This window comes from Micrococcus sp. iso_229, assembly GCF_058072725.1.
On the sequence record NZ_CM176514.1, the window covers coordinates 394,372 to 508,227 of the forward strand.

The window sequence follows — 113,856 nt, forward strand, 5'->3', positions numbered from 1 at the left end:
GGCCGCCCCGGACGAGGTGGGGGAGCACGTGGACGTGCTCGTGGACGACGACCGCCTCCTGACCCACCGCTTCGCGTGCCGCCTGCCCGGCTACGCGGGCTGGCTCTGGTACGTGACGATCGCCCGAGCCCCGCGTGCCAAGCAGGTCACCGTGTGCGAGACCGGCCTCATGGCGGGGGAGGGCTCGCTCGTGGCACCCCCGTGGGTGCCGTACGCCGAGCGCGTGAACGAGGAGGAGCGCGAGCGGCTGAAGGCCGTGGCCGAGGGCCGCGTGCCCGGCGCCCCGGCGCCCGACGCCGAGGGGGACGGGACGCCCGAGGCCGCGGCCCGCGGCTGACCCGGCTCAGCCCAGGCGCTCGACCACGTGGTCGATGCAGCGCAGCAGCGCCGCGACGTCCTCGGGCTCGGTCGCGGCGAAGGTCGCGATCCGCAGCTGGTTCCGGCCGAGCTTGCGGTAGGGCTCCACGTCCACCACGCCGTTGGCGCGCAGGACCTGGGCGACCGCCGCCGCGTCGACGTCGTCGGAGAAGTCGACGGTGCAGATCACGGCGGAGCGGTCCTCCGGCCGGGCCACATAGGGCGTGGCGAAGGACGACGCCTCGGCCCACGCGTACACGCGCGAGGAGGAGTCGGCGGTGCGGGCGGTCATCGCGTCCAGCCCGCCCTGGCCGTTCATCCAGCGCAGCTGCGCGTCCAGCATGACGAGCGTGGCCAGCGCGGGCGTGTTGTAGGTCTGGTCCTTGAGGGAGTTGTCCACGGCCGTGGCGAGGTCCAGGAACGCCGGGATCCAGCGACCGGACTCCTTGATCTCCGCGACCCGCGCCAGGGCCCGCGGGGAGAACAGCGCGAGCCACAGGCCGCCGTCGGACGCGAAGTTCTTCTGCGGCGCGAAGTAGTACACGTCCGCCTCGGACACGTCCACCGGCAGGCCACCCGCGGCCGAGGTGGCGTCGACCACGACCAGGGCGTCCTCGTCGATGCCCGCGGGGCGGACGACGGGCGCCATGACACCGGTGGAGGTCTCGTTGTGCGGCCACGCGTACACGTCGACCCCGGCCACGGCCTCCGGCTCGGGGCGGGTGCCCGGCTCGGAGGTGCGGATGTCCGACGGGGCCAGGAACGGCGCCTGGTCGGTGGCCTTGGCGAACTTCGAGCCGAACTCGCCGAAGCTCAGATGCTGGGCGCGCTCGCGGACCAGGCTGAAGGCGGCCGCGTCCCAGAACGCGGTGGAGCCGCCGACGCCGAGGATCACCTCGTAGCCCTCCGGCGCCGAGAACAGCTCGGCGACGCCGGACCGGACGCGCGCCACGAGGTCCTTGACCGGCTTCTGGCGGTGCGAGGTGCCGAGCAGCCCGGCCGCGTCCTGGAGCGCGCTCAGCTGCTCGGGGCGGACCTTGGACGGGCCGGCGCCGAAGCGGCCGTCGGCCGGCAGCAGGTCCTGGGGGATGGTGATCTCGGCGGGGGAGGTCATGCGTGCTCCTGACGCTTCGGGGTCGCGGGTCGTGCCCATTCTCCCGCGCCCGGGACCACCGGCCCTCCACGTGACTCACGCCTCGCTAGGATGTCCGGGACGAAGAGCCCGAGGGAAGAGGACGCGCCATGACGGATCTGATCGACACCACCGAGATGTACCTGCGCACGATCCTCGAGCTCGAGGAGGAGGGCATCCCCCCGCTGCGCGCCCGCATCGTCGAGCGACTGGAGCACTCCGGCCCCACCGTCTCCCAGACCGTGGCCCGCATGGAGCGGGACGGGCTGGTGCACGTGGGCATGGACCGCCGGCTGGAGCTGACCGTGGCGGGCCGTGAACGGGCCGTGTCCGTGCTGCGCAAGCACCGCCTGGCCGAGCGCCTGCTCGCGGACGTGATCGGCCTCGAGTGGGAGCTCGTCCACGAGGAGGCCTGCCGCTGGGAGCACGTGATGAGCGACCAGGTGGAGCGTCGCCTGCTCACGCTGCTGGAGAACCCCACCGAGACCCCCTACGGCACCCCGATCCCGCCCCGGCCCGAGCAGGCCTCCGCCGAGGACTGGAGCCGCGACATGGGCCTGGCGGGCACCCGGCTCTCCGAGGAGGCCGCCACCGCCGGCCGGTTCCGCGTCCGCGGGCTGGCCGAGGGTGTGCAGACCGACCCCGACCTGCTGGCCCAGCTGGCCGGCGCCGGCGTGACCCCCGGCCGCGTGGTGCGGGCCGAGGCCGCCCGCGACGCCGGGTACATCCGGGTCGAGGGCGAGGCGGAGGACGGCGCGGCCGCGGACGGCGGGGCCCTCGAGCTGGCCGCGGCCACGGCCGCACACGTGTGGGTCGAGCGCCTCGACGGCTGAGACGCGGCGCGCCGCCGTCGTGCGTGACGGGCGCGTGATGGCCCGGTGACGGGCCGGTGAACCTCTTCCGCCACCGCAGACGACACGCGGCGCGCCGATGCACCCGCGTCTAGCGTGGGGACACGACGCCCCCTGTGTCCCCACGCTCTCGAGGCCCCCGATGCGCACACTCGTCCTCAACGCCGGCTACGAACCCCTCTCGGTCGTCTCCGACCGCCGAGCGCTGCTGCTCGTGGCCACCGGCAAGGCAAGCGTGCTCGAGGACGCCGGGGACCCGATGCGCAGCCCCACCCGCGCGTGGGGCCGACCCCTCGTGATCCTGCTGCACCAGTACATCCGGGTGCCCCACACGGACGCGACCCCGGTCTCTCGCAAGGGCGTGCTGCGCCGGGACGGACACCGCTGCGCCTACTGCGGCGCCCACGCCACCACCGTGGACCACGTGCGGCCGCGCTCGCGGGGCGGCGAGAACACGTGGGAGAACCTCGTGGCCTGCTGCCTGCGCTGCAACGGGGCCAAGGCGGACCGCTCACTCGAGGCCCTGGGCTGGCGGCTGCGGGTGGAGCCGGTGCGCCCGCGCGGGGCCCAGTGGCGGATCCGCGAGCTGGAGCGGCCCGCCGAGGCGTGGCGGGACTACCTGCGCCTGGCGGCCTGACGCCGGAAGCGGAATCGCGCCCGCCCGTCCCCGGCGGTTCCTAGACTCTCGAACGGTCGAGAGAGCGGAGGGGCCCATGAGCATGGAGTCAGCGGCACGGATGTCCATGATGCGGATGACCCACGGGCAGTCCGACGCCCAGCAGAGCCTCGCCCGCGGCACGGTGCGCCGGACCATCGCGTTCGCGGGCCGGTACCGCACCCGCCTGATCGTGTTCGTCGCGGCGTCCATCGTGGGCGCGGTGCTCGGCGTGGCCTCGCCCGTGCTGGCCGGCGACGTCGTCAACGCGATCACCGGCGGTGCGGACCGCGGGCTCGTGGTGCGGCTGGCCCTGCTGATCGCCCTCGTGGCGGTGCTCGACGCGGCCCTGTCCGTGTTCACCAAGTGGCTCTCCTCCGGGCTGGGGGAGCGGGTCATCTACGACCTGCGCACCGCCGTGTTCGACCACGTGCAGCGCATGCCCGTGGCGTTCTTCCAGCGCACCCGCACCGGCGCGCTCGTCTCGCGCCTGAACAACGACGTGATCGGGGCGCAGTCGGCGATCTCGCGGACGCTCTCCGGCGTCGTCGCGAACGTGGTGTCCGTCGCGCTGACCCTGGGCGTGATGGTGGCCACCAGCTGGCAGGTCACCGTCCTGTCCCTCGTGATGCTGCCGCTGTTCCTGGTGCCGGCCCGGGCGGTCGGCTCGAAGCTGGCGGGCCTGTCCCGCGAACGGGCCGGGCACAACGCGGCGATGGGCGACCAGATGACCGAGCGGTTCTCCGCTCCCGGTGCCACCCTGATCAAGCTCTTCGGCCGTCCCGCCGCCGAGTCCGCCGAGTTCGCCCGCCGCGCGGACCGCGTGCGCGCCACCGGCGTGGACATCTCCGTGCGCCAGGCCGTCTTCACCACGCTGCTCACCCTGGTCTCCGCGCTCGCGCTCGCGGCCGTGTACGGCGTGGGCGGTCTCCAGGCGATCGCGGGCACCCTCGACGCCGGCGATGTCGTCACCCTCGCCCTCCTGCTGACCCGGCTGTACGCGCCCCTGACCGCGCTGGCGAACGCCCGCGTGGAGATCATGAGCGCGCTCGTGAGCTTCGAGCGCGTGTTCGAGGTCCTGGACCTGGAGCCGCTCATCACGGAGCCCGCGCGGCCCGCGGCCCTGCCGGAGGGGCCCCTGTCCGTGCGGCTGCGGGACGTGCGCTTCGCCTACCCCACCGCGGAGCAGGTGTCCCTGGCCTCCCTCGAGGAGGTCGCCGTGCTGGACACGCGCGGCGGCGAGGAGGTGCTGCACGGGATCGACGTGGCCGTGCCCGCCGGGGCCACCGTGGCCCTCGTGGGCTCCTCGGGTGCGGGCAAGTCCACCATCGCCTCGCTCGTCACGCGCCTGCACGACGTCACCTCCGGCGCCGTCGAGATCGGCGGTGTGGACGTGCGGGACCTCGCGTTCGCGGACCTGCAGCGGGCCGTGGGCATGGTGACCCAGGACGGCCACCTCTTCCACGAGACCGTGCGCGCCAACCTGACGCTGGCCCGCCCCGACGCGACGGACGAGCAGCTGTGGGACGCCGTCGAGCGGGCCCGCCTGCGCCCCGTGGTCGAGGCGCTGCCGGACGGGCTGGACACCGTGGTCGGCGAGCGCGGCTACCGCCTCTCCGGCGGCGAGCGGCAGCGGATGACGATCGCACGGCTGCTGCTGGCGGCCCCGCGCGTCGTGGTGCTGGACGAGGCGACGGCGGCGCTGGACTCCACCAACGAGCGGGCCATCCAGGAGGCGCTGGGGGAGGCGCTGGCCGGGCGGACCGCGATCGTGATCGCGCACCGGCTCTCCACCGTGCGCAGCGCGGACGAGATCCTCGTGGTCGAGGCCGGGCGGATCGTGGAGCGCGGCACGCACGCAGAGCTGCTCGCGGCGGGCGGGCGGTATGCGGAGCTCTACACCACGCAGTTCGCCGACGCGGAATGAGGCGGCGGCCGGACTGGCCGCCCAGGTGCCCCAGGCCGGAATCGAACCGACGGCCTACCCTTTAGGAGAGGGTCGCTCTATCCAACTGAGCTACTGGGGCGCGGACCGTGCGTCGGTCCGGTGAGCGAGTCTAGCCGAGCCCCTCAGGCCTCCCGCGCGGCGGGACCACGACGACGGCGCCGCCCGGCCCACAGCATCACGGCCACCGCCAGCGTGAGCAGCGCGAGCAGGACCCAGCGGGTCAGCGTCAGGGCGGCGGCCAGGCCGGCGCCCGGGCCGCCGGCGGCGATGGCCTGCTCGATCGCGATGTTCTCGCAGATGTCCACGACCGCGAACAGCACGCCCAGCCCGAAGACGACCCACTTGGCCTCGGCGGGACGCAGGCGCCACGCGCCGACCGCGGTGACCGTCAGCGCCACGGCGATCGGGAAGATCACGCCGGCCGTCTTGTGCACCCAGTTCAGCTGGCCGCGGGCGTCCTCGTCCATGACCGCGGAGAGCGCGCGGATGTGGTCCTGCCCGTAGAACAGCAGGGAGTCCGGCATCGCCAGGCCGCCGCTGAGCTGGGTCATCTGCTGCAGCACCAGCAGATGGAGGTACGCGCCCACGAGCAGGGTGGTCACGATCAGCGCGCTGACCGGGATCGCGGGGCTGCCCTCGCGCTCAGCGGCCGTGGCGAGGTCCTCCCGGACGTTGACGTCCCGCAGCGTGGGGCGGGAGCGCGGGGACTCGGCGACCGGGCGCGCGGCGGGCCGCGACGGACGCGGACGGGACTTGCGGGACTTCTGGGACACGGGGCACCTCCGCGGTCCATCCTCCCAGACCGGCCGAGCCGGTCCGGCCCCGCGCCGCCCAGCGCGTCCAGCCCTTCCCACTTTCGAACGTGAAATGGGGGTCATGGGGACTTTCGAACGCGAGATAGGCCCCACATCACGTTCGAAAGTGCGGGTGGGGTGGGGTGGGGTGGGGTGGGGGGCGGGGTCGAGTCGGGGGCGGCTCAGTCCGCGTGGCGGGGCCGCGGGCGGGGGACCCGGACGGGTGCGTCGGCCGCCGGCTCGGTGGCCGGGGCCGGCCCCGCGGTGGGCTGCGGCTCGGACGCCGGCTCGACGACCGACAGGGGCGCCGTCGTCGGGGCGGGCTCGGCGGTCTGTGCCGGCACGGCGTCCGCCGCCTCCGACGCCGAGACCCGGGTGCGTGGCCGCGCCCGGACGCGTCCCGCCGTCGGGAATTCGAAGAGCCAGCGCACCCGTCGGTAGCCGAGCGCGAGGGCGAGCGGGACGAGGAACGTGAACGACGCGATGGCCACGTAGAAGTCGACCGGGCGGACCGCGGCGAGGTCGCGGAAGGCCGCCACCGCCAGGATCAGCACCGGCATGTGGGCGACGTAGAGGACCATCGAGCGGCGGCCGCAGAACTCGAGGAACGGCAGGCGGGGCAGGCGCGGGCCGAGCCACAGCACCACGAGGATCCCCGGCAGCGCGGCGAACACGGACCAGGGCTGGCGCTCCGCCACCACGAGCGCGCCGGTGCGCGTGGCCGTCACGGTGAGCACCATGAGGATCACCGCGATCACGCCCAGGGCGGCGGGCGCCGTGCGGATCCGGGGGAGCAGTCGCGCGGAGGCGGCACCGAGGAAGAAGTACACGCCCCAGTACAGAGGGCGCACCCAGTGGCGGGGGCCGCTGACGAACTCGAGGAGCAGGACGAACAGGACGACGGCGACCACCAGCGCCGGGACGCGACGGATCACCGGGCCGATGAGGTAGCAGAGCATGAGCACCCACAGGAACCACAGGTGCCACGCGCCGCCGCGCCAGAACTCGATGGACAGCAGGGATCCGGGCCCGCCCGTGGCCAGCGCCAGGACGACCATCCAGACGAGGAACGGCCACAGGATCCGCTCCGCCTTGCCGCGGTAGTACGTGCCCAGCGGCTTGGACACCGAGCGGGGCAGCAGGACGCCGGACAGGAACATGAGCATCGGCATCCGCCACGACTGGAACACCTGCGCCACGTTCGCGAACGCCACGGAGCTGAAGGCCGCGTCGAGTCCCTGCGGCATCGTGTAGGTGTGGGTGAACATCACCAGCAGTACGGCGAATCCTCGCATCGCGTCCATCCAGGTCATCCGGCTGGGGGTGGACCCGTGGGACACGGGCGGGGTCGGAGTGGTGGACATGGCGGCTCCGGGGTGGCGTGGCGGGGCGGGGGAAGGGGGCTCCGCCGCCACATCGCGCGGAACGCCCAGAAGACCATAGCGGGCCGGTCGATTCCCGCCGGTTTTCGAACGTGAAATCGGGCTCATGGGGACTTTCGAACGCGAGATAGGCCCCACATCACGTTCGAAAGTGCGGACGGGTAGGGCGGGGCAGGGGAGACGACGGCGGCGCCCGCTGTCGCGTCCGGGGCCACGCCTAGACTGGGTCCGCCATGGCTGACCTCTTCTCCGCGCTCGGACGCACGCCCCTGAACCTCGACCGCACCCGCCGCCCGGCGGACCCGGAGACCGCCCTGCCCGGGCTCGTGCCCCCGGCCGTCACGCGCGCGGCCGCGGACCCCGAGGCCTGGGGCCAGGACGCCCGGCCGGCCGCGCCGACGCACACTCCCGAGTCGCTCGTGGCGGGGCTCAACCCGCAGCAGGCAGCCGCGGTGACCCACACGGGGGCGCCCCTGCTGATCGTGGCGGGCGCCGGCTCGGGCAAGACCCGGGTGCTGACCCACCGCATCGCGTGGCTGCTCGCCACCGGCCGGGCGCGGCCGCACGAGATCCTCGCCATCACCTTCACGAACAAGGCCGCCGCGGAGATGCGCGAGCGCGTGGCCGGGCTGATCGGCCCCACCGCCCAGCGGATGTGGATCTCCACGTTCCACTCCTCCGCCGTGCGGCTGCTGCGCAACGAGGCCGCCAACATCGGGCTGAAGTCCACGTTCACCATCTACGACTCGGCGGACAGCCTGCGCCTGGTCACCACCGTCGCCAAGCAGCACGAGCTGGACCCGAAGCGCTTCGCGCCCAAGGCCTTGCTGAACCGCATCAGCTCCCTGAAGAACGAGCTCGTGGAGGCGGAGGACTACGCCGCCACCGTGGCCGAGGGGGACCCGTGGGGCCGCGCCGTCGCCGCCGTCTACCGGGACTACACGGCCCGCCTGCGCCAGGCCAACGCCCTGGACTTCGACGACCTGATCGGCATGACGGTCCACATGTTCGAGGCGTTCCCGCGCGTGCTGGACAACTACCGCCGCCGGTTCCGCCACGTCCTCGTGGACGAGTACCAGGACACCAACCACGCCCAGTACCGCCTGATCCGGCTCCTCGCCGGCCCGGCGGGCGACCCCGAGGGCGTGGAGACCCCCGGCGGCGAGCTGACAGTCGTCGGCGACTCGGACCAGTCCATCTACGCGTTCCGCGGCGCGGACATCCGCAACATCGTCGAGTTCGAGCAGGACTTCACGGACGCCGTCACCATCAAGCTCGAGCAGAACTACCGCTCCACGCAGACCATCCTGGACGCCGCCAACGCGGTGATCGAGCGCAACCCTGACCGCCGTCCCAAGCGCCTGTGGACGGCCGAGGGGGAGGGCCCGGCGATCGTCGGCTACGCCGCGGAGAACGAGTCCGCCGAGGCGGAGTGGATCGCCAGCACCATCGACCGGCTGCAGGACGAGGAAGGGATCCGCCCGGCCGACGTCGCCGTGTTCTACCGGACCAACGCGCAGTCCCGTGCGCTCGAGGAGCGGCTGGTGACGCGCGGCATCCCGTACAGGGTCATCGGCGGCACGCGCTTCTACGACCGCAAGGAGATCAAGGACGCGCTCGCCTATCTGCGGGTGATCGTCAACCCCGACGACGACGTCAACGTGCGCCGCATCCTCAACGAGCCCAAACGGGGCATCGGGGACCGGGCCGAGGGCGCCGTCGCCGCGTGGGCCGAGCGCAGCCGCTCCACGTTCTCCGCGGCCCTGCGCGACGCCGAGAACGCCCCCGGCATGGCCGCCCGCTCGCTCAAGGCCGTCAAGGGCTTCGTGCAGATGATGGACGACCTCGGCCAGGTCGCCGAGTCCGCCGGCCCGGCCACCGTCCTGGAGGCGGTGCTCGAGCAGTCCGGCATGCTCGCAGCGCTGCGCGAGTCCGAGGACCTGCAGGACGAGTCCCGCGCGGACAACCTCGGTGAGCTCGTCGCCGTCGTCCGCTCCTTCGAGACGACGCACCCGGACGGCACCCTGTCCGACTTCCTCGAGCAGGTGGCGCTCGTGGCGGACGCGGACCAGCTGCCCACGGCCCCGGACGTGGAGGGCGAGGCGCTCGCGGAGCAGCAGGGCCAGGTCACGCTCATGACGCTGCACACCGCCAAGGGCCTCGAGTTCCCCGTGGTGTTCCTGACGGGCATGGAGCACGGGGTGTTCCCGCATGCCCGCTCGATGACGGACGAGAAGGAGCTTGCGGAGGAGCGTCGCCTGGCGTACGTGGGCCTGACACGCGCCCGCCGTCGCCTGTTCCTGACGCGCGCCGAGGCACGCTCGCTGTGGGGCCAGCACCAGTTCAACCCGCCCAGCCAGTTCCTCGGGGAGATCCCGGAGGCGCTCATCGACTGGGAGCGGGAGGGCACCACCCGCTCGGCCGGCTCGTTGAGCCTGACCGGCGCCGGCACCTCGCGCTACGCGGGGCGGTTCGGGGGCGGTCGGCCGGCCTGGCGGTCCCGGGACGACGACGGCGCGCGGCCCCAGCGCCTCACCCGCGGGGACGAGCCGGCGGACCTCACGGTGCCCTCCGCCGTGGTGCGCGGGAAGGCGCCGAGCCGGGTGCAGCCGCAGAAGGAGATCGTGGCGCTCAGCCCGGGCGACCGCGTCTCCCACGCGACCTTCGGCGAGGGGCGCGTGGACGCCGTCGCGGGCGCGGGGGACAAGACCGTCGCGACCGTCACCTTCGACACCACCGGGGCGCAGAAGCGGCTGCTGCTGCGCTACGCCCCGCTGACGAAGGTCGAGGGCTGACGGGACCGGCCCGCCGACCCCCCGGTCGCCCCGGGGTGTGGACTAGAGTGAGCCGTGGAACGCCGCCGTCCGCCGCCCTGCTGTGCCCCCGTGCCCGGCCCGGCCACGGAGGGGGCGTCGACGTCGGCCGCGCCCGCGGGCGAGGCCGGCAGACCCTGTCTTCGACCAAGAAGGACACACCACCGTGGACCTGTATGAGTACCAGGCGCGCGATCTGTTCGAGGCGCACGGCGTCCCCGTGCTGGCCGGCATCGTTGCGCAGACCCCGGACGAGGCCAAGGCGGCCGCGGAGAAGATCGGCGGCGTCACCGTCGTCAAGGCACAGGTGAAGGTCGGCGGCCGCGGCAAGGCCGGCGGCGTGAAGGTCGCCAAGACGGCCGACGAGGCCTACGAGCACGCCAAGGCCATCCTGGGGATGGACATCAAGGGCCACACCGTGCACCAGGTCATGATCGCCCAGGGCGCCGACATCGCCGAGGAGTACTACTTCTCCGTGCTGCTGGACCGCGCCAACCGCACCTACCTGGCCATGTGCTCGGTCGAGGGCGGCATGGACATCGAGCAGCTCGCCGAGGAGCGCCCCGAGGCCCTCGCCAAGGTGCCCGTTTCCGCGCTGACCGGCATCGACGCCGAGACCGCCCAGAAGATCGTCGCCGAGGCGGGCTTCCCCGAGGAGCTGCGCGCCGACGTCGCCGAGGTCATCCAGAAGCTCTGGGAGGTCTTCGAGAAGGAGGACGCCACCCTCGTCGAGGTCAACCCGCTGGTGAAGACCGGCGACGGCAAGATCCTCGCCCTGGACGGCAAGGTCTCCCTCGACGACAACGCGCAGTTCCGCCATGAGGGCCACGCCGCCCTCGTCGACGAGCGCACCGAGGACCCGCTGGAGGCCAAGGCCAAGGCCAACGACCTCAACTACGTGAAGCTGGACGGCCAGGTCGGCGTGATCGGCAACGGCGCCGGCCTCGTGATGTCCACCCTCGACGTCGTCGCGTACGCCGGCGAGCAGCACGGCGGCGTGAAGCCGGCCAACTTCCTGGACATCGGCGGCGGCGCCAATGCCGAGGTCATGGCCAACGGCCTCGACGTCATCCTGGGCGACGAGCAGGTCAAGTCCGTGTTCGTGAACGTCTTCGGCGGCATCACCGCGTGCGACCAGGTCGCGAACGGCATCGTCAAGGCCCTCGAGATCCTGGGCGACACCGCCACCAAGCCGCTGGTCGTGCGTCTGGACGGCAACGCCGTGGAGGAGGGCCGCCGCATCCTGCAGGAGGCGAACCACCCGCTCGTCACCCTGGCCGCCACCATGGACGAGGGCGCCGACAAGGCCGCCGAGCTCGCCCACTCCGCGAACTGACCGTTCGGAAAGACTGAGGAAACAGCTATGTCGATCTACCTGAACAAGGACTCCAAGGTCATCGTCCAGGGCATCACCGGCGGTGAGGGCACCAAGCACACCCGCCTCATGCTCAAGGCCGGCACGAACATCGTGGGCGGCGTGAACGCCCGCAAGGCCGGCACCACCGTGTCCCACGAGGACAAGGACGGCAACGCCGTCGAGCTGCCCGTCTTCGGCACCGTCAAGGAGGCCATGGAGAAGACCGGTGCGGACGTGTCCGTGGCCTTCGTGCCGCCGGCCTTCGCCAAGGACGCCGCCATCGAGGCCATCGAGGCCGAGATCCCGCTGCTCGTGGTCATCACCGAGGGCATCCCGGTGCAGGACTCCGCCAAGTTCTTCGCCCTGTCCCAGTCGAAGACCGGCGAGGACGGCAAGCCGAAGACCCGCATCATCGGCCCGAACTGCCCCGGCATCATCACCCCGGGCGAGGCCCTGGCGGGCATCACCCCGGCCACCATCACCGGCACCGGCCCCATCGGCCTCGTGTCCAAGTCCGGCACGCTGACCTACCAGATGATGTACGAGCTGAAGGACTTCGGCTTCTCCACCGCCATCGGCATCGGCGGCGACCCGGTCATCGGCACCACCCACATCGACGCCCTCGAGGCGTTCGAGGCCGACCCGGACACCCAGGCCATCGTGATGATCGGTGAGATCGGCGGCGACGCCGAGGAGCGTGCGGCCGAGTTCATCAAGGCCAACGTCACCAAGCCGGTCGTCGGCTACGTGGCCGGCTTCACCGCCCCGGAGGGCAAGACCATGGGCCACGCCGGCGCCATCGTCTCCGGCTCCGCCGGCACCGCGCAGGCCAAGAAGGAGGCCCTCGAGGCCGCGGGCGTGAAGGTCGGCAAGACGCCGTCCGAGACCGCTCAGCTCATGCGGGAGATCCTGCAGGCCCAGGCCTGATCCCGACCCTCGGCCGCCGGGCCTGACGGCACGGCGACCACAGCGAACGGCCCCTCACCCGCCAGGGTGAGGGGCCGTCGTCGTGGTGAGGTCCTGTGAGGTGACGGGAGACGCGGAGTCAGAGCCACTCGTGGCGGCGGGCGAACCGCGCCGCGTCATGGCGCGTGGACGTCTGGGTCTTCTGCATGGCACTGGAGAGGTAGTTGCGGACCGTGCCCTCCGCGAGGTGCAGCTGCTGCGCGATCCTGGCCACGGAGTACCCCTCGCCCGTGGCACGCAGGGCGTCGAGCTCCCGGTCGGTGAGGGGACAGTCGTCCGAGATCGCCCGGGCCGTGGTGTCCGGATCGATCCATCGCTGCCCGCTGTTCACCCTGCGGATCACATCGGCGATCTCCTCCGGCTCCGCAGACTTGGTGACGAACCCGGTGACGCCGGCCTTCAGCGCCCGTCGGAGCACCCCGGGACGGGCGTGGCGGGTGAGCATCACCACCGGGAGGTCGGGGTGGGTCTCGCGGAGCGTCGCGACGGCTGCGACGCCGTCCAGACCGGGCATCTCCATGTCCGTCACCAGCATGTCGGGATCGATGCGGCGCACCGCCTCGACCGCCTCATTGCCGTCGGCGGCCACCTCCTCGACGCGGATGCCACCCTCCATCTCCAGCAGAGTGGCCAGTGCTGTGCGCAGGAGCTTCTCGTCGTCCGCCAGGACGATCCTGATGTCATTCACACCGACTCCTCCTCGTCCGCTTCCCATCGTGCCCCGAGGGTGAACCGTCCGTCCCCACAGGAGACGTCCAGGCGGCCTCCGACCCCCGCGAGGCGGGACCGGAGATTCTCCAGCCCTCCCCTGTGGTCTTCGGCGGGGACAGCCAGCACACCGTCATTGGACATCACCACGTGCCCGGGGGCAAGGCTGATGTCGACCCGACGGGCGTCGGAGTGGCGCAGGATGTTGGTGGTCCCCTCCCGGATCACGACGCCGGCCACATGCTCGAACTCTTCGGTGCGCGGGCCGCCGTCGTCGTCGGTGGTGACGGTGATGCCTGCGGCCTTGAGCAGTGAGACGGAGTTCGCGAGCTCTCCGCGCAGGGTCAGAGTGTGGCCGTCCTGTGCCAGCGCCTTGGTCTCGGCCATGGTCTGGCGCAGGGTCTGCTGAGCCTCGTCGAGTTCCCGCCGTGCAGCCTCGGTGTCCGTGGACAGCAGTCGCTGGGCGACGGCGATCTTGAGCTTCACCACATGCAGTGCGTGGCCCTGGATGTCGTGGAGGTCCTGGGAGAAGCGCAGCCGCTCGGCATCGACAGAGGCTGCCCGTTCCTGCTCCGCGCGCTGGTCCTGGAGACGCATGAGGTCGAAGGAGGCCCGGGAGTCGGGGATGGTCACGCACGCGGCTCCCGTCAGCAGGGCGCCCATGCCGACATAGACCCACAGTGCCTGGGGGTCTGTGACGACCACGAGAACGCCGACGGCTGCTCCGACGGTCAGCGTCAGCAGGGTCATGACGGCCCGGGTGCGTCGACTCCACATGACCTCGAGCGCACCGGCGAGGGCGAACGCCAGGGCGCCGAGGGGAGTCAGCTCCCAGAGGGCGCTGAGCGCCCAGGTGAGAGTGCCCAGGGCGAGCACTGCCCAACGCGTCGGAGCAGCCACCTCCCGGTGCCACTGGGACAGCAGCCAGAGGCCGGCGATGAGGCCGGGTGCCAGGACGAGAGGGGGCCACGGCTCCACAGCGGACGTCAGGAGGGCGACGATGGCGGCAACACCGAAGACTGCGAGCAGGACGAAGCTCGTCCTGCTGCGCAGCCTTCGCGTCTCCGACGTGTGCTCGGAGGTCATGGGCACTCCATGTTCAGTCAGCGCGTGGATCGGGTGCCCCTCAGGAGATCACCTGCGTCTCTCGCTCGACGGCCTTGTGGCTGGCCGAGAACCCCACAGCGGTCGCGACGACGGCGACCACCATGCCGACGATCAACCAGGTGGCGTCGGCGGTGTCCCGTGCGGGGACCCAGGAGGTGATCTCCGAGGGCAGGATATCGGGGATGGGCAGGTAGTGCAGCGTCAACATGACGCCGAACGCGGTGGCACAGAGGAACAGGATGAATGCGATGGTCCGGATGGTCTTCATGGGAGCCTCCCGTGTCCAGGGCGATGGTTGGTTCTCTTCGGTGGTCCCGATCCGCCGCGGGTGCCGCGGGATCGGAACGACACCCACCCTTCCGTCACCGGCCCGCCCCGCACCAGTGACGCAGCGTCATGCTTGCGCACCAACTCTGTCATGCCGCGCAGTGACGTGACCTCACTGTCTGGGGCGGATCCCGGTTGGTTGTGTGGGGGACATGCAAAACACGACGCTTCTCCCCGCCCCCACCGCCGTCGACTCCCGCACGCAGACGATCGTCGAGATCCACGACCTCAGGGTCGACTACGGGGACTTCACCGCCGTCGACGGGATCGATCTCGAGATCCGACGTGGGGAGTTCTTCGGCCTGCTCGGCACCAACGGTGCCGGGAAGACCACCACCATCGAGGTCATGGAGGGCCACCGGGTCCCAACCGCCGGCTCCGTGCGGGTCCTCCAGCAGGACCCGAGCGACCGTACCCTGCGTCGTCGGGTGGGGATCATGCTCCAGGAGAGCGGGTTCGCCCCGGACCTGACCGTGCGCGAGACCCTCGCGCTGATCGGTCGTCTGACGCGGCGGGACGACGACGTCGACCGTGTCCTGGACCTGGTGGACCTCCGTCGGCGCCGGGACACCCGGACCGGGCAGCTCTCTGGCGGCGAGAAGCGCCGCCTCGACTTCGCCACGGCGATCTTCGGCTCACCGGAGCTGATCTTCCTCGACGAGCCCACCACGGGGTTGGACATCGAGGCACGCGACGCCCTCTGGCACGTCGTGGACCGGCTGCGTGACGAGGGCGCGACGATCCTGCTCACCACGCACTACCTCGAGGAGGCCCAGGAGCGGGCCGACCGCATCGCGCTCATGCACAGCGGCCGCATCCATCGGCAGGGGACAGTCGCCGAGCTCACCTCGGCCTTCCCCTCGACCATCAGCTTCCGGCTGAACGGTGAGCTCACCGTCCCGTTCGAGGACGCGACGACCGCACCCGGCGGCGCGGTCACCATCCCCACCACGAACCTCCAGGAGGACCTGTACCGCCTCCTGGTGTGGTCCCGCTCCCGCGATGTGGAGCTCGAGGGCCTGAACGTCGGAGCCGAGGGACTCGAATCCCTCTTCCGCGCCCTGAACGCCTGATCACACGTCCTCACGATTGACTCGACCACCACAAGAGGAGCCCGCAATGTTCGCCATCGCCCGCAGCGAGATGACACAACTCGTCCGCAACCGCCTCGTCGCAGCCTCGTCGTTGTTCGTCCCTCTCGCCTTCAGCGCGGTCCTCATCTTCAATCGGGAGAACTTCGGAGGGACGGCAGTGGCCGCCGCCCTGATCCTGGTCACCGTGACCGCCATGGGCACCTACGTCACAGCGACGACCACCCTGGCCTCCCGCCGCCAGAACCTGTTCCTCAAACGGCTGCGCTCCACATCGGCGAAGGACGCCTCCATCCTGAGCGGTCTCGTGCTGCCGATCGCGCTGGTGAACCTGGTGCAGGCCGGGGTCATCGTCGCGATCCTGTCGGTCGTCGGCACCCCTCCGGTGGGGGTCGTGGCCGTCGTGGCCGCCGTCGTCGTCCTGGAGTTGATGTTCGTGGGCGCAGCCATCGCGACGGCGGGTCTCACCAACTCCCCGGACCACGCGCAGGTGACCACGCTGCCCCTGTTCGTCGTCGCCCTCGGGGCAGCAATGTGGGTCGGCCTCACCGGGACCGAGGAGCTCGCTGGAGTCAAGCGACTACTGCCCGGCGGTGCGGTGACCGAACTGATTGTCGAGGGATGGAGCGGCATGGCCCTGCATGAGACCGTCAGCCTGCTGCTGCCGAGCCTGGCCTTCGTCGTAGCGGCGTTCGCCATGGCCAAGAGCACCTTCCGGTGGGAACCGCGGGCCTGAGGCCCGCATGGCCGCCGCCTTCCGCTCCCATGACACGGAGCAGAGCGACACTGCGACAGCGGGCAGGCCCACCGCTGTCGGTGCACTCTTCGGGGCTCTGGAGGAACCGAGTCGCCGAGAGGACGGAGAGGACCGGAGGCTCTTCTCGTGGCCGGGGCGTCAGACTGCCCTCCCCGCGTCAGCCCACGTTCGCGCCGAAGAGCAGGCCCAGCACGTACGTCACGGCGGCGGCGCCGAATCCGATCGCGAGCTGGCGCAGGCCCCGAGCCAACGGTGAGGAGCCGGACAGCAGCCCGACCACACCGCCGGTGAAGAGCAGGGCCGCGCCCACCATCGCCGCCGCCAGGCCCAGGGCCCACAGCCCGGACATGCCGAAGATGTACGGCAGGATCGGGATGAGCGCGCCGGAGGCGAAGAACGCGAAGCTGGACAGGGAGGCGCTCCACGCCGAGCCGATCTCCGCGAAGGAGTCCGAGTGGTCCACCGGACCCTGGGAGCCGTCGGGACGGGCGGAGAACTGTGGGTTGCAGTCGCACGTGAGATAGCCGAGGCGCTCGAGCGCGCGGTGCTCGGCGTCCTCAGGCGTCATGCCGCGGGCCAGGTAGACGAGCGTGAGCTCGTTGTGGTCCAGGTCCAGGTGCTGGGCCGCCTCGAGGGTGATCTGGGTGGGGGAGGAGGCCTCGAGCAGCTCCCGCTGGGACCGCACCGAGACGTACTCGCCGGCCGCCATGGACAGCGCGCCCGCGAGCAGTCCGGCCACGCCGGTGAACAGCACCACGGACGGCGCCACGCCCGTCGCGCCGATGCCCATCACGAGCGCCAGGTTGGAGACCAGCCCGTCGTTCATGCCGAAGACGGCGGCGCGGAAGTTGCCGGCCAGCTGTTCGCGACCCCGGGCGGCGAGGCCCCGCACGACCTCCTCGTGGATGGCCTCGTCCGCCGCCATGCCCTCGGGGGCGTCCTGGTCCTTCGCGTAGGGGGTGTCCGACTCGGCGCGCTGGGCCAGGGCCAGCACGAACACGGAGCCGAAGATCCGTGCGAGCCAGCGCAGCAGGATGCGACGGAAGGAGGGGCGCGGGGGGTTCTCGGCGTGCTCGCCCAGGAGAATCCGCCAGTGCTGCTCATGGCGGCGCTCGGCCTCGGCGAGGCCGAGCAGGATGTCGCGCTCCACGCCGTCCTTGCGGGCGGCGATGTCGCGGTAGATCTGGCCCTCGGCGATCTCGTCGGCGAGGTAGCGGCGCCAGCGTCGGACCTGTTCGCGGGTCGGCTCGGGGCGTGCCGCAGGCGTGGCGGTGTGGGCGGGGCTCATGGGGCTCCATCGGATGGGCGGGCGGGGACGGGCGGCGCCGTCGCGGACCGCGGCGGCCGGGCGCGCCCGACCGGCCAGTCTACGCCGTCGCTACCATGGCCGCATGGACGCAGCAGAGACCCCCGACGGCCCCGAGACCGCCGCCCACGACGGCGGCCGGCCGGCCTGGCAGCACCGCCTCCTGGCGGGCGGGGTGGAGCCGGACCCCCGGTTCACGCTCGCCAATGAGCGCACGTTCCTGGCCTGGGTCCGGACGGCGCTGGCGCTGTTGGCCGGCGGGGTCGCGGTGGAGGCGTTCACCGGCGCCCTCTTCGCGCCGCCGGTCCGGGTGGTGCTGAGCACGGTGCTGCTCGTCCTGGCGGCGCTGCTCGCCCTGGGCGCGGGTGCGCGCTGGCTCCGGGTGGAGCGGGCGATGCGCCGCGGCCGTCCGCTGCCGCTGCCGCTGATCGTCCCGGTCCTGGCGGGGGGCGTCGTGCTGGCCGTCGTGGTGCTGCTGGCCGCCGTCGTCCTGCCGCGGGGCTGAGACGATGCGTCTGCATCACGACCCGGGGCTGCAGCCCGAGCGCACCGTGCTGAGCTGGGGCCGCACGGTCCTGGCGCTGGGCGTCCTCAGCCTCACGTTTCTGAGGTGGTGGCCGGCCGTCGGCGCGTGGGCGTTCGGGCCTGCGGTGGTGGCGGCCGTCGGCGGGGCGGCTGTGCTGGCCACGCAGCGCCGGCGCTACGTGGCGCAGGCGGACGGGATCGCACGGGAGCAGGCCCGGCCGGCCCTGGCGTCGGTGGCCTGCATGGTCGCGCTGGTGGTGGGCTTGGCGGCCCTCGGGATCACCGCCACGCTGCTGCACGCGACCTGATCCGCGGACGACGACGGCGCCCCTCACCTGCGCGGGCAGGTGAGGGGCGCCGTCGTGCCTCCGGAGGCGGACCGCTCAGCGGGCGATCATGCCGTGGGGGTCGATGATGAACTTGTCCACGGAGCCCTGGTCGAACTCCGCGTAGGCCTGGGGTGCCTCGTCCAGGCTGATCACGCGCGGGTTGACCATCTCCGTCAGGTACGGCATCCGGTCCCACAGGATCGACATCATCAGCTGGCGGTTGTAGCGCATGATGGGCGCCTGCCCGCCGATGATGTGGGGCGACTTGATCCAGGCCTTGCCGAAGTCCACCGGGAAGGTGCCCTCCTGCTCGGCCTTCGTCTCCGCGATCGGGTCCGGCCCGTAGATGCCGATGATGCCCGTGGCACCGCCCGGACGGGTGATGTCCAGGACCTGGTTCACGGCGGCGATCGGCTGCATCTCATCGGACTCGGAGCCCAGGCCGTGGGCCTCGGAGCCGACGTAGTCCACCGCGCAGTCCACCATCGGCTCGCCGAGGATGTCGTTCACGGCGTCCTGCAGGTTCTCCGTGACGGAGAGGTCGATGGTCTCGCAGCCGTGCTTGCGCACCAGCTCCAGACGCGAGGCGTCCTGGTCGCCCACGATGATGCACGAGGCGCCCAGCAGTCGAGCGGCGGCCGCGGCGCACCGGCCCACGGGGCCGGCGCCGGCGATGTAGACGGTGGAGCCGGGCTTGGCGCCGGCCGCCATGAGACCGTGGAACGCCGTGGGGAGGATGTCCGAGAGCACGGCCAGGTCCAGGATCTTCTCCATCGCCTGCTCCTGGTCCGGGAAGCGCAGCAGCTGGAAGTCGGCGTACGGCACGAACAGGTACTCGGCCTGTCCGCCCTGGAAGTCGCCCAGATTGAAGCCGTAGGCGGCGCACGCCTGCTCCGGGTTGGCGGTCTCACAGATCTCAGTGTGGCCGGCGCGACAGTTGCGGCAGCGGCCGCAGGCCACGTTGAACGGCACGGAGACGAGGTCGCCCTCCTTCAGGAACTGGACGTCGCTGCCGACCTCCAGCACCTGGCCGGTCATCTCGTGACCCAGCACCATGCCCTCGGGCACGGGGAAGGAGCCGCGGTAGATGTGCAGGTCGCTGCCGCAGATGTTGGTGGCGACGATCTTGAGGATGACGCCGTGCGGGGCGGCGGAGCCGTTGGGCATCTCCAGCTTGGGGAAGTCCAGCTCGTCGACGCGCACGTCCTTGATGCCGTGGAATGCCACGGCGCGGTTCTTGGTGGTCATGAAACTGTTGCCTTTCTGTCTCCAGCGAGGCCCCGGCGGGGCGAGAGACGGGGCGAACCCGAGTGGGAGTCCCGGTCCCGGGCTGTTATGCACACACTAGGGTCGGGGGGAGCCCGGGGGAAGGGTCGCCCGCCACCGCACCGCCTGGCCTCGCCCATCGTGCGGGCGTCGGAGGAACGCAGGCCCCGGGCTCATCGGCCAGCGGCATTCTCAGACCGCTGCGTCGACGCCGTGGCGGGAGCGCACCCGCCAGGCCTCGAGGACCGCGGGGTCCGTGGGCCGGGTCATCAAGCTGAGGAGGACGTACACGACGGCGGAGGCCGCCAGGCCGACGTAGATCGGCTCGTTCGCGAAGACGCCCTCGAAGGGCTCGGCCGCGTTCAGCTCGAGCCAGCCCATGGTGCCGAGGGTGCCCACCGTCCCGACCACCATGGACCACACGGCCGCCGTGCCGGTGCCGCGCTGCCACACGAGGCCGCCGACGATCGCGACGAACAGGCCGCCCACGAGGATGTCGTACGCGATGGTCAGGGCCGCCACCACGTCCGGGACGACGATCGCCAGCCCCAGGACGACGGCGCCGAGCAGCAGCACCCAGCCGCGGTTCGAGGCGAGCTCCGCCGCGGTCTCCGGAGCCTCGTCCTCGGCGGTGGCGCCGTCCTCGGAGGCGGCGGCCTCGCCGCGGAGGATGGGGAGGATGTCGGTGCGCATCACGGTCGAGGCCGCGATGATCGCCCCCGAGGCGGTGGACATCATGGCCGCGACGGCGGCCGCCAGGGCCACGCCACCGATGCCGACGGGCAGCAGGTTCTGGGCGACCCACGCGAACACGTCGTCCTTGGTGGCGATGTCCGCGGTCACCGTGCGGGCGGCCATCCCGATCACGGCGCCGGCGACGCCGTAGGCGATGCAGTACAGCCCCGCGGTGGCGCCGCCGATCTGGGCCACGCGCGGGGAGCGGGCCGTGAAGACGCGCTGCCAGACGTCCTGGCCGATCAGCAGGCCGAGGGTGTAGACCACGAAGTAGGTGACGATCGACTGCACGCCGATCCCGTCCCAGCTGAAGAACTCGGCGCCCAGGCGCTCCTGCATGGCGCTCCAGCCGCCGGCGTTGGCCAGGGAGAGGGGGAGCATGAGGGCGAACAGGCCGATGGTCATGATGAGGAACTGAGCCATGTCGGCCAGGGTGATGGACCACATGCCGCCGAGCACGGAGTAGGCCAGCACGATGCCGCCGCCCACCAGGACGGACAGCCAGCGGTCCCAGCCGAAGAGCACCACGAAGATCGACGCGTAGGCGCCCGTGGAGGTGGCGGCGAGCATGAGCGTGTAAGCGAGCATCACGAAGGAGGAGGCGTGGGAGGCCCCGCCGCGGCCGTACCGCAGGCGCAGCATCTGCGAGACGGTGTAGATCTTCAGACGGGCCAGGATCGGGGCGAACGCCACCGACAGGATGAGCACGCCGACGCCGATGGCGGCCACGAGCCACGCACCGGAGAGCCCGAACTCGTACCCCAGGCCGACGCCGCCCACGGTGGCGGCGCCGCCGAGCACGACGGCGGCCATGGTGCCGGTGAACAGCATCGGCCCGAGACGGCGGCCCGCCACGAGGTAGTCCTCCGAGCTGGCGGCGCGGGTCTTGCCCCACCAGCCGAAGGCGAGCATGCCGACCAGGTAGACGGCGACGATGGTCAGGTTGAGGGTCACGGGCGGTCCTTGGGGCGAGAGGATCCAGGGCGCCGGGATGAGGGGGCGCCGCGGGCGGGACGGGAGCGATCGGCGTGTTGCCGATCACACGATCTGGGTCTACGGTAAACACATGTTGCTTGTCAGACAACATGACGTCCAGGGTGACCTCGGCGACGCCGCCTGGCCGACGTCGGGAGGAACACGATGAAGGCCCTCCCGCTCGAGACCGCGCCGGGCCAGGCGCTGATCGGCCGCCGGCTGCGCGCGCTGCGCGAGGCGCGGCGGCTCACCGTGGCCCAGCTGGCCGAGGCTGCCGGCGTCAGCAAGGGCTTCCTCTCCCGCCTCGAGCGGGACCTGACAAGCCCGTCCGTGAGCACGCTCGTGACCCTGTGCCAGGTGCTCGGCGCGAGCCCGGGCGACGTCCTGGACGCGCCCGAGGTGACGGTCGTGCGCCTCGCCGACGCCCCCGCGATCAGCCTCGGCGGCGAGGGCATCCGCGAGCGCCTCATCACCCCGCGCGGTCGTCGCGACCTGCAGATCCTGCGCGCGGACATCGCGCCGCACGGCCGCGGGGAGGCGGAGCTGTACACCGTGGACTGCCGCGTGGAGGCGGTGCACGTGGTCACCGGCCGCCTCGAGCTGCGGACCACCGAGGCCGTGCACCTGTTGGAGGAGGGGGACACCGTCACCCTCCCCGGCCGCGAGCCTCACTCGTGGGCCAATCCGGACGACCGCCCCGCCGTCGTGCTGTGGACCCTCGTGGGCCACGCGTGACCCCGTGCGGCACGCCCGCACCGGACAGACCAGACCGACCAGACCGCACCGAACCGCCCAGAGAGGACATCCCAGATGCTCGAGATCCCCCGCGTCGAGGACAACGGCCGCCTCGGCCCCGTGAACTCCGCCCTCGTGCCCCGCTACGGCGGCGCCCCCACCTACGCGCTGCTGCCGCGCCTGGACGAGGCGGCCGCAGTCGGCGTCGCCCCGGAGATCAAGGTGGTCGGCGTGCCGTTCGACGCCGGCGTCTCCTACCGCCCCGGTGCACGCTTCGGGTCCGGCCACGTGCGACAGTCCTCGCGGCTGCTGCGCCCGTACAACCCCGCCACGGACACCTCGCCCTTCGCGCAGGCCCAGGTGGTGGACGCCGGGGACATGGCGGTGAACCCGTTCAACATCGGCGAGGCCATCGAGGCGATCCAGCAGGACGCGATGGACCTCACCGAGGACGGCTCCTCGCTCATGACCATCGGCGGCGACCACACCATCGCGCTGCCGCTGCTGCGCGCCGCCTCCGCCCGTGCGGGTGAGCCCGTGGCCCTGCTGCACTTCGACGCCCACCTGGACACGTGGGACACCTACTTCGGCGCCGAGTACACCCACGGCACGCCGTTCCGCCGCGCCGTGGAGGAGGGGATCCTGGACACCGAGGCCATCTCGCATGTGGGCACGCGCGGTCCGCTCTACGGCAAGAAGGACCTCGACGACGACCATCGCATGGGCTTCGGCATCGTCACCTCCTCGGACGTGTTCCGTCAGGGCGTGGACGAGATCGTGGACCAGCTGCGCCAGCGCATCGGGGGCCGGCCGCTCTACATCTCGGTGGACATCGACGTCCTCGACCCAGCGCACGCGCCGGGCACCGGCACCCCTGAGGCCGGCGGCATCACGAGCCGCGAGCTGCTCGAGATCCTCCGCGGCCTGCGCGGGCTCGACATCGTGGGCGCGGACCTGGTGGAGGTGGCCCCGGCCTACGACCACGCCGAGCTGACCGGCGTCGCCGCCTCCCACGTGGCCTACGACCTCGTCTCCCTGATGGCCGACCGCCGCGCCACCCGCGCGGCCGCCGGTGAGGAGTCGGCCCGATGACCGACGAGCAGACGACGACGGCGGCGACTCCGCGGCGCAACGGCGGCGACCTCGCCGTCGAGACGCTCCATGCCCTGGGCGCACGGACGGTCTTCGGCATCCCGGGCCAGCACGCCCTCGGCCTCTTCGACGCCCTGTCCCGCTCCCCGCTGGAGTTCGTCTCGAACCGCGTGGAGAACAACGCCGCCTTCGCCGCCGACGGGTACGCCCGGGCCACCGGCGAGGTCGGCGTGCTGTTCCTGTCCACCGGCCCGGGCGCGCTCACCTCACTGGCCGGCCTGCAGGAGGCGTACGCCACGGGTGTGCCGATGCTCGTGATCGCCTCGCAGATCCCGCTGTCCGGGCTCGGCGCCCGGCGCAAGGGCATGCTGCACCAGCTGGACGACCAGAAGGCCTCGGCCCGCAACGTCACCAAGGCCCAGTTCACGGTCCACCACGCCTCGGGCATCCCGTCCGCCGTCCAGGACGCGTGGGCCGAGGCCGTCACCGTGCCGCAGGGGCCGGTGTGGGTCGAGATCCCGCAGGACGTGCTGCTCGGCGAGGTCATGGTGCCCCCGGTCGAGGACGCCCTGGCCGTGCCCTACGACCACCCGCCGCGCGCCGAGCTCGTGGCCGAGTCCGTGCGCTGGCTGCGCGGGGCCGGGCGGGTGGCGATCGTGGCCGGCGGCGGCGTGCGCCGCTCCGGCCGGGCCGCGATGGCGAGCCTGCGGGAGGTCGCGGAGCTGCTCCAGGCACCCGTGGTCTGCTCGCCGGGCGGCAACACCGCCTTCCCGTGGGAGCACCCGCTCAGCCTCGGCGGCTGGGTGGAGGACCGCCTCGTCACGGACCTGCTCGAGGACGCGGAGGTGCTGCTCGTGGTGGGCTCCTCGCTCGGCGAGGTCACCTCGAACTACTTCACTCTCGAGCCGCGCGGCCGCCTCATCCAGGTGGACGCGGAGCCGCGCGTGCTGGAGGCCAACCACCCCACGCTGGGTGTGCGCGCGGACGCCGGCCAGGCGCTCGAGGCGCTCGCCGCGGCGCTGCGCGAGTCGGGCTCGGTGGCGCAGGACGCCGCCGTCTGGCACGGCCGCACCCCGGCCGAGGTGGTGGCCGACGTCAACGCGCGCATCAGCGCCCGGCTCGACGCCCAGGACCTCGGCGTGGAGCGCCGGCTCCTGGCGGACATCCGGGCCGCCGTCCCGTCGACCATGCAGACGTACTGGGACATGACCATCGCCGCCTACTGGGCGTGGAACTGCTGGGACGCGCAGGACGGCGAGTTCCACTCGGCGCAGGGTGCCGGAGGGCTCGGCTACGGGTTCCCGGCCGCGTTCGGCGGCGCGGTGGGCCTGGCCCACCAGGGACGCACCGGGATCGACGGGCGCGTGCTCGCCGTCGCCGGCGACGGCTCGGCGATGTACTCCCTCGCCGAGCTCGCGGCCGCCAGACAGCACGGCGCGGCGGTGACGTGGCTGATCATCGACGACGGCGGATACGGCATCCTGCGCGAGTACATGGAGGGCGCGTTCGGCAAGGCCACGGCCACCGAGCTCGACAGGCCGGACTTCCCGGCCCTCGCCGCCTCCTTCGGCGTGCCCGCCGAGACGGTGGGAGTGGAGGACGTGCGCGGCGCGCTCGAGCGCGCGTTCCAGGCGGACGGGCCGAACGTCGTGGTGGTGCAGACCCGCCTGGCGATGTGGGCGCCGAGCCACCTGGGGGAGGCCCCGGAGGTCTGAGGCGGCCCGGCGCGGCTCAGCGGCGGCCGCGGGCCTCGAACGGCTCGTAGTCCGGCCCCGCCCCGGCGGCAGCCCGACGTTCAACACTCGTGCCACGAGCGCGGTGGCGCAAGGCCGCCCGGGGTGGGGTTGGCGTGCACCTGTGGGAACTCGAGTTGCGGGCGGTGCGTGCGCAGTGCGGTGACGAGGTGGACCACGGCCAGGGAGCTGTCTCCGTGGCGAAGAAGCCGGACTCGGGCGTCAAGGGAGCCGGGCCGAGGGCCCGCGCGGACCGACCCGGTCACCAGGGACATGGCCCGCCATGTCGACGGCGTCGGGGCGGTTGCGGGTGTCCCGCCGGTGTCCGAAACCTCCCAGAAGACGTCCTGGAACCATCCCGCCGATCTCCGGAAACGTCCGGCATCCGTTGCCATGCTGGCCTCTCGACGCGGCCCGCCACCCGGCGGGCGCCCCACGAGAGGAACTCCAGGGCCCCCTGGCTCCCGACCCGCTCCCGCCGTCCCTTCCCCCAGGTCACCGAGGGAGGCGAGGCCCCCGCCGTCACGCCCACCTTCGAGGGCCGGGCCTTCCACCGCCCCGCCGAGGACGTCGAGGACCAGGGCGCCGCCTTCGACGTCGGCACGCTCGTCTCCCGCCGCAACGCGCTGGGCATCTTCGGCGCGGGGTCGGGAGCCCTCGTCCTCGCCGCGTGCGGTGTCCAGGAGGGCGCCTCGTCCTCCTCCGGCTCGACCTCTGCGAGCGCCGGCTCCTCGTCACCCGCGGCCTCCTCCTCGTCGGCGGCGAGCGCCTCCCGTCCGCCACCCTGACCGAGATGGTCACCGAGACCGCAGGCCCGTACCCGGGCGACGGCTCCAACGGCCCGGACGTGCTCGACGCGTCCGGCCTCGAGCGCTCCGACCTGACCACGAGCATCGACACGGGCACCGTCGCCGAGGGCGTCCCGCTGACGGTGACGATGAACGTGATCGACATGGCCCACGGCGACGCCGCCATGACCGGCGCCGCCGTGTACCTCTGGCACGCCGACGCGCAGGGCCGCTACTCGATGTACTCGGACGGCATCACGGAGGAGACCTACCTGCGCGGCGTCCAGGTGGTGGGCGACGACGGCACGGTCACCTTCACCACGGTGTGGCTCGGCTGCTACGCCGGCCGGTGGCCCCACCTGCACTTCGAGGTGTTCCCGGACAAGGCGTCCATCACGGACGCGACGAACAACGTCCTCACCTCCCAGATCGCGATGCCCGAGGAGCAGTCCTCGCAGGTCTACGCCACCTCGGCCTACGACGGGTCGACGGCGAACTTCGCCCAGGTCAGCCTCGAGACGGACAACGTCTTCTCGGACGGCTACGAGACACAGCTGCCGCAGATCACGGGCTCCGTGGAGAAGGGCTTCGCCATCACCATCGACGTCCCGATCGACACCACCACCGAGCAGGAGCAGGGCGGGATGGGCGGGCCCGGCGGCGGGCAGCCCCCGGCGGGCGGCGAGGGCGGGCAGCCCCCGGCGCGTCCCTGAGCCTCCCCGGCCCGGTCACCGGGTCAGTCGGTCTGGGACGCGTTGCGCTCGGGGTGCGGGCCGAACACGAAGTGGCGGCCGGACACGCGCTGGACGTCCACGCGGACGTAGAAGTCCTTGAGCGTCGGCACCCACGGCTCGATGCCGAGGGACTCGGCCTCCGCGATCTCCGCCTCCGTGTCCAGGCGGCGCGCGGTGCCGTGCACGAGCACGGACCAGGCCTGGTCGGCCAGGATCCCGTCGGCCTGCACCACGACGCGCGGGTTCACCGTGAGCTCGGCGAGCTTCGAGCCGGGCGCGGTGCGGAAGTAGACGGCGCCGTCGTGGGCCCGCACGTTCACCGGCACGATGTCCGGCCGCCCGTCCACGGCCAGCCCGAGGCGCGCGTGGCGCACGCGGCGCAGCAGTCGCCAGACCTGGTCCTCGTCCAGCACCAGGACGGCCTCGTCGTCCGGGTGCTCGAACATCAGGTGGTCCCCGGGCTCCGCGACGGGATCGGGGCGCTGCATCGACGGGGCGTCGGCGGTGTCGTGGTGCTGCGGGGTCATCGGGGCCTCCTGGCGTGCCGGGACGGGCGCCGTCGGGAGCGGCGCTGAGATCGGGCTCACACCCACTCTAGGCGTGGTCGGCCGCCCGCGAGGCGAGGATGTCGCCCAGCACCGCCGCCGTCGTCGGTGCCTCGCGGCCCGGCGCGACGGCGAGCGCGAACGGGCACGTGTGGGCGCGCGGGCCGTCGTCGACGAGCCGGCCCGACGACGGCGCCCCCGGCTCCGGCGTGAGCCACCTGCCCCCGGCGCGGCGCAGGATCAGCTGCCCCGCCGCGACGTCCCACGGCTTGGTGTCCACGTACAGCGCGGCGTCGGCCCAGCCCGCCGCCGTGTGGGCGAGCTCGAGGGCGCCGGAGACGGTGCGGCGCACGGTCGCGTGGGCGGTCACGAGCCGCCCGAAGCGGCGCAGCGCCTCCTCGCCCTCGCGCGCGATCGCCTCGCCCGCCGGATAGGAGGTCACCAGGTTCTGGGCGCGCTCGCCGCCGGCCGGCGCCGGCCGGGCACCCTCGGCCAGCGGGCGCTCCGGCCCGTCGCCGCGGGAGAGGTAGGCGCCGTCCTCGTCGGCGGAGAACGACAGCCCGCCCACGGGGTCCAGCACGACGCCGGCCACCACCTCGCCGTCGACCTCGGCGGCCAGGGACACCGAGAACATCGCGAAGCCGTGCGCGAAGTTGGAGGTGCCGTCGATGGGGTCGACGATCCAGGTCAGCCGGGCGGCCTCACCGGTGCCGGCCTGCGCCCCGAGCTCCTCGCCGAGCACGCCGGAGCCGGGGACCGCCGTCGTGAGCGCGCCGACGAGCCGGGCCTCGGTGTGTCGGTCGTGCACGGTGACGAGGTCGTGGTGCGTGGTCTTGGCCTCGGGCCCGGTGGCGGCGGGGGAGCGGAAGGCGGCGGCGAGGTCGCCGGCGACCGCGCGGGCGGCGTCGAGGGCGATCGCGCGCAGCTCGGCGGGGCGGGGCAGGGTGGGGCTCATGCCCCGAGCCTAGGCGGGGGCCCGGACACGCCGGCCCGCACGCGAGACAATGGGGCCGACCCCCCCCCCGAGCAGAGGAGCCGCCATGACCGAGCACCCCCTCCCGACCCCCGACGACGGCGCCACCCTCACCGGCCCGCAGACCCCCACGCCCCAGCGCGTGGCCGCCGTGCGTGCGCTGCGCGAGCTGCTCGCCGCCGGCTACGGCACCGAGGCCCGGCCCATCGCCTCCTACGGCGCCCCCGCGCCCGGCACCCTCGGCGGCGTCTACCCGGACTACGACGACCGCGTGTTCCCCGGCCTGGTGGCCGCGCAGGAGCTGGCGGGCATCGACGTCGACTACCTGCGGAACGTGGACCGGGTGAGCGAGGCTGGCATCGCCGAGGCGTCCCTGGCCGACCTCGGCACGCTGTTCACCTACCTGGTGCGCGGCGAGCGGTTCGCGGACGGGCACGTGGCCGCCGCGATCGAGAACGGCAAGGTCGGCCGCATGCTGGACCGCCTGACCGCGCTGGTCCCCGAGATCCGCTGAGAGCGCGCGGTGCGGAATACTGGGCGCATGCCCGCAGCCTCCGACGCCCCCACGCCCGCGCCCCGGCGCGGCCGCTTGGCCCCTCCCGGTGACCCCACTCCCGTGGAGAACGTCGCCACACACCTGCAGGAGGGGTGGAACCGCTGGCACCGCGCCCGCGCGCTGCGTGCCGGCAACGTGCCGACGGTCATGGCGTTCACGGGCTACGGCAGCACCAGCTGGGTGCGGATCCTCTCCCGTGTGGTGATCGCCTCCGACGAGGAGTTCATGAACGGCCGTCGGCTGTCGAAGGTGGTGGCGGACGGCGTGCGCGGCTGGCGCAACTTCGTGGCCCCGCCCATGGCCTACGCCGAGGTGGAGGTGCAGGTGGGGGACCTGCGCACCACGGTGCGCACGGACCGGATGGGCGTCGTCGACGTCGTGTTGGACGTGGAGCTGGAGCCCGGCTGGCAGACCGCCACACTCCACGTCGGCGGCCAGGAGGAGCGCGCCGTCATGGACCTGTACATCTGCGAACCGGGCGCGCGGATCGGCCTGGTCTCGGACATCGACGACACCGTGGTGGTCACCTCGCTGCCCCGCCCCCTGCTGGCGGCCTGGAACTCCTTCGTGATCGACGAGCACGCCCGCACGCCCACCCCGGGGATCGCCGTGCTGCTGCGCCGGATCGCCGAGCTCGAGCCGAAGGCCCCCGTGCTGTACCTGTCCACGGGCGCGTGGAACGTGGCGCAGACCCTCACCCGCTTCCTGGGCCGCAACCTCTACCCGCTCGGCGCGCTGCTGCTGACCAGCTGGGGGCCCACGAAGGACCGCTGGTTCCGCTCCGGTCAGGAGCACAAGCGGGTCCAGCTCGAGCGCCTCGCCGAGCAGTTCCCGGACATCCAGTGGATCCTGGTGGGCGACGACGGCCAGCACGACCCCGAGATCTACGCCGAGTTCGCGCAGCGCCACCCCGACCGGGTCAAGGCGATCGTCATCCGGCAGCTGACCCCCTCGCAGGCGCTGCTCGCGGGCGGTCGGGCGGAGGACACCCGCCGTTCCACCCCGGGCATCCCGTGGTGCTACGGCCCGGACGGGGCCACGCTGTCCAATCAGCTCGAGGACCTGGGCATCCTGCCCGTCGAGTTCGTGGACGTGCAGCCCGAGGCCTGGCGCGAGGACATCCTCGGCGACGACGAGGCGCCGGCGACCCTCGACGCCGCGGCGCAGCGCGACGGTCGGTCCGCGGACGAGGAGGCCGCCCGATGACCGCCTCGCGCTCCGTCGAGGTCCGCATCCCGCTGCGCTGGGCGGACATGGACGCCTACGGCCACGTGAACAACATCGCCGTGGTGCAGCTGCTGGAGGAGGCCCGCGTGGCGGCCTTCGGCGTGCCCGCGAACACCGGCGCCGGTGGCGGGCAGGCCCCGCCGATCGACCTGCTCGAGGGGGTGGCCCCCGGTGTGCGGACGTTCATCTCCGAGCACACTGTGAAGTACCGGGCCCAGATGCCCTACCGCCCCGTGCCACTGCGCGTGGTGGTGAGCGTGGACGCCGTGAAGGCCGCCTCGGTGCACGTGGGCTACGCCCTGCACGACGGCGTCGACGACACCCTCTGCGCCACCGCGACGTCCGTCATGGTGTTCGTCGACGGGCAGACGGGCCGCCCCGTGCGCATCAGCCCCGAGCAGCGGGCGGCCCTGGCCGGCTGAGGTGGGCCGAGGTGGGCTGCTGACCGCCCGACAGCCGCCCAGCGACATCACCGCCGTGCAGCACGGCTGCGATGTCGCAGAGCGGAGGTCGACCGCTCGGGCTCGCCGAGTCGGGACCGGGCCCGTGGGACGGCCGTGGATCAGACCGAGCGGGGGACGCCCGCGGCGGTGAGGATCCGCGCCAGCCGGTCCGGCCGCAGGAGGTCTCCCCACGTCCAATGCGCGCCCGCCCGGGTGACCAGCTGCAGGGCCACCTCCCGTTCCTTCTCCCGGCGGATGCTGGCGCGGCGGGCCGTGTCGTCACCGTCGAAGAACGACAGGTCGTACTTGCCCAGCCCGTCGAATTCCCCGTACACCCGCACCTGCTCCCACCAGAAGTCCGTGCGGGCCACCCCGCGTCCGTTCGCATCCCGGTGGCGATGCTGCAGCGCCGTGGGCGGGACGAAGCCGAGCTCGTGGATGATGGCCCGGCTGTAGGACTCGCCGGCGGATTCCGCCCGCGCGTCCGCGAAGTGCCAGGCCCGCTCGAATCGGCGGAGGGCGGCCGCTGATCCGAGTCGGCTCTCCGCCTGCCTCGCCCAGCGTGCGGCCTCCTCGGGCCAGGCTCGGACGAGCGCGTCCAGCGGGGCCACGGCGTCGCGGAACGGGGTGGCCGCGCCGAGGACCAGCAGCACCGTGGGCAGCGGATCCGCCAGGACGGTCCCGAGGCTCTGCCCGTCCGACAGGACGGCCTCGACCGGCTGAGGCGCGGCGTGGGCCGCCTCCGGCAGCCCCCACCGGGGTCGGCGGCGTGGCGGGCCGGGAAGCCGGCGGTCATGGGCCACCAGGGAGGGGGCGAAGGGACGGCGGGTCAGCGGACCGGCGCCGTGATGCCCGGGTGAGGGGGCGGGCAGCTCGAGCGCGGGCGGTTCGACGGCCGGCCCCAGACCGTGCAACCGGGCCGCGGTCAGGCCCGTGAACACCGTCTCGGGGCGGGCGATCGAGAGGGCGACGGCGGACACGACCGCCCTGTCCCACGGACGCAGCGCGGCCCAGTCGCTGACGCTGATGTAGACGCGCGGGCAGAGCCGCACGAGGACCCCGCGGGTCCAGGCGCGTTCGAGACGGCGCCGCGCCGCCCCGTCGTGGGGGTCCGCCGCGCTGAGCAGGGGACCGCGTCCCGGGAGCAGTGTCCGCGCGTGGTCGGAGAGCAGGGTCATGCGGCCCAGTGTCGTGGGCCCGCCCGGGGCGCGCGGGGTCGGCCGCGCCGGACGGTGGAGGGCCCCCGACGTCGGGGGGCCTGTGCAGGAGTCGGGTGCCCTCGAACGACCGCCGCCCTGCGACATCACCGCGCGTCAGAACGGCGGTGATGTCGCAGGGCGGCGGCGGATCCCGTGAGGGGCGGGGCCTAGCCTCAGACCACGCCCTGGGCGATCATCGCGTCGGCGACCTTGATGAACCCGGCGATGTTCGCCCCCGCCACGTAGTTGCCGGGGGTGCCGTACTCCTCGGCGGTCTCCACACAGCGGTCGTGGATGTCGCGCATGATCTGCTCGAGCCGGTCGTGGGTGTAGTCGAAGTTCCACGAGTCCCGCGAGGCGTTCTGCTGCATCTCCAGCGCCGACGTCGCCACGCCGCCCGCATTGGCGGCCTTGCCCGGGCCGAACAGCGTCCCGGAGTCGACGAACAGGTGGGAGGCCGCCTCGGTGCAGGGCATGTTCGCGCCCTCGGCCACGGCCTTCACCCCGTTCTTCAGCAGGGTTCGGGCGGCGGACTCGTCGAGCTCGTTCTGAGTGGCACACGGCAGGGCCACGGTGCCCTCGACGTCCCAGACGCTGCCGCCGCTGACGTAGCGGGACCGCCCGCCGCGGCGCTCGGCGTACTCGGAGATACGGCCGCGCTCGACCTCCTTGATCTGCTTGAGCAGGTCCAGGTCGAGGCCGTCCGGGTCCACGATGTAGCCCGAGGAGTCGGACGCGGTGAGCACGGTGGCCCCGAGCGCGGCAGCCTTCTCCGCGGCGTAGATGGCCACGTTGCCGGAGCCGGAGATCAGCACCTGCTGGCCGTCCATGGACTCGCCGCGCGTGCGCAGCATGGAGTCCACGAACATCACGGCGCCGTAGCCGGTGGCCTCGGTGCGGACCAGCGAGCCGCCCCACGTCAGGCCCTTGCCGGTGAGGGCACCGGCCTCGAAGCGGTTGGTCAGTCGCTTGTACTGGCCGAACATGTAGCCGATCTCGCGGGCGCCCACGCCGATGTCGCCGGCCGGCACGTCCGTGTGCTCACCGATGTGGCGATGCAGCTCCGTCATGAAGGACTGGCAGAACCGCATGATCTCGCGGTCGGACTTGCCGGCGGGGTCGAAGTCCGAGCCGCCCTTGCCGCCGCCGATCGGCATGCCGGTGAGCGAGTTCTTGAAGATCTGCTCGAAGCCCAGGAACTTGACGATCCCGAGGTACACGGAGGGGTGGAAGCGCAGTCCGCCCTTGTACGGGCCGAGCGCCGAGTTGAACTCCACGCGGAACCCGCGGTTGACCTGCACGACGCCGGCGTCGTCGATCCACGGCACGCGGAAGATGATCTGGCGCTCCGGCTCGCAGAGGCGGTGCATGACCCCGGCCTCGACGTACTGGGGGTGGCGCTGCACCACCGGTCCCAGTGCCTCGAACACCTCGGACACCGCCTGGTGGAACTCGGCCTCGCCGGGGTTGCGCGCGAACACTTCGTCGCGCAGGCTCTCCAGAGACTCATTCATGGTGTCCTCCTCGGACATCGGGATAAAGACGCCCCGCGGTGCCCCCGCCGTGGCGCGCCGCGGTCGGAGGAGGCCGCGGTGCCTGACGCCCATCCTGACAGGGAGCGCGCCCTGTTACCGAAATGAGACGCGGGCCACCCCGGGCCCCGCGTTCGGCTCAGCGCGGCGGCGCCGCCTCGGTGTCGATGCTGGCCTGCTGGCTCTCGCTGTAGCGCGGGCCCGCCACGGTCGCGTCATTGACGAGGGCGTCCAGGCGGGCGACGTCGGCCGGGGTCAGCCGCACCTCGTGCGCGCCCCGGTCTTCGAGCCAGTGCTCCCATGAGGTGGTCCCCGGGATCGCCAGGACGTCCTCGCCCTGGGCCAGGACCCAGGCGACGGCGAGCCCCGCCGTGCTCGTCCCGAGCCGGACGGCCTCGGCCGAGAGCGCCTCGCGCAGCGTCAGGTTGGCCTTGTAGTGGCCCTCCGCGAAGCGGGGCAGCCGGTGCCGGAGGTCTCCCGCGTCCAGCCGGTCCAGCCGCGGCGGCGCGTCTGTGAGCAGGCCGCGACTGACGGGGGAGAAGGCGACGAAGGCGGTCCCGTGGCGGCGGCATGCCTCGAGCACGCCCCCTTCGGGGTTGCGGGTGGCGAGGGAGTACTCGGACTGCACGGCCGCGATCGGGTGGACGGCCACGGCCCGGGTCAGGGTGGCGGCCGAGACCTCGGACAGGCCGATCGCCCCGATCTTGCCGTCCGTGACGGCCTCCGCGAGCGCCCCCACGGACTCCTCGACGGGGACCTCCGGGTCCAGCCGGTGCAGGTAGTACAGGTCGATCCGGTCCTGGCCGAGCCGGCGCAGGGAGGCGTCCACGTGCGCGCGCAGCGTCTCCGGGCGGCCGTCGATCCGCCGCTGCCCGTCCCGCACGAGCCCGCCCTTGGAGGCGAGCAGGACGCGCTCGCGGACGTCCGACCTCGCCCGGGCGAGCGCCCGCCCCACGAGCTCCTCGCTGCGGCCGCCGCCGTAGAGGGTGGCGGTGTCCAGGTGGTCGGTGCCGTCGTCCAGCACGCGGGTGAGCAGATCGACGGCGGCGTCGTCGTCGAGGAACCCGGAGTAGCCGTGCACGATGTTCATGCACCCGAGGCCGACGGGGTGCACGTCCTTGCCGGCGAGGCGGCGGGGCGCGGCGGGATCGGGCAGGGGGCCGGGCTCGGCGGGGCGGGGCTGCGGGGTGGCGTCCATGCCCGCCACCCTAGCCACGGCTCCGGACGCGAGACCCGGACCGCACGGCGCCCGCACGGCGCCCGGCCCGGGGGGCTCAGCCGAACACGCGCGCGGCCAGCAGCGCCGGCGCCGTCAGCAGCCGGCGGGCCAGCTCCACGCGGCGGCGCTCCTGCACCGCGATCGCCTTCTCGTAGTAGCCCACGAGCTGCTCGCACAGCACCGGCCAGGTCCGGCCCTGCACCGATGCCCACGCCGCGTCGGCGAACGCGGCGCGCTTGACGTCGTCGTACACGAGGTCCGCGACGTGGCGGCGCAGCTCGTCCAGCTCGCCGGGCGGGTAGAGCCAGCCGGTGCGGGAGGCGTCCACGATGTCGAGGGGGCCGCCGCGGCCGACGGCGACGACGGGCACGCCCGAGGCCATCGCCTCCTGCAGCGTCTGGCCGAAGGTGTCGGACTCGCCGGGGTGCACGAACAGGTCCAGGCTCGCCACGTGGCGCGCGAGGTCCTCGCCCCCCTGGAAGCCGGCGAAGTGCGCGCCGGGCAGCTCCCGCTCGAGCTGTTCGCGCAGCGGCCCGGAGCCGATGACCACGAGGCGGGTGCCCGGCAGGTCCGAGAGCACCCGCAGGTCCCCGACCTGCTTCTCGTGCGCCAGCCGCCCCACGAAGCCCACGAGCTTCTCGCCGTTCGGGGCGAGCTCGGCGCGCAGCGCCTCATCCCGCTTGGCGGGATGGAATCGGCGGGAGTCGACGCCGCGGCCCCACAGGTGCACGCGTCGCACCCCCTGGCGGTGCAGCTGCCGGACGGTGAACGACGACGGCGCGAGCGTCAGCGTGGCCATGTTGTGCAGGCGCGCCACGTGGCTCCACAGCACGTCCTCCAGCCACGGGGCGCCGTACCGGGCCGCGTAGCCGGGGACCTCGGTCTGGTAGACGGCCACGGAGGGGATGCCGAGCTCCTCGGCCGCCTGCACCGCGCGCCAGCCCAGCACGAAGGGGGAGGCGATGTGCACCACGTCCGGGGCGAAGTCGGCGAGCATGCCGCGCAGCCGGCCCACCGTGCCGGCGGCCACCCGCACGGAGGCGTACCCGGTCAGGGGCACGGAGGGCAGGGTGCGCACGGGGAAGCCCTCGACCTCGCGGGGGGCCTCACCGGCGCCCGCGCGTTGGGTCCACCCGGCGGACCACGAGGCGGCCGGGGCGATCACCATCGCCTCGTCGCCCCGCTCCCGCAGGTGGCGCAGCACCTGGAGGATGGAGTGGGTGACCCCGTTCATGTGGGGCAGGAACGATTCGGCGACCACGACGACACGCACGTGGCCGACGCTAAGGACCCCGGACCACGGCCGGGACACCCTCCGACGACGGCCCGGTGACCCCGCGGTGAACTCTCGGGGCGCGTGACGGTCGTCGCACCGGACCGCGCGGCCCGCCCCCGTCCAGGCGCCGCCCGGAGTCGGGTGGCACCATGGACGGGTGAGTTCCCGCCCCGCTGCGCCCCGTCTGCTGCGCCCCGTCCCCCTGCCGCTGTGGCTGCAGGGGGTGGTCGAGGCGCTCGTCACGGCGATGATCAGCCTGCTGGCGGTCATGGTCCCCACCCTGGCGGTGTGGGCCACGGGCGGGTTCGAGCGGCCGACCATCGAGGGTGCCGTCCAGGTGGGCGGCGTCCTGTGGCTGGCCCTGCACGCGGTGCCCGTCACCGTGGCCACGGCCATGCCCACCGCGCCGGATCACCTCATCACCGGCACGGCGTGGCTCGTGCCGTGGGGCCTGACCCTGGTCCCGCTCGCGCTGTCGTGGCGGGCCGGCCGGCGCCTGGCCCGCGCGTCCTACCGGGACCAGGCGTGGCAGGCCTTCGTGGGCGCGGTGGGGGCCTACGCACTGGTGGGGCTGGCCGTGGCGTTCCTGCCCGGCACGGACGAGCTGACGGCCCACCCCGCCCCGGCGGCGCTGCTGCCCGCCCTGCTCTTCGGCGTCGCCGCCCTCGCGGGGGCGCGGCGCGAGGCGGGCACCTGGGCGCACCTGATCGGCCTGGATCTCACGGAGCGGATCTCGCGGCGGTCGCAGTACGAACGCTGGGCCGGCTCGTATGCGTGGTCCGTGGTGCGCGCCGCGGCCGTCGCCGTGCTCGCCCTGACGGGCCTGAACGCGCTGCTCGTGGCGGGGCGGCTGGTCGTCGAGTGGACCGCCGTCGTCACCGTGGCCCAGGCGATCGGGGGCGGTCCGCTGGGCGGCCTGCTGCTGGCGCTGCTGCAGATCGGCTGGCTGCCCACGTTCACCGCGTGGTCGATCGCGTGGACGGCGGGCCCGGGGTTCTCCGTGGGTGCGGACAGCCTCTACTCCGTGTTCGGCGCGACGCCGGCCACCGCGCCCGCCCTCCCGGCGCTGGGTGCGCTGCCCGGGACGTGGTCGCCGTGGCAGCTGCTCCTGCTGGCCGTGCCGATCGGCGCCGGCGTCGTGGCCGGCGTGTGGCTGCTGCGGGAGGGGGAGAACCACCTCGACGACTGGCTGCACACCCGCCACGGCAGCCGCGCGGTGTCCCTGACGCTGTCCACGCTGGCCCTGGCCGTGCTCACCGGACTGCTCACGGGGCTGCTGCTGCTCGTGCCGCTGGCCCTCACCTCCGGGACGCTCGGGCTCGGCGCGCTGACGGACATCGGCTCCCACGTCTGGGCGGTGTGCGCCGCCGTCGCCGGGTGGGTCGCGCTGGGCTGCGCGGCCGGCTACCTCACGGCCCTGGCCGTGGCCGGGCACCGGGACGGGACGACGACGGCGCCGCGGTCCGGCGACCGTGCCTCGGGCCCGCGCGACCGGCCGTCCCCGCGCCGGGCGCGGGACTGACGCCCGCGGCTCAGGGCCGCAGCTGGGGCACCCCCGTGCGCTCCTCCACCTGACGGGTGAACTCGTCCGCGCACGCCTGCTGTGCCCGCACGGTGAGCGCGGAGGCGCTGCACTGCTCGAGCTGGACCGTCGCGTCCCACGCGAGCAGCGGCAGCGCCGCCGTGGTCATGCCCACCAGCGCCATCGCCATGCCGGCGGACGCCACCGCGCGGGGCAGTCCCGAGCGGTCGGCGCCGCGGCTCGTGACCCACACGCGCACGCCGAGCACGAGGGCGACCAGCCCCAGCGCGAGGGCGATCAGCTTCCACGGCAGCACGAGGGAGAAGGAGAGCACCATCCCCAGCAGCGCCACGGACTGCCACAGCAGGGCACGACCGGTGCGGACGCGGCCGGGGTCCGGGGCGCCCTGCGGCGGGCGGGGCGGGGAGGAGGGAACGGGGGCGGACACCCCCTCACCCTACGATGGGCGCATGCGCATCGTTGCCCTCGTCTCCGGTTCCGGCACCAACCTGCAGGCCGTCCTCGACGCCGTCGCCTCCGGCGCCCTGGACGTGGAGATCGCCGCGGTGGGCGCCGACGTCGCCGACGCCGGCGGACTCGACCGTGCCCGCGCCCACGGGATCGAGACGTTCGTGGTGTCCCCGAAGGACCACGCGGACCGGCGCGCGTGGGACGAGGCGCTCGCGGACGCCGTCGCCGCCTACGCGCCGGACTGGGTGGTGTGCTCCGGGTTCATGCGGATCCTGGGCGCCCCGCTGCTCGAGCGGTTCGACGGCCGCATCCTCAACACCCACCCCGCCCTGCTGCCCTCCTTCCCGGGGGCCCACGGCGTCCGGGACGCGCTGGCGCACGGGGTGAAGGTCACCGGCTGCACCGTGCACGTGGTGGACGCGGGCGTGGACACCGGCCCGATCCTCGCGCAGGCCGCGGTGCCCGTGCTGGACACGGACACCGAGGCCGAGCTGCACGAGCGCATCAAGGTCCAGGAGCGGGCCCTGCTGCTGCGCGTGCTCGGCGAGCTCAGTCGGCGCTGACCTCGAGGGCGCGGCCGCGGGTCTCCGGGGCCAGCGCCAGCATCGCCGCGCAGGCCAGGACCACGAGCCCGCCGGTGACGGCGAACGCCGCCGGCAGCCCGAGGGCGGGGACCAGCGTGCCCACGAAGAGCAGCGGGCCCAGGCCCGCGCCCACCCGCGAGGCCGCCGACGCCCAGCCGAAGCCGGAGGCGCGCAGCGTCGTCGGGTACAGCTCGGAGACGTACGTGTAGAGCACCGGGATCGCGACCTGCACCACGAAGCCGAACGCCAGCACGAGCGGCAGCACCGCGGCGGGCACGTCCAGCACGCTCGCCAGCCAGACGGTCAGGGCGCTCGCGACGACGGCGCTGACGGCCAGCAGCCAGCGGCGGCCGGTGACCTCGATCAGCACGGTGGCCACGACCACGCCGAGCAGGCCGGCCGCGGCCATGCCGGAGGTCATGATGAAGGCGCGGCCCTCCGCGTAGCCGGCGTCGATGAGGAACGACGGCAGCCACTGCAGCGCGATGTAGTAGACGAGCATGATGGCCACGAACAGGGCCCAGGCGACCGCGGTGATGCGCGGGGAGAACCGCCAGACCGCGGCGAGCTGCGCGCCGACGCCGCCGGAGCGGGCCGGCTCGGCCGGGGGCATCGTGTAGGGCCGGCGGGGCGCGCCGGTGGCCGCCACCATGCGGTCGATGACGGCGCGGGCCTGCGTCTCGCGGCCCCGGCTCATCAGGAACAGCGGGGACTCGGGGATGCCCAGGCGCACGACGAACACGAGCAGGGCCGGCAGGACCATGGCCATCAGGGGCAGGCGCCAGTCGCCCCACGTGCCCACGAGCCAGGCGGAGACGAGGCCGCACAGCGCGGCGCCGACGGGCCACCAGCCGTCCATCGCGGCCAGGACGCGACCGCGCAGCCGGCGCGGGGTGAACTCGCCCACGAGCGCGTAGTCTACGGGGATAGTGCCGCCCAGGCCCATGCCGGCCACGAACCGGAACAGCGCGAACCACAGCAGGGAGTCCGTCAGCGCGCCCGCGATCGTGAACACGGAGAAGATCGCGAGCGTCCACGCGAACGCCGCCTTGCGGCCGATGCGGTCCGCGATGGTGCCCCACAGGAACGCGCCCACGGCCATGCCGATGAGGTTGGCGGTGCCGATCCACGCGGCGTCGGCCTTGTCCAGGGCCCACTCCTCGCGCAGCAGCGGGATCATCACGCCGTTGAGCGTGACGTCCCATGCGTCGAACATGAAGCCCAGGCCGCCGATCAGGAAGATCCGGCCCTGGACGGACCAGCGCCACGGCAGCTCCTGGACGACCGCCTCGCCGGTGGGCAGGGCGGCGTCGGGGGCGACGGCGTCGGGCGCGGGCCCGGGGTGCGCGCCGTCGGCGCTGGGGCGGGGCGGGGTGGTGGAGGACATGGTCGGCTCCCGTTCGTCGGGTGGAGTGGGGGCGGTCCGTCACGCGGACGCCTGGGCCATTATGCGGCCCGGCCTATGCTGGAGGACGCACCCCGGACCCCCTCGAAGGAGCGCCCCCTCGTGACCTCTGCCCAGCCCACCACCACCGTCCTGGACACGGTGCCCCTGAAGCGGGCCCTGATCTCCGTCTATGACAAGACCGGCCTCGAGGAGCTCGCCACCGGGCTCCACGCCGCGGGCGTGCAGATCGTCTCGACCGGCTCCACCGCCCAGCGCATCGCCGCCGCCGGCGTGCCCGTCACCGAGGTCGCCGAGGTCACCGGGTTCCAGGAGTGCCTGGACGGCCGCGTGAAGACGCTGCATCCGCGCGTGCACGCGGGCATCCTGGCGGACCGTCGTCGTGAGGACCACGTGACCCAGCTGCGCGATCTCGAGGTGGAGCCGTTCGACCTCGTCGTCGTGAACCTCTACCCGTTCGTGGACACCGTGAACTCGGGCGCCGCGGAGGACGCCGTCGTCGAGCAGATCGACATCGGCGGGCCGTCCATGGTGCGCGCGGCCGCGAAGAACCACGCGTCCGTGGCGATCGTCGTGGACCCGGCGCGCTACGGCGAGGTCGTCCAGGCCGCCCAGTCCGGCGGCTTCGACCTGCGCGCCCGCCGGCGCCTGGCCGCCCTGGCCTTCGCCCACACCGCGGCGTACGACAACGCCGTGGCCGCCTGGACCGCCGCCCACTTCGGCGAGGACACGCACGCCGACGAGATCCCCGTGTTCCCGCCCTACGCCGGCTTCTCCCTCGAGCGAGCGCAGATCCTGCGCTACGGCGAGAACCCGCACCAGCCCGCGGCGCTGTACCTGGACTCCTCGGCGGCCCCCGGCATCGCGCAGGCCGAGCTGCTGCACGGCAAGCCGATGAGCTACAACAACTACGTGGACGCCGACGCCGCGGTGCGCGCCGCCTTCGACCACCCGGTCCCGGCCGTGGCGATCGTCAAGCACGCCAACCCGTGCGGTGTGGCAGTCACGGACGAGGGCACGGACATCGCGCAGGCGCACGCCAAGGCCCACGCGTGCGACCCGGTCTCCGCGTTCGGCGGCGTGATCGCGGCCAACCGCCCCGTCACCGCCGCCATGGCCGCCCAGGTGAAGGACGTGTTCACGGAGGTCGTCGTGGCTCCGGCGTTCGAGCCCGAGGCCCTGGAGATCCTCTCCGCCAAGAAGAACCTGCGCCTGCTGAGCCTGCCCGAGGGCTTCCTGCGGGACGCGGTGGAGGCCAAGCAGGTCTCCGGTGGCATGCTGCTGCAGATCGCGGACGCGGTGGACGCGGACGGCGACGACCCGGCCACCTGGACCCTCGCCGCCGGCCCCGCCGCCGACGACGCCGTCCTGGCCGACCTGGCCTTCGCGTGGCGCGCCGTGCGCGCGGCCAAGTCCAACGCCGTGCTGCTGGCCCACGACGGCGCCACGGTGGGCGTGGGCATGGGCCAGGTCAACCGCCTCGACTCCTGCCGCCTGGCCGTCGAGCGCGCCAACACCCTGGGCGCCGCGCAGACCGGCGGGCAGGACGTGAGCAGCGCCGGCGGCGCGGAGAACGTCTCCGGGGAGGGCGCCCCCGAGCGGGCCCGCGGGTCCGTGGCCGCCTCGGACGCGTTCTTCCCGTTCGCGGACGGGCTGCAGATCCTCATCGACGCCGGCGTGAAGGCCGTCGTCCAGCCGGGCGGCTCCGTCCGGGACGAGGAGGTCGTGGCCGCGGCCGAGGCCGCCGGCGTGACCCTGTACCTGACCGGGGCGCGCCACTTCTTCCACGGCTGAGCGCGGCGCGCCGCCGCCGGACGGGGGCCCGGACCGGGCCGCGCATGGTCCCCGTGCTGTTCCGGCCCCTGGACAAGTCGACGGCGGTCCACGTCTTCGCGGCGATGGAGACGGGCTGGCAGTCCGACCTGGTGCGCCAGCTCCAGGACGGTCAGGTCCAGGACCTCGTCGCCGAGCTGCGGGTCTCGGGCCCGCCGGACCGGCCGTGCCGCCGTCGTCGGGGGGCGCCCCCGCCGACCCGACGCCCCCCTGGTACCCGAGCGACCCCGCCGGGCCCGGCGAGGGCACCGGCGACGGCCGCGGGCGCTGACGCCGAGCCACACACGGTGTGGCGCGTCCGAGGCGCCGGGTAGATTGGCGGGGAGTCACCCGTTCCCTGCCGACGAGGGCCGCGTCTCGAGTGCGGCCAGAAGGAGAGATCATCCGCATGTCGAAGATCATCTACACGCTCACGGACGAGGCGCCCATGCTGGCTACCGCGTCGCTGCTGCCGATCGTGCGCGCCTACGCGGGCACCGCCGGCGTGGAGCTGGAGACCCGTGACATCTCGCTGGCCGGCCGCATCCTCGCCGCGTTCAAGGACGTCCTGCCCGAGGAGCAGCGCACCGCGGACGCCCTCGCCGAGCTCGGCGAGCTCGTGAAGTCCCCCGAGGCGAACGTCATCAAGCTGCCGAACATCTCCGCCTCCGTGCCGCAGCTGCGCGCCGCGATCAAGGAGCTGCAGGCGGACGGCTACGCGCTGCCGGAGTACCCGGACGAGCCGAAGACCGACGAGGAGAAGGACGCGAAGGCGCGCTACGACTCGGTCAAGGGCTCCGCCGTGAACCCGGTGCTGCGCGAGGGCAACTCGGACCGCCGCGCCCCGAAGGCCGTGAAGGCGTACGCCAAGCGCTTCCCCCACTCGATGGGCGAGTGGACCCCGGACTCCAAGACCGCCGTCGCCACCATGGGCGCGGACGACTTCCGCGCCAACGAGCAGTCCGTGACGCTGCCGGCCGCCGACGTGCTGACGATCGAGTTCACCGGCGAGGACGGGAAGACCACCGTGCTCAAGGAGGGCCTGAAGGTCCTCAAGGGCGAGGTCGTGGACGGCACGTTCATGTCCGCCAAGGCCCTGGACGCGTTCCTCGCCGAGCAGGTCAAGCGCGCCAAGGAGGAGGGCATCCTCTTCTCCGCGCACCTGAAGGCCACCATGATGAAGGTCTCCGACCCGGTGATCTTCGGCCACGTCGTGAAGGCCTACTTCTCCGAGCTGTTCGAGAAGTACGGCGAGCAGCTGGCCGCCGCCGGCCTGTCCGCGAACAACGGCCTCGCCGCGATCGAGGGCGGCCTGGACAAGCTCGACGCCGAGACCGCCGAGGGTGTGCGCGCCGCCATCGCCGCCGCCTACGAGAACGGCCCGGACGTGGCCATGGTGAACTCGGCCAAGGGCATCACCAACCTACACGTGCCCTCCGACGTGATCGTGGACGCCTCCATGCCCGCCATGATCCGCACCTCCGGCCGCATGTGGAACAAGGACGACCAGACCCAGGACACCCTGGCCGTCATCCCGGACTCCTCCTACGCCGGCGTCTACCAGGCCGTGATCGACGACTGCAGGGCCAACGGCGCCTACGACCCCACCACCATGGGCACCGTCCCGAACGTGGGCCTCATGGCGCAGAAGGCCGAGGAGTACGGCTCGCACGACAAGACGTTCATCATGGACGCCGCGGGCACCGTGGCCGTGAAGAACTCCGCCGGGGAGACCCTGCTCTCCCACGAGGTCGAGGCCGGCGACATCTGGCGCGCCTGCCAGACCAAGGACGTCCCGGTGCGCGACTGGGTGAAGCTGGCCGTGACCCGCGCCCGCGCGTCCCAGACCCCGGCCGTGTTCTGGCTGGACGAGACCCGCGCCCACGACCGCGAGCTCATCAAGAAGGTCGAGGAGTACCTCAAGGAGCACGACACCGAGGGCCTGGACATCCGCATCCTCTCCCCGGTGGAGGCCGCCAAGCTCTCGGTGGAGCGCATCCGCCGCGGCGAGGACACCATCTCCGTGACCGGCAACGTGTTGCGTGACTACAACACGGACCTGTTCCCGATCCTCGAGCTGGGCACCTCCGCGAAGATGCTCTCGATCGTCCCGCTGCTCAACGGCGGTGGCCTGTTCGAGACCGGTGCGGGCGGCTCCGCCCCGAAGCACGTGCAGCAGCTGGTGGAGGAGAACCACCTGCGCTGGGACTCCCTCGGCGAGTTCCTCGCGCTGGCCGTGTCCTTCGAGCACGAGGCGGTCGCGAACGAGAACCATCGCGCGCAGGTCCTGGCGGACACCCTGGACGCCGCGACGGGCACCCTGCTGATCGAGGGCAAGTCCCCGCAGCGCAAGGTCGGCGAGCTGGACAACCGCGGCAGTCACTTCTACCTGGCGCTGTACTGGGCCCGCGAGCTGGCGAAGCAGACCGAGGACGCCGAGCTGGCGGCCGCGGCGAAGCCGATCGCCGAGGAGCTGGAGGCCCAGGAGGAGACCATCCTGGCCGAGCTCAACGGCGTGCAGGGCTCCCCGGTGGACCTGGGCGGCTACTACGCGCCGGAGCTGGAGAAGGTCACCTCGGTGATGCGCCCGTCCGCGACGCTCAACGCGATCGTGGACAAGCTCTCCGTCTGAGCGTCTGAGCGTCTGAGCGCCTGGGGGCCGGGTCGCGTGCGTGGAGCGCGCGGCCCGGCCCCTTCTCGTGCCCGCAACGCGGGTTGAGTTATCACGGGTGTTCGGCCCACGGACCCGTGATAACTCAACCGGCGTTGCCGGGGGCGTGGGCGGCGGTCAGCCCGCGTGGGCCGCCTCGTGGGCCAGCAGGGCCTGCTTGGCGGCGGTGCCGTAGAGGTAGTGGCCGGCGGCGCCGTCGGCGCGCACCACCCGGTGGCAGGGCACGACGACGGCCACCAGGTTGGCGGCGCACGCCCCGCCGGCGGCGCGTACGGCCCGCGGGGTCCCGCACCGCTCGGCCAGGCCGCCGTAGGTGGCAGGGGAGCCGGGGGCGATGCCGCGCAGCTCCCGCCACGCCCGCTGCCGGAACGCGGTGCCCGGCTGGGTGACGTCGAGGGCGTCCAGCGCGGCGACGTCCCCTGCCGCGTAGGCCGCCAGGGCGTCGGCGACGGGCTGCGACACGCCCGGGTGGGGCTCCACCGGGCGCGGGTTCATCTCGCGGTCCGCGGTCGTCGGGTCCAGGGCCTCGAGCCGGTCCATGAGCGTCTCGAGGAGGCGCCCGATCGCGGCGGCGGGGGGCTCCGAGTCCTCCGGCACGGCCACGCCGGAGGCGCGCACCGTCTGGTCCTCGGGGGAGAAGACGGCCACGAGGGTCAGCTCGGTGGCGGGCAGGGCGGCGGCGGTCCAGCGCAGCTCGGGAAGCAGGTCCATCCCCTCATTGTCCTGCACGGCCCGGCCCGGACAGGTGTTCGCGTCTCCGCCATCTGTGCCAGGCTGGCGTGCATGACCGAGATCCGCGTCTTCGAGCACCGCACCCTCCTGCGCCACCCGCGTGAGGTCGTCTTCCGCTGGCTGGAGAACCCCGGCGCGCTGGAGCGGCTCACCCCGCCCTTCGCCGGCGAGGTGGTCCAGGGACCCACGGACGGCCTCCGCGTGGGCTCCGAGTCGCGGCTGCGCATCCAGGCCCCCGGGGCGGCCGGCCTGTTCGCGGGTGCGGCCCACGGGATGCTCACGGGCCTGCTGCCGGACGCCGTCGCCTCCCGCCTCCCCGGCGGAGCCGCGCCCGCGGTGCCGTGGCGGGCCCGCCACACGGCCTACGAGGAGGGCCGCATGTTCCGGGACGAGATGGTCTCCGGCCCCCTCGCCTCCTGGAGACACACCCACCTGCTCGACGACGCCGCGCCCGGTGAGGCGGACACGGCGGACGGGCGACGCGGCACGGTGGTCACGGACCACATCGAGTACGCGCTGCCGGGGGAGTCCCTCGTGTCCCGGGTGCCCGGTCTGGGCACCGCGGCCTCGCGCCGCACCCACGAGGCCTTCGAGGCGGAGCTGGGCCGCCAGTTCGCCTACCGCGCCCGCGTGATGGCCGATGACCTGGACTTCCACGCCGCCCACCCCGGCCCCCTCGTCGGCGGACCGGCCCGCACGGTCGCGGTGACGGGGTCCGGCGGACTGATCGGCCGGCAGCTCTGTGCCCTGCTCACCACCGGCGGCCACCGCGTCATCCGGCTCGTGCGGAACCCGGACCGGGCGGGTACCCCGGGCGTGGCCTCCTGGGACCCTGGCCGGGAGACCGTGGACGAGGACGCCCTGGCCGAGGCCGACGTCGTGGTGAACCTGGCGGGCGAGCCCATCGCCGGCCGGTTCACGGACGCGCACAAGGAGGCCGTGCACGACTCCCGCGTGCGCGGCACGCGCACCCTCGTGGACGCGCTCGCCCGGATCGCCGCGCGGGAGGGGGACGACGCGCGGGCACGGGCGCTCGTGAACGGCTCGGCGATCGGGTACTACGGGGCGGACGCGGGTACGGGCCCGTTCGGCAGCGGCCTCGTCGAGGATCTGGAGCCCGGGGACGACTTCCTCGCCGAGGTCGTGGCGGACTGGGAGGCCGAGGCCCGGCGCGCCGAGGCGGTCGGCATGCGGGTCGCGATGCTGCGGACCGGCGTGGTGCTGAGCCCGGCCGGGGGCATGCTGCAGCAGGTGCTGCCGCTGTTCCTCGCGGGTCTCGGCGGCCCGGTCGCGACCTCGGGCGGGGAGAGCCACGACGGCAGCCCGTGGCTGAGCTGGATCGGCGCGGATGACATCGCGGGGGCCTTCGCCCACGCGGTGCTCGACGACGGCGTCACCGGCCCGCTGAACGCCGTGGCGCCGGAGCCGGTCACGGCAAAGGAGTTCGCCACCGTGCTCGGGCGGGTGCTGCGCCGGCCCGCGGTCGTCCCGGTCCCCGACGCGGGCCCGCGTCTGCTGCTGGGGGAGGAGGGCCGGGCCGAGACCGTGGCGGCGGACCAGAAGGTCATGGCGGACCGGCTGGTCGCCTCCGGCTACGTCATGCGCGACCCCGAGCTGGAGGGCGCGTTGCGCCACGTGCTCGGGCGGTGACGGGGGGCGGCGTCCCACGGGGACGCTGCCCCGGCAGGTCGTCAGTCCTGCAGGCGCCGGGCGAGGTCTTCGTATTCGTCTGGAGTGCCCGCCAACAGGACCCAATCGCTAGGAACTCGACGCCATCGCACGTCCTCCCCAAGCTCGGTGAAGACGTTGTACATGGGTGCGATATAAGTTTCCCCGGCTTCCTTCCAATGAGCTTCTGCATGATCAAAGGCCCTGAGGTAGTCGTCGGCCGAACGAAACCAGTAAAGCCCGTTGCTACAGAGGTCGGACACCCGGACCTTTTCGCGAGTCCCAGCTACCTGGTCCTGAGCACCAGGAATAACGAACGACCAGTGTTCACCGTCAGCCTCGAAAACATCCAGAGCGCCGACCACAGACTCGCCATAATTGTACTCAACAAAATTTGTTAGAATAGTGTCGATGTTGAAAATATAAATCGATTCCTGCGTGACTATCTGGCGTAATGCTTCAGCAACGGTTTCGCCTTGACCGCTGGTTGCATGCTCGAGCTCTACGACAGTGACGTCGATGATGCCTAGTTCTTGAGCAGAGGCGCGGACGAAGGATGCGGTCTCGCCGTCGGAAGGAACGACGAAAACGAACGAACGATTCTGAAAGTACTCAGAAAACGATGAGACGGCCCGGTCAAAGAGTGTCCGTCCACCCAGGAGCAGGCGGTACTTGGGAGACGTGTATCCAGCATTGAAAAAGCGGGAGCTCTTGCCCATCATGGGGAAAATAAACATTTGTCACCTCACGCGACGAAGTCGCTGTAGCAGCGGAATGCATTGAGTAGAAGAGCGCGTTGGCGCGCCGGGTTGTCGGCGTGCAACGGCAGCATCGAGAAAAAGAGCAGCACCATCACTGGTGCTACGTCAATGGTTGCCACCTCCGGAAGGAATCGAAACTCGAAAAACTGCTGGATGATGCGGTCGTAGTTGTCGGGAGTCTCGACAGTGAAGCTATACGATCCTCGCTCGGGGCCTTCGCCGACGGCAAATCCGCCAGCGATGATCTCGTCGTACAGACCCAGGATGGAATGCGCGAGTTTAGCGAGGTCATAGACAAGGTCGCCGGAGTGCGTACCGTCAGCGGTCCCGCGCGGGTCCAGAACGCGTAGGCGTGAAGCACGAGTGTCAAAGAACGTATTGGACAGACAGAGGTCGCCGTGAAGGAAGCCTGGAACGAGTGGAAGGCGTCTGGCGCGATTCAGACAGTCAGCGATGATCTCTGCCGCACTTCCAACACTTGTGCCGTTCAAAGAAACTTGAAGATCAGGGTCGAAGCCTTGACTGTTGCAATAGTTGCTGAATCTCTCATCCGTTTTTGCTTCGAGAAGAAAGTGTCGCGAATTAAGGGCCGAATATTCAGAATGATCGCCTTCGCGCGCTACACGGAACCAGGCGGCGAAAGAGGCGAAGATGACAGCCCACCGCCCCTGTTCCAGGCGGCCATGAACGAAAACCTCGTTGAGAGGACACTGGGGAAGGAATTCGAGCGCGTATCCCCCGTCGTCTAGTCGGCCGTAGTAGGCGGGAGTGAAGGGGCGGAGAGAGAGCGGGAGGGCTTCAAACCACAAGAATTCTCGTTCCATCTTTCCGGGCATTGTGCTGGATTTGCGCACAATTCCATCCTTGATGGAAAGGCTATTAAATGATCGAGCTGTGGAAATCATGGAGCGCGAATCGAAAAACGTATGGACATGCCCAAAGTCCCGCCACCCATGCAGAAGAGGTGTCGTCGGAGGTCGCGACTCACCGTACTCGCGCACTCCAGCGACAAAATCGCTCATATTGCGCACCAGCGATTGAGACAGCAAGGGTGCAGACGCGAATGCGAAAAAGCCGGCCCACACCCTGTGAGGCGCCGCAACATCGGGCTCCCAATCGTATTCAGACGGCGCGGGCGTCAACGCCACGCAGTCTTCATCGTCGGGAAACTCGTCCGCCAACGTGTCCCCATGAAGGATGACAACACGGTCTAGGAACTGCGGATGAGAGTTCATTGCATAAAGGACCGATTCGGCTAGCCCCAGTGCCAATGGAACGTGCGTGACGGTGACGTCGTACTTGTGAAAGAGCTCCAGGAGGTAAGAGTTGGGCGTGAAGTCCTCTGGGAGAGAAAGCTGGAGAAGTTCATCAGGTCGCCGGAGTGCTTGCAATTTCTCCAGTTGGAAAGATAGGAGAACTCGGTTGCCTACGGGCAGAGCTACTGGCGGGATTCGACCCACTTCGACACGGAGATCACTTTCCACATACTGAGCGGAGGTAATTAGGATCACTGCATTTCCCCCTGGGTTTCTCGATTAATTAGTTCCTTGATTTCCAGTTCTGTCATTCGTGCGAACTCGGAAGGTCGGATAGCTCGGTCATCCACATAGAATCCTTCATTTCCGCACCATGGTTTTCCGATATGGAGTTCATCGTAAGGTACGTCGTGACGCTCGAGCCACTCGGCAATGATCGGCACGGTGTGGCGGGTTATAAGGCCTATATTGCTCTCAAAAGTCCGCATATTGCGGCTAGTATGAATTACGATTGTGTACCCCAGGTTACGCATTTTTCGCACCTGCTCGATCACGGGGGCGACTGGCTGCGCGTTGGCGTAGTCTCCGCCGTGCGCAACGCACAGTGTGTTGTCCAAATCAATTACGATCGCTTTGCGTGGACTCATGCTTCACCCTCCTGGGTGTCGGGGAGGAACTCTTGGAGTTCCTCCAGGGTCAGCTTTCGAACCTCGTGGAAACCGCCGCGGTGCACATTGCTAGGTTCAACTCGCCCGCCACGCAGCCAGTGCTCGACTGCAAGGTTCACGTGCCCCATCTTCAGGGTGCGCCGATGCTCGAACTCGGCCATGATCTGGGACGAAAGCGCCCCTTCAAAGGGAAGATCAAGCAGCTCGACCATTGTGTTCGCTGGGCCGTAAAAGAACTGGTCGCCCATTCCAAAGCCCCAGCCCTCATAAATGTATCCGCTAGTATCTGCCGCCACTGATGTCACGGCGCTCAGTTCAGCCGGGCCAAGGCGGCTACCTGCGGCAAAGCGCATATCTGGCCGGGTCTTAATAATGAAATCGTATTGGTCGCAGAAATAGTCTGGGCCAAGCGTGTTGATCCAATAAGCGTTGTGGTAGTACATCTTGGAAGGTCCGGTCAGGCGACTGAGTGGGTATTCGCGGTCGCTCGCCAGATGCACGTGCCGTTCCCGGGCAAAACCGAGACAGTCGTCTAATGCCCTCTTCAGGGCTCCGACGTCGCCGTCCCGAGGGTCCGTCGGCACGGCCCGGTCCAGTTCCTCAAGTTGGGAGTCGTCGAGGGACGAGAGAACAAACTCTGTCGCCTCCGGGGTGAGACGGCGAGAAGCTCGGGTCCGGGTGATTCGCGCGCCACCCACCACATCCCAGGCTGACACATATGCATCGATCTCTACCCCGGCTGTCTCGAGAACGTCTGCGAGTCCTGCGAGGCCGGCCTCAAAACCGCGGAGTTGGCCGCACACCATGAGGGCGACGCGAATGCGTTTGCCTTCCTGGCTTTGCGCGGGCCGTCTGGAGGGAGCCGCAAGCTTGCTTCGACGGAGTTGGATCCAGGTGCGTACTTGACGCCCCATCAGAGTGTCAGGTGTCGAGAGAGTGAGGAGTGCAGCCAATCGCTCAGATTCGACTGGAGCAGAAGCATTCTGAGCTGCAACAGCGAAGGCGAGCTGGAGTTGCATCTCGGCTGTCGTGTCAACTCGTCCGCCACTATGCAGGTGTTCCAGTAGGCCTTCGACGGCGATCTGCGAGGCAGCGATCCGGAATGCGTGTGGGGGAACAATATCGCTCAGATCCGCTGACCCGTCCCGTACCATCTGTAGAAACACGTGTGGAGCGAAGAACGCGAGATTCGATACGTAAGTCCGTGCGGCATTTCCGGTGGGGCGCAGGGGCTGTGGAACGTCATTCTCGAAATGGCGGTCGAGGACTTCAGCCATACGGCGGGCCGGGGATGTGATGCCGACGTTGGCTGAGTAATTGACTAGCCCGTGGTATTCGTCAGTAGCCAGCGCGCTCGAAAGCGCAGCTACATCGAGCGTGCCTGCTGCGATTTGTTCTTCCACATAGGGCACCGAAGCGAGTTGTCGGATGTCGGGTGTCATTTTTTCGTACCTGTCAAGTCGATTGGATTCGCCGGGCTGGGACTACTACTAAGCCGTAGTGTGGGAGTCTTTCGGTCCCGTGGCCATATCGAGCGGCTTCAAGTGCTCAAACTGGTTGCGTAGGCCTGCTGCCAAGATCGCTGCGTCCACAGTGTCTGCCTCGTGTGGGTGCGAGCTGCGATAGCGCAACACGAAACCGGCCTGTGCCCCGCTCAGCGCAGTGATGGCCTGATGCTCCGTATCCAACCGTAGGCCGGAAGCCACCTGACGGAGGTCGGCCATGACCGCCAGTCGCTCCGTCACTGAGAAGTCGAAGGTCAGGGCTCTCCGCGACACCGAGTTCTCGCGTCGGATCCGCAGGTAGGCCGGGTCGGGCAGTTCCAGTGCGGGCGCAAAGTCCAGATCATGTCCCATGAGCTGCGCCATGAACACGATGTCCTCGCCCGAGTGCAGATCTTCGGGGTAGCGGCATGCCCGGGCGATGTCTGTCGGGATGAGTTTGCATGCATTCTGGCCCAGGGCCCATGGACGAAGCTCGAGGGGTTGGGAGGCGCCGTGCAAGGAGTCCACGTTCTTCGATTGCGGCGTCTCCTGGACGATCTCGCCCGCCGGAGTCAGGTCGTAGAGCCTGCTGAGCACGACCCTGGTGGTCGAAGAAGCGAGCCACGCGGCTAGCAGGAAGTTTTGGCCCAGCAAGTCGTCATCGTCCACGAATGTGACATGGCTGCGCGTCGCGAGGTCCAGTCCGAGGTTGCGGGCGCCCCCCACCCCCGGCTCGTCCCGGAAGCGGTAGACCACGTCGAACCCGGTTCGGGCCTCGAACTCTTCCACGGCAGCCCGGCTCTCGGGCTCACCACCGTTCTCCACCACCACAAGTTCAATCAAGTGGGCGGGCAGTGTCTGAGCGGAGATAGAGTCCAGCATCCCGCCGATGCGCTCTGCCCCGCGATGCGTGGCGAGGATCAGACTGACGCCGGGGCGTACCGTGTCGGATCCCCCCTGCAGTGCCGTGACTTCCGGCGACTGTGCGCCGCGCACTGCAAATCCGAGGGCGCGCAGGAAGAGCTCGGGAGTGTCTTCCCATGGCCGGTTCGCCACACACGGGAGGACGCGGACCACGGCCAGCGGATTAAGTCGCAGTACGGGCTCGGCGTGGTCGAGGCCGGCGACGGTCAGAAGGTCCGCCTTGCGGACCGTGGGGATCAGTTCGTTCGGCCACCCGTGCAACCGATGCCCGACAACGAGAGACGACGCGCCGACGCTGCGAGCGGTGTCGAAGAGGACGGCGAGTCGGCTGCGCTCGCGCGCGGAAGGTGCTGTGAATAGAGGCGCCGAGGCAGGGTCTGTGGCGAGTGCGCCGTCGACGACGACGAGGTCCACGTCGAAACCGATCGCGGAGGGGAGGTCGGTTGGGTCCAGAGCGATCACCTGCATCCCTGTGGCTACCCAGGACGCAATGAAGTCCTCCGCACCCAGCACGAGCGCGCTGAGATCGGTGATATTGCGCTCGACTGCCTCTGCGACACCGCCATAGTCCGGCATAGGGGCGTCCCTCTCGCCTCCGAGAACGGCCGGGAGGGTCGGGAAAGCCCCCTTGACCACGGGCACACGGCTCGCCAGCGTGCTGTTCTCTACGAGCCCGGTCTCATCGACGACAGTGCTCATCCCCTCGAAGGTGCGTAGCACAGTGTGCTCCAGGACATCCGCACCGTAGGGCGTTGCGAGGGCGCGTTCGGCTCGGCGCACGTCCTCGGCTTGCGTCACCACCCATGTGGCCGGGAGGCGCAGGCGGTCCGCTGCGAGGGCGGCCGCAAAACCGACCCACCAGGGCCCCCGAGCCACGATGTGGTCGAACCCAAGCTTCTGCACATGGCGGGTGATGGCGCCTGCGTGGGCCTCGAGCCAACGGTCGGCGCGGACGAGACGCCCCAGGGCAGAGACGGGGCCTCGGTCGGGGGACGCTTCACCGTCTGCGCTTGCGCCTCCGGCAGGAGAGGCCGATACCCCAGCGGGCCCGTCGTCCCTCGGGTCGCGGAATGGGTAGGGCACGAGCTCCAAGGTGTAGGGAGCGTTGACGGCGCCGTGATCATCTGTGGAGCTGATCAGCAACGGGGGCCGGGTCACGCGGAACTCGGCGTCTGTCCGGGGGAGGTAGTGGGTCAGACGGCGCGTGTCCAGGGCGGTGATACCGCGGACCCACAGTTCCGCGTCCTTCACCGGGCCCGTCGTACGGGATGTGATCGTGATCGCGGCGTCCAAGAGCTCCAGGGCGCGTTCGTAGGACCCCTGGCGTAGTGCATCTTCGACGACTGCTAGCACTTCGTCCTCGGTGGCGGGAATGACCTGAGCGTCCACGCCGGCCGCAGCAGGGCCTTCGGGGCGTTGCCGTACATCGGCGAAGACGGTCAACCATGCGTCGGCGACGATGTCGGGGTCATAGCGGAGTGCATCATGGCGCGCCGCCGCTGAGCGGGTGGCGAAGGTGTCGGCCTCTGATGCCCCGGCGCGGATCAGGTCGTAGGCCGCGTCCTCGTCCTCGAGGGGGACGGGCACGGTGCCCGCCGCCCGTGCAGGGACGAATGAGAAACCAGGATCGCGCTCCAGCCCGGGATTCAACAGCCACCCCACGCGTCGTAGCCAGTCGGCGTTCGGGCCAACAGTAGGCTCCACGACCAGGCCGCCGTACAGGGCCTCCTCGAGACCGATGTCCGCGAACAGGCGGCGCCATTGGTCTGCCGTGGCCGCGTCCCCTGCCGTTTCGGCGGCCGCCCACGGGAAGGGGCCGCGCAGGTGAAGTACGTGCCGTTCGTCGTCGGCGCGCAGCCGACGGAGCAGGCGCAAAGCGGAACCCACGTCGGCAGGGCTCAGGTCCGCGGTCTCCAGGCCAAGGTGGAAGCGCGCTTCGTGTGCCTTCGGGCGAGTCATGCCCTCCAGGTCAAGAGCAGGGGGTACAACGTGTACGCGGTCTGCCGGGGTGCCTTCGACCTCGAGCAGGCGCTGCCGACTCATCGGAGAGTGTACGACCACGGCGTCACAGCGTTCCCAGGCGAGCGCCGGAGTGTGGTCGTCGAAGACCCCGTCTGGCACATGAGCGATGAGGCGCTGGTCCGGCCGCAGAGCCCGTGTGACTGCCTGCAGAAGTGGGCCAGCGGAGGCGGTGACGATCAGATCCGCGTCACCCACCTCGGCGGGCAGTGGGGTGCGCGGGGCGTCCTGCGCTGGCTCGGCGGCCCGCACTGCGTGCACCTCGAGGTCTGGGTGCTCTGCCAGGGTCCGCGCCTCAGACGCGAGGGATGAGAGGTCCTGACCGATGAACAGCAACCGAACCGGGGCGACGTCATCCTCCGTCCGGAGGGACACGGACGGACTCGGCAACGTCCACTGCCCGGCGGCGGGCATACCGCTGCGAACGGGAGCGGTCTTTTCGCTCGGTTCCAAGGGATTGGGCTGGTGCAGCAGGTCGGCCGCCGAGGTCACGACGGTGACCCGCGGGTCGAGTCCAGGTGGAAGGGCGCGCGTGACCAGGACCGGCCGCGCCCCGCGGGCGAGATGGTATGCCACGGCCAAGGAGTGCGCCACGCGATCTCGCGGCTCCGGGACAAGCCCCCACGGCGCGGCTGTGGGGGCAGCGCCGACTCCGAGGACTAGCCCTGGGATGTCACGCCACTGCACGGCGTCCTCATCCGAGAGGGGAGAGGCACCCGTGAGTCGCACTCGGGGGACGTGTCGCATTGAGCGGGTCGCGTCCACATAGGGGCCGAGGTCGGGAAGCCCGCCGGCGACGAAGTAGTCAAGGCAGACTTCCACGTCGGCGGGTCCGGTCGATGCGTCCCTCCAGACTGACAGGGCCGCAGCGGGTTCGGCCGGCGTGGGCAGCACTCCGACGCGTGCCGCTGAGGCGGGGAAGCGAGACTCCAGGTCTGCACGTTGGACGTCGGAGACCACCAGGATGCGACGGCTGCCTTCGACAAACGATTCAAATCGCCGCTCCACCAACGGGGAAAGGGGGCCAGAAACGTGGGGCTCGTCTACCGGGATCGAGATCAGGCGATCCCTGAGGGCGCGGCCGCCAGCGACTGTCAGGGACAGCTCGCAGCCCTGCACGACTGCGAAGTCCACCCTGCGAGCCCGAGCATGGGCCACAACCCGCCGGGCTCGGAAGCGGGGCAGATGCACATGTTCGTTGACGTGGTCCGGTTCTGCTGGGTCGTGGGGGAGGAGCTCGACGCCGAGGTCGGCCACCTCCCGTTCGAGACCGCCGAGATTCTCTTCGCGGGGATGCAGAAGCACATCGTGACCGGCTTCCCGGAGTGAGTAACACATTCCGAGGACCCACGATCGGGCGGCAGGGCTGCGACGTACGGGTACGTCTGGGGCGAACAGGACCAACGCCATGTCAGCGGACCTCCGTCTCGTGGGGTGTGTGTGAACGGCCGCGGGCCAGACCGACGCTGTGTACGGCAGCCCACACAGGGGTGTGGGCGGTGTCGTCGGCGGGGCCCGATTTCCGCGACTCGGCAAGGTCCGCGGTGCATGCGTCGTACAGGGCGGTCTCCGCTGAGGATTGGGGACGGCCGTAGGCCAGGGCCAGAACTCTGCCGCCGTTGGACTGGACGTGCGACGCCGCCTCAAGGAGCTCACGATGCAACGCTGCGGCACCGGTGTTGAGTGCGCCCATCCAGGGGCCCGAGGAGAACGCATGCCAGTCGACGACAAGGGTGTCTACACGCGGAAGGGACACCTGGTGCAGCAGGGCGCCCGGGATGCCGGGCATGGCGGGGCTCACCCTCCGCACGGTTTCGAGCATGTCCACGGCGCCGACGACGACGGTCTCCACGTGATGGTGGACGGCGGGCAGACGAAGCCATGGGCCGAGGTCCACCCCCTCGGCGACGCTCCCTGCGTCTTCGGCCGGAGTCGGAGCCAATGCCTCATCCAGCGCGGTGCGGGGTGTGTCGGGTGCCTCGTTCACGCGTGCGCCTCCATCGATCCGAATTTGTCCTCCACGGCGGTCCAGAGGACCTCGCGCGCCGCCGCCACGTCATCCAGTGGCGACTGCAGGGCCGGGCCCATCACCCACATCGAGCTGCCCTCTTCCACAATCGCCCACGTGGCCGCGGACGAACCCGAGTAGTCGCTCCACTTGGACGGCAGGTAGGGGTTCACTGCGTGGTGCCCACTTGTAGCCGCGTCTCGGACCACGAGGAGGTCGAACGCATCCGTGGCGGCAAGGAACTCCAAGAACGGGAGGGAGGGGTGGAAGGACACCAGGTGCTCGATTCCGTGGGCCCCCACACCGTCGAGGGCACGGCGCACAAGGGAGTCGTACTGGGCCGGGGAGAAATTCCGCGGCCGCTGTCCGCCTTCAGCCGCAGGTACGTAGTTCGTGAACACGTGGAGTCGCGTGCGCTCACGGAGGTGTTCGGGGAGGCTCCGCATGGCGGAGGTGACCTCGACCAGTCCTCGGGAGGAGTAGAACTCGCCGAAATAGGCGATGTTCAGGAATTCAGAGCTCACCTCGACAGCGGGGTGGGCCATCCGGTAGAAGGGCCGTGGCAGCGCGGGGTGGTGGCTCACCGTGGCCACGCCACGGACGCGTTCCCGCAGATCCTGGCGCTCCAGTCCGTCCAGCATGGTCTTCATTTGGAGGGCGTTCGTGAAGATGATCTCGTCCGCGAAGGCGAACGCCACCAACTCGGCCAATGCGAAGACGGTCTGCTCCTGTTCGGTCAGCGCACCATGGCGTTCCTCCAGCGCCGTGATCAGCATGCTGGAGCAGGCGTCCTCCAGCACCGGCCCGCCGCGGTGCTTGCCCTCCACATCCTGGGAGAGTGGATCTGAGAACTCGGCCACCCAGTGCAGTTCTGGATGACGCAGCTTGACCAGGGCGCCCGCGATCAGGGAGGGGGACCACATGGCGCGCGTATAGAGGAACTCATATGGGTCCTGCCGGGCGGCCATGTACCGCTCCGCCATGTCGGCGGCACGGGTGGCGAAGGCGGCGTGGGCGGTCCAGTGGCCCCAGTTCGGCGCGAAGGGCAGGAAGTGCTTGGACTTCACGTACGGGGCGGAGATCCGCTCGATTGTGGGGTCGGCCTTCTTGTGATGCAGGAACGAGCAGGCGATCACGTCCACGGATGCGCCGAATTGGCGCAATCGTTTAGAGGCCACGGTGGAGCCTGTGTCCTGGAAAGGGGAGAAGTTGTACAGCAGGGCGAGGCCCTGGGCCTCAGGGATGATGTCCTGCCACGGGAGCTGCTCAGCCCCCGGCACCAGCAACACGTGATCGCTGATGTCACGCCGCATGTCGGCCGGTCCGTGCAAGAGCTCCCGGAGAGCCGTGACCGCGTCGTCGGCGAGCACCGCCTCGCCTGCTTCGGTGGCGGCCACCCATACCGCGGCGGCGTCCTGGGCTGGCTGGACCCGATCGTTCACGATCTCTCCTGCCGGGACCTCCGGGGCGACCGTCAGAGTGAGACCTCGATCGTGAGCCCGACGGATGAGGGGTTGTACGTCCACCGGGGACGACGACGGGCGCGAAGACTGGGGGCTCATGCGGCTCTCATTTCGGTCACGTGACAGACCCTCGACATCCTAGGCCCCGCACTCGAGGCGTCCATGCCAGCGGGACAACCGGCGCCTTAATCCTGCAGCGCGCCGGTCTCCCGGATGAGCTGGCTCAGCGCGGTGAACGCGTCGCGGGCCAGCGCCTCCCACAGGGCCAGGGCCAGCTGCGGGAAGCCCTCCTGGAGCGCGACCATCACCTGGGCGGTCAGGACTCGCGCCGTGACCGGCCCGCGCGCGCGGACGGTGGAGGGCTGGCGGCCGGGCTGGCCGAGGGCCATCTCGCCGAACGTCATGCCCGGGGTGAGCAGGGTGCGGCGCACGCGGCGGTTTCCCGTGCCCTGCCCCGAGAGCTCCACGGTGCCGGAGACGATCACGTAGATGCCGCCGAACGGCTGGCCGGCGCGACGGATGATCTGGCCGTCCGAGTAGACCCGCTCGTCCATCATGGACTCGAGCAGACGCGCATCGTCCGCGGAGAGGTGCTGCAGCAGGGGTGCCACGGCCGCCTCCTGCGCGTCCCGCGGCAGCAGGTGGGGGGCGTGCCGGGAGAGCAGCCGCTGCTCAGCCCACTGGGCGGCACGCGAGCGGGAGTCGAAGAACACGAACTGCGCGCCCTCGGCGGCGGGGTCCACCCCCTCGGCCTCATCCTGCAGCGGCTCGGGCAGGTCCACCTCCACGGACTCCTCGACGGCCGCCATCAGCTCCTTCATCTCCGTGGCGTCCCGGTCCACGACGACGACGTCGAGCCCGTTGCCCAGCGCGCGGGCGAACCACTGGGCCACCAGCAGCCGGGCCGGACGGGAGATGGAGCTGACCGAGCGCATGTCCACCACGAGCGTCTCGAGGGCCTCCGGCAGACCGCGGCTGACGCGGGCGATCGCGTCCACCTGGCTGAAGCCGAGGTGACCGCCCAGCTCCATCACGTGCACGGTGTCCGCGAACCGCCCGAGCGCCTCCAGGACGACGGCGCTGCGCACCGTGCCCGAGGGCGCCTGGTCGATCCGATAGTGGGTGCGCAGGGCCGCGCGCGGGGAGCCGGTGACCACCGACGGGTGCAGCTCGAAGTCCTCGACGATGGTCCGCAGGGCGGCCATCGCCGCGGTACCGAGCCCGTTCTCATCCGTCGTGTCCGACTGCAGCGCCAGACCGAGGTGGCCCGGCACCACCACGAGCACCGTGCCGCCGCGCGTGGACGCCCAGCCGGGCTGGCCGACGTCGTACGCCCATCGGGAGTCCCGGGTGTCCATGCCGCAGGAGTCCATCACGGACAGCACACCGCGGACCGTCTCCTCGCTCAGCACGCGGTCCCCGGTGACGGGGTGGACACCGCCGTGCGCGAGGGTGCCGGCGAGCAGGGCGAGGTCCTCCACGGTCACGGCGGCGGCACGCACCGTGGCGATGTCCTCGAGCAGCGTCTCCGGGTCGGCGTCCAGCGTGTCGAGGGACTTCATCAGCCAGGCAGCGGACCGGGTGTGGTGCTGGGCGCGGTTCTCCGCGCGGGCGGCCGATTCCGTGACGGTGACCTCGCGGTCGAACAGGGCGGAGAGCAGCTGCATCATGCGTGCGGTGCGGTCGCGGCCACCGCGGCCCTTCACGAGGGAGGCGGTGGCCACCGCGCCCGCGTTCTGCAGCGGGTTGTGGGGCAGACCCGTCACGGCGTCCACCTCGACCCGGTGGTCCAGGTCGCGCACGGGGGCGGCCCCCACGCGCTCGCCCACCCGCACCGCGCCGAGGTCCTCGAGGGCCTGCGCGTGGAACAGGGGAGAGGCGAGCGTGGCCAGGGGCACGGACGTCATGGATCCGGAGACGTAGCGGTGCCCGTCCACCATGAGCATCGCGACGCCCAGCCCGTCCGGGATTTCCCCCTCACCCGCGTGGGCCGACGTGAGGCGATCGAGGTGCTCCTGGACGGGTGTGGTCATGGGTCACAGCCTAGTCAGTGGGGCAGGTCCGGGACAGCGTGGCGGAGGCGTCGACGGCGGCCTCAGAGCTGGTTGCGCACGGCCTTCATGGCCGTGGCCGCGTCGAACCAGTCCTGACGCTCGTAGGGCGGCACGCCCAGGCGGAGCAGCCGCGCGTACCACTCGCCGAGCAGCTCCGGGGGCAGTCCCGCGTAGGCCTGCGGATTGAACCGCTCCATGAAGGCCAGAGACGTGGCCGGGATGCGTTCCAGCACGGGACCGGGGATGCCTTCCTCGTTGTAGAGGAGGGATGCGGCCTCCGGCCCGAGGACGCGCAGCACATACAGGGCCGCGAGGTCGTCGGCGAACACGGCACCCCACCTTCGCGGCTGCCCCAGCACGGGCAGGGCCGGCAGGGCGAGATCGAGTCCCGCACGCTGCGCCACTGCCTCAAGGAGGAGCCGCTTGCGGTGGTATTTCACCTCTCCGCGGTGGGCCACGGAGGCCAGCACGTCCAAGAGCAGTTCCGGCCGACGGCGCGCGCAGACAAGCATCGTGCCCGCCTCCGAGACGCCGGCCACGGGGGAGGCTGGCCCGAGCCCCAGGACCTCGGCCACCGGAGTCGTCCGCTGTGGGACCGGCCCGGTGAACACCGCGGGCAGGGACGAGGCCTGAATGTCGCCGGAGCCCAGCACGGCCAGGTCCAGTTCGTCCCGCAGCAGGATGCCGGCCGAGGACATGAACGCCTCGGTGCCGTGCAGGTTCAGGCCGAGATCCACCAGGTTGGTCTCCACGATGTGCGTGGGGAACCGTGAGTACACGGGGCGCTCCCGGGCGAACCGTCCGCCGAAGTCCAGGGAGACGAGATGGGCCTCCGGCATGATGAGCCGGGCCGCCAGCGAGTCGAAACCGCCGGAGAAGTTCAACGCCTGCGCCGTGCCGGGCTCGCGGCTGCGGTCCGTGCCCGGAGCGTGCTCCACGCGGGCGCCCGTCATCTCCTCGATGGCGGCGCTCAGCCGCGGACCGATCGGCAGGTCGATCTGGACCTCGTCGAACACCTCACCGCACAGACCGGCGTACACCGCGGCGATGAGATCTGGGGCCGGGGTGAAGGCGTAGGGCAGACGGAACCAGAGCTCCTGAGCCTCCCCGTCGCGATGGACGGCGCAGGTGACGACACCGTCGTTCGAGACGTCCACGTCCGTGAATGCGATCCTGCGGCCCATGTTTCGCTCCTGTCGCCGTAGGAATCTGACCCTACCCCCGGGTCACGGCTCAGCCACCGGCCGACTCGGCGGCGCGGGCACAATGGACCCGATGCCCACCCCCGCCGATCCCGTCGCCGTCCCCACCGCCCTCGCCGCCGCCCTCGACCGCCTCGGTGCCGGGCTGACGTTCACCGCCGCCCTGCCCGACCTCGAGGCGGCGCTGGACGCGCGCGGGGCGGCCGTCGTCGAGGCGCCCCCGGGCACGGGCAAGACCACCGTGGTCCCGCCCGCGCTCGCGGTCCGGCTCTCGGACCACGGCGGCGGGCGCGTCCTGGTCACGCAACCGCGGCGGGTCGCGGTGCGCGCGGCGTGGCGGCGGCTGCGCACGGCGATGCTGGCCGCCGCGGCCGACGCGCAGCCCGGCGCCGGCCCCGACGCGCGGGCTCGGGTCGCGGACGCCGCCGTCGGGTACGCCGTGCGCGGCGACGCGGCGGGCGGCGGGGCCTCGGCCGTCGAGTTCGTGACCCCGGGCCTGCTGCTGCGCCGCCTCCTCGCCGACCCCGGGCTCGACGGCGTGGGCGCGGTGGTCCTGGACGAGGTCCACGAGCGGGACCTGGACACGGACGTGCTCTTCGCCCTCCTCGCGGATCTGCGGCAGTTGCGTCCCGAGCTCGCGCTCGTGGCCATGTCCGCGACCGTGGACGCGGCGGCCCTGGCCGCCCGCTGGGCCCGCGGCATGGGGGAGGAGGCGCCCCTGCCCGTGGTCTCCACCCCGGCCGTGCTGCACCCGCTGCGCGAGGAGCACGCCCCCTTCCGCGGCCACCGCCTCACCGCCGAGGGCCGCGTGGACCGGGCCTTCCTCGACCACGTCGCGGCCACGGTCGCGCGCGCCCACGCCGAGGCGCTCGACGCCGACCCGACCGTGGACGCCCTCGTCTTCCTGCCCGGCGTGGCCGAGGTCGAGGCGGTCGCGGGGCGCGTCGCCGCCCTCACCCCGGACACCGAGGTCCGCGTCCTGCACGGCCGCCAGGAGCCCGCCGACCAGGACGCCGCGCTCGCCGGCCGCGCCGACCCCGCCGTGCCGCGCGTCGTCGTCGCGACGGCGGTCGCCGAGTCCTCACTGACCGTGCCGGGGGTGCGCCTCGTCATCGACTCGGGCCTGGCCCGCGAGCCGCGCCGGGACCGGGGCCGGGGCATGGCCGGGCTCGTCACCGTCCAGGCCTCGCGTGCCGCCGCCGGCCAGCGGGCGGGCCGCGCCGCCCGCCTCGGCCCCGGCACCATGGTCCGCTGCCACACCGCCGCGGCCCTGGGCACCGCGCCCGCCGCCCCGACGCCGGCCCTCGCCGTCGTCGACCTCGCGCCGGTGGGCCTGGCGTTCGCGGCGTGGGGCGCCCCGGGCGGCCGCGGGCTGACCCTGCCCGAGGACCCGCCGGCCGACGCGATGGCCGCCGCCGAGCGGACGCTCGCCTCCCTCGGCGCGGTGGACACGGACGGGCGCATCACCCCGCACGGCGCCGTCCTGGCCGAGCTGCCCCTGGACCCGCCCCTCGGCCACGCCCTCCTGCGCGCGGCACCGTGGACGGGGCCCCGCCCCGCGGCCGAGGCGACGGCGGCCCTCGCCCTGGACCTGCGCGCCCCCGGCGCCGACCTCGAGGCGCTGGTCGCGGCCCTGCGGGACGGCCGGCACCCGGAGGCCGGGCGGTGGCGCCGGGAGGCGGATCGGCTCGAGCGCCTGGCCCGTCGGCACGCGCACCACGCCCCGGAGACGCGGGAGCCGGACGGGCCCGGGCCCGAGGCGGCCACCGCGCGGCGGCACCCCGCCGGCCTCGTGGCCGCCCTGGCCTTCCCCGCGTGGATCGCCCGACGCGCGGGGGAGGAGGGGGCATACCTGCTCGCCTCCGGCACCCGCGCGGCCCTGCCCCGCGACGCCGTCGGCGGCGGCCTGGCGGGGCAGGAGTGGCTGGCCGTGGCCGAGGTCGCCCGCGTGGCCGGGGACGCGGCCGGCACGGGTGCCGTGATCCGCGCGGCCGCGCCGATCGACCGGCCCCTCGCCGAACGGGCCGGAGCGGTCCTGCGGCGCACCGAGGACACCGCCGACTGGCGCGGGGACCGGCTCACCGGCCGCCGCGTGGACCGGCTGGGCGCGCTGGTGCTGGCGGAGACGCCGGCACCCGTCGCCCCCGACGCCGCCGCGCAGGCCGTGCGCGACGCGCTCGCCGCCGACGGCCTCGCCCGGTTCGACCCGCGCGGCCGGGCCGAACACCTGCGCCGCCGAGTGCACCTGCTCCACCGCGTCCTCGGCGCCCCGTGGCCGGACCTCTCGGACACGGCGCTGCCCGGCCTGGACGCGCTGGTCGACGGGCTCGCGGTCGACCTGGCCGCGGGACGGCCCCTCGCACGCCTGGACGCCGAGGCGCTGCTGCGCGGCGCCCTGCCCTGGCCGGAGGCGGGCCGGCTGGACGAGCTCGCCCCCGAGCGCCTGCCCGTGCCGAGCGGGCGCGGCGTCGTCGTGGACTACCCGGCCGTCCACGAGGACACCCCGCCCGTGGTCGCCGCCAAGCTGCAGGAGTTCTTCGGGGCGCGTGTCACCCCCGCTGTGGCGGACGGTCGTGAGCCGGTGGTCCTGCACCTGCTCTCCCCGGCAGGCCGCCCGCTCGCCGTGACCGCCGACCTGCCGTCCTTCTGGGCCGGCCCCTACGCGCAGGTCCGCGCCGAGAACCGCGGGCGATACCCCAAGCACCCGTGGCCCGAGGATCCCGCCGCCGCGGAGCCGACCGCCCGGACGAACCGCCGCGCCCGCTGAGAAAGGGGCCCGCGAAACGTGCAGGAATCGCTCCGATGCGTGATGATGGCCGTCACATCCGACTCGCATCGAATGAGGTTCCACTTGTGAGACACGACACGCGGGCACGTCAACGGCGCCGGGCCACGCTGGCCGGCGCCGTCGCTGCGGGCGCGCTCATCCTGGCCGGGTGTGCCCCGGCCGAGCAGACGCCCACCCTGACCTGGTACACCAACCCCGACGACGGCGGGCAGGCGAAGATCGCCGCCCAATGCACCGACGCCGCGAACGGCCGGTACCGGATCGAGACCTCCATGCTCCCGACGGACGCCGCCTCCCAGCGCGAGCAGCTGACCCGCCGCCTCGCCGCGGGCGACACGTCGATGGACATCATGTCCCTCGACCCGCCGTTCGTCCCCGAGCTCGCCGAGCCCGGCTTCCTGGCCCCCGTGCCGGAGGAGATGCAGGCGTACGCGAAGGACAACGCCCTGGAGGGCGCCCTCGCGGCCGCCAGCTGGAAGGACGAGCTCGTCACGGTCCCGTTCTGGGCCAACACGCAGCTGCTCTGGTACCGCAAGTCGGTCGCCGAGGCCGCGGGGCTGGACATGTCCCAGCCCGTCACGTGGGACCAGCTGATCGAGGTCGCCCGCAGCCAGGACAAGGACCTGGGCGTCCAGGGCGCCCGGGCCGAGTCCATGACCGTGTGGCTCAACGCGCTCATCGAGGGCGGCGGGGAGCAGATCATCCCCAACGCCGAGGCGCCCACGGACGAGGTCACCACGAACCTCGACTCCGAGGCCGGCCGCACGGCCGCGCGGATCATCTCCACGATCGGCAAGGAGGGCCTCGGAAGCGCCGGCCTGCCGACCCAGGACGAGAACGCCTCCATGCTGCTCTTCCAGGGCAAGAACGGCTCGTTCATGGTCAACTGGCCGTTCGTCTGGCCGGCCACCCTCGGCTCCGTGGAGGAGGGCTCGCTGCCGACGGACCTGCCCGAGGACATCGGCTGGGCCGTCTACCCCCGCACCGTCGAGGACCAGGACGCCGCGCCGCCCGTGGGCGGCATCAACCTGGGCGTGGGCGCGAAGTCCGAGCACCAGGACCTCGCGTGGGACGCGATCTCCTGCATCACCACCACCGAGCACCAGAGCCAGTACTTCGTCGAGAACGGCAACCCGCCCGCCGACCCGGCGGCCTACGACGCCCCCGAGGTCGCCGAGAAGTTCCCCATGGCGGACACCATCCGGGAGTCCCTCGAGCTCGGCGCCCCGCGTCCGCAGACCCCGTACTACAACGAGGTCTCCACCGCGATCCAGCAGCGCTACGCGCCGCCGTCGGGCGTCTCCGAGTCCACCCCCGCCGAGACCGACGACTTCATCCAGGAAGTCCTGAGAGGGGAGCGTCTGCTGTGAGCCACGTCGACACCGCACCCGCCGCATCCACCCCGCGCGCCGCCGAGGGCCGCCACCCCCGCCGGGTGAAGTCCCAGCGCGCGAAGTCCGAGGCGCGTCTCGGCTGGCTCCTGGCCGGCCCCGCGTTCTTCGTGATGCTGTTCGTGGTCCTGTACCCGATCCTGCAGGCCCTCTACGACTCGCTGTTCAAGTACCGGCTCACCGCCCCGGGCGACCGCGAGTTCGTGGGCCTGGGCAACTACAGCGTGATCCTCACGGACCCCGTGTTCTGGAAGGACCTCGGGGTGACCCTGCTGATCACCGTGGTGACCGTGGTGGTCGAGCTCATCCTCGGCTTCCTGCTGGCCCTGGCCATGCACCACGCCATCAAGCAGACCCGCGGCCTGATCCGCACGATCATCCTGGTGCCGTACGGCATCATCACCGTGGTCTCCGCGTTCGCGTGGTTCTACATGTTCTCGATCGACTCGGGCTACATCAACGCCTGGTTCGAGTGGGTGCCGGGCGTCGACGCGGACCTGAACTGGTTCGCGCAGAGCAGCACCGCGCTGTTCGTGATCATGCTCTCCGAGATCTGGAAGACCACGCCGTTCATCTCCCTGCTCCTGCTGGCCGGTCTGGCCCAGGTGCCGGGCGACCTCACGGAGGCCGCCGCCGTCGACGGCGCCTCGTGGTGGCAGCGGATGAAGCTGGTCATCCTGCCGAACATGAAGGCCTCGATCATGGTGGCCGTCCTGTTCCGCGCGATGGACGCGTTCCGCATCTTCGACTCCATCTACATCATGACCAACGGCGCCTACGGCACCGAGGTCCTCTCGCTGCTGGCCTACCGCACGTCCATCGGCCGGCTCGAGATCGGCATGGGTTCGGCGGTCTCCGTGATCCTGTTCCTGTGCGTGGCCCTCATGGCGGTCATCGCCGTCAAGGGCTTCAAGGTGGACCTGGCCGACCGAGGAGGTTCCAAGTGAGCACCGCCGCATCCGCTCCCGCCCCCGAGGGCCGCGCCCCTGAAGGCCGCGGGCCCGAGGCCCGCGCGCCCCACCGTCGCGGCACCGGGAAGGCCACCGCGCTGTGGTGGATCCTCACCGTCGTGATCGGCGTGTGGTGCCTCTTCCCGCTGTTCTCGATCTTCGCGACCAGCTTCAAGACGCCCGCCGACCTCGCCAACGGCAAGCTGCTGCCCACCCAGTGGTCCACCGTGAACTACGAGGAGATCTTCGTGGGCGGCTCGCGCGAGCTGTTCCTCACGGCGCTGCGCAACTCGATCGGCATCACCGTGATCGCCACGATCATCGCCGTCATCCTGGCCACGCTGTGCGCCTACGCGATCGCCCGCCTGGACTTCCCGGGCAAGCGGCTCGTGCTCACGGTGTCCCTGATGGTCTCGATGTTCCCCGTCATCTCCCTGGTGACGCCGCTGTTCAACATGTGGCGCACCCTCGGGCTGTACGACACGTGGATCGGCCTGATCATCCCCTACCTGTCCCTGACCCTGCCGATCTCCATCTGGACCCTGGCCGCGTTCTTCCGCCAGATCCCGTGGGAGCTCGACCAGGCCGCGCAGGTGGACGGCGCCACCCCGCTCGAGGCGTTCCGCAAGGTGATCGTCCCGCTGGCCGCCCCCGGCGTCTTCACGACGGCGATCATCGCCTTCTTCATCGCCTGGAACGACTTCGTGTTCGGCATCTCCCTGACCTCCACCGAGACCGCGCGCACCGTGCCCGCCGCCCTGGCCTTCTTCACCGGCGCCTCGCAGTTCGAGTCGCCGACCGGGGCCATCTCGGCGGCCGCGATCATCGTGACCATCCCGATCGTGATCCTGGTGCTGGCGTTCCAGCGGCAGATCGTGGCCGGCCTGACCAACGGCGCGGTGAAGGGCTGAGGCCCGCGCACGAGACCTCCCGAAAGGACCCCCCGATGGCCTCCATCACCCTGAACCACATCGACAAGACCTACGACGACGGCTTCCACGCCATCAAGGACGTGAACCTGGAGATCGAGGACGGCGAGTTCGTCATCCTCGTGGGCCCCTCCGGCTCCGGCAAGTCCACCCTGCTGCGCATGATCGTGGGCCTCGAGGACATCACGGACGGCGAGATGCTGATCGACGGCCGCCGCGTGAACGAGGCGGCCCCCAAGGACCGCAACCTCGCGATGGTGTTCCAGAACTACGCGCTGTACCCGCACCTGACGGTGTACGAGAACATCGCCTTCCCGCTGCGGCTGATCAAGGAGAACAAGCCCTCCGAGGAGGAGATCGACCGCAAGGTGCGCGACGCCGCCCGCGTGCTCGAGCTCGAGGACCACCTCGAGCGCAAGCCCGGCAACCTCTCCGGCGGCCAGCGTCAGCGCGTGGCCATGGGCCGGGCGATCGTGCGCGAGGCGGACGCGTTCCTCTTCGACGAGCCGCTGTCCAACCTGGACGCCAAGCTGCGTGGGCAGATGCGCGCGGAGATCTCGCAGCTGCAGCGCCGCCTGGCCACCACCTCCGTCTACGTGACGCACGACCAGACCGAGGCCATGACCCTGGGCGACCGGGTGGCCGTGCTCAAGAAGGGCGAGCTGCAGCAGGTGGCCAGCCCGCGCGAGCTCTACGAGCAGCCGCTCAACCTGTTCGTGGCCGGCTTCATCGGCTCGCCGTCGATGAACTTCCTGCCCGCCTCGCTGAAGCAGAAGGAGGGCGGCCACGTGCTGTCCTCGCCGATCGGTGACATCCCGGTGCCGCCCGAGAAGGCCCGCGCCGCCGAGGGGCGGGACATCGTGTTCCTCGGCCTGCGGCCGGAGTTCTTCGAGGACGCCGAGCTGGTGGAGGACAGCCGCCGCGACCAGGGCTCCACCTTCGACGCGACGCTCACGCACCTGGAGTGGCTCGGCCACGAGCAGTACGGCTACATCGAGTTCGATCCGGACCCGGCCGTGGCCGAGATGCTCTCCTCGCTGGCCAAGGACCTGGACGCGGACGAGCTGCGCCCCGTCGTCGTGGCCACCCTCTCCGGCGAGTCCCGCGCCCGGCCGGGCACGCCCACCCGCCTGTGGGTGGACACCACCCGCGTGCACCTGTTCGACCCGACCACCGGTGAGAACCTCACCCGCGACCCCGAGGTCGGCGCGGAGCTGACCCGCCGGGCCGCCGAGGAGCGCCGCCGCCAGATCGAGATGGCCACCGAGCGCGATGCCGCCGAACGCGAGGCGGACGCGCCGCGCCGCTGAGCCGGCACCGCGGACGCCGGGGGCGGGTCAGTACCCGCCCTCGGCGTCCACCAGGCCCTCCAGCTCCGTCCCGGCCGCGCGGGCCCGCAGGTTCCGCTCGACGCGCGCGTGGAGCAGCGGGACGCACATCTCCGGGGTGTCCGCCGTGTGCGGCGTGATGAGCGCACGCTCCTCCGTCCAGAGCGGGTGGCCCTCCGGCAGCGGCTCGGGGTCGGTGACGTCCGTGCCGTAGCCGTGCAGTCGGCCCGCCGCGAGTGCCCGGACGACGGCGTCCGTGTCCACCAGCGTCCCGCGGGCGATGTTCACGAGCACGGCGTCCTCGTCCAGGAGGGCGAGGCGGTCGGCGTCGAACAGGCCGCGGGTCTCGTCCGTGGCGGCCGCGGCGATCATCACGACCTGCGCACCGGGCAGGACCTCGTCGAGGCGGTCGGTCGTGACGGTGCGGTCCGCGCCGGGCACCTCGCCCGCGCGTCGGCGGACCGCGGTGACGTGCACGTCCCAGGTCTTCAGCAGGCGGATGTACTCCTGTGCGATCCCGCCGCCCCCCACGACCACGGCGTTCAGGCCGTTCAGGGTGCGGCCGGAGGAGGGGCCCCACGTGGTGGCGCGGACGCGCGCGGGCAGGTCCCGCAGCAGGGCCAGGGTGAGCAGCAGTGCGTGCTCGGCCACCGGCGGCGCGTACGTGCCCTTGGCGGACGTCCACACGATGTCCGGGCGGCTGCGCACGAGGGGGACGAACGGCTCGATCCCGGCGAATGGGAGCTGCACCCAGCTCACCCGGGGGTGGGCGGTCAGGGCCGCGGCGAGCGCATCGACCGGGATCGGGCGGACCATCAGCAGGGCCGTGGCGGAGGTGTCGCCCTCGGTCACCACGGCGCCGCCGACGTCGGCCACGGCCCGCTCGGCCAGCCGACGGGCGTGGGCGTAGGGGGTGCCGGCGACGTCCTGCGCCGCGGGGAGGATGAGCAGACGCTCGGGGACGTCGTCGGGCGTGGTGCGGGGGAGAGCGGAAGAGGTGGGCATGGTGCCCACCGTCCCACATCCTCCGGGCCGAGTTCAGCCGGCGACGGCGTCCCGGTGCGCGGCGGACAGCCGCAGGTAGGTGGCCGCGTTCTTCTTCAGGCCCTCCCGCTCCTCGTCCGTGAGGGGGCGGCGGACCTTCGCGGGGACGCCCGCCACGAGCGAGCCGGCCGGGACCTGCGTGCCCTCGAGCACCAGGGCGCCGGCGGCCACGAGCGAGCCGGCGCCGATGACCGCGCCGTTCATCACCGTGGCGGACATGCCGATCAGGCAGTCGTCCTCCACGGTGGCCCCGTGCACCACGGCGGAGTGGCCCACGGAGACACCGGCGCCGAGGGTGCACGGGAAGCCCTCGTCCGCGTGCAGCACCACGTTGTCCTGCAGGTTGGTGCCCGCGCCGACCCGGATGGGGGCGGAGTCGCCGCGGGCGGAGGCGCCGTAGAAGGCGGAGGAGCGCTCGGCCATCTCGACGTCGCCGGTGATCGCGGCGGTCGGGGCGAGGAAGACGGACTCGTGGATGCGCGGGGTGGCACCCGCGACGGTGATGATGTGGGCCATGCCACCAGCCTAGGTGTAGGAGGGCATGACGTTGTTGACACGCACCGGGGCCAACGAGGCCGGTGGAGCATCTCCGCAGGAGGTATGCGGCCGATGGTAGTTGTAGTGATTCACCCACACCTGAAGGGCCTCACGCCGAGCCCGCTCTGAGGTGTAGGGGCGGGCGTAGAGGACCTCATCGACCATCAGCCGGTTGTACCGCTCGACCTTCCCGTTGTGCTTTGGCGTGTAGGGGCGGATCCGGTGATGCCGGCCCCCGAGAGAGACCACCTTCGCGGTGAAGTCCACGGCCCGGTAGTTGTTCCCGTTGTCCGTGACCACCCGGTCCGCGGTGATGCCGTGAGCGGCGAAGAACGCGCGGGCCCGGCAGTAGAACCCGATCGTGGTCACCGCCCGCTCATCCTCCAGCGCCTCCGTGTACGCCAGGCGGGTGAACCCGTCGATCGCCGAGTGTAGGTAGGTGTAGCCGACCCGCTGGCCAGACCCCCGCTTGGAAGCACGCCCCGCCTCACTGTCTCTTCCGTGGGCGCGCCAGCCTCCCCCTTCAGGGATGCGTCCGATCTTCTTCACGTCCAGGTGCACCATGTGCCCTGGCCCCCTCGCGGTGATCCTCCGGGCCGGCTGCCGGCGGAGGTCTTCTCCGGCTGGGGTCAGGTCCCGTAGGCGGGAGATCCCGGCCCGGTGCAGCCACCGCCCCACGGTGCGAAGACACACCTGGTGGCCCTCGCCGACCAGATGGTGATGGATGCGCCGGGCGGACCACTTCTCGGCCCGGCGCAGGGCCTCCAGCTCGGCCACGATCGCGGGGTCGAGCCGGGCAGGTGAGCGATGGGGCCGGCTCGACCGGTCTTGCAGTCCTGCCTCGCCTTCGGCACGGTAGCGGGCGACCCAGGTGGCCACCGTGGGCCGACTGACGCGGAACTCCGCGGCCACGTGGGACTGCGGGATCCCGTCGTTCAGGTGGCGGTGGACCATGCGCAGCCGGCCGGTGGGGGTCAGAGGTGCGTTAGCGTGAGTCACGAGCGGGCTTCCTTCCGCGGATGAGTGGATGTCGCAATTCCCATCCTGCGGGGCGGAGCCCGCTCGTCTCATCTCAGCCCGTGCCTCGTGTCAAGAACCTCATGACCCACAACACCTAGGCGGGCAGGACGACGGCGCCGCGTGGCGCCGTCGTCCCGGGCTCAGCTGAAGACGACGGTCCGCCGGCCGTCCGCGAGGACGCGGTGCTGGGCGTGCCAGCGCACGGCCTGCGCGAGCGTGGAGCCCTCGACGTCGCGGCCGCGGGCCACGAAGTCGGCGGCGGTCTGGGCGTGGGTCACCGGCTGCACGGACTGCGCGATGATCGGGCCCTCGTCCAGGTCGGCGGTCACGTAGTGGGCGGTGGCGCCGATGAGCTTCACGCCGCGTTCGTGCGCCTGGTGGTAGGGGCGGGCGCCCTTGAAGGAGGGCAGGAACGAGTGGTGGATGTTGATGGCCATCCCGGCCAGGTCCCGGCACAGCTCGTCCGAGAGGATCTGCATGTAGCGGGCCAGGACCACCAGCTCGATGTCGAACTGGGCGATCAGGTCGCGCAGCCGGTCCTCCGCGGCCTCCTTGGAGTCCCGGCTCGAGGGGTCCTTCGAGACGGGCACGTGGATGAAGGGCACGCCGTAGAAGGAGGCGAGCGGCTGCAGGTCCAGGTGGTTCGAGACCACCACGGGGATCTCGATGGGCAGGGTGCCGGCGCGCTGCTGGAAGAGCAGGTCGTTGAGGGTGTGCCCGTCCTTGGAGCACATCACGAGGGTGCGCATGCGCTGCGCCGCGTCCCACAGGCCCATGCGCATGCCGAACTCCTCGCGCACCGGCGCGAGCGCCTGCTCGATGTCCTCCCGCGTGGCCGGGGTCACGAACTCCACGCGCATGAAGAAGTCGCCGGTGTCCGGGGAGTCGTACTGCTGCGACTCGGTGATGTCCGCCTCCACGCCCAGCAGGGCGCCCGTCACGGCGTGCACGATGCCCTTGCGGTTCGTGCAGGCCAGCGTGAGCACGCGGGCGTGCTCCGCGCCGGAGGCGGGGGAGGGGCTGGGGGAGAGGGCTGCCGTGTCCATGGCGTCGATGGTAGGCGGTGCCGGCCGCGCGGAACCGCGGGATGACGGGGCTGATCCCTGGTCGGGGGGCCGGGCCCCGTGTCATCCTCAAGACCAGGTTCCCCGCCGCGCGGCGGCGCGGGAAGCAAGACGCGGCGCCCGGCCCGGCCGGTCGCCCCAGACGACCGAGGAGCACCCCCATGCCACAGTCCACCCTCTACTGGATCATCGCGGCGATCATCGTCGTGCTGCTGATCCTGATCATCCTCTCGGTGATCGCCTCCCGCCGTCGTCGCGAGGCCGAGGCCGAGGCGGCCGAGACCCGGTTCGAGCGCCGGGGCATCACCGCGGACGCCCCGGGTGAGCAGGCGGCCGCCGCCGCGGCCGCCCCCGCGGCCCCGACCCGCCTCTCCCGCCTGGACGAGGTGGCGGCCGAGAAGGACGTGCGCCCGGCGCCCGCCGTGAGGCCCGCCGGGGGTCTGGCTGCGTTCGACACCGCCGCGGCGGACCGCGAGACCGACGAGTCCGGCGCCGGCGTGGCCGGCGGTGCCGGGGTGACCGTGGACCAGCACGACGCCCCGAGCGCCGACGCCGCCGCTCAGACCCACCGCCGCGACGCCGCGGCTCCGGCCACCCGGGGCACTCTGCGCCCCGCTCCGGCGGCGCCGAGCACGGCGCGCGAGGCGGACACCGTGGGCCTGGGCGCGGCCGGTGTGGCCGGCGGCTCCGGCGTCACCCTGGACGAGCAGACGCCCGCGGCGGACGTCCCGGCGACCCCGGCCTCCCCGTCCCCGGTGACCGAGACCCCCGCCCCGGCGGCACCGGCCGCCGAGGCTCCGCAGCACAGGAGCCACCTCACCCCGGCTCCCGAGCACGTGCACGGGACCGTCCCCGCCGCCGAGGTCGCCACCGAGCACACCCCCACCAAGGAGTTCGCCACGGACGCGATCCCCGTCCCGCAGGGCGAGCACCTCGAGACGCACACGGTCGCCACCACCGCGCACGGCTCGGTCACCGTCGTGGCCGCCGAGTTGGACCAGGCCCAGCAGGCCGGCGCCGCCGGGGCGGATCGCTCGGCCGCCGGGGCCCTGCGCATCGACGGCACGCCCGGGGTGCCCGGGCGCGTGGCCGAGGCGGACCGCGAGCCGGCGCGTACCGAGGACCATCGCGTGGACGCCGCGCAGCCGGCGGCGGTCGAGCCCGCAGCCGAGCGCCCTTCCCTCGAGGCCGCCCCGGCCACCCGCCGGGCCGAGGCCCCGGAGACCCACGCCGGCACCACGCCGGCCACGCCCCTGGGCGGCGCGCCGGAGCTGGATCCGACCGCGACCTCGTCCGACCGTGCGGAGGACGCCACCCCGGCGACCCGCCGCGAGGCCCGCGCCGCGCAGTCGGCGGCAGCCGCCGGGGCCGCCGGGACCGCCGGGACTGCTGGGACCGCCGGGACTGCTGCGCCGACGTCGTCGACGCCCACGACCGTGGCCCCGGACACCTCCACCTCCTCCGCCCCCACGGATGAGGAGCCCGCCGAGGACGACACCGAGGGCGCCGCCCTCCCGGACCTGCGGGCGGACCGCGACGAGACCCGAGCCTCGGACGCCGAGGGCGGGTCGAAGCTGGCCCAGGCCGGCGCCGTGGCGGCCTCCGCGTTCGAGACCGTGCGTGACAAGGTCGCCGTCCCGCTGCGGGACAACGTGGCCGTGCCCGCCAAGGATAAGGTCGTGAAGGTGGTCAAGGACAAGCTGTCCCAGGCGCAGGAGCGCCGCTGGGGCAAGCGCTGACCGGAACAACCGCCCCACGACGACGGCGGCCGCCCCCTCGTGTGAGGGAGCGGCCGCCGTGCGTTCAGCGGAGCCCGCGCGGGCGCCCGCCGGGGGAGGGAGCCGTCAGATGCGGGCCTCGCCGCCGGCCTCGACGCCCGGGATGCCGTCGCCCTCGTGGCGCTTGACCTCGTCCTCGATGCGCTGGCCGATCGTGGCGTCCACGTTCTTCCAGTACTCGAAGGCGCGGGCCTGGACGTCCTGGCGGACACCCTTCAGCGCGCCGGACACGGTCTCCACGAAGTCGTCACGCTCCTGGTCCGAGAAGACCTCGCGGACGAGGGTGCCGGCCTGGCCGAAGTCGTCGTCGTCCGCGCGCAGGGCCTGGGCCTCGCGGGTCAGGGTGCCGTCGGCCTCCCAGCCGTCGTCCACCGGGCCGGTCTCGTCCGACCAGGAGTCGCCGTTGGAGTTCGGCACGTAGGTGGATCGGTCGCCGGTGTGGTCGTACCACATCTGGCCGTCGAAGGCGTAGTTGTGCACCGCGTTCTTGGGACGGTTCACCGGCAGCTGGTTCACGTGGGCGCCCACGCGGTACAGCTGGGCGTCGTGGTACGCGAAGGCGCGGCCCAGGAGCATGCGGTCCGGGGAGAGGCCGATGCCCGGCACGGTGTTGCTCGGGCTGAACGCGGCGGACTCGATCTGCGCGAAGTGGTTCTCCGGGTTGCGGTTCAGGGTCAGCGTGCCGACCTTGATGCGCGGGTAGTCCTTCTTGGAGATCGTCTTCGTCAGGTCGAAGGGGTTGAACCGGTAGGTCTTGCCCTCCTCGTAGGGGATCGCCTGGATGTAGAGGTCCCACTTGGGGTGGTCGCCCTTGGCGATGGACTCGAACAGGTCCTGGCGGTGGAAGTCGGCGTTCTCGCCGGCGATCTTGGTGGCCTCGTCGTTCGAGAGGCCGTGCACGCCCTGCTGGGAGATGAAGTGGTACTTCACCCAGTGCTTCTCGCCCTGGGCGTTGACCCACAGGTAGGTGTGGGAGCCGTAGCCGTTCATCTCACGCCAGGTGCGGGGCAGGCCGCGCGGGCCCATCAGGTAGGTGACCTGGTGGGCGGACTCGGGGTTGTTGGTCCAGAAGTCCCACTGCATGGTGGCATCGCGCAGGCCGGAGTCCGGCAGACGCTTCTGCGAGCGGATGAAGTGGGTGAACTTCATCGGGTCACGCAGGAAGAAGACCGGGGTGTTGTTGCCGACGATGTCGTAGTTGCCCTCCTCGCTGTAGAAGCGCAGCGCGAAGCCGCGCACGTCGCGCCAGGTGTCCGGGGAGCCGAGCTCGCCGGCCACGGTGGAGAAGCGCAGGAGGGTCTCGGTCTTCGTGCCGGGCTGGAACACGAGGGCCTTGGTGTACTTCGACACGTCCTCGGTCACCTCGAACTCGCCGAACGCGCCGGAGCCCTTGGCGTGCGGGCGGCGCTCCGGGATGTTCATGCGGTTGAAGTGCTGGTGGGTCTCCAGCAGGTGGGTGTCGTGCAGGACGATGGGCCCCTCGCTGCCCACGGTCAGGGACTGGCGGTCGCTGACGGCCGGGGCGCCGTTCTGGCGGGTGGAACCGGTCGCGTGCGGGGTCGTCTTCTGGTACTCCGTCATGGAACTCTCCTTCGTCGATCGACGTCGGCCGCGCACCGATCGGCGCGGTGGGCGGCGTCACCCCCGATCTTGGCATATTTCTGAATCAGTCAAAAGAACCGTGTGCCGGGGTCGGTCGCCGGGGCCGCGGGCCGCCGTCGCGCAGGACCGACGACGGCGCCCGGTCACTAGGATGGAGGGCACCGGAGCCTTCCGGCCGCACAGACCCCCGTTCGAAGGGAACCCCCGTGACGCAGACGCCCGACATCAACACCCAGCCCCTCGCCGAGGTGGACCCGGAGATCGCCGCGGCGCTCGCGGACGAGCTCGGCCGCCAGCGGGGCACGCTCGAGATGATCGCCTCGGAGAACTTCGTGCCGCGCGCCATCCTCGAGACGCAGGGCTCGGTGCTGACCAACAAGTACGCGGAGGGTTACCCGGGCCGCCGCTACTACGGCGGCTGCGAGTTCGTGGACGTGGCCGAGAACCTGGCCATCCAGCGCGCCAAGGACCTGTTCGGCGCCGAGCACGCCAACGTCCAGCCGCACGCCGGCGCCCAGGCCAACGTGGCCGTGATGACCTCGCTGCTGGACCACGGGGACACGATGATGGGCCTGTCCCTGGCGCACGGCGGCCACCTGACGCACGGCATGAAGCTGAACTTCTCCGGCAAGAACTACAGCATCGCCGCGTACGAGGTGGAGCCGGACACCCACCGCATCGACATGGACAAGGTGCGCGAGAAGGCCCTCGAGGCCCGTCCCAAGGTGATCGTGGCCGGCTGGTCCGCGTACCCCCGCCAGCTCGACTTCGCCGCCTTCCGCTCGATCGCGGACGAGGTCGGCGCCCGGCTCTGGGTGGACATGGCCCACTTCGCCGGCCTCGTGGCCGCCGGCCTGCACCCGAACCCGGTGCCGCACGCCGACGTCGTCTCCTCCACCGTGCACAAGACCCTCGCCGGCCCCCGTTCGGGCTTCATCCTCTCCACCGAGGAGCTGAAGAAGAAGATCGACTCCGCCGTGTTCCCGGGTCAGCAGGGCGGCCCGCTGATGCACGCGATCGCGGGCAAGGCCGTGGCCTTCAAGATCGCCGGCTCCGCAGACTTCAAGGAGAAGCAGGAGCGCACCCTGGCCGGCGCGCAGATCCTGGCCGAGCGCCTGACCGCCCCGGACATGGCCGAGCACGGCATCTCGGTGCTCACCGGCGGCACGGACGTGCACCTGGTCCTCGTGGACCTGCGCGAGTCCCAGCTGGACGGCAGGCAGGGCGAGGACATCCTGCACGAGGTCGGCATCACCGTGAACCGCAACTCGGTGCCGTGGGACCCGCGTCCGCCGATGACCACCTCCGGCCTGCGCATCGGCACCCCCGCGCTGGCCTCCCGCGGCTTCGGCGAGGCCGAGTTCCGCGAGGTGTCCGACGTCATCGCCGAGGCCCTCAAGCCGAGCCCGGACGTGGAGGCGCTGCGCGCCCGCGTCGTGAAGCTCACCGAGGACTTCCCGCTGTACGACGGCCTCGAGGGCTGGTGAGCCGCCGATGACCGCGAAGGTCCTGGACGGCAAGGCCACCGCCGCCGCGATCAAGGAGGAGCTGCGCGGCCGCGTGGCCGCCCTCGCCGAGCGCGGGCACACCCCGGGCCTCGGCACCCTGCTCGTCGGCGAGGACGCCGGCTCGCAGAAGTACGTGGCGGGCAAGCACCGCGACTGCGCCGAGGTGGGCATCGAGTCCATCCAGCGTGAGCTGCCCGCGGACGCGACACAGGAGCAGATCCTCGACGTCGTGCGCGAGCTGAACGAGGACCCGGCCTGCACGGGCTACATCGTCCAGCTGCCGCTGCCGAAGCACGTGGACACCCAGAAGGTGCTCGAGGCCATCGACCCGGACAAGGACGCGGACGGCCTGCACCCCATGAACCTGGGCCGGCTCGTGGCCTCGGTCGGCGGCGAGCTGGACTCGCCGCTGCCGTGCACCCCGGCCGGCTGCGTCGAGCTGCTGCGCCACCACGGTGTGGAGCTGGCCGGCAAGCACGTGCTCGTGATCGGCCGCGGCGTGACCATCGGCCGGCCCGCCGGCCTCGTGCTCACCCGCCGCGAGGTCAACGCCACCGTGACCCTGGCCCACACCGGCACCACGAACCTCGACGAGCTGCTGGCGAGCGCCGACGTCGTGATCGCCGCCGCCGGCTCCGCCTACATGGTGAAGCCGGAGCAGGTCAAGGAGGGCGTGATCGTCCTGGACGTGGGCGTCTCCCGCGTGACCGGGGAGGACGGGAAGTCCCGCGTCCTGGGTGACGTGGACCCGGCCGTGAAGGAGAAGGCGTCCTGGATGGCGCCGAACCCGGGCGGCGTCGGTCCGATGACCCGCGTCATGCTGCTGGCGAACGTCGTCGAGGCCGCCGAGCGCGCCGCCGACGGCGAGGACTGGGCGGGGGAGCGGGCCGGAGCCTGACCTCTCCCACTTCCGCGACCAACCCTGCGATATGGCCCCCATCCACCCCGGATGGGGGCCATATCGCAGGGTTCGCCGCCGAGGGGGCGGGACGCGTGCGGGCGGGTGGTGCGCCTATGCTGTCGGCTTGTGAGTCACACCACTCTGCCCGCCGCCCCGGCCCCCGCCTCCGTCATCCGTGCCCGTGGGCTGCGCAAGCAGTACGGCGAGTTCCACGCCGTGAAGGGCATCGACCTGGACGTGCGCCCCGGCGAGTGCTTCGGCCTGCTCGGCCCCAACGGCGCGGGCAAGTCCACCACCATGCGCATGCTCGCGGGCACCTCGCAGCGCACCGCGGGCGAGCTGACCATCCTGGGCATCGACCCGGAGGAGGACGGGCCGGCCGTGCGCGCGCGCCTAGGCGTGGTGCCCCAGCAGGACAACCTGGACGAGGAGCTCACCGCCCGGGAGAACATCCTGATCTACGGCCGCTACTTCGGCCTGCCCTACTCGTACCTGCGGCCCAAGGCCGAGGAGCTGCTGGCCTTCGCCCAGCTCACCGAGAAGGCGGACGCCAAGGTCACCGACCTCTCCGGCGGCATGAAGCGCCGGCTCGTGATCGCCCGCGCCCTGGTCAACGAGCCGGCCCTCTTCCTCCTCGACGAGCCCACCACGGGCCTGGACCCGCAGGCCCGCCACATCCTGTGGGACCGCCTCTACCGGCTCAAGGAACGCGGCACCACGCTGCTGCTGACCACGCACCACATGGACGAGGCCGAGCAGCTGTGCGACCGGCTCGTCGTCGTCGACGGCGGCGAGATCATGGCCGCCGGCACCCCCGCCGAGCTCATCCGCGAGTACGCCTCCCGCGAGGTCCTCGAGGCGCGCTTCGGCGCGGACCGCAACGAGGCCGCGGCCCGCACCGTCCAGGCCCACGCGGGTGACGGCGTCGTGCACCGCGTCGAGGTCCTCCCGGACCGCGTCCTCGTCTACGCCCGGCGCGCGGACGACCTGCACGACGTCGTGCAGCGCCTCGTCGACGAGGGCGCCCTGCCCGCCCCCGTCACCACGCTGACCCGCCGCGCGAGCCTCGAGGACGTGTTCCTCATCCTCACCGGCCGCACCCTGGTGGACTGACCCGTGCCGTCCCCCACCACGCCCGCCGGGCCGCTGCGCCCGCCGCACACCGCCGCCGAGTCCGCGGAGCGTGTGAGGCGCCGCGGCGTCCTGCTCTACGCCGAACACCAGCTGCGGAACATGCGTCGCTACGGCGCGGTGCTGCTCGTCGGGGCGCTCGGCGAGCCCGTGCTCTACCTGCTGGCCATGGGCCTGGGCCTGGCCCAGCTCATGGGCGGGGGGATGCCGCAGGACGCCCTGGGCGGGGTCTCCTACGTCGCGTTCATCGCCCCGGCGCTGCTGGCCTCGGGCGCGCTGATGACCGCGTCCGTCGAGTTCTCCTACCCGGTGATGGGCGGGTTCCAGTGGCAACGCACGTACTACGCGGCGCAGGCCACTCCGCTGTCTCCGGCGCAGATCGCCCTGGGCCACCTCGTGGCGGTGAGCCTGCGGTTCGTGTTCCAGGCCGCCGTGTTCCTGCTGGTGATGTTGGCGTTCGGCGTGGTCTCGAGCCCGTGGGCGTGGGTGCAGGTCCTCACCGCCACGCTCGGCGGGCTCGCCGTCGGCGCGCCGATCATGGCGTTCGCCGCCTCCCTGAAGGAGGACAAGGGCCAGTTCGCCACCCTGCAGCGGCTCGTGGTCATGCCCCTGTTCCTGTTCTCCGCCACCTTCTACCCGCTGGACGCACTGCCCGTGTGGCTGCGCTGGATCGGCTGGCTCTCCCCGCAGTGGCATGCCGCCCAGCTCGGCCGCGTGCTCTCCTACGGGATGGCCGAGCCGGTCTGGCTCACCGTGGTGCATGTGGCGTTCCTGCTGGTTCTCGCGCTCGGCGGGGCCTGGCTCGCGGTGCGGATCTACACGCGCCGCCTCGGCTGGGTCCGCGGCACCCCGGACCGCGACGCCGTCACGGCCGCCCGCCGGGACCGTGCCCCGCGCCTGGGCCGCCGTGCCGCGCGCACCGGGGCCGCCCGCGCCGACGTCACGCCCGCCGCCGCGCAGGCGGGCCCGGCCGCGCCGTCGTCGTCGGTGGTGCGGGAACACGCCGCCGCCGTGCCGCCGATGCCCGAGATCCCCGTGCGCCGCGGCCCGCTGGCCGGCGCGTACTCGGGCAACGTGCGCGCGGTGATGGAGCGGGCGTTCCTGTCCCTGAAGTCCAACAACTGGGTGGTGTTCTTCTCCGGGTTCTTCGAGCCCGTGCTCTACCTGGCCTCCATGGGCCTGGGGCTCGGCGCGCTGGTCGGCGACGTGGCCGGCCCGGACGGCACCCCCGTCCCGTACGGCATGTACCTCGCCCCCGCACTGCTGGCGGTCTCGGCGATGAACGGCGCCATCTACGACTCCACGTGGAACGTGTTCTTCAAGCTGCGCTACGCGAAGACGTACCAGACCATGCTCTCCACGCGGCTGGGCCCGCTGGACGTGGCCCTCGGGGAGATCGCGATGGCGCTGCTGCGCGGGCTGATCTACGCGGTCGGCTTCCTGATCGTCATGACCGTGGCCGGGCTCGTCACCTCGTGGACGGCGCTGCTCATGATCCCCGGCGCCCTGCTCGTGGCGCTGGGCTTCGCCTCCCTCGGCATGGCGGTGACGAGCTGGATGAAGACGTTCCAGCACATGGACTGGATCCAGATCGTGCTGATGCCCATGTTCCTGTTCTCGGCCACGTTCTTCCCGCTCGCGGTCTACCCGGAGCCGATCCAGTGGGTGATCCGCGTGTTCCCGCTGTGGCACGCCGTGGAGATGATGCGTGCGCTCGCGGTGGGCGTGCTGAGCTGGGCGACCGCCGGCCACGTCCTCTACTTCGTGGTGATGGCCGGCGTCGGGGTGTGGCTCGCCGCCCGCCGGCTCGGCGCACTGTTCCTGCGCTGAGGCCCCCGCGGGCCGGTCAGGCCGCGCGCACCGCGCGGCGCCGCCGGACCACGTCCAGGGCCGCGACCGCGGCGGTGAGCGCCCAGCACACGGCCACCATGCCCATGGCGGTCGAGGCCGCGTGTGCGTACGCCGCGGCCGACGGCGGCCCGGCGCTCTGGGCTGCGGCGCCGGCCAGGGCCGCGAAGAACGCGCCCGTCACCACGGACAGGCCCAGGGCGGTGCCGAGGCGCTGCGCCGTCTGGGCGACGCCGCCAGCCGCCCCCGCCTCGTGGCCGGCGACGTCGTCCATCATCAGCACCTGCGTGCTGGTGAGCAGCAGGGCCTGCGAGGCCGACTGCACGATCAGCCCCACCCCCACGATCCACGGCGACCACGCGCCGGCCGCGCTGCGCTCGAACGCGAGCGCGAGCACCCCCAGCGACACGAGGCCCACGAGGGCGCCGAGCAGCACGAGCACGGGCCCGCGCCGCTGCACCATCGAGCCCACCCACGGGGACAGGGAGGCCACGACGACGGCGCCGGGCAGGCCCACGAGGCCGGCCTCGAGCGGCGTGAACCCCATGCCGCGCTGCAGGAAGATCGCCACGATCGCGAACACCGCCGGCATCGTCGCCAGGTAGATGGTGGACTCGAGCGCGCCGATCGTGAAGGACGGCCGCCGGAACAGGGTCGGGTCCACCATGGGCTGCACGCCGGTGGCCGCCGCCCGGGCCTTCACGCGCTTCTCCCAGAGCCACCACGCCGTCACGAGCGCGGCGGCGAGCACCAGCAGCCCGGCGGTGCCCGGGACGATGAACGGCACCATGAGGCTCACCCCGCCGGCACCGAGCAGCAGGGCGCCCACCGGGTCGAGCGCGGCGATCCCGCGCGGTCCGGGGGCGGCGGGCAGGCCGTGCACGCGGGTGGGCGGCGGCAGCCAGAGGGCGCCCATCGCGACGGCGGCCAGGCCCACGGGCACGTTCATGAGGAACGTGGAGCGCCAGCCCCACTCGGGACCGAACGCGCCGAGGAACAGCCCGCCGAGCAGGGGTCCCACGGCCACGCCGAGGCCCACCACGGTGCCGAAGAGCCCGTAGGCCCGCCCGCGGGCGCGGCCGTGGAAGTTCGACTGGATGAACCCGATGACCTGGGGGTTGAACACACCCGCGCCCAGGCCCGTGAGCAGGCGCCCCGCGTTGAGCAGCAGGGTGTCCCCGGCCAGGCCGGAGAGCAGGGAGCCGAGCATGTACAGCGTGATGCCCGCCAGGAACAGGCTCTTGCGGCCCCACAGGTCGCCGGCGCGGCCCGCGGCCACGAGCACGGTGCCGAACGTCAGCGTGTACCCCGCCAGCACCCACTGCAGATCCGCGCTCGTGGCGTCCAGGCCCGACTCGATGGCCGGCAGCGCCACGTTCACCACGGACACGCTCATCAGAGCGAGGAAGAGCGGCATGAGCAGCGCGGTGAGGATGCGGCGCTGGTCGGAGGTGAAGGCCCCGGACGCGGGGTCGGCGGGGCGCGGGGGGCGGGGGGTCATCGCCTCAGGATAGGCGCCGACGCGGGACGCCCGATTCGGAGCGCACCCCACGATGCGGGATGATGGAGGGCAGACCCCACGAGCCCCTCCGGAGGAGCACCCATGTCCCAGTCCCTGACCCCCGGTCCCGACGGCGCGCGCCGCGGCCCCCGCGCCGGCCTGCGCGTGGGATCGCTCGGCTTCGTCGCGATGATCGTCATCCTGATCGTGGCGATCATCTTCGCCGCGAACCAGAACGACGTGATCGGGTGGCTCGTGGTCGCCGTCGCCGCCGGCTGGCTCGTGTTCGCGGTGGTCGTGTTCCTGCAGATGCGCCGCGGCGTCCAGGCCGCGGGCCGCAAGGTGGACACCGCCATGCAGAACGCCCGCGCCGACGTCGCCGCCCTGCGCGGCCGGGACACCGACGCCGCCGCCCCCGCGGTGGCCCCGTCGGCGCCGGCCGCGGACCCCCTGCGGGACACCAAGCTGGACCACTCGTTCAAGATCGCCCAGGTGCAGGTGCGCGTGGTGCGCGAGCAGCTCGCCGCGGGCGAGGGCATGGACCGCGAGATGGTGGACCGCGCCCTGGAGACCATCGACATCACGGCCTCCAACGCCCGCGACATGATCAAGGAGTCCCGGGCCGGTGGCGCCGAGGGTCCGGTGAGCGGGACGGTGATCGGCTGATGACGGCGCTGCCCGAGAAGGACCCCGTCACCGGGAAGTACCCCGAGCCCGCCGAGGGCGAGCCCGTGGTGCACGCCAACGCCGGGGCGCCCAAGGCCGACGGCGCCGTGCGCGTGGCCACCGTGAACGTCAACGGCATCCGCGCCTCGCACCGCAAGGGCATGCGGGAGTGGTTCGCCGGCCGCGGCGTGGACGTGCTCACCCTCCAGGAGGTGCGCGCCCCCGCGGACGTCACGGCGCAGCTGGTCCGCGAGATCGTGGGCGAGGACTGGGACGAGGTGCACCTGGCCGACGCCGTGGCCGCCGCCAAGGGGCGGGCCGGCGTCGCGATCGCCTCGCGGTTCCCGCTGGGCGAGGTCCGCACGGGCATCGCCGACGCCGACGGGTACTTCGACGATGCCGGCCGCTGGATCGAGGCCGACCTGCGCCTGCCGGACGGCTCGCCGCTGACCGTGGTCTCCGCGTACGTGCACTCGGGCGAGGTCGACACCCCGAAGCAGGTGGACAAGTACCGGTTCCTCGACGAGATGGTCCGCCGCCTCTCCGAGCTGGCCGCGGGGGAGGGGCACGCCCTCGTCACGGGCGACCTCAACGTGGGCCACACCGAGCTGGACATCAAGAACTGGAAGGGCAACGTGAAGAAGGCCGGCTTCCTGCCGGAGGAGCGCGCCTACTTCGACCGGTTCTTCGGCGAGCTCGGCTTCACGGACGTGCACCGAGCCCTCGCCGGGCCGGTGCCGGGCCCGTACACGTGGTGGTCCATGCGGGGCAAGGCCTTCGACAACGACGCCGGATGGCGCATCGACTACCACATGGCGACCGCGGGCCTGGCCGAGCGGGCGAGGACCGCCGTCGTGGACCGCGCCCCCAGCTGGGGCACCCGCTTCTCCGACCACGCCCCGCTCGTGGTCGACTACCAGTTCTGACCGTGCAGGAGAGACCCGAGGCTGAGATGACCATGAAGAAGAACTCCGTCCAGGACGTCCTGGCCCAGGACGCCGCCGCCACCGCCCACCTGGCCGGCGCGTCCGCCCGGCACCGCGTGCTCTCCGGCATGCAGCCCTCGGCGGACTCCCTCCACCTGGGCAACTACCTCGGCGCCCTCGTGAACTGGGAGCGCACCCAGGCCGACTTCGAGGCGTTCTTCTTCATCCCCGACCTGCACGCCATCACCGTGCCCCAGGACCCGGCAGCCCTGGCGGAGCGCACGCGGGTGGCCGCCGCGCAGTTCATCGCCGGCGGCATCGACCCCGAGCGCTCCACGCTGTTCGTCCAGTCCCAGGTGCCCGAGCACGCGCAGCTTGCCTGGGTGCTGACCTGCATGACCGGCATGGGCGAGGCCATGCGGATGACCCAGTTCAAGGACAAGTCCGCCAAGCAGGGCGCGGACGCGGCCGGCGTCGGCCTGCTCGCGTACCCCATGCTCATGGCCGCGGACATCCTGCTCTACCAGCCGCACGGCGTGCCCGTGGGCGACGACCAGCGCCAGCACGTGGAGCTCACCCGCGACCTCGCCCAGCGCTTCAACCATCGCTACGGCGAGACGTTCGTGGTGCCCACCGGCTTCTACCCGGAGACCGGCGCGCGCATCTACGACCTGCAGGACCCCACGTCGAAGATGTCCAAGTCCGCGGCGTCCCCGAACGGGCTCATCAACATCCTCGAGGAGCCGAAGAAGACCGCCAAGAAGATCAAGTCGGCCGTGACCGACGACGGCACCGAGGTGCGCTTCGACCGCGAGGCCAAGCCCGGCGTCTCCAACCTGCTGACCATCCTCTCCGCGGTGTCCGGCACGCCGATCCCGCAGCTCGAGGAGGAGTTCGTCGGCAAGATGTACGGGCACCTCAAGGTCGCGGTGGCGGACGCCGTCGTCGAGCGCCTGGCCCCCGTGCGCGAGCGCGCCCTCGCGCTGCTGGACGACCCCGCCGAGCTGGACCGCATCCTCGCCGCCGGCGCCGAGAAGGCCCGCGCCGTGGCCACGCCCGTGCTCGAGGACGTCTACGCCAAGGTCGGCTTCCTGCCGCCGCTGCGCTGAGCCGGACCGCACCGGCCTCCCCGACGACGGCCTGCGTCCCCGACCTGCGGGGGATGCGGGTCGTCGTGTTTCTCCGACTCGAGGTGGAGGCGGCGGCGTGTGCGCGGCTGTCAGGATGGAGGCACCGCCCCCGCTCCTGCCGCCGTGGGGGCGTGCCCCACCGACAGAGGAGTGCCGGAGCCATGTCCACCGCAGTCGCGACCCCCGGGGTCGCCGAGGTCCCGCCCGGGGCCGAACCCGTCCTGGAGACGGAGAACCTCGTCAAGGTCTACGGCCGCGGGGCGTCCCGCTTCGACGCGCTGAAGGGCATCACCCTGCAGATCCAGCGCGGCGAGTCCCTGGCCGTCGTCGGCAAGTCCGGCTCCGGCAAGTCCACCCTGATGCACCTGCTGGCGCTGCTGGACCAGCCCTCCGCCGGCGTCGTCGCGATGGACGGCCGTCCCGTCTCCCAGCTCAAGGCCGCGGAGATCTCGCAGCTGCGCAACGAGCGGTTCGGCTTCGTGTTCCAGCAGTTCTTCCTGAACCCGAACCAGACGGTCCTGGAGAACACCGTGCTGCCGCTGAAGATCGCCGGCGTGGGCCGGGCCGAGCGCACCCGCCGCGGCATGGCGGTGCTCGAGCGGCTCGAGCTCGCGGACAAGGCGAAGAACAAGGCCACGGACCTCTCCGGCGGCCAGAAGCAGCGCGTGTGCATCGCCCGCGCGCTCGTGAACAACCCGACGGTGCTCTTCGCGGACGAGCCCACGGGCAACCTGGACTCCGCCACCTCGGCGGCCGTGGAGGACATCCTCTTCGGCCTGCACCGGGACGAGGGCATCACCCTCGTGGTGGTCACGCACGACGACGACCTGGCCGCGAAGTGCGACCGTCGCGTCGAGCTGCAGGACGGCGTGGTCATCGCCGACGAGCGCGTCGGCACCGAGCGGGACGGAGCACGGGCATGAAGGTCACCGACGTCGCGGGCACGGCGCTCGCCAACACGATGCGCTCCAAGCTGCGCACCTTCCTCACCGTCGTCGCGATCGTGATCGGCGCATTCACGCTGACCCTCACCACGGGGCTCGGCGCGGGCATCAACAAGTACGTGGACAACGTGGTCGAGGGCTTCGGCAAGCCCGGCGAGCTGACCGTGATGAAGCAGCAGGACATGTCCTCGGCCGGCGCGGCGAGCGGTTCGCCCCAGGAGTACACGGAGCAGGACGCCGCCGGCGGCGAGATGTTCGGCATGCCGCTGCTCACGCAGGAGGACCTCGCCGCGATCGAGGACACCGAGCACGTCACCGAGGTGAAGACCTATCGGGTGGCCGAGCCGGAGTACATCCAGGGCCCGGACGACCGCAAGTGGCAGACCGGCTTCATGGGCAGCTCCGGTGAGATCGACATGCTCACCTTCTCCGCCGGCCGTGCCCCCGAGGCCGGCGCCGACGAGATCGCCATGCCCGAGTCGTGGGTGGCGGACCTGGGCGCCGGCGACGCCGAGGACCTGATCGGCACGGAGCTGACCGTCGTGGCGGCGACCCCGCTGCAGGAGCAGAAGTCCGTGAAGGCCACCGTGGTCGGTGTGACGGAGGCGGCCGCGTCCGGTGCGGGCACCGCCCCAACGCCGTCGGAGTCGCTCGAGCAGGCGATCTACGACATCACGACGGAGGGCCTGCCGGAGTCCCAGCGGGACACCTACTTCCAGGCCACGGCGATCGTCGAGGACCCGGAGGCGAACGAGGAGGCCGTGAAGCAGGCGCTGGCCGACCAGGGCCTGCTGGCACAGACCCTCGAGGAGCAGCTCGGCGTGATCCGCGGCATCATCGACGCCGTCACGTGGGTGCTCACCGGCTTCGCGCTCATCGCCCTGCTCGCCGCCAGCTTCGGCATCATCAACACCCTGCTCATGGCGGTGCAGGAGCGCACCCGGGAGATCGGCCTCATGAAGGCCCTCGGCATGACCGGCGGGAAGATCTTCGGCCTGTTCACCATGGAGGCCGTCGTGATCGGCCTGCTCGGCTCGCTGATCGGCATCGGCCTGGGCGTCGCCGTCGGCCTCATCGCGAACCAGGTGCTGACCACCGGCCCCCTCAGCGGCGTCACCGGCCTGGTCCTGTTCGCCGTCAACCCCCTCGCCCTGCTGCTGATCCTGCTGCTGATCGTGGCCATCGCGTTCATCGCCGGCACCTTGCCCGCCCTGCGTGCGGCCCGGAAGGATCCCATCGAGGCCCTGCGCCACGAGTGATGCTGCCGCCGCGTCCGTCACCGCCATCACCGTCACCCACGACACCGAGGAGCACACCATGACCACCGATCGACCGCACCAGGACCCGAACCCGGGTCAGCCCGCCGCGGGCTCCCGCTACGGCACGCAGCCCTACGCGGCCCCGGGCTACGGCGCCCAGCCGGGCAGCCCGTACGGGGTCGTCCCGGAGCCGACCGCGTTCCCCGCCCTCCTGACGCTGACGCTCACGTCGCTCGCGCTGTACGTGCTGTCCTCCCTGCCGGCCCTGTTCGGCGGCGAGGAGAGCATCGAACGCATGCGGGACTCCCTTCGCCAGAGCGGCCTCACCCCGGAGCAGGTGGAGGAGATCGCGCCCGTCGTGGGCGCCTCCGTGACGGTGGGCTCGATCATCGTCCTGCTCATCGGCGTGGCCCTGTACGCCCTGGTGTACTTCAACCTCCGCAGGGCCGAGAACTGGGCCCGCATCCTCGGCATCGTCTTGGCGATCCTGGGCACCCTCAGCGCCGTCGGCGGCATCTTCTCCTTCGTGACCTTCCCCGGCATCGGCGGCGTCCTGGCCTCCGTGCTGAGCCTGGCGCTGGTGATCGTGAACATCCTGTGGCTGGTCAAGGCCTTCAACCCGCAGGTCGCGGCCTACACCCGTCAGGGCCGCCGCGCCTGATCCCGACGCCGTTCGCCGGCGGCGAGTCCGGGGTCGCCAGCCCTCGCCCCGGCGTCGGCCAGCGGAGACCATGGCGACATGGCCTCCGATCATCGACCCCCGCATCCCGTGTCCCCCCATCCCGACGACCTGGACGGCGGCGGGCGGCCCGAAGTGGGCCCGGATGAGGCGCGGCGGCGCATCGCCGGGCACTCCGGTCCGGACGCCCGCCCGCTGATCCGCCCCGACGCCCGTACCCCCGGCGTGTTCCGGGCGCTGCTCGGGCTGACGGTGGCATCCGCGGTCCTCTACGCCGCGTCGATCCTGCGCAACCTCCTCCCGGGCGCGGCCCAGGACGTCGCGGACTCGCTGCCGGAGGGCAGCGCGCAGTCGCCCGCGATGACCGCCGAGGCGATCGAGGGCGCCCTCACCGGCAGCGTCTGGTTCGCGACCCTGCTGGGCCTGGCGGTCTACGCGATCGTCCTCGTCGGCCTGACCCGGCGCAGCAACACGGCGCGCATCATGGGCGCCCTGTTCGCCTCGATCGCCATCTTCGTGACCCTGCTGGGGACCATCCGCCTGTTCGTCTTCCCCGCCGGGGACGTCGTGCTGCCCCTGGTCCTGGGCGGGCTGTTCGCGGTCGTGAACGCGGCCTGGCTCGTGTGCGCGTTCAACCCGGGCCTCGCGACGACCTTCCTGCGCCGCCGGGCATGATGGGGGCATGCACCCCCTCGCCGACGATCCCCACGACGCCACGGACCGCGACCCCGCCCCCGATCGCGCGGCCCTGCGTCCCCTGCGCCTGTTCCAGACCGTCACGGCCGTCACGGGCGCACTGAGCGCGGCCGGCGTGGGGGGCGTGTTGGCGCTGCAGTCGGCGCCCGGCTACGCCCGTGCCGTGCTGGAGGCGCGCTCCTGGGGCGCGAGCGAGGTCACCGACGCCGACGTCGCCGCGTTCCTCACCCCGGCGGGGGCGTGGCCGGTGGCCGCCGCGGCGGTGGTCGTCCTGACCCTGGTGCTCCTGGCCGGCATCACGCGTCGGATCCGGGCGGTGCGCCCCGTGGGCAGCGTGTTCGTGGTGCTGGGGATGCTCACGGCGGCCTTCTGGATGGTCGACGGCGGGCGGATGGTGCAGGCCGGGGGAGGGGGGCCGGTCGTGCTGGGGGCCGTCGTCGGGATGCTCGTATCGAGCGCGGTGTGGCTGCGTGTGGCGCACCGGCGGGAGACGCGCGCCGCCTTCGACGGCTGAGCTCGCACCGCCTCCGCCCCCGGTCCCGCCCCCGTCCCCGCGCTGAGGCCCGCACACACGCCGCTACGCCGGGCCGGTGACGGCGCGTCTGCGGGCCTCGGCGGAAGGGGCTCCGCCCACGACGACGGCGGCCCGCCTCCTCGCGTGAGGAGACGGGCCGCCGTCGTGGTGCGGGGGATCAGAACTGGCGGGCCAGGATGGCCTGCTTCACCTCGGCGATCGCCTTGGTCACCTGGATGCCGCGGGGGCACGCGTCGGTGCAGTTGAAGGTCGTGCGGCAGCGCCACACGCCCTCCTTGTCGTTCAGGATCTCCAGGCGCATGTCGCCGGCCTCGTCACGCGAGTCGAAGATGAACCGGTGCGCGTTGACGATGGCGGCCGGGCCGAAGTACTGGCCGTCCGTCCAGAACACCGGGCAGGACGAGGTGCACGCGGCGCACAGGATGCACTTCGTGGTGTCGTCGTAGATCGCCCGGTCGGCCTGGGACTGGTAGCGCTCCTTGGTGGGCGCGTGGCCCTCGGCGACCAGGAACGGCATGATCTCGCGGTAGGACTGGAAGAACGGGTCCATGTCCACGATCAGGTCCTTCTCCACCGGCAGGCCCTTGATGGGCTCCACCAGGATGGGCTTGGACAGGTCGAGGTCCTTCAGGAGCGTCTTGCAGGCCAGGCGGTTGCGCCCGTTGATGCGCATGGCGTCGGAGCCGCACACGCCGTGGGCGCAGGAGCGGCGGAACGACAGGGTGCCGTCGTGGTCCCACTTGACCTTGTGCAGGGCGTCCAGCACGCGGTCGGTGCCGTACATGGTCAGGCGCCACTCGTCCCAGTAGGACTCCTCGGAGGACTCCGGGAGGTAGCGGCGGACCTTGAGCACGATGTCGAAGCTCTCGACCTCGCCTGCGCCGCCGCCGGCGGACTGGGTCTGCGCCTGGGCCACGGGGGCCTCGGTCTCGGTTGCTGAGTGGCTCATCAGTACTTACGCTCCATCGGCTGGTAACGGGTCACGACGACGGGCTTGGTCTCGAAGCGGATGCCCTTGACGCCCTCCATCTCCGCGGTCTCGTCACGGTAGATCATGGTGTGCGCCATGAAGTTCTCGTCGTCGCGATCGGGGTAGTCCTCGCGGTAGTGGCCGCCGCGGGACTCCTTGCGGCCCAGGGCCGCGAGGGTCATCGCCTCGGCGATGTCCAGGAGGTAGCCCAGCTCCATGCCCTCGAGCAGGTCGAGGTTGAAGCGGTGGCCCTTGTCCTGGACGGACACGTTCTCGTAGCGCCCGCGCAGCTCCTCGATCTTGGCCAGTGCGCGGCGGATCGAGTCCTCGTCGCGGAAGACCTGCATGTCCGCGTCCATGGACTCCTGGAGCTCGGCGCGGATGTCCGCGACGCGCTCGGAGCCGGTGGCGGAGCGCAGGTTCTCGATGTGCTCCACGGTCGGCAGCTCGCCGCCCTCGGGCAGCTCCACCCAGTCCGCCTGCGCGGCGTACTCGGCGGCGTAGATGCCGGCGCGGCGGCCGAACACGTTGATGTCCAGCAGCGAGTTGGTGCCCAGGCGGTTGGACCCGTGCACGGACACGCAGGCCACCTCACCGGCGGCGTACAGGCCCGGCACGACGGTGTCGTTGTCCTGGAGGACCTCGGCCTTGATGTTCGTGGGGATGCCGCCCATGAAGTAGTGGCAGGTGGGGAACACCGGCACCGGCTCCGTGTAGGGCTCGACGCCCAGGTACGTGCGGGCGAACTCGGTGATGTCCGGGAGCTTCTCGTCGATGTGCGAGGGCTCCAGGTGCGTCAGGTCGAGCAGCACGTAGTCCTTGTTGGGGCCGGCGCCGCGGCCCTGACGGACCTCCTCGGCCATGGACCGGGCCACGATGTCGCGCGGGGCGAGGTCCTTGATGGTGGGGGCGTAGCGCTCCATGAAGCGCTCGCCGTCCGCGTTGCGGAGGATGCCGCCCTCGCCGCGTGCGGCCTCGGAGAGCAGGATGCCCAGGCCGGCCAGGCCGGTCGGGTGGAACTGCACGAACTCCATGTCCTCGAGCGGCAGACCCGCGCGGTAGGCGATGGCCATGCCGTCGCCGGTGAGGGTGTGGGCGTTCGAGGTGGTCTTGTACACCTTGCCGGCGCCGCCGGTGGCGAAGATGACCGACTTGGCCTGGAAGACGTGGATCTCGCCGGTGGCCAGCTCGTAGGAGACGACGCCGGCGGTGCGCTTCTGCTTGTAGGCGGTGCCGTCCTCGCGCACGGCGTCCTCCTCCACCAGCAGCAGGTCGAGCACGTAGAACTCGTTGAAGAACTCCACGTTGTGCTTGACGCAGTTCTGGTACAGCGTCTGGAGGATCATGTGGCCGGTGCGGTCCGCGGCGTAGCAGGCGCGGCGCACGGGCGCCTTGCCGTGGTCACGGGTGTGGCCGCCGAAGCGGCGCTGGTCGATCTTGCCCTCGGGGGTGCGGTTGAAGGGCAGGCCCATCTTCTCGAGGTCGAGCACCGCGTCGATGGCCTCCTTGGCCATGACCTCCGCGGCGTCCTGGTCCACCAGGTAGTCGCCGCCCTTGACGGTGTCGAACGTGTGCCACTCCCAGTTGTCCTCCTCGACGTTGGCGAGGGCCGCGCACATGCCGCCCTGGGCCGCGCCGGTGTGGGAACGCGTGGGGTAGATCTTGGTGAGGACGGCGGTGTGCGCGCGCTGACCGGCCTCGATGGCCGCGCGCATGCCCGCGCCGCCGGCGCCGACGATCACCACGTCGTACTTGTGCACCTGCATTCAGGTCTCTCTTTCTGGGTGTCTGTGACGCGGCGGCCGCTCGGGCCGGCCGCACCGCAGGGTGAGCGTTTCCGGGGTCAGCCGCAGAAGGCCGGGGAGCCCTCGAGCAGGGCGCCGGAGGCGTCCACCATGCAGGGATCGAAGGTGAAGATCACCAGGGTGCCGAGGATGATGATCACGGCCGTGGCGATGTACAGGATCATCGTCAGCCAGAACCGGCCGGTGCCGCGACGGGTGTAGTCATTGATGATCGTGCGCACGCCGTTGGCGCCGTGCAGCATGGCCAGCCACAGGAGGGCCAGGTCCCAGAACTGCCACAGCGGGTGCGCCCACTTGCCGGCCACGAAGCCGAAGTCGACGGCGTGGATGCCGTCGCCCACCAGCAGGTTGGTGGTCAGGTGCACGGCGATCAGCACGACGAGGAAGACGCCCGAGATGCGCATGAACAGCCAGGCGAGCATCTCGAAGTTGCCGCGGCCGCCGCCGTCGCGCGTGTACTTGGGGTCCAGACGGCGGCTGCGGGGCGCCGCGATGGTGGTCTCAGCGGTGGTGCTCATGGCTCAGTGACCTCCGAGTGCGAGGCTGAAGTGACGGATGGCGAAGCCCAGGGTCAGGACGGCCCACAGCCCCAGCACGATCCACAGCAGGGTCTTGTGGTGCTGGGTGCCGCCCTTCCAGAAGTCGACCAGGATGATGCGCAGGCCGTTCAGGGCGTGGAAGATGATCGCCGCGACGAGGCCGGCCTCGCCGAGCGCGAAGTACCACGTCTTGTACGAGCCGATCACGGCGTTGTAGGCCTCGGGGGAGACCCGGACCAGGGCCGTGTCCAGCACGTGGACGAGCAGGTAGAAGAAGATGACGACGCCGGTGACGCGGTGGCCCACCCAGGACCACATGCCGCCGTGGCCCCGGTACAGGGTTCCGCGGCCGTTCTTGGCCGGGGCCTGCGCAGTGGCGCTAGACACGGTTGATACCTCCAGGGGGAATGCACGATCCCGGTCCTCCGCCGTGGGACGACGACGGGCAGGGGCGTGTGCGAGTGGATTCCTCCGCCTAGGGTAGACCCTTCCCGCGCCTCCGTGCCCGATCGGGGACCGGGGCGGCCACTGTGACGCGTACGGCGCCCCGCCGCCGTCCTGCTCGGTGTGGGCTGTGCCCCGCCTGGGACGCGTCGAGTGGTCGGCTGTCCGGACGGTTCCGTAGTCTGGCCCGGTGAGCACCGATCCGAACCTGACCGATGCCCCGCGCGAGGCCGCGCCGGGCACGGCCCTGTCCCGCTTCCACGCCGTGATCCCCGCCGGGGGCGTGGGCACCCGCCTGTGGCCCCTCTCGCGGGCCGCCGCGCCGAAGTTCCTCCACGACCTCACCGGCTCGGGCCAGACCCTGATCCGTGCCACGTGGGACCGTCTGGCGCCCCTGGCCGCGGGCATGCTCGTGGTGACCGGGGAGGCCCACCGGGAGGCGGTGTGCACGCAGCTGCCGGCCCTGGCGGAGACGGATCTGGTGCTCGAGCCCTCGCCGAAGGACTCCGCGGCCGCCATCGGCCTGGCCGCGGCGATCCTCTCCCTGCGCGACCCGGACACGATCATGGGCTCGTTCGCGGCGGATCAGGTGATCTCCCCGGTGGAGGTCTTCCAGGACGCGGTGCGGCAGGCCGTCGAGACGGCGGCCACGGGCCGGATCGTGACCATCGGCATCGAGCCCACGCACGCGGCCACGGGCTTCGGCTACATCCGCCGGGGCCGCCGCCTCCGCGTGGCCGGCGCTCCGGACGCGCACGACGTCGCCGCGTTCGTGGAGAAGCCGGACCTGAAGGTCGCCCAGCAGTACGTGAAGTCCGGCCGCTACCTCTGGAACGCGGGCATGTTCGTGGCGCCCGTGGGCCTCATGCTGGCCCACCTCGAGGAGAACGAGCCCGCGTTGCACGCCGGCCTGATGGAGATCGCCCGCGCGTGGGAGACGCCGGAGCGGGACGAGGTCATGGCCCGGGTGTGGCCCGAGCTGACGAAGACCGCCATCGACTACGCCGTGGCCGAGCCCGCCGCCGCCGTCGGCGACGTGGCCGTGATCCCCGGCTCCTTCACGTGGGACGACGTGGGGGACTTCGCGGCGATCGCCCGCCTGAACCCGGTCAAGGACGCCTCCGGCATCACGGTGATCGGGGACACCCCGCGCGTGTACTCGGACGACGCGTCCGGCGTCGTGGTGACGGACACGAAGCGCGTCATCGCGCTGATCGGCATCGAGGACGTCGTCGTGGTGGACACCGAGGACGCGCTGCTGGTCACCACCACGGAGCACGCCCAGGAGGTCAAGAAGGCCGTCGAGGCGCTCAAGGCGGAGGGCGTGGACGAGGTCCTCTGACCGTGTCCCCGGCAGGGTCCGGCCCCCATCGACCGGCACCCCCGGAGTAGGGTGCTGGGCCATGACCACCTCCGACTCCGTGCTGACCGGGCCCCGTCCGACCTCCGTCCCCTCGGTGGGCCCCGTGGTGGCCGAGCTCGAGGACGAGATCGTGTCCTTCCGCCGGGACCTGCACCGGCATCCCGAGCTCTCCTATGAGGAGTACCGCACCACCGACCGCATCGTGGAGCTGCTCTCCGGCTACGGGCTCTCGCCCGTGCGGATGGAGTCCACGGGCGCCTACGTGGACGTCGGGGAGGGGCCGGTGGTGCTGGCCCTGCGCGCCGACATCGACGCGCTGCCAGTCGAGGAGGAGACCGGCCTGCCCTACGTGTCCGTCAATGACGGCGTCGCGCACGCGTGCGGCCACGACATGCACACCGCCGTCATGGCGGGGGTGGCCGTCGCCCTCGGCCGCATCCTCCGCGGGGCCACCGCCGACGCCGACCTGCGCGCGGCCGGCGAGCGGGCCCACGGCACGGTCCGCGTCATCTTCCAGCCCGCGGAGGAGCGGCTGCCCGGCGGGTCGCTGTCCGTGCTGCGCCAGGGGATCCTCGACGACGTGCCCCGCATCCTGGCGGCGCACTGCGACCCGCAGGTCGACGTCGGCTCGATCGGCACCCGCATCGGCGCCATCACCTCGGCGGCGGACACCATCCGGATCACCCTCACCGGACGCGGGGGGCACACCTCGCGGCCCCACCTCACCGAGGACATGGTCTTCGCCCTGTCCCAGATCGCCGTGAACGTGCCCGCCGTGCTCTCCCGGCGGATCGACGTGCGCTCGGCCGTCTCCGTGGTGTGGGGGCAGATCGCCGCCGGCAGCGCGCCCAACGCGATCGACAACACCGGCTACCTGGCCGGGACCATGCGCTGCCTCGACGCGGACGTGTGGGAGGAGGCCGGCGCGCTGCTCGACGAGGTGGTCCGGCAGGTGGCCGCGCCGTACGGCGTGCACGTGCAGCTCGAGCACGTGCGCGGCGTCCCGCCGGTGCACAACACCGAGGGCGAGACGGCGCTGATCGAGACCGCGGCGCGGCGGGAGCTCGGCTCGCGGGCGATCCTCCTGACCCCGCAGTCGATGGGCGGCGAGGACTTCGCCTGGATGACCCAGCAGGTGCCCGGCTCCATGCTGCGCCTCGGCACCCGGTCCCCGGGTGGCCCCATCTACGATCTGCACCGCGGGGACTACGCGCCGGACGAGCGGGCCATCGGCGTGGGCATGCGGGTCTTCACCGCCGCCGCGCTGCAGGTGCTCACGGGCGAGGACCACCACTGACCCCGCCGCCCGCACCCGCCGGAGGGGACGGGCCAACCGTTCGGTAGACTCGCGCACATCCGGACGGGGCCACCCGCACGGGCCCCGTCTTTCCGCGGCCATCGGCCACGAACCTCGCACCCTGCCTTCCGAAATGAGGACCCCCATGGGCATCGCCACCCCGTCGGCCGCGCGCCGCCGTCGTCTCCTGCTCCCCGCCGCCGCGCTCGGCGTCTCCGGCCTGCTGCTGACCGCGTGCGGCGCCCCGCCGGAGCAGTCCGAGGCCTCGGGCTCCGGCGCCGCCGAGAGCGAGGCCATCGCCACGGTGGACGGCGTCGGCTCGGACAACAAGGACTACAAGGCCTGCATCGTCTCGGACGAGGGCGGCTTCGACGACCGCTCCTTCAACCAGTCCTCCTACGAGGGCCTCAAGGCCGCCGAGAAGGCCTACGGCATCACCACCAGCGAGGCCGAGTCGAACGAGCCCAGCGAGTACACCCCGAACGTGACCGCCCTGGTCAACGCCGACTGCGACGCCGTCATCGGCGTGGGCTTCATGCTCGGCAAGGCGATGCTGCCGGTCTCCGCGCAGAACGCCGAGACCCACTTCTTCGGCGTGGACGTCACCGACGGCGACTTCAGCGACAACTTCCAGAAGCTCACCTACGACACCGCGCAGGCGGCGTTCCTGGCCGGCTACCTGGCCGCGGGCACCACCGAGACCGGCACCGTGGCCACCTACGGCGGCATGGAGATCCCCACCGTCACCATCTTCATGGACGGCTTCGCCCGCGGCGTGGAGCACTACAACGAGGTCAAGGACAAGGACGTCAAGGTCCTGGGCTGGGACAAGGACGCGAAGACCGGCTCCTTCACGGGCGACTTCCAGAACGTGGCCAACGGCAAGACGAACACCGCCAACTTCATCAACGAGGGCGCCGACATCGTGATGCCGGTGGCGGGCCCCGTGGGCCTGGGCACCCTGGACGCCGTCCGCGAGGCGAACCAGGGCGGCAAGGACGTCAAGGTCATCTGGCCGGACTCGGACGGCTACGAGTCCACCAAGGACGGCAACCTGATCCTCACCTCGGTGAAGAAGAACATGGGCCAGTCCGTCTCCGACGTGATCGCCGCGGACCTGAAGGACGAGTTCTCGGCCGAGCCCTACGTGGGCACGCTGGAGAACAAGGGCGTCGAGCTGGCCCCGTTCCACGACTTCGAGGACACGGTGCCGCAGGAGCTCAAGGACGAGCTCAAGGACCTCGAGGCCAAGATCGTCTCGGGCGAGCTGAAGGTCGGCTCGGAGTACTCCCCGGAGGCCTGACCCGCCTCGCCACCGCCGCAGGGCCGGCCCGGACCCCTCCGGACCGGCCCCGCGGCGCGCGGGCGCCCGGCCCGCCCCCGCCGCCGAGCGCGGCATCACGAGCATCGACCAGACGGAAGGCCCTCGATGAGGCTCGAACTGCGCGGGATCACCAAGCGCTTCGGCTCGTTCGCCGCGAACGAGGACGTGAACCTGACCGTGGAGTCGGGGCGGGTGCACACCCTCCTCGGCGAGAACGGCGCCGGCAAGTCCACCCTGATGAACGTCCTCTTCGGGCTCTACGAGCCCACCGAGGGGGAGATCCTGCTCGACGGCGAGCCCGTCCGGTTCTCCGGTCCCGGTGAGGCCATGCGCGCGGGCATCGGCATGGTGCACCAGCACTTCATGCTCGTGCCCGTCTTCACGGTGGCCGAGAACGTGGCCCTCGGCGACGAGCACACGCGCGCCCTCGGCGTGCTCGACCTCGAGGCCACCCGCCGGCGGATCCGGGAGATCTCCGCCCAGTACGGCTTCGACGTGGACCCGGACGCCGTCGTCGAGGACCTGCCCGTGGGCGTGCAGCAGCGCGTCGAGATCATCAAGGCCCTCGTCCGCGATGCGCGCATCCTCATCCTGGACGAGCCGACCGCCGTGCTCACTCCGCAGGAGACCGACGAGCTGCTCGGCATCATCCGCCAGCTGCGCGCGGACGGCACGGCGATCGTGTTCATCTCCCACAAGCTGCGCGAGGTCAAGGCCGTCTCGGACGACATCACCGTGCTGCGCCGCGGCCGCGTGGTCGGCACGGCGGACCCCTCCGCCGAGGCCGCCGAGCTGGCCGCCCTCATGGTGGGCCGGAGCGTCGTCCTCGAGCGGCGCAAGACGGCCCCGACCCTGGGGGAGGAGACGTTCCGCGTCGAGGACCTCTCCGTGGTCTCGCCCACGGGCCAGGTGCTGCTGGACGCCGTGTCCTTCGCCATCCGCCAGGGTGAGGTCCTCGCCGTGGCCGGTGTGCAGGGCAACGGCCAGACCGAGCTGACCGAGGCGATCATGGGCCTGGTCAAGGCCACCGGCTCCGTCACCCTGGACGGCCGGGAGCTGATCGGCCGGTCCACCCGCCAGATCATCCGCTCCGGCGTCGGCTTCGTGCCCGAGGACCGCTCCACGGACGGGCTCGTCGGCCCGTTCTCCGTGGCGGAGAACATGGTGCTCAACCGGTACGACGTCGCCCCGGCCGGCAACGCCGTGCAGATGCGCCCCGCCGCGGTGCGGGCGCTCGCCGAGCGCCGCGTGGCCGAGTTCGACGTCCGCACCCAGGGCGTGGACCTGCCGGTCTCCTCCCTCTCGGGAGGCAACCAGCAGAAGGTCGTCATGGCCCGCGAGCTCGTGGACGGGCTGCGCCTGTTCATCGCCTCGCAGCCCACGCGCGGCGTGGACGTGGGCTCGATCGAGTTCCTGCACGACCGGATCATCGCCGAGCGCGACGCCGGCACCCCCGTGCTGATCGTCTCCACCGAGCTGGACGAGGTCCTCGAGCTGGCCGACCGGATCGCCGTGATGTACCACGGGCGGATCGTCGGCATCGTGCCGGGGGACACCTCGCGCGAGACGCTCGGCCTCATGATGGCCGGCCAGACCCCCGACGACGCGGCCCTCGCCTCCGGCGCGGACGTCGCCGCGGGCACGCCCGGCGCCGCCGGCGCGGCGCCCGCCGCCCACCCCACCACGGAAGGAGAGCGCCCGTGAGCACCGCCGCCCCGCAGCGCCCGGCCCCCGCGTCTGACCCCCGCGTCCGGCCCGCCCCCGCCGACTCCGCCCTGCGCCGGATCCTCTCGGGCAACGGCACGGTCACCGCCCTGGCGATCCTGCTGTCCCTGCTGATCTCCGGCCTGCTGATCATCGCCGTGGACGAGGACGTCCGCGACGCCGCCGGCTATTTCTTCGCCCGCCCGGGCGACCTGCTCTCCGCCGCCTGGGCCGCGTTCGCCGGAGCCTTCGCGGCCCTGTTCCGCGGCGCCGTCTTCAACTACCGGGCCTCGGACGCGACGGGCATGCTCTACCCGCTCACCGAGACCCTCACCGTGGCGACCCCGCTGATCATCATCTCGCTGGGCATCGCCATCGCCTTCCGGGCGGGCCTGTTCAACATCGGCGGCCAGGGCCAGTTCATCTTCGGCGCCATGTTCGCCACGTGGTTCGGCGTGCACCTGCACCTGCCGCCCGGCGTGCACCTGCTGCTCGTCGTCGTGATGGGCGTGCTCGGCGGCGTGCTGTGGGGCTCCGTCGTGGGCGTGCTCAAGGCCTGGACGGGCGCGCACGAGGTGATCCTCACGATCATGCTCAACTACGTGGCGGTGAACCTGCTCGCGTACCTGCTGAACACCCCCGTCCTGCGGGCGCCCGACACCACGAACCCGGTGTCCGCTCCGCTGGACCGCTCCGCCATGTTCCCGCGGCTGCTGGGGACCGACTTCCGGCTGCACTGGGGCTTCTTCGTCGCGCTGCTGGCCGTGCTCTTCACGTGGTGGCTGATGCAGCGCTCCACCCTCGGCTTCCGCCTGCGCGCCGTGGGCGCCAACCCGGACGCCGCCCGCACGGCCGGCATCTCCGTGAAGGGCTCCTACGTGGCCGCCATGGCGATCTCCGGCGGCCTCGCCGGCCTCGCCGGCGCCACCCACGTGGCCGGCACGGAGAGCACGCTGAACACCTCCGTGGCCGGGTCCTTCGGCTTCGACGCGATCACGGTGGCCCTGCTCGGCCGGTCCCACCCGGTGGGCGTGCTGTTCGCGGGTCTGCTCTTCGGCGCCCTGCGCGCCGGCGGCGTGACCATGCAGACCGAGACCGGGGTGCCGGTCGACATCGTCCTCGTGGTGCAGTCCGTGATCGTGCTGCTCATCGCAGCCCCGCCGCTGGTGCGTGTCATCTTCCGACTGCCCGCCCCGGGCGCCGCCCGCGCCCGCCGCGCCGCCGACCCCGTGACCCAGCCCGCCGTGGCCGGCGCCGCGCTGACCGGCGCCGGCGGCCACGCCGCCGCCCCGTCCACGGGCGTCCAGGAGGCCGCGGCCGCCGCCGTCGCGGACCCGCAGGCTCCGACCACCCAGCCCACGGACGCCGCCCCGACCCATCGCCCGCACGAGCAGAAGGGGGACGCCCGATGAGCGCGACCGCCGCCCGGCCCCACGCCGACGTCGTCCGCCCCGAGGCCGCCGAGCCCGCCCGGGTCGTGGTCCGGCACTGGACCACCCCGATCGCCCTGACGGCCCTGACCCTGCTGGCCCTGGCCGTCTTCGCCCTCGGCGCCCCCGAGGCGACGGCGACCTTCCGGCTCTCCCACGCGTCCGACGCCGTCGTGCTCCCGGACCTGACCGCCGAGCCCGTGCTGTGGGGCTGGCTGCTCGTCGGGCTCATGGCGGTGCTCACCGTGGTGGCCTGGCTGGCGACCCTGCGCTCGGGGCGCACCCCCGGCTGGGCCGCCGCCCTGTTCGCCGTCGCGTTCGTGGCCGCGTTCCTCATCTGGGTGATCGGCTCGGCGGACAACACCACCGTGTTCCTCACCGGCCTGATCGCCGGGTCGTTCGCACTGGCCGTCCCGCTGATCTTCGGCTCGATGGCCGGCATCCTGGCCGAGCGTTCGGGCGTGGTGAACATCGCGATCGAGGGTCAGCTGCTGGCGGGCGCGTTCACGGCCGCCGTCGTCGGCACCGCCACCGGCTCGCCCTGGGCGGGCCTGGCCGCCGCCATCGTGGCCGGCGTCCTCGTGTCCTGGCTGCTCGCCGTGTTCTCGATCAAGTACCTGGTCAACCAGGTGATCGTCGGCGTCGTGCTCAACGTGCTCGTGGCCGGCCTGACGAGCTTCCTGTACTCCACCGTCCTCACGGGCGGGGACACCGAGCTCAACGCGCCGCCGCACTTCCCGAACCTGCGGATTCCGGGCCTGGCGGACATCCCCGTGCTCGGGCCCATCCTGTTCGACCAGACGATCCTGGGCTACGCGATGTACCTGCTCGTGATCGCGCTGTGGTTCGCCCTGTTCCGCACCCGCTGGGGCCTGCGCGTGCGCGCCGTGGGCGAGCATCCCAAGGCCGCGGACACCGTGGGCATCGACGTGAACCGCACGCGGTACGCCGCCGTCCTGCTGGGCGGTGCGGTGGCCGGCATGGGCGGGGCGTTCTTCACGCTCGTCTCCGCGTCGTCCTTCACCAAGGAGATGACGGCGGGCCAGGGCTTCATCGCGCTCGCGGCCGTGATCTTCGGCCGCTGGAACCCGATCGGCGCGTTCTTCGCGGCGCTGCTGTTCGGCTTCGCCACCAACATGCAGTACGTCCTGGCGATCCTCGGCACCCCGGTGCCGAGCCAGTTCATGGCGATGCTCCCGTACCTCGTCACGGTGTTCGCCGTGGCCGGCCTCGTGGGCCGCTCGCGCGGCCCGGCCGCCTCGGGCGTGCCGTACGTGAAGGAGTAGCCGTGGCGGACGGGCAGCACACGACGACGGCGCCGCGCGTGGACTGGGACCGGCTGCGGGCCGCGGCCCTGGCCGCCACGGAGCACGCCTACGTGCCCTACTCGGGGTTCCGGGTGGGCGCCGCCGCGCTCACCGACGACGGCCGCCTCGTCTCGGGCTGCAACATCGAGAACGCGTCCTACGGGCTGACCCTGTGCGCCGAGTGCGCGCTGCTGGCCGACCTGCGCATGGGCGGGGGCGGCCGACTGGCCGCGTTCGTGTGCGTGGACGGCGAGGGCGTGCTCACCATGCCCTGCGGGCGGTGCCGCCAGCTGCTGTACGAGTTCCGCGCCCCCGGGCTCGTGCTGCTCACCCCGGCGGGGGAGCGGGGGATCGACGCGGTGCTGCCGGACGCCTTCGGCCCGGCCGACCTGGAGCGGGCGGACCGTCCCTGACCTGCGGCGCGCTCCCGGGCCCGCTCGCTAGAGTCGGAGGCTGACCGTCGCAGCCGTCCTCCGAGGAGAACCCCATGACCGCGCAGCCGCAGGCCGAGCCCTTCGACGCCGTCGAGGTGATCCGCACCAAGCGGGACCGGGGGACGCTGTCCCCCGAGCAGATCGACTGGGTGGTGGACGCGTACACCCGCGGCGTGGTGGCGGACGAGCAGATGTCCGCCCTGGCCATGGCGATCCTGCTCAACGGCATGGACCGCGCCGAGATCGCCCGCTGGACGGACGCGATGATCGCCTCGGGCGAGCGCATGGACTTCGGCGGGCTCACCACCCCGGACGGCCGCCCCCTGGCCACCGCGGACAAGCACTCCACCGGCGGCGTGGGGGACAAGATCACCCTACCGCTGGCCCCGCTCGTGGCCTCCTTCGGGGTGGCGGTGCCGCAGCTGTCCGGCCGCGGCCTCGGCCACACTGGCGGCACCCTGGACAAGCTCGAGGCGATCCCCGGGTGGCGGGCCGACCTCAGCAACGAGGCGATGCTGCGCCAGCTCTCCGAGGTGGGCGCCGTGATCTGCGCCGCCGGCTCGGGCCTGGCCCCGGCGGACAAGCGCCTGTACGCCCTGCGCGACGTCACCGGCACGGTGGAGGCCATCCCGCTGATCGCCTCCTCGATCATGTCCAAGAAGATCGCCGAGGGCACCGGCGCCCTTGTGCTGGACGTCAAGTGCGGCTCGGGCGCGTTCATGAAGGACGAGGCGTCCGCCCGCGAGCTGGCCCGGACCATGGTGGACCTCGGCCGGGACGCCGGGGTGGACACCTCGGCGCTGCTCACGGACATGTCCGTGCCCCTGGGCCGGACGGCCGGCAACGCCCTCGAGGTCCGCGAGTCGGTGGAGGTGCTCGCCGGCGGCGGCCCGGCCGACGTCGTGGAGCTCACCGTGGCGCTCGCCGCCGCGATGCTCGCCGGCGCCGGGGTCACGGACGTGGACCCGGCCGAGCACCTGGCCAACGGCCGGGCGATGGACGTGTGGAACCGGATGATCGAGGCCCAGGGCGGCGACCCCCGCGCGGCCCTCCCGACGGCGGCCCACACCGAGGACGTCGTCGCGGAGACGGACGGCGTCCTCACCGAGCTGGACGCGATGGCCGTGGGCCTGACCGCGTGGCGCCTCGGCGCCGGGCGGGAGCGACAGGGCCAGGCCGTCCAGGCCGCGGCCGGCGTCGAGGTGCACGTGCGCCCCGGCGAGCGCGTGGCCCGGGGTCAGAAGGTGCTGACCCTGCACACGGACACGCCGGAGCGCTTCGAGCGGGCGAGGGCCGCGCTCGCCGGCGGCTGGTCCGTCGGCGAGCTCGACGACGCCGCCGCCCGGACCCTGCGCGAGCGCTCCGTGATCCTGGACCGGATCGGCTGACCGGATGCTCGCGTGGCTCGAGGAGGCGATCCTCCACGCCTCCGCGCAGTGGTGGGTCCTGCCGCTGACGCTGCTGCTGTGCCTGCTCGACGGCATCGTGCCGATCTTCCCGTCGGAGTCGGTGCTGGTGGCCCTCGGCGCGATCGTCCGCGACGGGCACCCGTTCTCCCTGTGGGCGCTGTGGGGGGTCGGCTTCGCGGGCGCGTTCCTGGGGGACGTGGCCGCGTACGCGATCGGCCGTGCCGTGGGCGTGGAGCGGTTCCGGTGGATGCGGCTGCGGCGGGTGCGGGCCACGGTCGAGGTCGCCCGCCACCACCTGCACAGTCACGGCGCGCTGCTGCTGTTCACCGCCCGGTTCATCCCCGGCGGCCGCGTGGCCCTGAACCTCACGGCCGGCGCCACCCGCTATCCGCCGGTGCGGTTCGTGGCGCTGGACCTGCTCTCCACGGCCAGCTGGGCCGCGTACTCGATCATGATCGCGCGCCTGACCGCGGGCTGGCTGGAGAACCCGGTGCTGCAGATCGCCGTCTCCGTGACGGGTGCCGCGCTCGTGGGCCTGCTGCTGGACCGCCTGCTCAAGGCCCTGCTGCGCCGCCGGCTGGGCGCCGGGGTGAAGGGCCTCACCCTGGCCGAGCAGGAGGCCCTGCGCTGAGCGCCCTGCCGTAGAGTGACGCCCGTGACGACGACGCAGCTTCCGGACACCGCATCCCCCTCCCCGCTCGAGGTCGACCTGGCCGTCCTGCCCAAGGTCTCCCTCCACGACCACCTCGACGGCGGCCTGCGCGTGGGCACCGTCCTCGACCTGGCCCGCGAGGCCGGCGTCGAGGTCCCCGCGGACACCGTCGAGGGCCTGGCCGAGTGGATCGCCGAGCACGCCAACGGCGAGTCCCTCGAGAAGTACCTGCAGGTCTTCGCCCTGACCACCGCCGTGATGCAGACCCGCGAGCAGCTGCGCCGCGTGGCCCGCGAGTTCGTCGAGGACCTGGTCGCCGACGGCGTCGTCTACGGCGAGATCCGCTGGGCCCCTGAGCAGCACCTGGCCGGCGGGCTGAGCCTGGACGAGGCCGTCGAGGCGGTGCAGGCCGGCCTGGACGAGGCGGTCGAGGCCGCCGACGCCGCGGGCCACGTGATCCGCGTGGGCCAGCTGGTCACCGCGATGCGGCACGCCGACCGGGCCCAGGAGATCGCCGAGCTGGCCGTGCGCCACCGCGAGGTCGGCGTCGTGGGCTTCGACATCGCGGGCGCCGAGGCCGGGTTCCCGCCCTCCCGCTTCGCCGACACCTTCACGTGGCTGGCCGCCCACCACCTGCCCGTCACCGTGCACGCGGGCGAGGGCGACGGCCTGGACTCCGTCCGCTCGGCCCTCGTGGACGGCCGCGCCCTGCGCCTGGGCCACGGCGTGCGCCTGGTCGAGGACATCTCGGTGGAGTACGGCGGCGTGGACGAGGACGGCGAGCAGCTGGACGAGCTGACCGGCATCGTGGACCTGGGCGAGACCGCCGCGTGGGTGCGGGACCGGCAGATCGCCTTGGAGGTCTGCCCGTCCTCGAACCTGCAGACCGGCGCGGTGGACGCCGCGGCGGGCATCGCGGGCCATCCCATCGACCTGCTCGTGCAGCTCGGCTTCCGCGTCACCGTGAACACGGACAACCGGCTCGTCTCGGACGTGTCCCTGACCGACGAGCTCTACCTGCTCGCCGAGACCTTCGGCTACTCGCTCTCCGAGCTGCTGGACCTGCAGCTCAACGCCGCCGAGGCCGCCTTCCTGTCCGTGGACGAGCGCGAGGACCTCGCCGAGATCCTCGTGGCCGGCTGGGGCGAGGTCATCTCCGGCGACGCCGTCGGCCCGGTCCTCGAAGAGCTGGACGACGAGGACGAGGACGACTGATCCGCCCGTGAGCGCGAGTGTGGACCGTCTGGTGGCGGTGGTCGAGGCCCTGCGCGACCACTGCCCCTGGACGGCCGCGCTCACCCACGCCGACCTCGCCGAGTACCTCGTGGAGGAGGCGTACGAGGCGGTGGCGGAGATCGAGTCCCGCGACGCCGCCGCGTGGGCCGACGTGCCCGCGCGTCGGGCCGACGGCGCGTACCCCGCCCTGGCCGCCGAGCTCGGGGACGTCCTGTTCCAGGTGGTGCTGCACGCCGCCGTCTCCCGGGAGCCGGGCGCCCCGGCGGAGACGGCCGGGTTCCGCCTGGACGACGCCGCCGACGCCCTCACCGCCAAGATGATCCGGCGCAACCCGCTCGTGCTCACCCCCGAGGGCGGCCTGCGACCGGCCGAGGAGCTCGCCGCCGTCACGCCCGAGGCCGTCGAGCTGGCCTGGGAGCGGGTCAAGGCGCAGGAGCGGGCCGCCGCGGGGCTCTCGTCCGCCGCCCCGACCCACGACGACGGCGGCACCGGCCCGGGCCTCGACGTCGGCGACATCCCGGCCCGGCTGCCGGCGCTGGCCGCCGCCGCGAAGGTGGTCGACCGCGCGGCCCGGCAGGAGCCGGACCCGCTCGCCGCGCACGTCCCCGCGCCGGCCGCCGAGGCGGGGGAGCGCCCGGCGGCGGTGTGGCCGGACGAGGCCGCGCTCGGGACGGAGCTGTTCGCGCTGGTGTTCCGGGCCCGGGCGGCGGGGCTGGACCCCGAACGGGCCCTGCGCACCACGGTGGCGCGAGTGCGTGCGGGGGACTGGTCGGCGCTGCGTCCGTCCGGCTGACGCGGCGCCGCGCCGGCCCGGCCGCAGCCCCGACCGCGCCCCAGCGACATCGCAGCCGGGGGGAACGGCGGTCTTGTCGCCGGCGCGCGGCCGACCGGAACCGGAGGTCCCCGCTAGGCTGAGGCCGTGTCCACGCCGCGGGCACGACTTCCGACTTCGATTGAAGGAGACCCGTCCATGGCCCTGATCGACGCCATCCACGCTCGCGAGATCCTCGACTCGCGGGGCAACCCCACCGTCGAGGTGGAGGTCCTGCTCACCGACGGCTCCCTGGGCCGCGCGGCCGTGCCCTCGGGCGCGTCCACCGGCGAGTTCGAGGCGGTCGAGCGCCGTGACGGGGACAAGAAGCGCTACGGCGGCAAGGGCGTGCTGGACGCCGTCGCCGCCGTCGAGGGCATCGCGGAGGAGCTCGAGGGCGAGTTCGCCGCGGACCAGCGCGCCGTGGACCGCGCGATGCGGGACCTGGACGGCACCCCCAACAAGGGCACGCTGGGCGCGAACGCGATCCTGGGCGTGTCCATGGCCGTCGCCGTCGCCGCCGCGCAGGCCTCCGACCTCATGCTCTACAAGTACCTGGGCGGCCCGAACGCCCACGTGCTGCCCGTGCCGATGATGAACATCCTCAACGGCGGCGCCCACGCGGACTCCAACGTGGACATCCAGGAGTTCATGATCGCCCCGATCGGCGCCCCGTCCTTCCGCGAGGCCCTGCGCTGGGGCACCGAGGTCTACCACGCCCTGAAGACCGTGCTGCAGGAGAAGGGCCTGTCCACCGGCCTGGGCGACGAGGGCGGGTTCGCCCCGTCCCTGGAGTCCAACCGGGCCGCCCTGGACCTCATCGCCGAGGCCGTGACGAAGGCCGGCTACCGCCTGGGCGAGGACATCGCGCTGGCGCTGGACGTCGCCTCCTCCGAGTTCTTCGACAAGGGCTCCTACACCTTCGAGGGCCAGCAGCGCTCCGCCGAGGAGATGGCCGCCTACTACACCGAGCTGGTGGACAACTACCCGATCGTCTCCATCGAGGACCCGCTCGACGAGGACGACTGGGACGGCTGGCAGCACCTGACCGCGCAGCTGGGCGATCGCGTCCAGCTGGTGGGCGACGACCTGTTCGTCACCAACGTGGAGCGGCTGCAGCGCGGCATCGACGAGAAGGCCGGCAACGCCCTGCTCGTGAAGGTCAACCAGATCGGCTCCCTGACCGAGACCTTCGACGCCATCTCCCTGGCCCAGCGCCACATGTTCCACTGCATGATCTCGCACCGCTCGGGCGAGACCGAGGACACGTTCATCGCGGACCTCGCGGTGGCCACCAACGCCGGCCAGATCAAGACCGGCGCCCCGGCCCGCTCGGACCGCGTGGCCAAGTACAACCAGCTGCTGCGCATCGAGGAGGACCTGGACGACGCCGCCGTCTACGCGGGCCGCTCCGCCTTCCCGCGCTTCCGCGGCTGACCGTCCCCGACGACGACGCGCGGGCCCGCCCGGATCCTTCCGGGCGGGCCCGTGCCCGTCCCGGCGCGACCAGGATCCTGCCAGGGGCGGGCAGTAGGCTGGGAGGGTCCCCGCCACGCGTCCGAAGGAGTCCGCGATGAGTCCGCGCCGCCCCCGCGTGCCCCGTGTCGACCCGACGACGGGCGCCCCGCGCCGGACCGCCGTCGTGGCCCCGGCGGCCCCGACGACGGCCTCCCCGAAGGCGGACGCGCCCACGCCGACCCCCGCGGCCCCCACGCCGGCGCCCGCGGCGACGGACGCCGAGGTCATCGACCTGCAGAGCGTCCAGGAGCGCCGCCAGGCCGGTCACCCCGGACACCTGGACGGGCACCCGGACGCGGACCGGGCCGACACGGCCCCCGCCGGGGACACCGCCGCCCCCGCATCCCCGTCGGCACCCCCGCGCCGCACGGCTCCGGCCCGCCCGGCCGGGCGTCGGCCCCGGCCCGCCCCCCGCGGCGCCGCATCCGCCGCCGCCACGGCCGCCCGCCGTCGGGCCCCGCTGCCGGAGCCGGTGCCGGCCCGGCAGATCACGGGCCGCTCGCTCATCGTCGTCGCCGTGCTGCTGGTGGCCGCCGTCCTGGTGGCGCCCACGCTGCGCGCGTTCCTGAACCAGCAGCTGGAGATCTCGGCCGCGCGCGAGGAGATCGCCGCCATGCAGGCCCAGCGCGAGGACTACGAACGGCGGATCCAGCTGTGGGACGATCCCGCCTACGTGACCCAGCAGGCGCGTGAGCGTCTCGAGCTGGTCATGCCGGGGGAGACCCTGTACTCCGTGACGGGGCGGCCCTCCGAGACCGACACCGCGACCGAGACCGAGGACACGCCCGCCGCCGGCGCGGACGAGGTCGTCAACACCCGCCTGCCGTGGGCCGAGGGCCTGTGGGACTCGGCCGTCCGCGCCGGGCTCGAGTGAGCCCCGCGCCCCGCCCCCGCCCGCACCACCCCCGCACCCCCGAGGACACCATGACCGTCAGCCCCCGCCCCGCCCAGGACCGCACCGTCACCGAGAAGGACCTGGACACCCTGTCCCGCCAGCTCGGCCGCCCGGTCCGGGACGTCGTGGAGATCGGCGCCCGCTGCGTGTGCGGCAACCCCCTCGTGGCCACCACCGCGCCGCGGCTCTCCAACGGCATCCCGTTCCCCACGACCTTCTACCTGACCCACCCCGTGCTGACGGCGGCGGTCTCGCGCGTGGAGGCGGACGGGGAGATGGCGCGCATGAACGACCGCCTCGCCCAGGACCCCGCGCTCGCGGCCGCGCACCGCGCGGCGCACGAGGCCTACATCGCCGAGCGGGACTGGGTCGGGGCCGAGGCCGGCACGGGGCCCGTCCCGGAGATCGCCGGGGTCTCGGCCGGCGGCATGCCCGAGCGCGTGAAGTGCCTGCACGCCCTCGTGGGCCACGCGCTCGCGGCCGGGCCGGGGGTGAACCCGCTCGGGGACGAGGCGATCGCCCTGGTGGCCCCGTGGTGGACGCCCGAGGTCTGCGCGTGCGAGGGCGCGTGGGACGAGGCCGCGGCGGTGCCCACGAAGGACCTCTCCCGGCACGTGAAGCACCTCGAGCGCGTCGCCGCGCTGAAGGAGGTGACGGTGGCCGGCGTGGACTGCGGCACGAACTCCATCCGCCTGCTGATCTCCCGGCCGGCCGGGACGGACGAGACCACCGGCGCCGGGGCCGACCCGGCGGCGCCGCTGGCCGACGTCGTGCGCGAGATGCGCGTGGTGCGCCTGGGCGAGGGCGTGGACGCCACCGGCGCGTTCTCCGACGCCGCGCTGGAGCGCACCTTCGCGGCGGTCGACGAGTACGCCCGCCTGGTCCAGCGCCACCACGCCGGCCGGGTCCGGTTCGTGGCCACCTCCGCCAGCCGGGACGTCTCCAACCGGGCCGCGTTCGTCGACGGCGTCCGGGAGCGGCTCGGCGTCGAGCCGGAGGTCGTCTCGGGCGCCGAGGAGGCCGGCCTGTCCTTCGCGGGCGCCGTCTCCGCCGTCGAGACCGCGGACCTGGGCCCGGAGGACCTCGTGCTCGTCGTGGACCTCGGCGGCGGCTCCACCGAGCTGGTCGTCGGCACGCCCGCGGGCGAGGTCGTGGGCGCGGTCAGCCTGGACATGGGCTGCGTGCGGTTCACCGAGCGTCATCTGCGCTCCGACCCCCCGACGTCGGATGAGGTCACCGCGGCCCGCGCAGACGCGCTCCGTCTCCTCGACGACGCCGCCGCCCGCCTGCCGCTGGAACGCGTGGCGCGCGTGGTCGGCGTGGCCGGCTCGGTGACCACCGTGACCGCCGAGGCCCTCGGGCTCAGCACGTACGAGCCCGAGGCCATCCACGGTGCGCGCCTGCCGATCGCCGAGTTCCGCGCGGCGGCGGAGGGCCTCGTGGCGGCGACCCGGGCCGAACGCGCCGAGCGGGGGTTCATGCACCCGGGACGGGTGGACGTGATCGGCGCGGGCGCGCTGCTGTGGAGCACCGTCCTGGAGCGGGTGGCCGAGGTCGCGGGCGTCACCGAGGCCTGGGCGAGCGAGCACGACATCCTGGACGGGATCGTGCTCTCGCTGCGGTCCTGACCACGACGGCGGAGAGTGGAGGGGCCGGGCCCGTGCGTGCGTAGACTGGCGGTATGTCTCTCACCCCTGAACTGTCTCCCAAGCCGCGCCTGCTGATCGTCGGCGGCGGCTACGCCGGTTTCCAGCTCGCGAAGGAGCTGCAGACCAAGGTCAAGGACCGCGGCGGCGTCGTGACCGTCGTGGACCCGCTGCCGTACATGACGTACCAGCCGTTCCTGCCCGAGGTCGTCGGCGGCCACATCGAGGGGCGCAACGTCGTCGTGGACCTCGCCACCCATCTCAAGGACGCCGAGGTGCTGCGCGGCACCGTCGTGAAGGTGGAGCACGCCCGCCGCGTGGCCACCGTGCGCGGCGAGGACGGCCACGAGTTCGAGCTGCCCTACCAGGACATCGCCATGACCGCCGGCGCCACCACCCGCGTCTTCCCGATCAAGGGCCTGGGCGAGCAGGGCATCGGTCTGAAGACCGTGGAGGAGGCCGTGACGCTGCGCAACCAGATCCTGGAGCGCCTGGACGCCGCCTCCCTCATGGTGGACGCCGAGGCCCGTCATCGTGCCCTGACCTTCGTGGTGGTCGGCGGCGGCTTCGCCGGCATCGAGACCGTGGGCGAGATGGAGCACCTCATCCGCACCGCCGTCGCCCGTGACCCGCGCCTGTCCCAGTCCGAGATCCGCATCGTGCTCGTCGAGGCGATGGGCCGCATCATGCCCGAGGTCGGCGAGGACCAGGCCGTCGGCGTGGTGGAGCACCTGAAGGACCGGGGCATCGAGGTCCTGCTCAACACCTCGCTGGGCGACGCCACGGACGGGATCATGACCCTCGTGGACATGAAGGACAAGTCCGAGAAGGAGAAGTTCGGGGCCGACACCCTCGTGTGGACCGCGGGCGTGGCCGCCAACGCCGTCGCCAAGCAGACCGACTTCCCGGTCGAGGAGCGCGGCCGCATCGAGGTCACCCCCACCCTCCAGGTCAAGGACGGGGAGAACGGCGTGCTCGAGGGCGCCTGGGGCTGCGGCGACGTCTGCGCCGTCCCGGACCTGACCGGCGCGGGCCCCGGCGGGTTCTGCGTCCCGAACGCCCAGCACGCCGGCCGTCAGGCCAAGCAGCTGGCCGCCAACTACATGGCCGTCCGCCACGGTGAGGGCGAGGTGCAGGAGTACGTGCACAAGTCGCTCGGCGCCGTCGCCGGCCTGGGCTTCTTCAAGGGCGTCGGCAACCCGCTCGGCGTGAAGATCGCCGGCCCGGCCGCCTTCCTGGCGCACCGCGGCTACCACGCCTACGCGATGCCCACCCTGGACCGCCGCTTCCGCATCCTCTCCGGCTGGGTCGCCGAGACCCTGTTCGGCCGCGACTCCACCTCGGTGGAGGGCCTGGACACCCCGTTCAACCCGTTCCGCCGCGCCGCCGGCGTCGAGCTCGCGCCCGGCCGCTTCGAGCGGCGGCGGGCCCTCGAGTCCTCGAAGGGCTGATCCTGCAGCCAGCGGGCCGCCGGCCCCGTCCGAGCGCATCGGACGGGGCCGGCGTCGTCCGCACCCGGGCCCGCGTCCACGGGCCCGCCACGCCCCCGTGGCCCAACTGGCAGAGGCGGCCGACTTAAAATCGGCGTGTTGCGGGTTCGAGTCCCGCCGGGGGCACCAAAAACGGCCCCTGACTAGGCATGATGCCAAGTCGGGGGCCGTTCAAGCACCTGGAATCCCGGCCGAACCACCGGAATGGAACTCCTACTTACCGGCCATGTCGCTGTCCTCGGTGACCTCGGCGGGGGCTCGATCGACTGTGATTGTCACGTCTGGTGTTCGCGGATCGATTTCGAGAGCGAAGTCGAGCACTCCCTTCATCTGCCTTGCCAGGATGGCGCACGCATCGTAGGCAGCATTGTGCAGGCCGGCCTCCACGGTCGCCTGGATGACCTCTTCATCGGATGCCTCGTTGAGGGGGGAGTCTGAGGTGAAGTGAACGACACCACCGACTAGGAGATGCTGGCGGTCCTCGATGAACTCTGTCGTCACGAACAACGCGCCATATCGGCAGTCGTCCTCCTGGTGGAAGTGCGCTTCGATCTCGAAGAGCCGCTCATCTGGTCGTTCGTCGTCCAGGAGTACGCCGGCTGACATGTGAGCAATTTGCGTTCCGTTGACAGTCAGTCGCATGAGGCACCCGCCATCGCGTAGGAGGAATGATGGTCAGCGTTCGAGCCCTGGCGCCCGATTCGGGCGCCACTGTGGCTGTAGCGAAGTGGCCCTCGGGACGCAGCGTGGGCGATGTACCACTTGTTCGCCATCTTGTCGTAGAGATCGGGATCCTTGGCGTCTTGGACCTTCTGGTCGGCCCAGGGCTCTCCGTCGCATGCCTCGATGACAACGAGGGCGTTCATCGCCAACGCATAGCGACGAATCGTGCTCAGGGTCGGGTTCGAGTCGTGGCGCTCCAGCTGGGCGACTCCTGGTCGGGAGATGCCCATGCGCTTAGCTACCTGAGCCTGTGACAAGTTCTTGGACTCACGGATGGCCACGAGGCGAGGGATCAGGTCCATAGTCTGCTTCACAAGTTCATCAGACAGGACCTGACGAGGGTTGAACTCATCCCCCTCAAAGAGGTCATCTAGGATCGACATCTTGCACCTCCAGTTGTCGTCTCACGACGAGACGTGACTCAAAACTAACAGTCCGTGAGGCGATGCTACAGGCTAAGACCCCAGGTGGCGCCATCGCGGTTCCCGCTTGTGTATCGCCACTGGGCTGTTTTGATCTGCCTCGTCTGGACGCCGTCGCGGTCCTGTCCTCGAGGCTTGCGAGCGAAGTGCAGTGCCAGGAGGACATGCTCATGCTCCGGTGGCTCGGCGTAGTAGAGCCTCAGGAGGTGACGCTTGCTGACGTCCGGGTGATCAGGGTTCACCTGAACGCGGATTTCGAGCATGTCCGGGTACTTCGGTAGTTCGCCAGCCGCCGGTGGGTCGTCGAAGGTGAGGGTCCCCTCGCGTGCTTGACGGATAAATCGCTTGGGTTGTGACTTGGCTTCAAGGTGGGCGTCCTCGTCAGTTGCTTCCAGTGCGTCCATGATCTGAGTGATCTCGCGGGCGACCGGGCAATGCTTGAACTCTGGAGCCTCTTTAGCGTCGAACCACGTCCCCCCGGTGCCGTTCGTAGAGCGGTACTTGGTCCTGGGATCATCTTCCCGGGCTGGCGTCTGGGGGGCGGCCTGCTGGCTCCTGCCAATGTGGGGCCCCGGTCGCGGTGGTGGTGTTCCAGTCATGCATTCTCCTCATCCCAGAATGTAGCCAGTGTGCCACTCATGTCCGCCGCGTCTGGCGCCTTCGCCCGGTAGTGCCCGGCCGTGATCGCCTCGTTCGAGTGCCCCAGGTACGCCGACGCTGCCGTCAACCCCTCCGCGTCCGCGAGCCTCGTTGCCACCGTCCGCCGGAACGTGTGCGGCGTGACCCACTCGAACCCGTTCGCCGCCGGCGCCTTCCGCCACTGCGTGCGGAAGTTCGAGGGGTCCCGCAGGGTCCCCTCGACGACGGGAACACCACGGACGACACGACGCCGAGAGACGTCATCCGCTCCCATCGGCCCCGGAGCATGTCTGCCGTGTGCGCGTCCACCGTGTACCGCTGGACCGGTCCCCGCGACTTCGGGTGATCCTGGCGCGTGATCCCGCCCGTGGTGACCATGACGGCGCCCGTAATCTCGACGTGCCGGCCGTCCAGGTCCACAGCGGCCCAACGCAGGGCCAGCGCCTCCGAGATACGGCACCCCGTGGCGAGCATGACGTCCACGACATCCCGTAGATCGTCCGGGCGCGTGTACCGGCCGTTCTGCAACGGCGCCGACTGCCACTCGCCCAACTTTCGCCGCAGGGTCCGCACGTCCGCGCGGGAGAGGACGCGAACTTCATTCCGGGCCGCCGGGATCGCCGAGACCTCCCGCAGAGGGTTCGACGTGATCTCCTCGTAGCGGGCGGCGATGGACAGAACCCCGGACGCGCACGTCTTCGCCATGCGCGCGGTCGCCGGCCCGCAGGGCCGCCAGAATCGCCGGTATCATGCGGGAAGCGGGCACCCCCTGGGCGGCATGGGATCACCGACCGACAATCGGCGTGTTGCGGGTTCGAGTCCCGCCGGGGGCACCCCACGCGCACGGCTCGAACCGCAGTCCAGAGGATCACGGGCTGGGGTTCGAGCCGTGTCGGCGTCCGCGGTCCCGGTGAGCGCGCCCTGCGCCTCATCCGTGCCGAGGAGGAGTCGACCGACGTCCGCCGCACCGACCCCCCGCTGTATCCGGCGGCCGTGTCCGGGCCGCGCGCTCATGGAGCACGCCTGGTGGGCCCCAGAACTGCGGCGCCGAACCGCGCGGAGAGGCTCCGGGGACGTCAGTACGCGAAGTGGATCTGCGCCCGGTGGCGGGTGGGCGTCTCGATCTCATCGAGCACGGCGCGGGCGAAGTCGGCGCCGCTGATCGCGGACTTCCCGTCCTGGTCGAACAGCGCGACCTCGCCGGAGACGCGGTAGCGTCCGAGCGCTTCCCCGGGCGCGTGGGAGCCGAACTCTGCGGCCGGGCTGACGAACAGCCAGTCCACGTCGACGGACCCCGTGGCGAGGTCTGCGAGGATGTCGTTCATCTCCCGAGCTTCGGCGGCGAACTCCGGGGGCAGATCGTCGCCCTCGACGAACCGCGGGGCGCCCTCCGCCGGGCGGAGAGAGCTGAATCCCCCGATCCCGACGAACCGGGCGCCGTTCGTGGCCGCCGCCTGGGCGAGCGAACGGTAGGCGTCGCGCAGCTTGCCCGCATTGTCCCCTCGT

General features: G+C 72.0%; 98 protein-coding genes, 3 tRNA genes and 1 pseudogene (2 of these 102 cut by a window edge). 59 read left to right on the forward strand and 43 right to left on the reverse strand.

The features are described 5' to 3' along the window. Positions 1–337, forward strand: partial view of a DUF3027 domain-containing protein gene (locus AC3RKA_RS01870; RefSeq protein ID WP_049159883.1) — the 3' portion only. It extends 161 nt beyond the left edge of the window; 337 of the gene's 498 nt are visible here — the last part of the coding sequence; the start codon falls outside the window, past its left edge; it ends in the stop codon at positions 335–337. Between the two features lie 6 nt (positions 338–343). On the opposite strand, the gene serC is transcribed toward AC3RKA_RS01870, so the two are convergent. Next, positions 344–1,471, reverse strand: a complete 1,128-nt coding sequence (serC, locus tag AC3RKA_RS01875; protein WP_049159886.1) for a phosphoserine transaminase — start codon at positions 1,469–1,471, stop codon at positions 344–346. Between the two features lie 128 nt (positions 1,472–1,599). Between serC and AC3RKA_RS01880 the strand changes: the two genes are divergently transcribed. The 3 genes from AC3RKA_RS01880 to AC3RKA_RS01890 all read left to right on the forward strand — a co-directional run bounded on the left by AC3RKA_RS01880 (position 1,600) and on the right by AC3RKA_RS01890 (position 4,922). Then, entirely contained in the window at positions 1,600–2,322 is a 723-nt protein-coding gene (locus tag AC3RKA_RS01880; RefSeq protein ID WP_002855582.1) for a metal-dependent transcriptional regulator, read from the forward strand. 160 nt (positions 2,323–2,482) lie between these two features. Next, a complete protein-coding gene (locus tag AC3RKA_RS01885; protein ID WP_002855584.1) occupies positions 2,483–2,977 on the forward strand; it encodes an HNH endonuclease in 495 nt (164 codons plus the stop codon). A 76-nt stretch (positions 2,978–3,053) separates the two neighbouring features. Continuing rightward, the gene (locus AC3RKA_RS01890; RefSeq protein WP_489727390.1) at positions 3,054–4,922 is read left to right on the forward strand and encodes an ABC transporter ATP-binding protein; all 1,869 of its coding nucleotides are present in this window, start codon (positions 3,054–3,056) and stop codon (positions 4,920–4,922) included. Positions 4,923–4,948: 26 nt separating this feature from the next. Here the strand turns inward: AC3RKA_RS01890 and AC3RKA_RS01895 are convergent. From AC3RKA_RS01895 to AC3RKA_RS01905, 3 genes are all read right to left on the reverse strand, one after another. Further along, positions 4,949–5,022, reverse strand: a tRNA-Arg gene (locus tag AC3RKA_RS01895). Positions 5,023–5,065: 43 nt separating this feature from the next. Further along, positions 5,066–5,716 (reverse strand): hypothetical protein, encoded by a 651-nt coding sequence (locus AC3RKA_RS01900; RefSeq protein ID WP_489727391.1) that lies wholly within the window; start codon positions 5,714–5,716, stop codon positions 5,066–5,068. Between the two features lie 203 nt (positions 5,717–5,919). Next, on the reverse strand, positions 5,920–7,101 hold the full coding sequence (locus tag AC3RKA_RS01905; RefSeq protein ID WP_489727392.1) for an acyltransferase family protein: 1,182 nt from the start codon (positions 7,099–7,101) through the stop codon (positions 5,920–5,922). A gap of 251 nt (positions 7,102–7,352) precedes the next feature. On the opposite strand from AC3RKA_RS01905, the gene pcrA reads away from it, so the two are divergent. The 3 genes from pcrA to sucD all read left to right on the forward strand — a co-directional run bounded on the left by pcrA (position 7,353) and on the right by sucD (position 12,216). Continuing rightward, complete coding sequence (gene pcrA, locus AC3RKA_RS01910; RefSeq protein WP_489727393.1) at positions 7,353–9,914, forward strand: DNA helicase PcrA; 2,562 nt, start codon at positions 7,353–7,355, stop codon at positions 9,912–9,914. Between the two features lie 184 nt (positions 9,915–10,098). Then, positions 10,099–11,268: an ADP-forming succinate--CoA ligase subunit beta gene (sucC, locus tag AC3RKA_RS01915; protein ID WP_489727394.1), complete on the forward strand. Its 1,170-nt coding sequence runs from the start codon at positions 10,099–10,101 to the stop codon at positions 11,266–11,268. 27 nt (positions 11,269–11,295) lie between these two features. Beyond that, entirely contained in the window at positions 11,296–12,216 is a 921-nt protein-coding gene (gene sucD, locus AC3RKA_RS01920) for a succinate--CoA ligase subunit alpha (RefSeq protein ID WP_489727395.1), read from the forward strand. Between the two features lie 118 nt (positions 12,217–12,334). Here the strand turns inward: sucD and AC3RKA_RS01925 are convergent, their stop codons facing one another. Genes AC3RKA_RS01925 through AC3RKA_RS01935 form a run of 3 tightly spaced genes read right to left on the reverse strand, consistent with a single transcriptional unit; the run spans position 12,335 to position 14,338 of the window. Beyond that, a complete protein-coding gene (locus AC3RKA_RS01925) occupies positions 12,335–12,943 on the reverse strand; it encodes a response regulator transcription factor (RefSeq protein ID WP_002853774.1) in 609 nt (202 codons plus the stop codon). Next, positions 12,940–14,049: a sensor histidine kinase gene (locus tag AC3RKA_RS01930; protein ID WP_002853771.1), complete on the reverse strand. Its 1,110-nt coding sequence runs from the start codon at positions 14,047–14,049 to the stop codon at positions 12,940–12,942. Before AC3RKA_RS01930 ends, AC3RKA_RS01925 begins: the two co-directional genes overlap by 4 nt. Before the next feature lie 40 nt (positions 14,050–14,089). After that, positions 14,090–14,338 (reverse strand): hypothetical protein, encoded by a 249-nt coding sequence (locus AC3RKA_RS01935; RefSeq protein WP_206395762.1) that lies wholly within the window; start codon positions 14,336–14,338, stop codon positions 14,090–14,092. Positions 14,339–14,549: 211 nt separating this feature from the next. On the opposite strand from AC3RKA_RS01935, the gene AC3RKA_RS01940 reads away from it, so the two are divergent. Together AC3RKA_RS01940 and AC3RKA_RS01945 are read left to right on the forward strand one after the other, a co-directional pair. Beyond that, entirely contained in the window at positions 14,550–15,470 is a 921-nt protein-coding gene (locus AC3RKA_RS01940; RefSeq protein ID WP_227449126.1) for an ABC transporter ATP-binding protein, read from the forward strand. A 46-nt stretch (positions 15,471–15,516) separates the two neighbouring features. Further along, positions 15,517–16,224 carry an ABC transporter permease gene (locus AC3RKA_RS01945; RefSeq protein WP_002856464.1) on the forward strand — a complete coding sequence of 236 codons (708 nt, stop codon included), beginning with the start codon at positions 15,517–15,519 and terminating at the stop codon, positions 16,222–16,224. 178 nt (positions 16,225–16,402) lie between these two features. On the opposite strand, the gene AC3RKA_RS01950 is transcribed toward AC3RKA_RS01945, so the two are convergent. Further along, positions 16,403–17,533: a VIT1/CCC1 transporter family protein gene (locus tag AC3RKA_RS01950; RefSeq protein ID WP_060774751.1), complete on the reverse strand. Its 1,131-nt coding sequence runs from the start codon at positions 17,531–17,533 to the stop codon at positions 16,403–16,405. 103 nt (positions 17,534–17,636) lie between these two features. Between AC3RKA_RS01950 and AC3RKA_RS01955 the strand changes: the two genes are divergently transcribed. Further along, a complete protein-coding gene (locus tag AC3RKA_RS01955; protein WP_060774750.1) occupies positions 17,637–18,056 on the forward strand; it encodes a YidH family protein in 420 nt (139 codons plus the stop codon). Between the two features lie 4 nt (positions 18,057–18,060). After that, entirely contained in the window at positions 18,061–18,384 is a 324-nt protein-coding gene (locus AC3RKA_RS01960) for a DUF202 domain-containing protein (protein WP_136940707.1), read from the forward strand. A gap of 75 nt (positions 18,385–18,459) precedes the next feature. Here the strand turns inward: AC3RKA_RS01960 and AC3RKA_RS01965 are convergent, their stop codons facing one another. Together AC3RKA_RS01965 and AC3RKA_RS01970 are read right to left on the reverse strand one after the other, a co-directional pair. Beyond that, positions 18,460–19,653 (reverse strand): alcohol dehydrogenase catalytic domain-containing protein, encoded by a 1,194-nt coding sequence (locus AC3RKA_RS01965; protein WP_222958918.1) that lies wholly within the window; start codon positions 19,651–19,653, stop codon positions 18,460–18,462. 210 nt (positions 19,654–19,863) lie between these two features. Next, positions 19,864–21,360 (reverse strand): sodium:solute symporter family protein, encoded by a 1,497-nt coding sequence (locus tag AC3RKA_RS01970; protein ID WP_489727396.1) that lies wholly within the window; start codon positions 21,358–21,360, stop codon positions 19,864–19,866. A gap of 186 nt (positions 21,361–21,546) precedes the next feature. On the opposite strand from AC3RKA_RS01970, the gene AC3RKA_RS01975 reads away from it, so the two are divergent. The 4 genes and pseudogenes from AC3RKA_RS01975 to AC3RKA_RS01990 all read left to right on the forward strand — a co-directional run. Continuing rightward, positions 21,547–22,116, forward strand: coding sequence for an XRE family transcriptional regulator (locus tag AC3RKA_RS01975; RefSeq protein ID WP_002853758.1), 570 nt, complete (start codon positions 21,547–21,549; stop codon positions 22,114–22,116). A 75-nt stretch (positions 22,117–22,191) separates the two neighbouring features. Continuing rightward, positions 22,192–23,208 (forward strand): agmatinase, encoded by a 1,017-nt coding sequence (speB, locus tag AC3RKA_RS01980; RefSeq protein WP_489727397.1) that lies wholly within the window; start codon positions 22,192–22,194, stop codon positions 23,206–23,208. Continuing rightward, positions 23,205–24,923 (forward strand): thiamine pyrophosphate-binding protein, encoded by a 1,719-nt coding sequence (locus AC3RKA_RS01985; protein WP_489727398.1) that lies wholly within the window; start codon positions 23,205–23,207, stop codon positions 24,921–24,923. Before speB ends, AC3RKA_RS01985 begins: the two co-directional genes overlap by 4 nt. A gap of 470 nt (positions 24,924–25,393) precedes the next feature. Beyond that, positions 25,394–26,442: pseudogene (locus tag AC3RKA_RS01990) on the forward strand (dioxygenase family protein); the annotation flags it as partial. A 23-nt stretch (positions 26,443–26,465) separates the two neighbouring features. Here the strand turns inward: AC3RKA_RS01990 and AC3RKA_RS01995 are convergent. Further along, positions 26,466–26,990: a pyridoxamine 5'-phosphate oxidase family protein gene (locus AC3RKA_RS01995; RefSeq protein WP_489727399.1), complete on the reverse strand. Its 525-nt coding sequence runs from the start codon at positions 26,988–26,990 to the stop codon at positions 26,466–26,468. A 67-nt stretch (positions 26,991–27,057) separates the two neighbouring features. Further along, positions 27,058–27,963, reverse strand: coding sequence for an inositol monophosphatase family protein (locus tag AC3RKA_RS02000; protein ID WP_489727400.1), 906 nt, complete (start codon positions 27,961–27,963; stop codon positions 27,058–27,060). 85 nt (positions 27,964–28,048) lie between these two features. On the opposite strand from AC3RKA_RS02000, the gene AC3RKA_RS02005 reads away from it, so the two are divergent. From AC3RKA_RS02005 to AC3RKA_RS02015, 3 genes are read left to right on the forward strand one after another with little or no spacing between them, the layout of a single operon-like run. Continuing rightward, on the forward strand, positions 28,049–28,495 hold the full coding sequence (locus AC3RKA_RS02005; RefSeq protein WP_145032044.1) for a DUF6508 domain-containing protein: 447 nt from the start codon (positions 28,049–28,051) through the stop codon (positions 28,493–28,495). 27 nt (positions 28,496–28,522) lie between these two features. Then, positions 28,523–29,743: an App1 family protein phosphatidate phosphatase gene (locus AC3RKA_RS02010; protein WP_144824718.1), complete on the forward strand. Its 1,221-nt coding sequence runs from the start codon at positions 28,523–28,525 to the stop codon at positions 29,741–29,743. Next, on the forward strand, positions 29,740–30,186 hold the full coding sequence (locus tag AC3RKA_RS02015) for an acyl-CoA thioesterase (RefSeq protein WP_002853740.1): 447 nt from the start codon (positions 29,740–29,742) through the stop codon (positions 30,184–30,186). Before AC3RKA_RS02010 ends, AC3RKA_RS02015 begins: the two co-directional genes overlap by 4 nt. A 140-nt stretch (positions 30,187–30,326) precedes the next feature. Here the strand turns inward: AC3RKA_RS02015 and AC3RKA_RS02020 are convergent, their stop codons facing one another. From AC3RKA_RS02020 to AC3RKA_RS02035, 4 genes are all read right to left on the reverse strand, one after another. Next, positions 30,327–31,385 (reverse strand): hypothetical protein, encoded by a 1,059-nt coding sequence (locus AC3RKA_RS02020; protein WP_489727401.1) that lies wholly within the window; start codon positions 31,383–31,385, stop codon positions 30,327–30,329. Positions 31,386–31,579: 194 nt separating this feature from the next. Further along, complete coding sequence (gene gdhA, locus AC3RKA_RS02025; RefSeq protein WP_049158701.1) at positions 31,580–32,920, reverse strand: NADP-specific glutamate dehydrogenase; 1,341 nt, start codon at positions 32,918–32,920, stop codon at positions 31,580–31,582. A gap of 157 nt (positions 32,921–33,077) precedes the next feature. After that, positions 33,078–34,136, reverse strand: coding sequence for an aldo/keto reductase (locus AC3RKA_RS02030; RefSeq protein ID WP_484679825.1), 1,059 nt, complete (start codon positions 34,134–34,136; stop codon positions 33,078–33,080). A 76-nt stretch (positions 34,137–34,212) separates the two neighbouring features. Then, complete coding sequence (locus AC3RKA_RS02035) at positions 34,213–35,430, reverse strand: glycosyltransferase family 4 protein (protein WP_036334064.1); 1,218 nt, start codon at positions 35,428–35,430, stop codon at positions 34,213–34,215. Between the two features lie 160 nt (positions 35,431–35,590). Between AC3RKA_RS02035 and AC3RKA_RS02040 the strand changes: the two genes are divergently transcribed. Further along, positions 35,591–36,955: a cell division protein PerM gene (locus tag AC3RKA_RS02040; protein ID WP_489727402.1), complete on the forward strand. Its 1,365-nt coding sequence runs from the start codon at positions 35,591–35,593 to the stop codon at positions 36,953–36,955. A 10-nt stretch (positions 36,956–36,965) separates the two neighbouring features. Here AC3RKA_RS02040 and AC3RKA_RS02045 read toward each other — a convergent pair whose 3' ends face one another. Beyond that, positions 36,966–37,403 (reverse strand): hypothetical protein, encoded by a 438-nt coding sequence (locus AC3RKA_RS02045; RefSeq protein ID WP_230297399.1) that lies wholly within the window; start codon positions 37,401–37,403, stop codon positions 36,966–36,968. 22 nt (positions 37,404–37,425) lie between these two features. Between AC3RKA_RS02045 and purN the strand changes: the two genes are divergently transcribed. Beyond that, positions 37,426–37,989, forward strand: a complete 564-nt coding sequence (purN, locus tag AC3RKA_RS02050; RefSeq protein WP_036382016.1) for a phosphoribosylglycinamide formyltransferase — start codon at positions 37,426–37,428, stop codon at positions 37,987–37,989. On the opposite strand, the gene AC3RKA_RS02055 is transcribed toward purN, so the two are convergent. Further along, the gene (locus AC3RKA_RS02055) at positions 37,976–39,397 is read right to left on the reverse strand and encodes an MFS transporter (protein WP_489727403.1); all 1,422 of its coding nucleotides are present in this window, start codon (positions 39,395–39,397) and stop codon (positions 37,976–37,978) included. The genes purN and AC3RKA_RS02055 overlap by 14 nt on opposite strands. A gap of 120 nt (positions 39,398–39,517) precedes the next feature. Between AC3RKA_RS02055 and purH the strand changes: the two genes are divergently transcribed. Beyond that, positions 39,518–41,209, forward strand: a complete 1,692-nt coding sequence (purH, locus tag AC3RKA_RS02060; RefSeq protein WP_489727404.1) for a bifunctional phosphoribosylaminoimidazolecarboxamide formyltransferase/IMP cyclohydrolase — start codon at positions 39,518–39,520, stop codon at positions 41,207–41,209. Between the two features lie 427 nt (positions 41,210–41,636). Beyond that, complete coding sequence (locus AC3RKA_RS02065) at positions 41,637–43,859, forward strand: NADP-dependent isocitrate dehydrogenase (RefSeq protein ID WP_489727405.1); 2,223 nt, start codon at positions 41,637–41,639, stop codon at positions 43,857–43,859. Positions 43,860–44,015: 156 nt separating this feature from the next. On the opposite strand, the gene AC3RKA_RS02070 is transcribed toward AC3RKA_RS02065, so the two are convergent. Next, complete coding sequence (locus AC3RKA_RS02070) at positions 44,016–44,609, reverse strand: methylated-DNA--[protein]-cysteine S-methyltransferase (RefSeq protein WP_489727406.1); 594 nt, start codon at positions 44,607–44,609, stop codon at positions 44,016–44,018. Positions 44,610–44,681: 72 nt separating this feature from the next. On the opposite strand from AC3RKA_RS02070, the gene AC3RKA_RS02075 reads away from it, so the two are divergent. After that, complete coding sequence (locus AC3RKA_RS02075) at positions 44,682–46,280, forward strand: TIGR01777 family oxidoreductase (protein WP_489727407.1); 1,599 nt, start codon at positions 44,682–44,684, stop codon at positions 46,278–46,280. A 41-nt stretch (positions 46,281–46,321) separates the two neighbouring features. Here the strand turns inward: AC3RKA_RS02075 and AC3RKA_RS02080 are convergent, their stop codons facing one another. From AC3RKA_RS02080 to AC3RKA_RS02100, 5 genes are read right to left on the reverse strand one after another with little or no spacing between them, the layout of a single operon-like run. After that, positions 46,322–47,020: an NTP transferase domain-containing protein gene (locus tag AC3RKA_RS02080; protein WP_489727408.1), complete on the reverse strand. Its 699-nt coding sequence runs from the start codon at positions 47,018–47,020 to the stop codon at positions 46,322–46,324. 23 nt (positions 47,021–47,043) lie between these two features. Further along, a complete protein-coding gene (locus AC3RKA_RS02085; protein WP_489727409.1) occupies positions 47,044–48,543 on the reverse strand; it encodes a hypothetical protein in 1,500 nt (499 codons plus the stop codon). A gap of 23 nt (positions 48,544–48,566) precedes the next feature. Continuing rightward, positions 48,567–48,962 carry an HAD family hydrolase gene (locus AC3RKA_RS02090; RefSeq protein WP_489727410.1) on the reverse strand — a complete coding sequence of 132 codons (396 nt, stop codon included), beginning with the start codon at positions 48,960–48,962 and terminating at the stop codon, positions 48,567–48,569. After that, positions 48,959–50,425 (reverse strand): hypothetical protein, encoded by a 1,467-nt coding sequence (locus tag AC3RKA_RS02095; RefSeq protein ID WP_489727411.1) that lies wholly within the window; start codon positions 50,423–50,425, stop codon positions 48,959–48,961. The genes AC3RKA_RS02090 and AC3RKA_RS02095 overlap by 4 nt, the downstream gene beginning before the upstream one ends. Before the next feature lie 48 nt (positions 50,426–50,473). Continuing rightward, complete coding sequence (locus tag AC3RKA_RS02100) at positions 50,474–53,986, reverse strand: glycosyltransferase (protein ID WP_489727412.1); 3,513 nt, start codon at positions 53,984–53,986, stop codon at positions 50,474–50,476. A 573-nt stretch (positions 53,987–54,559) separates the two neighbouring features. Between AC3RKA_RS02100 and AC3RKA_RS02105 the strand changes: the two genes are divergently transcribed. Next, the gene (locus AC3RKA_RS02105) at positions 54,560–54,739 is read left to right on the forward strand and encodes a hypothetical protein (protein ID WP_489727413.1); all 180 of its coding nucleotides are present in this window, start codon (positions 54,560–54,562) and stop codon (positions 54,737–54,739) included. Positions 54,740–54,821: 82 nt separating this feature from the next. Here AC3RKA_RS02105 and AC3RKA_RS02110 read toward each other — a convergent pair whose 3' ends face one another. The 4 genes from AC3RKA_RS02110 to AC3RKA_RS02125 all read right to left on the reverse strand — a co-directional run bounded on the left by AC3RKA_RS02110 (position 54,822) and on the right by AC3RKA_RS02125 (position 60,119). Then, positions 54,822–55,397, reverse strand: a complete 576-nt coding sequence (locus AC3RKA_RS02110; protein ID WP_489727414.1) for a hypothetical protein — start codon at positions 55,395–55,397, stop codon at positions 54,822–54,824. Continuing rightward, positions 55,394–56,860 carry a hypothetical protein gene (locus AC3RKA_RS02115; protein WP_489727415.1) on the reverse strand — a complete coding sequence of 489 codons (1,467 nt, stop codon included), beginning with the start codon at positions 56,858–56,860 and terminating at the stop codon, positions 55,394–55,396. Before AC3RKA_RS02115 ends, AC3RKA_RS02110 begins: the two co-directional genes overlap by 4 nt. Before the next feature lie 206 nt (positions 56,861–57,066). Further along, positions 57,067–58,914 (reverse strand): glutaminase, encoded by a 1,848-nt coding sequence (locus AC3RKA_RS02120; RefSeq protein WP_489727416.1) that lies wholly within the window; start codon positions 58,912–58,914, stop codon positions 57,067–57,069. A 62-nt stretch (positions 58,915–58,976) separates the two neighbouring features. Beyond that, positions 58,977–60,119: a hypothetical protein gene (locus AC3RKA_RS02125; RefSeq protein WP_169577973.1), complete on the reverse strand. Its 1,143-nt coding sequence runs from the start codon at positions 60,117–60,119 to the stop codon at positions 58,977–58,979. A gap of 91 nt (positions 60,120–60,210) precedes the next feature. Here AC3RKA_RS02125 and AC3RKA_RS02130 point away from each other — a divergent pair, with 91 nt between their 5' ends. From AC3RKA_RS02130 to AC3RKA_RS02150, 5 genes are all read left to right on the forward strand, one after another. Then, entirely contained in the window at positions 60,211–62,904 is a 2,694-nt protein-coding gene (locus AC3RKA_RS02130) for an ATP-dependent helicase C-terminal domain-containing protein (RefSeq protein ID WP_336265462.1), read from the forward strand. Positions 62,905–62,990: 86 nt separating this feature from the next. Next, a complete protein-coding gene (locus AC3RKA_RS02135) occupies positions 62,991–64,295 on the forward strand; it encodes an extracellular solute-binding protein (protein ID WP_336265461.1) in 1,305 nt (434 codons plus the stop codon). Continuing rightward, on the forward strand, positions 64,292–65,263 hold the full coding sequence (locus AC3RKA_RS02140) for a carbohydrate ABC transporter permease (protein WP_489727417.1): 972 nt from the start codon (positions 64,292–64,294) through the stop codon (positions 65,261–65,263). The genes AC3RKA_RS02135 and AC3RKA_RS02140 overlap by 4 nt, the downstream gene beginning before the upstream one ends. Beyond that, positions 65,260–66,177 carry a carbohydrate ABC transporter permease gene (locus AC3RKA_RS02145; protein WP_136940702.1) on the forward strand — a complete coding sequence of 306 codons (918 nt, stop codon included), beginning with the start codon at positions 65,260–65,262 and terminating at the stop codon, positions 66,175–66,177. Before AC3RKA_RS02140 ends, AC3RKA_RS02145 begins: the two co-directional genes overlap by 4 nt. A gap of 35 nt (positions 66,178–66,212) precedes the next feature. Further along, positions 66,213–67,505: an ABC transporter ATP-binding protein gene (locus tag AC3RKA_RS02150; protein ID WP_002856613.1), complete on the forward strand. Its 1,293-nt coding sequence runs from the start codon at positions 66,213–66,215 to the stop codon at positions 67,503–67,505. A 27-nt stretch (positions 67,506–67,532) separates the two neighbouring features. Here AC3RKA_RS02150 and AC3RKA_RS02155 read toward each other — a convergent pair whose 3' ends face one another. From AC3RKA_RS02155 to purU, 4 genes are all read right to left on the reverse strand, one after another. Continuing rightward, positions 67,533–68,537, reverse strand: a complete 1,005-nt coding sequence (locus AC3RKA_RS02155) for a D-isomer specific 2-hydroxyacid dehydrogenase family protein (RefSeq protein ID WP_431794306.1) — start codon at positions 68,535–68,537, stop codon at positions 67,533–67,535. A gap of 24 nt (positions 68,538–68,561) precedes the next feature. Continuing rightward, entirely contained in the window at positions 68,562–69,083 is a 522-nt protein-coding gene (locus AC3RKA_RS02160) for a gamma carbonic anhydrase family protein (RefSeq protein ID WP_010079367.1), read from the reverse strand. A gap of 9 nt (positions 69,084–69,092) precedes the next feature. Beyond that, entirely contained in the window at positions 69,093–70,103 is a 1,011-nt protein-coding gene (locus AC3RKA_RS02165) for an IS481 family transposase (RefSeq protein ID WP_324701571.1), read from the reverse strand. A 161-nt stretch (positions 70,104–70,264) separates the two neighbouring features. After that, positions 70,265–71,170, reverse strand: coding sequence for a formyltetrahydrofolate deformylase (purU, locus tag AC3RKA_RS02170; protein ID WP_036314586.1), 906 nt, complete (start codon positions 71,168–71,170; stop codon positions 70,265–70,267). A gap of 179 nt (positions 71,171–71,349) precedes the next feature. Between purU and AC3RKA_RS02175 the strand changes: the two genes are divergently transcribed. Next, positions 71,350–72,927, forward strand: a complete 1,578-nt coding sequence (locus AC3RKA_RS02175; RefSeq protein ID WP_423449887.1) for a hypothetical protein — start codon at positions 71,350–71,352, stop codon at positions 72,925–72,927. Between the two features lie 105 nt (positions 72,928–73,032). Here AC3RKA_RS02175 and AC3RKA_RS02180 read toward each other — a convergent pair whose 3' ends face one another. Then, a complete protein-coding gene (locus AC3RKA_RS02180) occupies positions 73,033–74,547 on the reverse strand; it encodes a catalase (RefSeq protein ID WP_002856605.1) in 1,515 nt (504 codons plus the stop codon). A gap of 227 nt (positions 74,548–74,774) precedes the next feature. On the opposite strand from AC3RKA_RS02180, the gene glyA reads away from it, so the two are divergent. The 4 genes from glyA (at position 74,775) to AC3RKA_RS02200 (ending at position 79,938) form a co-directional block, all read left to right on the forward strand. Continuing rightward, positions 74,775–76,055, forward strand: a complete 1,281-nt coding sequence (gene glyA, locus AC3RKA_RS02185; protein WP_010079361.1) for a serine hydroxymethyltransferase — start codon at positions 74,775–74,777, stop codon at positions 76,053–76,055. Between the two features lie 7 nt (positions 76,056–76,062). Further along, positions 76,063–76,974: a bifunctional methylenetetrahydrofolate dehydrogenase/methenyltetrahydrofolate cyclohydrolase gene (locus tag AC3RKA_RS02190; protein ID WP_489727418.1), complete on the forward strand. Its 912-nt coding sequence runs from the start codon at positions 76,063–76,065 to the stop codon at positions 76,972–76,974. A gap of 129 nt (positions 76,975–77,103) precedes the next feature. Then, on the forward strand, positions 77,104–78,090 hold the full coding sequence (locus AC3RKA_RS02195) for an ABC transporter ATP-binding protein (RefSeq protein WP_489727419.1): 987 nt from the start codon (positions 77,104–77,106) through the stop codon (positions 78,088–78,090). Positions 78,091–78,093: 3 nt separating this feature from the next. Beyond that, positions 78,094–79,938 (forward strand): ABC transporter permease, encoded by a 1,845-nt coding sequence (locus AC3RKA_RS02200; RefSeq protein WP_489727420.1) that lies wholly within the window; start codon positions 78,094–78,096, stop codon positions 79,936–79,938. A gap of 16 nt (positions 79,939–79,954) precedes the next feature. Here the strand turns inward: AC3RKA_RS02200 and AC3RKA_RS02205 are convergent, their stop codons facing one another. Continuing rightward, on the reverse strand, positions 79,955–81,457 hold the full coding sequence (locus AC3RKA_RS02205; RefSeq protein WP_489727421.1) for an MFS transporter: 1,503 nt from the start codon (positions 81,455–81,457) through the stop codon (positions 79,955–79,957). 102 nt (positions 81,458–81,559) lie between these two features. Here AC3RKA_RS02205 and AC3RKA_RS02210 point away from each other — a divergent pair, with 102 nt between their 5' ends. The 8 genes from AC3RKA_RS02210 to AC3RKA_RS02245 all read left to right on the forward strand — a co-directional run bounded on the left by AC3RKA_RS02210 (position 81,560) and on the right by AC3RKA_RS02245 (position 88,271). Beyond that, on the forward strand, positions 81,560–82,123 hold the full coding sequence (locus AC3RKA_RS02210) for a hypothetical protein (RefSeq protein WP_060775500.1): 564 nt from the start codon (positions 81,560–81,562) through the stop codon (positions 82,121–82,123). Further along, a complete protein-coding gene (locus AC3RKA_RS02215) occupies positions 82,123–83,049 on the forward strand; it encodes an exodeoxyribonuclease III (RefSeq protein ID WP_063188981.1) in 927 nt (308 codons plus the stop codon). The genes AC3RKA_RS02210 and AC3RKA_RS02215 overlap by 1 nt, the downstream gene beginning before the upstream one ends. Before the next feature lie 26 nt (positions 83,050–83,075). Next, positions 83,076–84,158 (forward strand): tryptophan--tRNA ligase, encoded by a 1,083-nt coding sequence (gene trpS / locus AC3RKA_RS02220; protein ID WP_002856591.1) that lies wholly within the window; start codon positions 83,076–83,078, stop codon positions 84,156–84,158. Between the two features lie 182 nt (positions 84,159–84,340). Further along, positions 84,341–85,102, forward strand: a complete 762-nt coding sequence (locus AC3RKA_RS02225; RefSeq protein WP_010079352.1) for an ABC transporter ATP-binding protein — start codon at positions 84,341–84,343, stop codon at positions 85,100–85,102. After that, the gene (locus AC3RKA_RS02230) at positions 85,099–86,382 is read left to right on the forward strand and encodes an ABC transporter permease (RefSeq protein ID WP_489727422.1); all 1,284 of its coding nucleotides are present in this window, start codon (positions 85,099–85,101) and stop codon (positions 86,380–86,382) included. Before AC3RKA_RS02225 ends, AC3RKA_RS02230 begins: the two co-directional genes overlap by 4 nt. Positions 86,383–86,440: 58 nt before the next feature. After that, positions 86,441–87,043 carry a hypothetical protein gene (locus tag AC3RKA_RS02235; RefSeq protein WP_336265311.1) on the forward strand — a complete coding sequence of 201 codons (603 nt, stop codon included), beginning with the start codon at positions 86,441–86,443 and terminating at the stop codon, positions 87,041–87,043. 108 nt (positions 87,044–87,151) lie between these two features. Further along, positions 87,152–87,736 carry a hypothetical protein gene (locus tag AC3RKA_RS02240; RefSeq protein WP_336265313.1) on the forward strand — a complete coding sequence of 195 codons (585 nt, stop codon included), beginning with the start codon at positions 87,152–87,154 and terminating at the stop codon, positions 87,734–87,736. 7 nt (positions 87,737–87,743) lie between these two features. Continuing rightward, positions 87,744–88,271, forward strand: coding sequence for a hypothetical protein (locus tag AC3RKA_RS02245; RefSeq protein WP_095695385.1), 528 nt, complete (start codon positions 87,744–87,746; stop codon positions 88,269–88,271). Positions 88,272–88,449: 178 nt separating this feature from the next. Here the strand turns inward: AC3RKA_RS02245 and AC3RKA_RS02250 are convergent, their stop codons facing one another. From AC3RKA_RS02250 to sdhC, 4 genes are all read right to left on the reverse strand, one after another. Next, a complete protein-coding gene (locus tag AC3RKA_RS02250; RefSeq protein WP_036381948.1) occupies positions 88,450–89,241 on the reverse strand; it encodes a succinate dehydrogenase iron-sulfur subunit in 792 nt (263 codons plus the stop codon). Then, the gene (gene sdhA, locus AC3RKA_RS02255; protein WP_069941877.1) at positions 89,241–91,028 is read right to left on the reverse strand and encodes a succinate dehydrogenase flavoprotein subunit; all 1,788 of its coding nucleotides are present in this window, start codon (positions 91,026–91,028) and stop codon (positions 89,241–89,243) included. The genes AC3RKA_RS02250 and sdhA overlap by 1 nt, the downstream gene beginning before the upstream one ends. A 77-nt stretch (positions 91,029–91,105) precedes the next feature. After that, positions 91,106–91,585, reverse strand: coding sequence for a succinate dehydrogenase hydrophobic membrane anchor subunit (locus tag AC3RKA_RS02260; RefSeq protein WP_049161368.1), 480 nt, complete (start codon positions 91,583–91,585; stop codon positions 91,106–91,108). A 3-nt stretch (positions 91,586–91,588) separates the two neighbouring features. Beyond that, positions 91,589–91,993 (reverse strand): succinate dehydrogenase, cytochrome b556 subunit, encoded by a 405-nt coding sequence (gene sdhC, locus AC3RKA_RS02265; RefSeq protein ID WP_002856571.1) that lies wholly within the window; start codon positions 91,991–91,993, stop codon positions 91,589–91,591. A 247-nt stretch (positions 91,994–92,240) separates the two neighbouring features. Between sdhC and AC3RKA_RS02270 the strand changes: the two genes are divergently transcribed. From AC3RKA_RS02270 to AC3RKA_RS02345, 16 genes are all read left to right on the forward strand, one after another. After that, a complete protein-coding gene (locus tag AC3RKA_RS02270; RefSeq protein ID WP_002856569.1) occupies positions 92,241–93,392 on the forward strand; it encodes a mannose-1-phosphate guanylyltransferase in 1,152 nt (383 codons plus the stop codon). 61 nt (positions 93,393–93,453) lie between these two features. Beyond that, positions 93,454–94,710: an amidohydrolase gene (locus tag AC3RKA_RS02275; RefSeq protein ID WP_216879714.1), complete on the forward strand. Its 1,257-nt coding sequence runs from the start codon at positions 93,454–93,456 to the stop codon at positions 94,708–94,710. A gap of 145 nt (positions 94,711–94,855) precedes the next feature. After that, positions 94,856–96,013, forward strand: a complete 1,158-nt coding sequence (locus AC3RKA_RS02280) for a BMP family lipoprotein (protein WP_489727423.1) — start codon at positions 94,856–94,858, stop codon at positions 96,011–96,013. Between the two features lie 126 nt (positions 96,014–96,139). Next, positions 96,140–97,738: an ABC transporter ATP-binding protein gene (locus tag AC3RKA_RS02285; RefSeq protein WP_206399991.1), complete on the forward strand. Its 1,599-nt coding sequence runs from the start codon at positions 96,140–96,142 to the stop codon at positions 97,736–97,738. Beyond that, positions 97,735–99,150, forward strand: coding sequence for an ABC transporter permease (locus AC3RKA_RS02290; protein ID WP_489727424.1), 1,416 nt, complete (start codon positions 97,735–97,737; stop codon positions 99,148–99,150). Before AC3RKA_RS02285 ends, AC3RKA_RS02290 begins: the two co-directional genes overlap by 4 nt. After that, on the forward strand, positions 99,147–100,454 hold the full coding sequence (locus AC3RKA_RS02295; RefSeq protein ID WP_144824687.1) for an ABC transporter permease: 1,308 nt from the start codon (positions 99,147–99,149) through the stop codon (positions 100,452–100,454). The genes AC3RKA_RS02290 and AC3RKA_RS02295 overlap by 4 nt, the downstream gene beginning before the upstream one ends. A gap of 2 nt (positions 100,455–100,456) precedes the next feature. Beyond that, entirely contained in the window at positions 100,457–100,888 is a 432-nt protein-coding gene (locus tag AC3RKA_RS02300; protein WP_010079337.1) for a cytidine deaminase, read from the forward strand. Positions 100,889–100,962: 74 nt separating this feature from the next. Next, on the forward strand, positions 100,963–102,297 hold the full coding sequence (locus tag AC3RKA_RS02305; protein ID WP_489727425.1) for a thymidine phosphorylase: 1,335 nt from the start codon (positions 100,963–100,965) through the stop codon (positions 102,295–102,297). Positions 102,298–102,301: 4 nt separating this feature from the next. Continuing rightward, on the forward strand, positions 102,302–102,949 hold the full coding sequence (locus AC3RKA_RS02310) for a DedA family protein (RefSeq protein WP_041102914.1): 648 nt from the start codon (positions 102,302–102,304) through the stop codon (positions 102,947–102,949). Between the two features lie 24 nt (positions 102,950–102,973). Then, a complete protein-coding gene (locus tag AC3RKA_RS02315; RefSeq protein ID WP_489727426.1) occupies positions 102,974–104,185 on the forward strand; it encodes an adenosine deaminase in 1,212 nt (403 codons plus the stop codon). A 7-nt stretch (positions 104,186–104,192) separates the two neighbouring features. Further along, positions 104,193–104,999, forward strand: coding sequence for a MazG nucleotide pyrophosphohydrolase domain-containing protein (locus AC3RKA_RS02320; protein ID WP_489727427.1), 807 nt, complete (start codon positions 104,193–104,195; stop codon positions 104,997–104,999). Positions 105,000–105,176: 177 nt separating this feature from the next. Then, positions 105,177–106,454 (forward strand): phosphopyruvate hydratase, encoded by a 1,278-nt coding sequence (eno, locus tag AC3RKA_RS02325; RefSeq protein ID WP_489727428.1) that lies wholly within the window; start codon positions 105,177–105,179, stop codon positions 106,452–106,454. A 136-nt stretch (positions 106,455–106,590) separates the two neighbouring features. Further along, entirely contained in the window at positions 106,591–107,409 is an 819-nt protein-coding gene (locus AC3RKA_RS02330; protein ID WP_230260095.1) for an FtsB family cell division protein, read from the forward strand. A gap of 50 nt (positions 107,410–107,459) precedes the next feature. After that, a complete protein-coding gene (locus AC3RKA_RS02335) occupies positions 107,460–109,058 on the forward strand; it encodes a DUF501 domain-containing protein (protein ID WP_489727429.1) in 1,599 nt (532 codons plus the stop codon). Positions 109,059–109,111: 53 nt separating this feature from the next. Then, positions 109,112–110,527, forward strand: a complete 1,416-nt coding sequence (locus tag AC3RKA_RS02340; RefSeq protein WP_489727430.1) for an NAD(P)/FAD-dependent oxidoreductase — start codon at positions 109,112–109,114, stop codon at positions 110,525–110,527. A 91-nt stretch (positions 110,528–110,618) separates the two neighbouring features. Further along, a tRNA-Leu gene (locus tag AC3RKA_RS02345) sits at positions 110,619–110,695 on the forward strand. A gap of 84 nt (positions 110,696–110,779) precedes the next feature. Here AC3RKA_RS02345 and AC3RKA_RS02350 read toward each other — a convergent pair. The 4 genes from AC3RKA_RS02350 to AC3RKA_RS02365 form a co-directional block, all read right to left on the reverse strand. Beyond that, the gene (locus AC3RKA_RS02350; RefSeq protein ID WP_311795644.1) at positions 110,780–111,172 is read right to left on the reverse strand and encodes a hypothetical protein; all 393 of its coding nucleotides are present in this window, start codon (positions 111,170–111,172) and stop codon (positions 110,780–110,782) included. 26 nt (positions 111,173–111,198) lie between these two features. Beyond that, positions 111,199–111,672, reverse strand: coding sequence for a helix-turn-helix domain-containing protein (locus AC3RKA_RS02355; RefSeq protein ID WP_311795643.1), 474 nt, complete (start codon positions 111,670–111,672; stop codon positions 111,199–111,201). 65 nt (positions 111,673–111,737) lie between these two features. Next, complete coding sequence (locus tag AC3RKA_RS02360; RefSeq protein WP_489727431.1) at positions 111,738–112,115, reverse strand: hypothetical protein; 378 nt, start codon at positions 112,113–112,115, stop codon at positions 111,738–111,740. A 191-nt stretch (positions 112,116–112,306) separates the two neighbouring features. After that, on the reverse strand, positions 112,307–112,624 hold the full coding sequence (locus AC3RKA_RS02365; protein ID WP_311795641.1) for a tyrosine-type recombinase/integrase: 318 nt from the start codon (positions 112,622–112,624) through the stop codon (positions 112,307–112,309). A 492-nt stretch (positions 112,625–113,116) separates the two neighbouring features. Between AC3RKA_RS02365 and AC3RKA_RS02370 the strand changes: the two genes are divergently transcribed. Then, a tRNA-OTHER gene (locus AC3RKA_RS02370) sits at positions 113,117–113,183 on the forward strand. A gap of 243 nt (positions 113,184–113,426) precedes the next feature. Here the strand turns inward: AC3RKA_RS02370 and AC3RKA_RS02375 are convergent. Continuing rightward, positions 113,427–113,856 carry the 3' portion of an NAD(P)-dependent oxidoreductase gene (locus AC3RKA_RS02375; protein WP_387102161.1) on the reverse strand. The gene runs 206 nt beyond the window's last position, so the window shows 430 of its 636 coding nt (coding positions 207–636); the start codon falls outside the window, past its right edge; it ends in the stop codon at positions 113,427–113,429.

Bases quoted from the DNA above. Each gene is read 5' to 3' on its own strand.
- AC3RKA_RS02070 (WP_489727406.1), bottom strand. From the start codon at position 44,609: ATGGACCTGCTTCCCGAGCTGCGCTGGACCGCCGCCGCCCTGCCCGCC.
- AC3RKA_RS01945 (WP_002856464.1), top strand. From the start codon at position 15,517: ATGTTCGCCATCGCCCGCAGCGAGATGACACAACTCGTCCGCAACCGC.
- AC3RKA_RS02120 (WP_489727416.1), bottom strand. From the start codon at position 58,914: ATGACCACACCCGTCCAGGAGCACCTCGATCGCCTCACGTCGGCCCAC.
- AC3RKA_RS02260 (WP_049161368.1), bottom strand. From the start codon at position 91,585: ATGAGCACCACCGCTGAGACCACCATCGCGGCGCCCCGCAGCCGCCGT.
- AC3RKA_RS02000 (WP_489727400.1), bottom strand. From the start codon at position 27,963: ATGAGCCCCACCCTGCCCCGCCCCGCCGAGCTGCGCGCGATCGCCCTC.
- AC3RKA_RS02095 (WP_489727411.1), bottom strand. From the start codon at position 50,425: ATGACACCCGACATCCGACAACTCGCTTCGGTGCCCTATGTGGAAGAA.
- AC3RKA_RS01965 (WP_222958918.1), bottom strand. From the start codon at position 19,653: ATGACCACCAAGAACCGCGCCGTGGCATTCCACGGCATCAAGGACGTG.
- sucD (WP_489727395.1), top strand. From the start codon at position 11,296: ATGTCGATCTACCTGAACAAGGACTCCAAGGTCATCGTCCAGGGCATC.
- AC3RKA_RS02280 (WP_489727423.1), top strand. From the start codon at position 94,856: ATGGGCATCGCCACCCCGTCGGCCGCGCGCCGCCGTCGTCTCCTGCTC.
- AC3RKA_RS02090 (WP_489727410.1), bottom strand. From the start codon at position 48,962: ATGAGTCCACGCAAAGCGATCGTAATTGATTTGGACAACACACTGTGC.
- AC3RKA_RS02005 (WP_145032044.1), top strand. From the start codon at position 28,049: ATGACCGAGCACCCCCTCCCGACCCCCGACGACGGCGCCACCCTCACC.
- AC3RKA_RS02355 (WP_311795643.1), bottom strand. From the start codon at position 111,672: ATGTCGATCCTAGATGACCTCTTTGAGGGGGATGAGTTCAACCCTCGT.
- AC3RKA_RS01905 (WP_489727392.1), bottom strand. From the start codon at position 7,101: ATGTCCACCACTCCGACCCCGCCCGTGTCCCACGGGTCCACCCCCAGC.
- AC3RKA_RS01960 (WP_136940707.1), top strand. From the start codon at position 18,061: ATGCGTCTGCATCACGACCCGGGGCTGCAGCCCGAGCGCACCGTGCTG.
- AC3RKA_RS01935 (WP_206395762.1), bottom strand. From the start codon at position 14,338: ATGAAGACCATCCGGACCATCGCATTCATCCTGTTCCTCTGTGCCACC.
- eno (WP_489727428.1), top strand. From the start codon at position 105,177: ATGGCCCTGATCGACGCCATCCACGCTCGCGAGATCCTCGACTCGCGG.
- AC3RKA_RS02020 (WP_489727401.1), bottom strand. From the start codon at position 31,385: ATGACCCTGCTCTCCGACCACGCGCGGACACTGCTCCCGGGACGCGGT.
- AC3RKA_RS01930 (WP_002853771.1), bottom strand. From the start codon at position 14,049: ATGACCTCCGAGCACACGTCGGAGACGCGAAGGCTGCGCAGCAGGACG.
- AC3RKA_RS02365 (WP_311795641.1), bottom strand. From the start codon at position 112,624: ATGGGAGCGGATGACGTCTCTCGGCGTCGTGTCGTCCGTGGTGTTCCC.
- AC3RKA_RS01950 (WP_060774751.1), bottom strand. From the start codon at position 17,533: ATGAGCCCCGCCCACACCGCCACGCCTGCGGCACGCCCCGAGCCGACC.
- AC3RKA_RS02230 (WP_489727422.1), top strand. From the start codon at position 85,099: ATGAAGGTCACCGACGTCGCGGGCACGGCGCTCGCCAACACGATGCGC.
- AC3RKA_RS02205 (WP_489727421.1), bottom strand. From the start codon at position 81,457: ATGACCCCCCGCCCCCCGCGCCCCGCCGACCCCGCGTCCGGGGCCTTC.
- AC3RKA_RS02065 (WP_489727405.1), top strand. From the start codon at position 41,637: ATGTCGAAGATCATCTACACGCTCACGGACGAGGCGCCCATGCTGGCT.
- gdhA (WP_049158701.1), bottom strand. From the start codon at position 32,920: ATGAATGAGTCTCTGGAGAGCCTGCGCGACGAAGTGTTCGCGCGCAAC.
- AC3RKA_RS01890 (WP_489727390.1), top strand. From the start codon at position 3,054: ATGAGCATGGAGTCAGCGGCACGGATGTCCATGATGCGGATGACCCAC.
- sdhA (WP_069941877.1), bottom strand. From the start codon at position 91,028: ATGCAGGTGCACAAGTACGACGTGGTGATCGTCGGCGCCGGCGGCGCG.
- AC3RKA_RS01955 (WP_060774750.1), top strand. From the start codon at position 17,637: ATGGACGCAGCAGAGACCCCCGACGGCCCCGAGACCGCCGCCCACGAC.
- AC3RKA_RS02215 (WP_063188981.1), top strand. From the start codon at position 82,123: ATGACGGCGCTGCCCGAGAAGGACCCCGTCACCGGGAAGTACCCCGAG.
- AC3RKA_RS02010 (WP_144824718.1), top strand. From the start codon at position 28,523: ATGCCCGCAGCCTCCGACGCCCCCACGCCCGCGCCCCGGCGCGGCCGC.
- AC3RKA_RS02235 (WP_336265311.1), top strand. From the start codon at position 86,441: ATGACCACCGATCGACCGCACCAGGACCCGAACCCGGGTCAGCCCGCC.
- AC3RKA_RS02080 (WP_489727408.1), bottom strand. From the start codon at position 47,020: ATGATGGGCAAGAGCTCCCGCTTTTTCAATGCTGGATACACGTCTCCC.
- AC3RKA_RS02350 (WP_311795644.1), bottom strand. From the start codon at position 111,172: ATGTCAGCCGGCGTACTCCTGGACGACGAACGACCAGATGAGCGGCTC.
- pcrA (WP_489727393.1), top strand. From the start codon at position 7,353: ATGGCTGACCTCTTCTCCGCGCTCGGACGCACGCCCCTGAACCTCGAC.
- purN (WP_036382016.1), top strand. From the start codon at position 37,426: ATGCGCATCGTTGCCCTCGTCTCCGGTTCCGGCACCAACCTGCAGGCC.
- AC3RKA_RS02055 (WP_489727403.1), bottom strand. From the start codon at position 39,397: ATGTCCTCCACCACCCCGCCCCGCCCCAGCGCCGACGGCGCGCACCCC.
- AC3RKA_RS02130 (WP_336265462.1), top strand. From the start codon at position 60,211: ATGCCCACCCCCGCCGATCCCGTCGCCGTCCCCACCGCCCTCGCCGCC.
- AC3RKA_RS01985 (WP_489727398.1), top strand. From the start codon at position 23,205: ATGACCGACGAGCAGACGACGACGGCGGCGACTCCGCGGCGCAACGGC.
- AC3RKA_RS02150 (WP_002856613.1), top strand. From the start codon at position 66,213: ATGGCCTCCATCACCCTGAACCACATCGACAAGACCTACGACGACGGC.
- AC3RKA_RS02295 (WP_144824687.1), top strand. From the start codon at position 99,147: ATGAGCGCGACCGCCGCCCGGCCCCACGCCGACGTCGTCCGCCCCGAG.
- AC3RKA_RS02105 (WP_489727413.1), top strand. From the start codon at position 54,560: ATGGGCCACAACCCGCCGGGCTCGGAAGCGGGGCAGATGCACATGTTC.
- AC3RKA_RS02030 (WP_484679825.1), bottom strand. From the start codon at position 34,136: ATGGACGCCACCCCGCAGCCCCGCCCCGCCGAGCCCGGCCCCCTGCCC.
- AC3RKA_RS02225 (WP_010079352.1), top strand. From the start codon at position 84,341: ATGTCCACCGCAGTCGCGACCCCCGGGGTCGCCGAGGTCCCGCCCGGG.
- AC3RKA_RS02125 (WP_169577973.1), bottom strand. From the start codon at position 60,119: ATGGGCCGCAGGATCGCATTCACGGACGTGGACGTCTCGAACGACGGT.
- AC3RKA_RS02340 (WP_489727430.1), top strand. From the start codon at position 109,112: ATGTCTCTCACCCCTGAACTGTCTCCCAAGCCGCGCCTGCTGATCGTC.
- AC3RKA_RS02310 (WP_041102914.1), top strand. From the start codon at position 102,302: ATGCTCGCGTGGCTCGAGGAGGCGATCCTCCACGCCTCCGCGCAGTGG.
- AC3RKA_RS02335 (WP_489727429.1), top strand. From the start codon at position 107,460: ATGACCGTCAGCCCCCGCCCCGCCCAGGACCGCACCGTCACCGAGAAG.
- trpS (WP_002856591.1), top strand. From the start codon at position 83,076: ATGACCATGAAGAAGAACTCCGTCCAGGACGTCCTGGCCCAGGACGCC.
- AC3RKA_RS02330 (WP_230260095.1), top strand. From the start codon at position 106,591: ATGAGTCCGCGCCGCCCCCGCGTGCCCCGTGTCGACCCGACGACGGGC.
- speB (WP_489727397.1), top strand. From the start codon at position 22,192: ATGCTCGAGATCCCCCGCGTCGAGGACAACGGCCGCCTCGGCCCCGTG.
- AC3RKA_RS01885 (WP_002855584.1), top strand. From the start codon at position 2,483: ATGCGCACACTCGTCCTCAACGCCGGCTACGAACCCCTCTCGGTCGTC.
- AC3RKA_RS02015 (WP_002853740.1), top strand. From the start codon at position 29,740: ATGACCGCCTCGCGCTCCGTCGAGGTCCGCATCCCGCTGCGCTGGGCG.
- purU (WP_036314586.1), bottom strand. From the start codon at position 71,170: ATGGACACGGCAGCCCTCTCCCCCAGCCCCTCCCCCGCCTCCGGCGCG.
- AC3RKA_RS02285 (WP_206399991.1), top strand. From the start codon at position 96,140: ATGAGGCTCGAACTGCGCGGGATCACCAAGCGCTTCGGCTCGTTCGCC.
- AC3RKA_RS01880 (WP_002855582.1), top strand. From the start codon at position 1,600: ATGACGGATCTGATCGACACCACCGAGATGTACCTGCGCACGATCCTC.
- AC3RKA_RS02360 (WP_489727431.1), bottom strand. From the start codon at position 112,115: ATGGACGCACTGGAAGCAACTGACGAGGACGCCCACCTTGAAGCCAAG.
- AC3RKA_RS02210 (WP_060775500.1), top strand. From the start codon at position 81,560: ATGTCCCAGTCCCTGACCCCCGGTCCCGACGGCGCGCGCCGCGGCCCC.
- AC3RKA_RS02305 (WP_489727425.1), top strand. From the start codon at position 100,963: ATGACCGCGCAGCCGCAGGCCGAGCCCTTCGACGCCGTCGAGGTGATC.
- AC3RKA_RS02250 (WP_036381948.1), bottom strand. From the start codon at position 89,241: ATGAGCCACTCAGCAACCGAGACCGAGGCCCCCGTGGCCCAGGCGCAG.
- serC (WP_049159886.1), bottom strand. From the start codon at position 1,471: ATGACCTCCCCCGCCGAGATCACCATCCCCCAGGACCTGCTGCCGGCC.
- AC3RKA_RS02190 (WP_489727418.1), top strand. From the start codon at position 76,063: ATGACCGCGAAGGTCCTGGACGGCAAGGCCACCGCCGCCGCGATCAAG.
- AC3RKA_RS01975 (WP_002853758.1), top strand. From the start codon at position 21,547: ATGAAGGCCCTCCCGCTCGAGACCGCGCCGGGCCAGGCGCTGATCGGC.
- AC3RKA_RS01940 (WP_227449126.1), top strand. From the start codon at position 14,550: ATGCAAAACACGACGCTTCTCCCCGCCCCCACCGCCGTCGACTCCCGC.
- AC3RKA_RS01995 (WP_489727399.1), bottom strand. From the start codon at position 26,990: ATGACCCCGCAGCACCACGACACCGCCGACGCCCCGTCGATGCAGCGC.
- AC3RKA_RS02160 (WP_010079367.1), bottom strand. From the start codon at position 69,083: ATGGCCCACATCATCACCGTCGCGGGTGCCACCCCGCGCATCCACGAG.
- AC3RKA_RS02245 (WP_095695385.1), top strand. From the start codon at position 87,744: ATGCACCCCCTCGCCGACGATCCCCACGACGCCACGGACCGCGACCCC.
- AC3RKA_RS02180 (WP_002856605.1), bottom strand. From the start codon at position 74,547: ATGACGGAGTACCAGAAGACGACCCCGCACGCGACCGGTTCCACCCGC.
- AC3RKA_RS02275 (WP_216879714.1), top strand. From the start codon at position 93,454: ATGACCACCTCCGACTCCGTGCTGACCGGGCCCCGTCCGACCTCCGTC.
- AC3RKA_RS02075 (WP_489727407.1), top strand. From the start codon at position 44,682: ATGACCGAGATCCGCGTCTTCGAGCACCGCACCCTCCTGCGCCACCCG.
- AC3RKA_RS02175 (WP_423449887.1), top strand. From the start codon at position 71,350: ATGCCACAGTCCACCCTCTACTGGATCATCGCGGCGATCATCGTCGTG.